Origin of the sequence: Nonomuraea sp. NPDC003560 (genome assembly GCF_042878785.1) — a bacterium.
Lineage (GTDB): Bacteria > Actinomycetota > Actinomycetes > Streptosporangiales > Streptosporangiaceae > Nonomuraea.
The window spans coordinates 166425-268455 of sequence record NZ_JBIAOF010000016.1 but is presented as its reverse complement, the minus strand read 5'-3'; the positions used below and the strand labels follow the sequence as shown (position 1 = coordinate 268455).

General features: G+C 74.1%; 90 protein-coding genes and 1 riboswitch (1 of these 91 running past the window's edge). Of the genes, 49 read left to right on the top strand and 41 right to left on the bottom strand.

Annotated elements, in window-relative coordinates; all coding sequences use genetic code 11:
- Positions 1-228: 228 nt before the first annotated feature.
- Both ACFYUV_RS45600 and ACFYUV_RS45595 read right to left on the bottom strand, forming a co-directional pair.
- Positions 229-693 carry an iron chaperone gene (locus ACFYUV_RS45600; protein WP_387680988.1) on the bottom strand — a complete coding sequence of 155 codons (465 nt, stop codon included), beginning with the start codon at positions 691-693 and terminating at the stop codon, positions 229-231.
- Between the two features lie 61 nt (positions 694-754).
- On the bottom strand, positions 755-1210 hold the full coding sequence (locus ACFYUV_RS45595) for a carboxymuconolactone decarboxylase family protein (protein ID WP_387680985.1): 456 nt from the start codon (positions 1208-1210) through the stop codon (positions 755-757).
- A 178-nt stretch (positions 1211-1388) separates the two neighbouring features.
- Here ACFYUV_RS45595 and ACFYUV_RS45590 point away from each other — a divergent pair, with 178 nt between their 5' ends.
- Positions 1389-3863: an ATP-binding protein gene (locus tag ACFYUV_RS45590; RefSeq protein ID WP_387680983.1), complete on the top strand. Its 2475-nt coding sequence runs from the start codon at positions 1389-1391 to the stop codon at positions 3861-3863.
- Here ACFYUV_RS45590 and ACFYUV_RS45585 read toward each other — a convergent pair.
- Complete coding sequence (locus ACFYUV_RS45585; protein ID WP_387680981.1) at positions 3847-6558, bottom strand: LuxR C-terminal-related transcriptional regulator; 2712 nt, start codon at positions 6556-6558, stop codon at positions 3847-3849. The two genes, ACFYUV_RS45590 and ACFYUV_RS45585, sit on opposite strands and share 17 nt — an antisense overlap.
- Positions 6559-6686: 128 nt before the next feature.
- Here ACFYUV_RS45585 and ACFYUV_RS45580 point away from each other — a divergent pair, with 128 nt between their 5' ends.
- Positions 6687-7301, top strand: coding sequence for a dihydrofolate reductase family protein (locus ACFYUV_RS45580; protein WP_387680978.1), 615 nt, complete (start codon positions 6687-6689; stop codon positions 7299-7301).
- 16 nt (positions 7302-7317) lie between these two features.
- On the opposite strand, the gene ACFYUV_RS45575 is transcribed toward ACFYUV_RS45580, so the two are convergent.
- Complete coding sequence (locus tag ACFYUV_RS45575; protein WP_387680976.1) at positions 7318-8703, bottom strand: MFS transporter; 1386 nt, start codon at positions 8701-8703, stop codon at positions 7318-7320.
- A gap of 312 nt (positions 8704-9015) precedes the next feature.
- Between ACFYUV_RS45575 and ACFYUV_RS45570 the strand changes: the two genes are divergently transcribed.
- On the top strand, positions 9016-9429 hold the full coding sequence (locus tag ACFYUV_RS45570; protein WP_387656450.1) for a VOC family protein: 414 nt from the start codon (positions 9016-9018) through the stop codon (positions 9427-9429).
- A 274-nt stretch (positions 9430-9703) separates the two neighbouring features.
- Positions 9704-10528, top strand: a complete 825-nt coding sequence (locus ACFYUV_RS45565; RefSeq protein WP_387680973.1) for a nitroreductase/quinone reductase family protein — start codon at positions 9704-9706, stop codon at positions 10526-10528.
- Between the two features lie 6 nt (positions 10529-10534).
- Here the strand turns inward: ACFYUV_RS45565 and ACFYUV_RS45560 are convergent, their stop codons facing one another.
- Positions 10535-11731, bottom strand: a complete 1197-nt coding sequence (locus ACFYUV_RS45560) for an MFS transporter (RefSeq protein WP_387680971.1) — start codon at positions 11729-11731, stop codon at positions 10535-10537.
- Positions 11732-11814: 83 nt separating this feature from the next.
- Between ACFYUV_RS45560 and ACFYUV_RS45555 the strand changes: the two genes are divergently transcribed.
- On the top strand, positions 11815-12273 hold the full coding sequence (locus ACFYUV_RS45555) for a winged helix-turn-helix transcriptional regulator (RefSeq protein ID WP_387680968.1): 459 nt from the start codon (positions 11815-11817) through the stop codon (positions 12271-12273).
- Between the two features lie 38 nt (positions 12274-12311).
- Here the strand turns inward: ACFYUV_RS45555 and ACFYUV_RS45550 are convergent, their stop codons facing one another.
- Positions 12312-12746 (bottom strand): nuclear transport factor 2 family protein, encoded by a 435-nt coding sequence (locus ACFYUV_RS45550; protein ID WP_387680965.1) that lies wholly within the window; start codon positions 12744-12746, stop codon positions 12312-12314.
- 83 nt (positions 12747-12829) lie between these two features.
- Here ACFYUV_RS45550 and ACFYUV_RS45545 point away from each other — a divergent pair, with 83 nt between their 5' ends.
- Complete coding sequence (locus ACFYUV_RS45545; RefSeq protein ID WP_387680962.1) at positions 12830-13210, top strand: winged helix-turn-helix transcriptional regulator; 381 nt, start codon at positions 12830-12832, stop codon at positions 13208-13210.
- A gap of 69 nt (positions 13211-13279) precedes the next feature.
- On the opposite strand, the gene ACFYUV_RS45540 is transcribed toward ACFYUV_RS45545, so the two are convergent.
- A complete protein-coding gene (locus ACFYUV_RS45540; RefSeq protein ID WP_387681004.1) occupies positions 13280-14062 on the bottom strand; it encodes an endonuclease/exonuclease/phosphatase family protein in 783 nt (260 codons plus the stop codon).
- Between the two features lie 91 nt (positions 14063-14153).
- Between ACFYUV_RS45540 and ACFYUV_RS45535 the strand changes: the two genes are divergently transcribed.
- The 3 genes from ACFYUV_RS45535 (at position 14154) to ACFYUV_RS45525 (ending at position 16738) form a co-directional block, all read left to right on the top strand.
- On the top strand, positions 14154-14708 hold the full coding sequence (locus ACFYUV_RS45535) for a TetR/AcrR family transcriptional regulator (RefSeq protein WP_387680959.1): 555 nt from the start codon (positions 14154-14156) through the stop codon (positions 14706-14708).
- Position 14709: 1 nt separating this feature from the next.
- A complete protein-coding gene (locus ACFYUV_RS45530; RefSeq protein ID WP_358300312.1) occupies positions 14710-15066 on the top strand; it encodes a hypothetical protein in 357 nt (118 codons plus the stop codon).
- Between the two features lie 154 nt (positions 15067-15220).
- Positions 15221-16738: a protein kinase gene (locus ACFYUV_RS45525; RefSeq protein ID WP_387680956.1), complete on the top strand. Its 1518-nt coding sequence runs from the start codon at positions 15221-15223 to the stop codon at positions 16736-16738.
- Between the two features lie 10 nt (positions 16739-16748).
- Here the strand turns inward: ACFYUV_RS45525 and ACFYUV_RS45520 are convergent, their stop codons facing one another.
- Positions 16749-18161: a PLP-dependent aminotransferase family protein gene (locus ACFYUV_RS45520; protein ID WP_387680954.1), complete on the bottom strand. Its 1413-nt coding sequence runs from the start codon at positions 18159-18161 to the stop codon at positions 16749-16751.
- On the opposite strand from ACFYUV_RS45520, the gene ACFYUV_RS45515 reads away from it, so the two are divergent.
- The 3 genes from ACFYUV_RS45515 (at position 18160) to ACFYUV_RS45505 (ending at position 29108) form a co-directional block, all read left to right on the top strand.
- A complete protein-coding gene (locus tag ACFYUV_RS45515; RefSeq protein ID WP_387680952.1) occupies positions 18160-19392 on the top strand; it encodes an aminotransferase class V-fold PLP-dependent enzyme in 1233 nt (410 codons plus the stop codon). The two genes, ACFYUV_RS45520 and ACFYUV_RS45515, sit on opposite strands and share 2 nt — an antisense overlap.
- Before the next feature lie 163 nt (positions 19393-19555).
- Positions 19556-22843, top strand: coding sequence for a LamG-like jellyroll fold domain-containing protein (locus tag ACFYUV_RS45510; RefSeq protein ID WP_387680949.1), 3288 nt, complete (start codon positions 19556-19558; stop codon positions 22841-22843).
- A 19-nt stretch (positions 22844-22862) separates the two neighbouring features.
- On the top strand, positions 22863-29108 hold the full coding sequence (locus ACFYUV_RS45505) for an RHS repeat domain-containing protein (RefSeq protein WP_387680946.1): 6246 nt from the start codon (positions 22863-22865) through the stop codon (positions 29106-29108).
- A gap of 85 nt (positions 29109-29193) precedes the next feature.
- On the opposite strand, the gene ACFYUV_RS45500 is transcribed toward ACFYUV_RS45505, so the two are convergent.
- From ACFYUV_RS45500 to ACFYUV_RS45480, 5 genes are all read right to left on the bottom strand, one after another.
- The gene (locus ACFYUV_RS45500; protein ID WP_387680943.1) at positions 29194-30195 is read right to left on the bottom strand and encodes an alpha/beta fold hydrolase; all 1002 of its coding nucleotides are present in this window, start codon (positions 30193-30195) and stop codon (positions 29194-29196) included.
- Positions 30196-30363: 168 nt separating this feature from the next.
- On the bottom strand, positions 30364-31161 hold the full coding sequence (locus tag ACFYUV_RS45495) for an ABC transporter permease (RefSeq protein ID WP_387680940.1): 798 nt from the start codon (positions 31159-31161) through the stop codon (positions 30364-30366).
- Positions 31158-32126, bottom strand: a complete 969-nt coding sequence (locus tag ACFYUV_RS45490; protein WP_387680938.1) for an ABC transporter ATP-binding protein — start codon at positions 32124-32126, stop codon at positions 31158-31160. The genes ACFYUV_RS45495 and ACFYUV_RS45490 overlap by 4 nt, the downstream gene beginning before the upstream one ends.
- A complete protein-coding gene (locus ACFYUV_RS45485) occupies positions 32123-32497 on the bottom strand; it encodes a hypothetical protein (RefSeq protein ID WP_387680935.1) in 375 nt (124 codons plus the stop codon). Before ACFYUV_RS45485 ends, ACFYUV_RS45490 begins: the two co-directional genes overlap by 4 nt.
- Before the next feature lie 3 nt (positions 32498-32500).
- Positions 32501-33043 carry a helix-turn-helix domain-containing protein gene (locus tag ACFYUV_RS45480; RefSeq protein ID WP_387680933.1) on the bottom strand — a complete coding sequence of 181 codons (543 nt, stop codon included), beginning with the start codon at positions 33041-33043 and terminating at the stop codon, positions 32501-32503.
- Between the two features lie 101 nt (positions 33044-33144).
- On the opposite strand from ACFYUV_RS45480, the gene ACFYUV_RS45475 reads away from it, so the two are divergent.
- From ACFYUV_RS45475 to ACFYUV_RS45465, 3 genes are all read left to right on the top strand, one after another.
- The gene (locus ACFYUV_RS45475; protein ID WP_387680930.1) at positions 33145-34290 is read left to right on the top strand and encodes a sensor histidine kinase; all 1146 of its coding nucleotides are present in this window, start codon (positions 33145-33147) and stop codon (positions 34288-34290) included.
- A gap of 113 nt (positions 34291-34403) precedes the next feature.
- On the top strand, positions 34404-35591 hold the full coding sequence (locus ACFYUV_RS45470) for an ROK family protein (RefSeq protein WP_387680927.1): 1188 nt from the start codon (positions 34404-34406) through the stop codon (positions 35589-35591).
- Between the two features lie 211 nt (positions 35592-35802).
- Positions 35803-40257 (top strand): ThuA domain-containing protein, encoded by a 4455-nt coding sequence (locus tag ACFYUV_RS45465; protein WP_387680925.1) that lies wholly within the window; start codon positions 35803-35805, stop codon positions 40255-40257.
- A gap of 49 nt (positions 40258-40306) precedes the next feature.
- Here the strand turns inward: ACFYUV_RS45465 and ACFYUV_RS45460 are convergent, their stop codons facing one another.
- Both ACFYUV_RS45460 and ACFYUV_RS45455 read right to left on the bottom strand, forming a co-directional pair.
- A complete protein-coding gene (locus ACFYUV_RS45460) occupies positions 40307-41872 on the bottom strand; it encodes a DUF5722 domain-containing protein (RefSeq protein WP_387680922.1) in 1566 nt (521 codons plus the stop codon).
- 89 nt (positions 41873-41961) lie between these two features.
- Positions 41962-42999, bottom strand: a complete 1038-nt coding sequence (locus ACFYUV_RS45455; RefSeq protein WP_387680919.1) for a LacI family DNA-binding transcriptional regulator — start codon at positions 42997-42999, stop codon at positions 41962-41964.
- 168 nt (positions 43000-43167) lie between these two features.
- On the opposite strand from ACFYUV_RS45455, the gene ACFYUV_RS45450 reads away from it, so the two are divergent.
- Genes ACFYUV_RS45450 through ACFYUV_RS45430 form a run of 5 tightly spaced genes read left to right on the top strand, consistent with a single transcriptional unit; the run spans position 43168 to position 52708 of the window.
- Complete coding sequence (locus ACFYUV_RS45450) at positions 43168-46392, top strand: family 78 glycoside hydrolase catalytic domain (protein WP_387680916.1); 3225 nt, start codon at positions 43168-43170, stop codon at positions 46390-46392.
- A gap of 5 nt (positions 46393-46397) precedes the next feature.
- Positions 46398-47288: a carbohydrate ABC transporter permease gene (locus tag ACFYUV_RS45445; RefSeq protein ID WP_387680913.1), complete on the top strand. Its 891-nt coding sequence runs from the start codon at positions 46398-46400 to the stop codon at positions 47286-47288.
- Positions 47285-48109: a carbohydrate ABC transporter permease gene (locus ACFYUV_RS45440; protein ID WP_352360359.1), complete on the top strand. Its 825-nt coding sequence runs from the start codon at positions 47285-47287 to the stop codon at positions 48107-48109. The genes ACFYUV_RS45445 and ACFYUV_RS45440 overlap by 4 nt, the downstream gene beginning before the upstream one ends.
- A gap of 49 nt (positions 48110-48158) precedes the next feature.
- A complete protein-coding gene (locus ACFYUV_RS45435) occupies positions 48159-49601 on the top strand; it encodes an ABC transporter substrate-binding protein (protein ID WP_387680910.1) in 1443 nt (480 codons plus the stop codon).
- Between the two features lie 11 nt (positions 49602-49612).
- Positions 49613-52708, top strand: a complete 3096-nt coding sequence (locus ACFYUV_RS45430) for a DUF5722 domain-containing protein (RefSeq protein WP_387680907.1) — start codon at positions 49613-49615, stop codon at positions 52706-52708.
- Between the two features lie 58 nt (positions 52709-52766).
- Here ACFYUV_RS45430 and ACFYUV_RS45425 read toward each other — a convergent pair whose 3' ends face one another.
- Together ACFYUV_RS45425 and ACFYUV_RS45420 are read right to left on the bottom strand one after the other, a co-directional pair.
- Positions 52767-53369, bottom strand: a complete 603-nt coding sequence (locus ACFYUV_RS45425) for a histidine phosphatase family protein (protein ID WP_387680904.1) — start codon at positions 53367-53369, stop codon at positions 52767-52769.
- Positions 53370-53421: 52 nt separating this feature from the next.
- The gene (locus tag ACFYUV_RS45420; protein ID WP_387680901.1) at positions 53422-54702 is read right to left on the bottom strand and encodes a PEP/pyruvate-binding domain-containing protein; all 1281 of its coding nucleotides are present in this window, start codon (positions 54700-54702) and stop codon (positions 53422-53424) included.
- Positions 54703-54760: 58 nt separating this feature from the next.
- Here ACFYUV_RS45420 and ACFYUV_RS45415 point away from each other — a divergent pair, with 58 nt between their 5' ends.
- Entirely contained in the window at positions 54761-55150 is a 390-nt protein-coding gene (locus ACFYUV_RS45415) for a DNA-binding protein (protein WP_387680898.1), read from the top strand.
- Positions 55147-55782: a transcriptional regulator gene (locus ACFYUV_RS45410; RefSeq protein WP_387680895.1), complete on the top strand. Its 636-nt coding sequence runs from the start codon at positions 55147-55149 to the stop codon at positions 55780-55782. Before ACFYUV_RS45415 ends, ACFYUV_RS45410 begins: the two co-directional genes overlap by 4 nt.
- Positions 55783-55881: 99 nt before the next feature.
- Here the strand turns inward: ACFYUV_RS45410 and ACFYUV_RS45405 are convergent, their stop codons facing one another.
- The 6 genes from ACFYUV_RS45405 to ACFYUV_RS45380 all read right to left on the bottom strand — a co-directional run bounded on the left by ACFYUV_RS45405 (position 55882) and on the right by ACFYUV_RS45380 (position 60865).
- A complete protein-coding gene (locus tag ACFYUV_RS45405) occupies positions 55882-57273 on the bottom strand; it encodes a rhodanese-like domain-containing protein (protein WP_387680893.1) in 1392 nt (463 codons plus the stop codon).
- Positions 57274-57444: 171 nt separating this feature from the next.
- A complete protein-coding gene (locus ACFYUV_RS45400; protein WP_352328991.1) occupies positions 57445-57714 on the bottom strand; it encodes a metal-sensitive transcriptional regulator in 270 nt (89 codons plus the stop codon).
- 81 nt (positions 57715-57795) lie between these two features.
- The gene (locus ACFYUV_RS45395) at positions 57796-58524 is read right to left on the bottom strand and encodes a hypothetical protein (protein ID WP_387680890.1); all 729 of its coding nucleotides are present in this window, start codon (positions 58522-58524) and stop codon (positions 57796-57798) included.
- The gene (locus ACFYUV_RS45390) at positions 58511-59023 is read right to left on the bottom strand and encodes a SigE family RNA polymerase sigma factor (protein ID WP_358010973.1); all 513 of its coding nucleotides are present in this window, start codon (positions 59021-59023) and stop codon (positions 58511-58513) included. The genes ACFYUV_RS45395 and ACFYUV_RS45390 overlap by 14 nt, the downstream gene beginning before the upstream one ends.
- 215 nt (positions 59024-59238) lie before the next feature.
- Positions 59239-60333 carry a hypothetical protein gene (locus ACFYUV_RS45385; RefSeq protein WP_387680887.1) on the bottom strand — a complete coding sequence of 365 codons (1095 nt, stop codon included), beginning with the start codon at positions 60331-60333 and terminating at the stop codon, positions 59239-59241.
- 34 nt (positions 60334-60367) lie between these two features.
- The gene (locus ACFYUV_RS45380) at positions 60368-60865 is read right to left on the bottom strand and encodes a winged helix-turn-helix transcriptional regulator (protein WP_387680884.1); all 498 of its coding nucleotides are present in this window, start codon (positions 60863-60865) and stop codon (positions 60368-60370) included.
- Positions 60866-60958: 93 nt separating this feature from the next.
- On the opposite strand from ACFYUV_RS45380, the gene ACFYUV_RS45375 reads away from it, so the two are divergent.
- Entirely contained in the window at positions 60959-61339 is a 381-nt protein-coding gene (locus ACFYUV_RS45375) for a TIGR03618 family F420-dependent PPOX class oxidoreductase (protein WP_387680881.1), read from the top strand.
- Here ACFYUV_RS45375 and ACFYUV_RS45370 read toward each other — a convergent pair.
- Entirely contained in the window at positions 61308-62459 is a 1152-nt protein-coding gene (locus tag ACFYUV_RS45370) for a hypothetical protein (RefSeq protein ID WP_387680879.1), read from the bottom strand. The two genes, ACFYUV_RS45375 and ACFYUV_RS45370, sit on opposite strands and share 32 nt — an antisense overlap.
- 120 nt (positions 62460-62579) lie before the next feature.
- On the opposite strand from ACFYUV_RS45370, the gene ACFYUV_RS45365 reads away from it, so the two are divergent.
- On the top strand, positions 62580-63671 hold the full coding sequence (locus ACFYUV_RS45365; protein ID WP_387680877.1) for a sensor histidine kinase: 1092 nt from the start codon (positions 62580-62582) through the stop codon (positions 63669-63671).
- Positions 63668-64297, top strand: coding sequence for a response regulator (locus tag ACFYUV_RS45360; RefSeq protein ID WP_387680874.1), 630 nt, complete (start codon positions 63668-63670; stop codon positions 64295-64297). Before ACFYUV_RS45365 ends, ACFYUV_RS45360 begins: the two co-directional genes overlap by 4 nt.
- Before the next feature lie 31 nt (positions 64298-64328).
- Here the strand turns inward: ACFYUV_RS45360 and ACFYUV_RS45355 are convergent, their stop codons facing one another.
- Positions 64329-65105 carry a class I SAM-dependent methyltransferase gene (locus ACFYUV_RS45355; RefSeq protein ID WP_387680871.1) on the bottom strand — a complete coding sequence of 259 codons (777 nt, stop codon included), beginning with the start codon at positions 65103-65105 and terminating at the stop codon, positions 64329-64331.
- Between the two features lie 105 nt (positions 65106-65210).
- On the opposite strand from ACFYUV_RS45355, the gene ACFYUV_RS45350 reads away from it, so the two are divergent.
- Positions 65211-65753, top strand: a complete 543-nt coding sequence (locus tag ACFYUV_RS45350; protein WP_387680869.1) for an RICIN domain-containing protein — start codon at positions 65211-65213, stop codon at positions 65751-65753.
- Positions 65754-65795: 42 nt separating this feature from the next.
- Here ACFYUV_RS45350 and ACFYUV_RS45345 read toward each other — a convergent pair whose 3' ends face one another.
- The gene (locus tag ACFYUV_RS45345) at positions 65796-66401 is read right to left on the bottom strand and encodes a TetR/AcrR family transcriptional regulator (protein WP_387680867.1); all 606 of its coding nucleotides are present in this window, start codon (positions 66399-66401) and stop codon (positions 65796-65798) included.
- 69 nt (positions 66402-66470) lie between these two features.
- On the opposite strand from ACFYUV_RS45345, the gene ACFYUV_RS45340 reads away from it, so the two are divergent.
- Positions 66471-68018 (top strand): FAD-dependent monooxygenase, encoded by a 1548-nt coding sequence (locus ACFYUV_RS45340; RefSeq protein WP_387680864.1) that lies wholly within the window; start codon positions 66471-66473, stop codon positions 68016-68018.
- Between the two features lie 29 nt (positions 68019-68047).
- Here ACFYUV_RS45340 and ACFYUV_RS45335 read toward each other — a convergent pair whose 3' ends face one another.
- A complete protein-coding gene (locus tag ACFYUV_RS45335) occupies positions 68048-68368 on the bottom strand; it encodes a multidrug efflux SMR transporter (protein ID WP_352360314.1) in 321 nt (106 codons plus the stop codon).
- Between the two features lie 2 nt (positions 68369-68370).
- The gene (locus ACFYUV_RS45330; protein WP_387680862.1) at positions 68371-69018 is read right to left on the bottom strand and encodes an FMN-dependent NADH-azoreductase; all 648 of its coding nucleotides are present in this window, start codon (positions 69016-69018) and stop codon (positions 68371-68373) included.
- Positions 69019-69131: 113 nt separating this feature from the next.
- Here ACFYUV_RS45330 and ACFYUV_RS45325 point away from each other — a divergent pair, with 113 nt between their 5' ends.
- Complete coding sequence (locus ACFYUV_RS45325; RefSeq protein ID WP_387680859.1) at positions 69132-69752, top strand: TetR/AcrR family transcriptional regulator; 621 nt, start codon at positions 69132-69134, stop codon at positions 69750-69752.
- 84 nt (positions 69753-69836) lie between these two features.
- Here ACFYUV_RS45325 and ACFYUV_RS45320 read toward each other — a convergent pair whose 3' ends face one another.
- The gene (locus tag ACFYUV_RS45320) at positions 69837-70784 is read right to left on the bottom strand and encodes an alpha/beta hydrolase (RefSeq protein WP_387680857.1); all 948 of its coding nucleotides are present in this window, start codon (positions 70782-70784) and stop codon (positions 69837-69839) included.
- Between the two features lie 201 nt (positions 70785-70985).
- A riboswitch (cobalamin riboswitch) is annotated at positions 70986-71191 on the top strand.
- A gap of 128 nt (positions 71192-71319) precedes the next feature.
- On the opposite strand from ACFYUV_RS45320, the gene ACFYUV_RS45315 reads away from it, so the two are divergent.
- The gene (locus ACFYUV_RS45315) at positions 71320-73779 is read left to right on the top strand and encodes a ribonucleoside-diphosphate reductase subunit alpha (protein ID WP_387680854.1); all 2460 of its coding nucleotides are present in this window, start codon (positions 71320-71322) and stop codon (positions 73777-73779) included.
- Positions 73780-73796: 17 nt separating this feature from the next.
- The gene (locus tag ACFYUV_RS45310) at positions 73797-74792 is read left to right on the top strand and encodes a ribonucleotide-diphosphate reductase subunit beta (RefSeq protein ID WP_387680851.1); all 996 of its coding nucleotides are present in this window, start codon (positions 73797-73799) and stop codon (positions 74790-74792) included.
- 56 nt (positions 74793-74848) lie between these two features.
- Here ACFYUV_RS45310 and ACFYUV_RS45305 read toward each other — a convergent pair whose 3' ends face one another.
- Entirely contained in the window at positions 74849-75145 is a 297-nt protein-coding gene (locus ACFYUV_RS45305; protein ID WP_387680848.1) for a DUF4287 domain-containing protein, read from the bottom strand.
- A 105-nt stretch (positions 75146-75250) separates the two neighbouring features.
- Between ACFYUV_RS45305 and ACFYUV_RS45300 the strand changes: the two genes are divergently transcribed.
- The 5 genes from ACFYUV_RS45300 (at position 75251) to ACFYUV_RS45280 (ending at position 78711) form a co-directional block, all read left to right on the top strand.
- On the top strand, positions 75251-76096 hold the full coding sequence (locus tag ACFYUV_RS45300; protein WP_387680846.1) for an acyl-CoA thioester hydrolase/BAAT C-terminal domain-containing protein: 846 nt from the start codon (positions 75251-75253) through the stop codon (positions 76094-76096).
- Between the two features lie 82 nt (positions 76097-76178).
- Positions 76179-76685: a GNAT family N-acetyltransferase gene (locus ACFYUV_RS45295; protein ID WP_387680843.1), complete on the top strand. Its 507-nt coding sequence runs from the start codon at positions 76179-76181 to the stop codon at positions 76683-76685.
- Between the two features lie 134 nt (positions 76686-76819).
- The gene (locus ACFYUV_RS45290; RefSeq protein ID WP_387680840.1) at positions 76820-77536 is read left to right on the top strand and encodes an alpha/beta hydrolase; all 717 of its coding nucleotides are present in this window, start codon (positions 76820-76822) and stop codon (positions 77534-77536) included.
- A 146-nt stretch (positions 77537-77682) separates the two neighbouring features.
- Positions 77683-77997 (top strand): hypothetical protein, encoded by a 315-nt coding sequence (locus ACFYUV_RS45285; protein ID WP_387680837.1) that lies wholly within the window; start codon positions 77683-77685, stop codon positions 77995-77997.
- A gap of 27 nt (positions 77998-78024) precedes the next feature.
- Complete coding sequence (locus ACFYUV_RS45280; protein ID WP_387680835.1) at positions 78025-78711, top strand: hypothetical protein; 687 nt, start codon at positions 78025-78027, stop codon at positions 78709-78711.
- A gap of 21 nt (positions 78712-78732) precedes the next feature.
- Here the strand turns inward: ACFYUV_RS45280 and ACFYUV_RS45275 are convergent, their stop codons facing one another.
- The 4 genes from ACFYUV_RS45275 to ACFYUV_RS45260 form a co-directional block, all read right to left on the bottom strand.
- Positions 78733-81339 carry a LuxR C-terminal-related transcriptional regulator gene (locus ACFYUV_RS45275; RefSeq protein ID WP_387680832.1) on the bottom strand — a complete coding sequence of 869 codons (2607 nt, stop codon included), beginning with the start codon at positions 81337-81339 and terminating at the stop codon, positions 78733-78735.
- A 94-nt stretch (positions 81340-81433) separates the two neighbouring features.
- Positions 81434-82075, bottom strand: a complete 642-nt coding sequence (locus ACFYUV_RS45270) for an NAD(P)-dependent oxidoreductase (RefSeq protein WP_387680829.1) — start codon at positions 82073-82075, stop codon at positions 81434-81436.
- Positions 82072-82896 carry an SGNH/GDSL hydrolase family protein gene (locus ACFYUV_RS45265; protein ID WP_387680826.1) on the bottom strand — a complete coding sequence of 275 codons (825 nt, stop codon included), beginning with the start codon at positions 82894-82896 and terminating at the stop codon, positions 82072-82074. Before ACFYUV_RS45265 ends, ACFYUV_RS45270 begins: the two co-directional genes overlap by 4 nt.
- 55 nt (positions 82897-82951) lie before the next feature.
- Positions 82952-83740 (bottom strand): SDR family NAD(P)-dependent oxidoreductase, encoded by a 789-nt coding sequence (locus tag ACFYUV_RS45260; protein WP_387680823.1) that lies wholly within the window; start codon positions 83738-83740, stop codon positions 82952-82954.
- 69 nt (positions 83741-83809) lie between these two features.
- Here ACFYUV_RS45260 and ACFYUV_RS45255 point away from each other — a divergent pair, with 69 nt between their 5' ends.
- Positions 83810-84277: a MarR family winged helix-turn-helix transcriptional regulator gene (locus ACFYUV_RS45255; RefSeq protein WP_387680820.1), complete on the top strand. Its 468-nt coding sequence runs from the start codon at positions 83810-83812 to the stop codon at positions 84275-84277.
- A gap of 122 nt (positions 84278-84399) precedes the next feature.
- Positions 84400-85155, top strand: a complete 756-nt coding sequence (locus tag ACFYUV_RS45250; RefSeq protein ID WP_387680817.1) for a sigma 54 modulation/S30EA ribosomal C-terminal domain-containing protein — start codon at positions 84400-84402, stop codon at positions 85153-85155.
- A 51-nt stretch (positions 85156-85206) separates the two neighbouring features.
- Here the strand turns inward: ACFYUV_RS45250 and ACFYUV_RS45245 are convergent, their stop codons facing one another.
- Entirely contained in the window at positions 85207-85632 is a 426-nt protein-coding gene (locus tag ACFYUV_RS45245) for a pyridoxamine 5'-phosphate oxidase family protein (protein ID WP_364341719.1), read from the bottom strand.
- Between the two features lie 210 nt (positions 85633-85842).
- On the opposite strand from ACFYUV_RS45245, the gene ACFYUV_RS45240 reads away from it, so the two are divergent.
- The 9 genes from ACFYUV_RS45240 (at position 85843) to ACFYUV_RS45200 (ending at position 95490) form a co-directional block, all read left to right on the top strand.
- Complete coding sequence (locus ACFYUV_RS45240) at positions 85843-87009, top strand: globin domain-containing protein (protein WP_387680813.1); 1167 nt, start codon at positions 85843-85845, stop codon at positions 87007-87009.
- Positions 87010-87082: 73 nt separating this feature from the next.
- Positions 87083-87574 (top strand): hypothetical protein, encoded by a 492-nt coding sequence (locus ACFYUV_RS45235; RefSeq protein WP_358300485.1) that lies wholly within the window; start codon positions 87083-87085, stop codon positions 87572-87574.
- Between the two features lie 15 nt (positions 87575-87589).
- Positions 87590-88147, top strand: coding sequence for a hemerythrin domain-containing protein (locus ACFYUV_RS45230; RefSeq protein ID WP_387680809.1), 558 nt, complete (start codon positions 87590-87592; stop codon positions 88145-88147).
- Complete coding sequence (locus ACFYUV_RS45225; RefSeq protein WP_387680806.1) at positions 88140-89567, top strand: nitronate monooxygenase; 1428 nt, start codon at positions 88140-88142, stop codon at positions 89565-89567. Before ACFYUV_RS45230 ends, ACFYUV_RS45225 begins: the two co-directional genes overlap by 8 nt.
- Positions 89564-90754: a TIGR04053 family radical SAM/SPASM domain-containing protein gene (locus tag ACFYUV_RS45220; RefSeq protein WP_387680804.1), complete on the top strand. Its 1191-nt coding sequence runs from the start codon at positions 89564-89566 to the stop codon at positions 90752-90754. The genes ACFYUV_RS45225 and ACFYUV_RS45220 overlap by 4 nt, the downstream gene beginning before the upstream one ends.
- A gap of 7 nt (positions 90755-90761) precedes the next feature.
- Positions 90762-91148 carry a hypothetical protein gene (locus ACFYUV_RS45215; protein ID WP_387680801.1) on the top strand — a complete coding sequence of 129 codons (387 nt, stop codon included), beginning with the start codon at positions 90762-90764 and terminating at the stop codon, positions 91146-91148.
- Positions 91145-91582 (top strand): hypothetical protein, encoded by a 438-nt coding sequence (locus ACFYUV_RS45210; RefSeq protein ID WP_358300499.1) that lies wholly within the window; start codon positions 91145-91147, stop codon positions 91580-91582. Before ACFYUV_RS45215 ends, ACFYUV_RS45210 begins: the two co-directional genes overlap by 4 nt.
- 110 nt (positions 91583-91692) lie before the next feature.
- Entirely contained in the window at positions 91693-92688 is a 996-nt protein-coding gene (locus tag ACFYUV_RS45205) for an Acg family FMN-binding oxidoreductase (protein ID WP_387680798.1), read from the top strand.
- Between the two features lie 57 nt (positions 92689-92745).
- Positions 92746-95490 (top strand): multicopper oxidase domain-containing protein, encoded by a 2745-nt coding sequence (locus ACFYUV_RS45200; protein WP_387680795.1) that lies wholly within the window; start codon positions 92746-92748, stop codon positions 95488-95490.
- 63 nt (positions 95491-95553) lie between these two features.
- Here the strand turns inward: ACFYUV_RS45200 and ACFYUV_RS45195 are convergent, their stop codons facing one another.
- The gene (locus ACFYUV_RS45195; RefSeq protein ID WP_364341703.1) at positions 95554-96003 is read right to left on the bottom strand and encodes a hemerythrin domain-containing protein; all 450 of its coding nucleotides are present in this window, start codon (positions 96001-96003) and stop codon (positions 95554-95556) included.
- Positions 96004-96205: 202 nt separating this feature from the next.
- On the opposite strand from ACFYUV_RS45195, the gene ACFYUV_RS45190 reads away from it, so the two are divergent.
- Positions 96206-97009, top strand: a complete 804-nt coding sequence (locus ACFYUV_RS45190) for a class I SAM-dependent methyltransferase (RefSeq protein ID WP_387680791.1) — start codon at positions 96206-96208, stop codon at positions 97007-97009.
- Here the strand turns inward: ACFYUV_RS45190 and ACFYUV_RS45185 are convergent.
- Positions 96978-97559: a hypothetical protein gene (locus ACFYUV_RS45185; RefSeq protein ID WP_387680789.1), complete on the bottom strand. Its 582-nt coding sequence runs from the start codon at positions 97557-97559 to the stop codon at positions 96978-96980. The two genes, ACFYUV_RS45190 and ACFYUV_RS45185, sit on opposite strands and share 32 nt — an antisense overlap.
- Before the next feature lie 125 nt (positions 97560-97684).
- On the opposite strand from ACFYUV_RS45185, the gene ACFYUV_RS45180 reads away from it, so the two are divergent.
- Positions 97685-98287, top strand: coding sequence for an RICIN domain-containing protein (locus ACFYUV_RS45180; RefSeq protein ID WP_387680786.1), 603 nt, complete (start codon positions 97685-97687; stop codon positions 98285-98287).
- A 46-nt stretch (positions 98288-98333) separates the two neighbouring features.
- Here the strand turns inward: ACFYUV_RS45180 and ACFYUV_RS45175 are convergent, their stop codons facing one another.
- Both ACFYUV_RS45175 and ACFYUV_RS45170 read right to left on the bottom strand, forming a co-directional pair.
- Positions 98334-98477 (bottom strand): BBE domain-containing protein, encoded by a 144-nt coding sequence (locus ACFYUV_RS45175; protein WP_387681002.1) that lies wholly within the window; start codon positions 98475-98477, stop codon positions 98334-98336.
- Positions 98478-98537: 60 nt separating this feature from the next.
- Entirely contained in the window at positions 98538-99980 is a 1443-nt protein-coding gene (locus ACFYUV_RS45170) for an MDR family MFS transporter (RefSeq protein WP_387680783.1), read from the bottom strand.
- A gap of 98 nt (positions 99981-100078) precedes the next feature.
- On the opposite strand from ACFYUV_RS45170, the gene ACFYUV_RS45165 reads away from it, so the two are divergent.
- The gene (locus ACFYUV_RS45165; protein WP_387680781.1) at positions 100079-100723 is read left to right on the top strand and encodes a TetR/AcrR family transcriptional regulator; all 645 of its coding nucleotides are present in this window, start codon (positions 100079-100081) and stop codon (positions 100721-100723) included.
- Here the strand turns inward: ACFYUV_RS45165 and ACFYUV_RS45160 are convergent.
- Positions 100713-101303, bottom strand: coding sequence for a LuxR C-terminal-related transcriptional regulator (locus tag ACFYUV_RS45160; RefSeq protein WP_387680999.1), 591 nt, complete (start codon positions 101301-101303; stop codon positions 100713-100715). The genes ACFYUV_RS45165 and ACFYUV_RS45160 overlap by 11 nt on opposite strands.
- Positions 101304-101347: 44 nt before the next feature.
- Positions 101348-102031: the 3' portion of a sensor histidine kinase gene (locus ACFYUV_RS45155; protein WP_387680778.1), read on the bottom strand. It continues 534 nt past the right edge of the window; 684 of the gene's 1218 nt are visible here — the last part of the coding sequence; the start codon falls outside the window, past its right edge — the gene reads right to left on this strand; it ends in the stop codon at positions 101348-101350.

Sequence of the window (102031 nt, the reverse complement as noted above, 5' to 3'; positions counted from 1 at the left end):
CTGTGCCTCAACGTCGAGGTGCTGTCCAGCGACGGCATGTCCATCGAGATGCGCGACACCGACGAGGACGTCTTCCGCGCGGCGGAGGAACTCGGCATCGATCTGTCCCGGCGTGAGCCGAGCAGCGTGGACGAGGTCTGACGGTCCCGTGCTCCACTGCGGCGCGCCGGTCCGGAACAGGGTCCGGCGCGCCGCGGTGGAGCAGGACCGCAGGGGTCCGCCGGAGGCTCAGCCCGCGGCCTGCCGCACGAGGGCGGCGATGCGCGCCTCAGCGTCGGGGGTCAGCTCCTTCAGCGCGAAGGCGCTCGGCCACATGGCGCCGTCCTCCAGGGTCGCCCCGTCGTTGAAGTCGAGGGTGGCGAAGCGGGACTTGAACTTCGCCGCGGGCTTGAAGAAGCACACGACGCTGCCGTTCCTGGCGTAGGCGGGCATGCCGTACCAGGTCTTCGGCGTCAGGTCCGGGGCGGCGGCCCTGATGATGGCGTGCACCGCCTTGGCCAGCACCCGGTCGTCCTCGGCCATCTCGGCGATCTTCTCCAGCACGTCGCGCTCGCCGTCGGCGGCCGACGCCTTCCCGCCGCGCCGCGCGGCCTTCTTCAGCTCGCTGGCGTGCGCCTTCATCGCCGCGCGCTCGTCCTCGGTGAAGCCGTCGAAACCCTTGCCGGACGCGTCGGTGTTCTTCGTGGTGCTCATGGTGAAATCTCCTCTGTGTGGGGTGAATGCTAGTACTGACCGTTTTGTGGGGTGGTGTCGCTCAGCCCCACGCGCCGGCGATCTGCCGGGTGGTGGCGTTGAGCCGGTTGAACAGGTTCGTCACGCCGATCATCAGCACGATCGCGGCGAGCTGCTTCTCGTCGTAGTAGGTGGCGGCCCGGTCCCAGACCTCGTCGCTGACCGCGTCGGGCCGGTCGGCCAGCCGCGTGGCGGCCTCGGCCAGCTCCAGCGCCGCCCGCTCCTCCTCGGTGAAGTACGGCGCCTCCCGCCAGGCGGCCACCGTGGCCAGCCGGTCCTCGCTCACCCCCGCCTTGCGGCCGCCCTTGACGCCCGCGTCCACGCAGGCGCTGCACCCGTTGATCTGGCTGATCCGCAGGTGCACCAGCTCCAGCGTCCCGGCGTCCACGCCGCCGGCGTGCACCGCCTTGAACAGCTCCTGGATCGACTGCATCGCGCCGGGCAGAACGGAGGCCGGGTTCTTCATCCGGGACTGCATGGTGGTTCTCCCTTTTCCCTGGTCGGCGCCCCGTCCCCCGGGGCGTGACTCCATCTCAGCGCAGCGGGCCCGGCGCGACGATGCCCGTGGGACACCGTGGGACAGCCGGGATGCCGGTGGCCTGCGGCGATTCGTCCCGGTAAGTTTCTTCCGCGACGGGACAGAGAGGCAGGAACGCGTGACTCGACAGCAGACGGCGGACCCCCAGGACGAGCTGGCCACCCGCCTGCGCCTGCTCCAGGAGCTCTCCGGGCACGGCGTACGGGCGCTCGCCCGCGAGACGGGCCTCAGCTCGTCGTCGTTGTCGCGCTACCTCAGCGGCCAGTCGGTGCCGCCGTGGGCCGCGGTGATCGAGCTGTGCCGCCTGGTCAAGCGCGACCCGCGACCGCTGCGCCCGCTGTGGGACCGGGCGGCCAACCCCCTTCCGGCGCCGCCGAAGGCGAGCCGCCAGGTCCAGCCGCCCTCGGCGCCCGCCGGCGCTCCCCGTCCGCCGCGCAACGACCTGCCGCGCGACGTGCCCGACTTCACCGGGCGCGCGGAGCATCTCGACGCCGTGCTCGCCGCGGTCGCGCAGAGCCGGGTGGTCGCCGTGGACGGCATGGCCGGCGTCGGCAAGACGTGCCTGGCCGTGCACGCCGCGCACCGGCTCGCCGCCGACTACCCCGACGCCCAGCTCTACCTGGACCTGCACGGGTTCACCGACGGGCGGGAACCGCTCGACCCCGACCCCGCGCTGCGGTCGCTGCTCGCCGCGCTCGACGTGCCCTCGGAGAAGATCCCGCAGGAGGGCGGCATCGAGCCGCTGGCCGCGTGCTGGCGGGCCGAGCTGGCCGGGCGGCGGGCTGTCGTGGTCCTCGACAACGCCGCCGGCGCCGACCAGGTCCGCATGCTGCTGCCCGGCGCGGGCGAGTCCGTCGCCCTGATCACCAGCCGCAACCGGCTGCTGGGCCTGGAGGAGGTGCCGCCCGTCTCGCTGGACGTGCTCACCCCGCAGGAGAGCGCCGAGCTGCTGGCCCGCGCCAGCGGCGACCCCAGCGGGCCCGACGGGCGGCTGGCCCAGGACCCGGAGGCGGCGGCCGAGGTGCTGCGGTTGTGCGGCCACCTGCCGCTGGCCCTGCGGCTGGCCGGGGCCCGGCTGCGCCACCGGCCCGGCTGGACCGTCGGCATCCTGGTCGAGCGCATGGCCGAGGGGCCGAGCGAGTTCGACACCGCCTTCGCCATGTCCGTGCGCCAGCTCGACCGGGCACAGCGCCGCCTGTTCCGGCTGCTGGGCCTGCTGTCCGGGTCCTCCTTCGACGACTACGTGGCCGCCGCCCTGGCCGGGGTGCCGCTGCGCGACGCGCGGGCGATGCTGGAGGACCTGCTCGACGCCCACCTCGTCCAGCAGCCCTCGCCCGGCCGGTACACGCTGCACGACCTCGTCCACCAGCACGCGCGCCGGGCCGCCGAGGAGCAGGACACGCCGGCCGAGCGGGAGCAGGCGCTGGGCCGGGTGCTCGACTACTACGTGCACGCGGCGGCCGCCGCCGACGCCGCGATGCCGTACGAGTCGGGCAGCCGGGCCGCGTCCGCGGGCAGCCCGCCGGCCGCCCTGCCGGCCTTCGGCGGCAAGCACGCGGCGCTGGGCTGGTTCGGCGCGGAGTACACCAACCTCATGGGCGCCTTCGAGGTGGCGGTCGCCACCGGCGCCGACGTGCACGCGTGCGAGCTGCCCCGCTTCATGCGCGCGTTCTTCGCCCGGCGCTGCGGCACCACCCACCTCAACGTGCTCTTCGAACGCTCGCTGGCGGCGGCCGAACGCCTGGGCGACCCGTGGCAGCTCGCCGAGGCGCACAGCGACCTGGGCTTCGCCCGCTACAACGCGGGCCGCATGGCCGAGGCCGGGGCCGCGTACGAGGCGGCGGCCCCCCTGGTGTCCCAGGCCGGCGACGCCCGCTCCGCGGCGGACCTGATGATGCGCCGCGGCTACCTGAGCTGGGACGAGGGCCACGTCGAGGAGCCGCTCGACCTCTTCAGGCAGGCGGCCCGGCTGTACGACGACGCCGGCTGCCCGACCGGCGCGGCCCACGCCGCCGCCGACGAGGCGTGGGCGATGCTGCAACTGGGACGCCGGGAGGAGGCCGCCCGGCTGGCCCGCGACGTGCTGGCGCGGACGCACGGCGAGCCCGGCTGGCCGGCCACGCTGACCGCCCGGATCACCCTCGGCATGGCGATCGTCCACGAGGAGCCCGGCGAGGCCGCGCAGCACCTGAGCCGGGCCCTGGAGCTGGCCCGCGAGGACGGCCACAAGCACAACGAGGCGTGGTGCCTCAACTGCCTGGGCGTCGCCCTGCGCCAGATGGGCCGCCACGAGGAGGCGCTGGAGAGCCACCGGGAGGCGTTCGCCCTCCTGGACGAGCTGTTCGAGGAGCACTGGAAGGTGCACTTCCTCTACGGCTACGCCGAGACCTGCCGCCTGGCCGGCCTGCCGGAGGAGGCGCTGCGCCTGCACCGCCAGGCCCTCGACCTGGCGCCCAAGGTGGGCGCGCGGCACAAGGAGGCCCTGGCCCACGAGGGCATCGCGGCCGTGCTCGACGAGAGCGACCCGGCCGCCGCGGCCGAGCACCGCGCGGCGAGCCAGGCCATCCGCCGCGAACTCAGCCCGGACGCCTGACCTCGTCCCCCTCGCCGGGGGCACGGGCGGCGGTCGCGCGGGCCAGCTCGGTGCGGTTGGCGACCTGGAGCTTGGCGTAGACGTGCGCCAGGTGGGTCTTGACCGTGCCCCGGCTGACGAACAGCCGGGCGGCGATCTCCGGGTTGGACAGCCCCTCGGCGGCCAGCCCGGCCACCGACCGCTCGGCCGGGGTCAGGCTCTCCCATCCGGACTCGGGCCGGCGGCGCGGCCCCCGCGCGCGGGTGGCGTGGGCGACCGCCGTGTCCAGGTCCATCGCGCGTCCCCGCTCGACGGCCGCGCGCAGTTCGCGGCCCGCCTCGCCGTCGGCGGCCGGGAGGGGGCGGGGCGCGGCCCCGAGGTCCGCGCGTGCCCGTTCGGCGGCCCCGGCCAGCACCCCGGCCGTCCTGACGGCGCCGCGACGCAGGTCGAGCAGCGCCAACGACTCCAGGCCGGCCACCAGGCCGAGCACGAGGTCGTGCTCGGCGTGGATGCGCAGCGCCTCATGGTGCAGCCGCAGCGCGCGTTCCGGGTCGCTGTCGTGGGACAGCAGCGCCAGCTCGTCCAGCACCCCGGCGCGCACGCGCGGCATGCGCGCGGTGACCGGCGACCGCGACAGGGCCTCCAGCAGCCGCGCCGCCGCCGCCTCCTCGTTCGACCGGCGCAGCGCCGCCGCCAGCACGAGCTGGGTGTCGGGCGCCAGCCACGCCGCGTCCGGCTCCTCCTGCCAGCGGCCCTCCCGCCAGCACCACTCCACCGCCTCGCCCGGCCGGTCGTGCCCGAGCGCGAGCATCGCCTGGCAACGCTCCCACCCGGTGATGAACGGCAGCCGCCCGAGCCCGTCGATCAGCCGGTCCACGGGCTCCAGGGCGGCGGCGGCCTCGTCCAGGCGGCCCTGCAGGATGCGGATCTCCGCCAGGACGACCCGGGCCGAGCCGGTCCAGTGCAGGTCACGCAGCGGTTCCGCGGTCTCGACGGCCCGTCCGGCCAGCTCCGCGGCCCGCTCCAGCGCGCCCGACCGGGCGGCGGCCAGCGCCCACCAGCCCAGCGCGAAGGAGGCCACGCCACGGTCGCCGCGCGCCACCAGCCGCTCCACGGCCCGCTCGAAGCACTCGATCGCCCGCCGGTAGTCGTCGCCGAGCACGTGCACCAGGCCGGCGATCGCCTCGGCGCTGTCGGCGACGAACCCGTCCCCGGCCCGGACGGCCTCGTCCCGCACCGCGCGGGCCTCGGCCAGCGCCTCGGGGAGGCCCGTCGCCAGCAGGCCGAGCGCGATCAGCGGCCCGGCGGGACGGGCGGCCTCCGGGGCGCCGGCCGCCTCTGCCAGGTCCCGCGCCGTCCGCGCCACCTCGAACGCCTCGATCCCCGGCTCGGCGGTGTTGAGCACGAGCGCCAGCGCCGCCAGGACCCTGGCCTGGAGCGGGCTGCGCTCGTCCGCGCCGAGCGCCGCGGCCCTGCGCAGCAGCGCGGCCCCCTCGGCGCCGCGTCCCTCCAGGTGCCACAGCCACGCGCAGTCCGCGGCCAGGCGCCGCCCCCGCGCCGGGTCCGGACGCGACAGCCCCCACTCGATCGCGGCCCGCACGTTGGGGTAGGCGGCGCCCAGCCGCGCCCGCCAGGCGTCCTTGTCGGTCTCCAGCAGCGGCGCCAGCTCGGCCGGCAACGACGCGTGGACGTCCAGGTGCAGGTCGCGTGCGGCGGTCTCCTCCCGCGCCGCCGCCAGGCGGTCCAGCGCGTACGCCCGCACCACCCCGAGCAGCCGGTACCGGGCCACCGGGCCGGTCGTGTCGGCCACCACCAGCGACTTGTCGATCAGCCCCCGCAACGCCCTGAGCAGGCGTCCGGCGCTCGGCCCGCCGAGCTCGGCCAGGCGGGTGACGGCGTCGGCGGTGAAGCCCGGCTCGAACACCCCGGCGCGCCGGAACAGCACCTGCTCGTCGTCGTCCAGCAGGTCGTGGCTCCAGCTCATCGACGCCTGCAGGGTGCGCTGCCGGAAGGGGGTGGTCCGGGCGCCGCCGTCCAGGAGGGCGTAGGGGGCGCTCAGGGAGTCGGCGATCTGGGCCAGCGACAGCGCGCCCGCCCAGCCGGCCGCCAGCTCCAGCGCGAGGGGCAGCCGGTCGAGCCGGTCGCAGATCCGTCTGGCCTGCGATTCGGCCGTCCGGTCCGCGTCCGGGGCGCCGGCGCGGACGCGTTCGAGGAACAGCTCCAGCGCGTCGGCCAGCCTCATCGGCGGCACCGGCCACACCCGCTCGCCCGGCACGCCGAGCCTGGACCGGCTGGTGGCGACCACCGCCACCCGCGGGCACTCGGCCAGGAGGGCCGCGACGACGCCGGCCGCGTCGTCCAGCACGTGCTCGCAGTTGTCGACCACGACGAGGAGCTCTCGCTCGCGCAGCGCGGCGGCCAGCACCGGCAGCGGGTCCCGGTCGGCGGGCAGCGGGACGTCCAGCGCGGCGGCCAGCCGGCGGCCGACCTGGCCGCCGTCGGTCTCCTGCTCCAGGCCGACCCAGAACACGCCGTCCGGCCACGCCCCGGACGCCGCCCGGCACAGGCGCATCGCCAGCCGGGTCTTGCCGCACCCGCCGGGCCCGGTCAGGGTCAGGACCCGCCCGGCCGCCACCGCCTCGGCGGCCGCCGCCAGCTCCTCGGCCCGGCCCACGAACGACGACAACTCTGCCGGAACATGACGGACATCAGACATCGCCCGAAGTATGCCAGCAAATAGGCCAGGGGATCGGCGGCATCTCTGCCAGGTGGCAGATGTTCCCGGCCCGCCCGGACGGCAGGATCGTGTCCATCGCAACGAACACCTCACCAGGAGAGCCGGACATGACGCAGCACGACACCATCCAGGGCCGCAGGGTCGTCGGCAACATCTCGCTGTCCCTCGACGGCCGGGTCAGCGGCCCGGGCGGCGAGTACGACATGAGCTGGATCGTCCCGCACGCCCTCAGCGACGGCGCCCGCGACCACATGATCCGGGTGACCGGCGCGGCCACCACCGTCCTGCTCGGCCGCAGGAACTACGAGGGCTTCGGCTCCTTCTGGCCGGCGGTCGCCAAGGACGAGGACGCCGACCCCCGCGACCGGGCCTTCGCCCAGTGGCTCGACGAGACCGAGAAGATCGTCTTCTCCTCGACCCTGACGGACGCGCCGTGGCAGAACTCCCGCCTGGCCGAGACCGGCCCCGCCGCGGAGGTGGAGCGGCTCAGGAAGCAGGCCGGCGGGGACGTCATCGTCCTGGCCAGCGGCAGCGTCATCAGGGCCCTGCTGGAGGCGGACGCGCTGGACCGGCTCAGCATCACGCTCTGCCCCGAGGTGGCCGGCGGCGGCGCCCGGCTGTTCGAAGACGGCCTGCCCGCCACGCACTGGTCGCTGACCGACCTGACGACCACCGGATCGGGCGCGATCTGCCTGCTCTACGACCGCCTGCGCCAGGGCTGAGCCCACGCCCCACAGGTCAGGCGGGCAGCGGGGCGGCGGTGGCGCGGTGGCGGGCGAAGGTGAGGGCGACGACCGTCCCGAGCAGCATGCCCGCGGCCGCGACGAGCACCGCCGTGCGCATCCCCGAGGCGAGCGCGGGGCCGGTGGCCTCGCCCACCCCGCCGGCCGCGACCAGCACCGCGAGCCCGAGCGCCGCGCCGACCTGGAGCGCGGTGGAGGCCATGCCGGAGGCGATCCCCTGCTCGCCCGCCGCCACGCCGGTGGCCGAGGCGATCCACATCCCGGTCCAGGTGAGGCCCTGGCTGACGCCGGACACGACGATGCCGGGCAGCACACCCCAGTACGAGCCGTCGGCGCTGATCCCCATCGCCAGCAGCGCGGTGCCCGCCGCCCCGCCGACGGTGCCGAGGAGCAGCGTCATCCGCATCCCGATCCGCCCGGCCAGCCGCCCGCCGAGCTGGGTGCCCAGCGCGATCAGCAGGGACGGCACCAGGAACGCCAGCCCGGTCGCCACGGCGCCGTACCCGAGCACGGTCTGGAAGTAGACGGTCAGGAAGTACGGCAGCGCGTTGAACGTGGCGCCGAAGACCAGGATGACCGCGACGGCCGAGCTGAGGCTGCGGTTGCCGAACAGCCGCAGCGGCATGAGCGGGTCGGCGCCCGCCTTCTCGACCGCGACGAAGGCGGCCAGCAGCACGGCGGCCAGCACGAACCCCCCGGTGATCAGCGGCGAGCTCCACCCCGACTCGGGGCCCTGGATGAGCGCGTAGGCGAGCAGGCTGACGCCGCCGGTGGCCAGCACCGCGCCCGGGACGTCGAACCGGCGGCCCCGCGCGCGGGCCCCGTCGGCGGGCAGCAGCAGCCAGGCTCCGGCGATCGCGACGACGGCGAGCGGCACGTTGACGTAGAAGACCGCCTTCCAGCCCCAGGCGCCGGTGAGCAGGCCGCCGAGCAGCGACCCGAGCGCCAGCCCGCTGGCTCCGGCGCCGCTCCACACGGCCAGCGCCCTGTTGCGCGCCGCCCCCTCGGCGAAACCGGTGTTGACCAGCGCCAACGTGGCCGGGAACAGCAGCGCGCCGCCCAGTCCCTGCGCGGCCCGCGCGGCGACCAGCGTCCCGGGGCTCTGCGCCAGGCCGCCGGCCAGGGAGGCGAGCGCGAACAGCGCCAGCGCGCCCACGAACATCCGGCGGTGGCCGAGCAGGTCGGCCGCCCGGCCGCCGAGCAGCAGGAACCCGCCGTACGCGACGGCGTAGGCGCTGGCCACCCACTGCAGCGTCTGCGGGGAGAAGTCCAGGTCGGCGCCGATCCGGGGGAGGGCGACGAAGACGATGTTGAAGTCGAGGGAGGTGATGAGCTGGGAGAGGGCCAGCAGGGCGAGGATCAGGCCGGGTCGGCGTCTCATGTCCACCTTCATACGATTGTTCGGGAAAAACGTACAGTTCGGGATCCTCGTACAGTTTGGGGACGCTCGTCAAATCACCGTCCGGCGAGGACGCGGCAACGAGAAAGGGCCCCCGCGAGATCGCGGGGGCCCGTCGTTCGGGTGCGGGGGATCACCGCTGGCCCTGCGTGCCCTTCGAGGGGAGCGCGCAGGCGAGGGCCGCGCCTCTCAAGGCCGGTCCAACCGGTCAGGATTCGAGAAGCGCCCGGCCGGGCGTCCTCCGTAGCGTTGCTCTCATCGTCGGAAACGTCTGAAGCACCAAGGAGACACGGCATGAAAGCGCACGTCAGCTCTATCCTCCTCGCCGTCCGCGACATGGAGGCGGCCAAGCGGTTCTACACCGAGGGCCTGGGCTGGAAGATCCAGAACGACTACGGCATCTCGGTGTTCTTCGAGTCCGACGGCGCCTCGCCCGTCGGCTTCTACGGCCGCGAGGGCCTGGCCGACCAGATCGGGCTGAGCCCGGAGGGCAGCGGGTTCAGCGGGGTCGTGCTCACCTATGTCGTCCGCAGCGAGGCGCGGGTGGACGAGATCATGGAGGAGGCCGAGAAGGCCGGCGCCACGATCCTCAAGCCCGCCGGCGCCCTGCCGTGGGGCGGGTACGGCGGCACCTTCGCCGACCCCGACGGCTACGTCTGGAGCCTGGGTTACAGCGAGCAGGGCGAGGACCAGCCCTACGCCGAGTAGCCGCGGCGGGCGCCTCCACGGGAGGCGGTGAGGTCCGGCGTCGGCGCGCGATCGCGCCGACGCCGGACCACCGCGGACCCGGCCTGGAGGTTTGTCGGCTTTGCGAAAAATATCTTGATGAAGTAGCGTCACCCCCGTGACTGCCGGGTCGGCCTTGGGCCACGCACCAGAAAGCAGCCCGGCCCTGGCGTGATCGCCCGGCGGGCGCGCGGCCCGCCGCTTCCTCTTCTCCTCCTCAGCACGTCAGAGCAGAGACCATCACCCATGGAGAAGAGTGGATTTCAACAAGCAGGTCATCGACGAGTTCCGCGCCAACAACGGCCAGGTCGGCGGCTATTTCGAGGGAGCGAGACTGCTCCTGCTCACCACGACCGGCGCCCGTTCGGGCAAGCCCCACACCACCCCGCTCGGCTACCTGCCGGACGGCGGCGAGCGCATGCTGGTCATCGCCTCCGCCGGCGGGGCGCCGAGGAACCCCGCCTGGTACCACAACCTGCGCGCCGACCCCCGTGCCACGGTCGAGAGCGGCGTCTTCGTCTTCGACGTCGAGGCGGAGGTCCTGGAGGGGGCCGAACGGGACGCCGCCTTCGCCCGCGCCGTGGAGGGCGACCCCGGCTGGGCCGATTACCAGGCCAAGACGACCCGGATCATCCCCGTCGTCGCGCTGAAGGTGGTGCCGGGGCCGCCCCGGTCGACCGCGCCCTCCGGCGGGGCGTACCTCAAGCTGGTGCACGACGGCTTCCGCCGCGAGCTCGGGCTGATCCGCAAGGAGCTGGCCGACACCGGACGCCCCGGCCTGGGCGTGCAGCTGCGCGTCAACTGCCTGACCATGTGCCAGGGGCTGCACCACCATCACACCGGCGAGGACACGATGATGTTCCCGGCGCTGGCCGAGCGGCATCCCGCGCTCGCCCCGGTGATCGAGCGGCTGGCCGTGGAGCACGAGCGCGTGAGCGTGCTGGTGGCGGAGCTGAAGGAGGCCCTGTCGGGTGACGACCCGGTGCGGGTGCGCGCGGAGATCGAGCGGCTGACCGACGAGCTCGAAGCGCATCTGGCGTACGAGGAGGAGCAGCTCGTGCCGATCCTCGACCTTCCCTGACCCCGTTCAGGCCGAGGCGGACGCGCGTGCCGCCGGCGCGGCGGTGAGCCGCCGGGTCGAGACGGCGACGACGAGCCCGAGCGCGGCGTAGGCCGCGCCGAGCAGGCAGGCGGCCGGCCATCCCGCGAGGCTGTAGGCCCAGGTGGTGGTGATCGCGCCGAGCGCGGAGCCGAGGGAGTAGCAGGCCATGTACGCGCCGATGACCCCGCTGCTCCGGTCGGGACGCGCGGTGGTGAGCAGGTGCTGGCTGCTGACGTGCACGACCTGCACGGCGAAGTCGAGCACGACCACGCCGGCGATCAGCAGCCACAACGACCACCCCGCCTGGGCGGTCAGCAGCCAGGAGGCGGCCAGCAGCGCCAGCGACCAGCCGGTGACCGAGGACGCCAGGCCCCGGTCGGCCCAGCGGCCGGCCCGGGCCGCGCCCAGCGCGCCGGTGAGCCCGGCGAGCCCGAACAGCCCGATCCCGGTGGTGCCGAGGTGCCACGGCGCGGCGCCGAGCGGCAGCGCCAGCCCGCTCCACAACGTGCCGAAGGAGGCGAACAGGAAGAACGCGATCAGCCCCCGGCTGAGCAGGAGCCGGTCCCCGGCCACCAGCCGGCCCAGCGACGACAGCGACCGGCCGTACGAGACCCGGGGGCGCCGGACGTCGGCGTCGAGGACCAGGCGGGCGGCGAGCGCGAGCAGCACGCACAATGCGGCGATGACCAGGTAGACCGCCCGCCAGTCGGCCAGCTCGCCCAGCAGGCCCGCGACCATCCGGACCCCGAGGATCCCGGCCACCACGCCCGAGGTGACCGTGCCGATGTTGCGGCCGCGCTCGCCGGGCGGTGAGACGGCGGCGACGTAGGCCACCGTGACCTGGACGACCACGGCGAACAGCCCCGCGAGGGCCAGGCCCGCGATCGCCAGGCCGCCGCCGGGCGCCACGGCGGCCACCCCGGCGCCCACCGCCGTCAGCAGCAGGTGGGCCGTGATGAGCCGGCGCCGGTCGAACAGGTCGCCGAGCGGGACGAGCAGCACCAGCCCCGCCAGATAGCCGATCTGGCCGGCGGCGACCAGCCGGCCCAGTGATCCGTCAGCCAGCCCGAGGTCCCGGCCCGCTGCCTGGAGGACGGGCTGGATGCCGTAGACGGGCGACACGGCCACCGCGCACACCAGCGCGAGCACGATCCGTTGCCTTCCGGTCAGTCCTGGCGTCATGTCACTCCCCGATTAGTTTCAATATGCAACCGATCAGAGGCTAGGGCATAATGGTTTCGAATTGCAACTGATCGGAGGGTTCGGTGGACGTCACACTCGCTGCGGGACACACCTGGACCGACCCGGCCTGCCCGGTCGCGCGCGCCGTCGACCTGGTCGGCGACCGGTGGAGCCTGCTGATCGTCCGTGACGCGATGGACGGCGCCACCACCTTCACCGAGTTCCACCAGCGGCTGGGGATCGCCCGCAACATCCTCACCGACCGGCTCCGCAAGCTGGTCGAGCACGGCATCCTCGACAGGAGCGCCGCCGACGGCAGGCGGCACGCCTACCGGCTCACCGAGGCCGGGCGGGACCTCTTCACCGCCGTCGTCGCCCTGCGCCAATGGGGCGAGCGCCACGCCTTCGCGCCGGACGAGCCGCACTCCGTCCTGGTCGACGGCCAGGGGCGGGAGCTTCCCCGGCTGCACCCGCTCGGCCAGGACGGCACGCCGCTCTCCGCCGAGACCTCCCGCGTGCGGAAGACCACCGCGTCCGGCTAGACCCGTTCACCGCACATGTGGATCTTCGCAGCCTGCCGTCAAGACGTGATCACGGCGGGGTTTCCCTCGCTCCAGACGCTGGTGATCCTTCGGTGGGTGAACCGCCAGCCGTCCGGGGTGCGGCGCAGCCGATCGTCGTAGCGACCCCCGGCAAGGAACTTCTCGCCATCGGGCAGACCGAGGCGGACATGCTGGGCTTGGTAGTAGCACGTGTGCTCGGCCTCGTCACCGTGCACTGTGGCGACATGGTTGCCGTTCAGGTGATGGGTGGCGTCGAAGCGCTCCACGCCGGCGCTGATCCTGGCGATGATCGCCTCAGGCCCGCGGAGCCGTTCGCCCGAACCGCTGTACTCCCAGCAGGCGTCGTCGGTGAACAGCGCGCCCAGGGTCTCCCAGTCCCTGGTGTCCAGGGCCGTCGCGTACGCGATGACGGTGTCCACGACCGCGGTGCGGTCTGCGAGTTCCTGAAGCACGGGGCCACCTTCCGGCTTGGTGCACGATTTGATACGGAGTACATGATTGGTGACTGTCCAGCCCGGCGGAAGAAGGCACTTTCATGTCCCAGAGTCACATCGATGTGTCAGCCCTGGCCCGCGAGGCGTGCCCGGTCTCGGAGGTCCTCGATCACGTCTCCGGGAAGTGGAGCATCGGCATCCTGGTGGCCGCTGCGCAGGGTCCGGTCCGGTTCACGGAGCTGGAACGCTCGATCAACGGAATCAGCAGGCGCATGCTCACGCTCAAGCTGCGCAAGCTGGAGCGGGACGGCTTGCTCGTACGCACCGTCCATCCGGTCGTCCCGCCCAAGGTCGAGTACACGCTGACGGAGATGGCCCGGGAACTCCACAAGTCGCTGCTGGAACTCACCGACTGGGCCAAGCGACACGGCGCCGCCGTCGCCGCCGCCCAGGCCGCCTACGATCACGAACACAAGGGTTGACGGCAGCCGCCGCCCAGAAGACTCCGTGCCCTTGACGGCCAGACGATCGTCCAGGTGCGGAGAACGGGGCTAGAGGTCGAGGATCAGGGCCCGGTGGTCGGAGACCTCGGGGGCGGCAGCCACCTCGAACTCCTTGACGGCGGTGGGGTCGGAGACGAGCAGGTAGCTCGCGTGCCGCACGGGCTTGCGGTAGCGCGAGGTCCTGGTGTCGGCGTCGCCGACCAGGTCACGCAGGCCCAGCCCGGCCAGGATCCGGAACGTCTCGCTGCCGGGCAGGAGGTTGAGGTCGCCGCACACCACGGTCAGGTCGCCGTCCTCGCGCGCGCCGGCGACCAGGGCGGCGAGCCGTCCGGCCTGGGCGCGGCGGGCCGGGGTGTCGGCCTTGCCGCCGGCGTCCCGCAGGCCGTGCAGGTTCACGACGGTGACGAACCGCCGCGCCGGGCGGTCGAAGACGCGTACGGCCAGGGCGGTGCGCGGCCGGTCGCCGGCCGGCCACCCGTCGTGGTGCTCGACGTAGCCGCCGTGCACGAACGCGGACCGCACGCCGACGACGGGCAGCGTCTCGGCGACGAACGTGGCGACCCCGAAGTCCTGCCGGTGCGAGCCGCCTTCCTGGTCCTGCACCGGGCCGGAGTCGCTGACGGCGAACAGCGGCTGGTGGCGGGGGAGGCGCGAGCCGACGTCGGCCAGCAGGTCGGCCCGCTGCGGCAGGGACCGCTCGGCGTCGTCGAACCTGGTCCAGCCGCGCAGGCCGGGCGTGCGCGTCACCTCCTGCAGGCACAGCACGTCGGCGCCGCACCCCTCCACCCAGGGCGCCAGCTCCCCGAACATGGCCCCACCCCACGCATTCACCGAAACCACTCGCACCCGCCGAAACCTATCGGAAAGGGTTTAGGAATGAACGTTCTTGACTGAACGTTCCTTTATTGTCTACGATCGAGGCATGGGACGACCAAGAGGATTCGACGAGGCCACCGTGGTACGGGCGGCGGCGGAGCTGTTCTCGACCCGGTCCTACGACGGCATCTCCATGGACGAGCTGGTGACCCACCTCGGCGTCCACCGCAACAGCCTGTACAAGACCTTCGGCAGCAAGCGCGGTCTCTACCAGGCCGCGCTGAGCTGGTCCCTGGAGCACGACGTCAACCCGCTGATCGACCGGATCGCCGCCGCCGGCGACCTGGCCGAGGCGTTGCGCGTGGCCGCCGCCGAGCCCGCCGCCGAGGTCGGCCTCAACCTGCTGCTGCTGGCCGCCGTCGAACGCGCGCCGGTCGACCGCGAGGTCGCCGACCGGCTCGCCGCCGTGCTGGCCGCGTTCGACCAGGCCGCCACGGCGGCGTCCGGGAGCGAGGGCGCCGAGGACGGCCTGGCCTTCGCGCTCACCGCGGCCCTCCTCGGCCTGCGGCTGCGGGCCAGGGCGGGGACCGCGAACACCGACATCGACCGGGCCGGCGCCGCTCTGGCCCACCGGCTCAACCACCACCACCAAGGAGCATGACATGGCGAGGATCAGCATTGACGGACAGACGCTGGTCGTGGAGATCGAGGGCCTGGACAAACTGTGGGCGTTGAAGAGCCGGCTGGTCATCCCGCTGGCCAACGTGCGCGGCGCCACCGCCGACCCCGGGATCGTCGGCGACCCCAAGGGGGTGCGCGCGCCCGGCGCCCACCTGCCCGGCGTCATCACGGCCGGAACGTTCCACCTCAATGGCGAGAAGGTCTTCTGGGACGTGCACGACGCCGCCAAGGCCGTGGTCATCGAGCTGGCCGACGAACGTTACGCCCGGCTGGTGATCGAGGTCGCCGACCCGCGCGCCGCCGTGGCGCTCGTGGAGGAGGCCATCGCCGTCCGCTGACGGCCGCCCGCACCACACACGGTGTGGGACGAATACAGGACAGGCGCCGTACGCCTCGACGGGCCGACAATGAGCCCGTGCGACGCCGGGGCGGGCCCGATCGGCCGCCCTCCGGGTCCACGCGGACAACCCCCGTACCGGCCCTGGAGTCCTGATGGCGACGAAGTTCCCTCCCCTCTCCCCGGACGACCCCACGTCGGTGGCCGGGTACCCGCTCCGCGCCCGGCTGGGGGAGGGCGGGATGGGCCGGGTCTACCTGTCCGTCTCGCCGGGCGGCCGCCTCCTGGCCCTGAAGGTCGTCAAACGCGAGTACGCCGCCGACCCGGAGTTCCGCCGCCGGTTCCGCCACGAGGTGCAGGCGGCGCAGCGGGTGCAGGGCGCCTTCACCGCCCCCGTGGTGGACGCCGACCCCGACGCGGCCGTCCCCTGGCTGGCCACGGCCTACATCTGCGGGCCTTCGCTGCACCAGGCCGTGGCCGAGCACGGTCCGCTGCCGCCGGCCACCGTCCGGCGGCTGATCGCGGGGGTCGCCGAGGCGCTGGTCGGCATCCACGCGGCCGGGCTGGTCCACCGGGACCTCAAGCCCTCGAACGTGCTGCTGGCCGAGGACCGGCCCAAGGTGATCGACTTCGGCATCGCCCGCGCCGTGGACGCCACCTGCCTCACCCACACGGGCATGCGCGTCGGCACCCCGGCGTTCATGACCCCCGAACAGGTCAGGGGACTGCCGGTGACCTCGGCCACGGACGTGTTCGCGCTGGGCCAGCTCGCCGTCTTCGCCCTGACCGGACGGCCCGCGTTCGGCGAGGGCCCGGCGGACGTGCTCTTCTACCGCATCGCCAACGAGGAGCCCGACCTGCGCGGATGCCCGCCCGCCCTGGCCGGGCCGCTGGCCCGCTGCCTCAGCAGGGACCCGGCCGACCGGCCCGCCCCGGCGGAGGTCGCCGCGCTCGCCGGGGGAGCCGGGGACGCGGCGGCCGGTCCCTGGCTGCCCGCGGCGGTGGCGTCCACGCTGCACACCTACGCGCCGCCGCGCGGCTCGCCGACGCGTCCGGCCCGCCCGCGCAAGGCCAGGACGGCCCTCGCCCTCTGGACGGGCGCCGCCGCCGTCGCCCTGACCGCGTCGGCCCTGGCGCTCGCCGGTCCCGGCGACCCCGCCCTCGTCACGACGACCGCGCCGCCAGCCGTAACCATCACGATCCCGGCCACAACTCCCATGAGGACCACCGCCGCCGCAGTGCCCTCCCCGACCCTGCCGGAGTACGAGAAGGAGTACGAGAACGTGCGCTTCACCCTCCCCGGCGGCCCGCCCTGCACCGACTTCTCCCACTTCCAGAACGGCATCGACCTGACCCCCACCGGCCCGAAGGTCACCGTCGGCAGCAACGGCGACCTCGTCTACGACTGCTTCGACGACCAGGTCGCCAAGCTCACCGTCTGGGACGTCACCGGCCAGGAGGCCCTGCTCGACGGCCCCGCCGACCCGGCCGCCTGCGTGGACGCGGTGAACCTGAACCCGCTCGGCTCCTCGCTCACCTTCGCCCGCATGCGGACGGGCATGGGCCTGTGCGTCGTCACGGAGGACCACCAGGTCGTCCACCTCAGGCTGCTCCGCAAGTCGACCGCCACGCACGCGCTGACCTGGACGGCGACCGCCTGGGCGCAGGGCTGACCCAGAAGCGCTACCGGGACGCCGTCAGAGCGCGGTCCACCGCCGCGAGCCGCCGCACGGCCTCGGCCAGCTCGGCGTGCCCGGCGGTCGCGGCGAAGCCGAGACGCAGGAAGGCCGCCGGGAGCTCGGTGGCGAAGTAGCGGTTGCCGGCGCTGACGGCGACGCCGTCGCGGCGGGCCGCGTCGGCGACCACGGCGTCGTCGGCGCCGTCGGGCAGGCGCACCCACAGGTGCAGGCCGCCGGCGGGCACGCGGTCGAGGGTCCAGCCGGGCAGCTCGGCCAGGACGGCGGCGGCCAGCGTCGCGCACCGCTCCCGCAGCGCCGCGCCCAGCGAACGGACGTGCCGCTCCCAGGCGGGGGAGGTGAGCAGGTCGAGCGCCGCCTCCTGCAGCGGGCGGCCGACGAAGAAGTCGTCGACCAGCCGCACGGCGCGCAGGCGTTCCATGACCGGGCCCCGGGCGGTCAGGGCGCCGATGCGCAGGCTGGGCGCGGCCGGCTTGGTGAGGGAGGTCAGGTGCACGACCGTGCCGTCGCGGTCGTCGGCCAGCAGCGGCGGCGGCACCGGCGCGCCGTGGCCGAGGTGGCGCGCGAAGTCGTCCTCGATCACGAAGGCGCCGGCCGCGCGGGCCGTGTCGAGGACCTGCCGCCGGCGGCCCGGGGCCAGCACCGCCCCGGTCGGGTTGTGGTAGGTCGGCTGGCAGTAGAGCAGGCGGGCGCGGGTCAGGGCGAAGGCGTCGGCCAGCAGGTCGGGCTTGAGGCCGTCGGCGTCCGTCGGCACCGGCACCGGGCGCAGGCCGGCCGCGCGGGCCGCGGCGATCGCCCCGGGATAGGTGGGCGACTCCACCAGGACGGGGTCGCCCGGCCCGGCGATCGCCCGGAACGCCATGGACAGGGCGCTCTGCCCGCCGGCCGTGACCAGGACGTCCTCGGCGCTCACGCCGCCGCCCGCCATCGTGGCGAACACGCCGCGCAGGGAGGCCAGGCCGGCGGCCGGGGCGCGGTCCCAGGCGTCGGGACGGCGGGCCGCGCGGGCCAGCGCGGCGGTCAGGGCGCGGGTGGGCTGGAGCGAGCGGTGCAGGTAGCCGCCGTCCAGCAGGATCGTGCCCTCGGGCAGCGCGCCGACCGCGCCGGTGAGGCTGCGGGTGTCCACGGCCCGGTCGGCGAGGGTGACGCTCTGCCACGCGGTGTCGGGGACGCCGGCGCGCCGCCGGGCCGGGGTCGCGACGTAGGTGCCGCTGCCGGGACGGGTGACCACCACGCCCTCGGCGGCCAGCGCGGCGATCGCCTGGGACACGGTGGCGGGGCCGACCTTGTAGCGCCGGATCAGCTCCCTGCTGCTCGGCAGCCGGTCGCCGGGCGAGAGCCGGTCGATCATCGTGCGCATCCTGGTCGCCAGCTCGGCCGAACTGCTACTGTCGGACATGAGAATCGATGATAGCGCTTCCAACGCTTCGCCAGAATCGCTTCTGGACGTCGCGGCCCTGCGCGCCGACACCCCGGGCGCGGAGGAGGTCGTGCACTTCAACAACGCCGGGTGCGGCCTGCTGCCCGCTCCGGTGCTCGCCGCGATGGTCGACCACCTGCGGCTGGAGGCGCACCTCGGCGGCTACGAGGCCGCCGCCGCCCGCGCGGCGCAGGTCGCCGACTTCTACGCCGAGACCGCCGCCCTGATCAACTGCGCTCCCCGCAACATCGCCTTCGCCGGCAGCGCCACCCACGCCTTCTCCGCCGCGCTGTCGGCGATCCCGTTCGCGGCCGGGGACGTCGTCCTGACCACCCGCAACGACTTCATCTCCAACCAGATCGCCTTCCTCTCACTGGCCAGGCGGTTCGGGGTACGGGTCGTGCACGCGCCCGACCTGCCCGAGGGCGGCGTGGACGTGCCCGCCATGGCCGCGCTGATGCGCCGGCACCGCCCGCGCCTGGTGGCCGCCACCCACATCCCCACCAACTCCGGCCTGGTCCAGCCGGTCACCGAGATCGGCCGGCACTGCCGCGAGCTGGACCTGCTCTACCTGGTGGACGCCTGCCAGTCCGTCGGCCAGTACCCGGTCGACGTCGAGGAGATCGGCTGCGACCTGCTCACCGCCACGTGCCGCAAGTTCCTGCGCGGCCCGCGCGGCTCCGGCTTCCTGTACGTCGCCGACCGCGTCCTGGACGCCGGCTACGAGCCGCTGTTCATCGACATGCACGGCGCGCGCTGGACCGAGCCGGGCCGCTACGAGCCGGTCGCGACGGCGGCCAGGTTCGAGGACTGGGAGTTCCCCTACTCCGTCGTGCTCGGCTGCGCGGCCGCCGCCCGCTACGCCCGCCGGGTGGGCGTGGACGCCGTCGCCCGGCGCACCCCGGCCCTGGCCGCCGGCCTGCGCGACGGGCTGGCCGCGCTGCCCGGGGTGCGCGTGCTCGACCGGGGACGGCGGCTGGGCGCCCTGGTCACCTTCGCCGTCGAGGGCCGGGAGGCGGAGCCGTTCAAGGCGGCGCTGGACGCGCGCGGCGTCAACTCGGCGCTCAGCTTCCGGCACTTCGCCCAGTTCGACTTCGGGGACAAGGGCGTCGACTGGTGCCTGCGCCTGTCGCCGCACTACTACAACACCGAGCAGGAGGTGGACCTGGTCGTCGCGGCGGTCGCCGAACTCGCCGCCGCGCCCCGGTGACGGGGTCCGCGAACGGCTGGCGGCGGTTCCTTCCAGACATGTCCCAACTTATGGCGAATTTCGCCAGAAGATCTAGACGTACGGCATTACGCGGGTGACAATCCGTTCGTCAATCGAAGATCGCCTGGTCCCGCGCGGACCTCTGGTCGACATGCGAGGACCGATGCGGGTTGGGCGTGGGCTGGTCGCGGCTGTCTTGGCGTTCACGATCCCGGCGGTGCCGCCCGCCGGCGCGGAGCCGCCGGAGGCAGGCGCGCCTCCGGCGGCGAGCGCGCCCCCCGCGCCCGCCGCGCTCTCCGCGCCTCTCGCGCCGGAGACGGCCGCGACCGCCACGGCCAGGCGCACCGGCCGGCCGGTCGAGATCGAGTCGATGCGCAGCGAGACCCGCCAGGTCTTCGCCCGCCCGGACGGCACCTTCACCCTCGAACAGCACGCCCGTCCCGTCCGCGTCCGCCAGGCCGCCGGCTGGGTGCCCGTGGACACCACGCTCCGCCTGCGTCCCGACGGCGCGGTGGAGCCGGTGGCAACGGCGGCCGGGCTGACCTTCTCCGGCGGGGGCGGCGGCCCGCTCGCCCGCCTGTACCGCGGCGGCAAGGCCCTGGAGCTGACCTGGCCGGGCACGCTGCCCAGGCCCTCGCTCGACGGCGACACCGCCACCTACCCCGAGGTGCTGCCCGGCGTGGACCTGCGGGTCACCGCCGACGTGGACGGGTTCTCCCACGTCCTGGTGGTCAAGACGCGGGCCGCCGCGCGAGCCCTGCCCGACCTGGACTTCCCGCTGTCGGTCAGCGGCCTGTCGCTGACCGCCGACAAGGCGGGCAACCTGGAGGCGGTCGACCGCACCGGCGGCACGATCTTCATCGCGCCCACCCCCACGATGTGGGACTCGACCGGCGCGGGCGAGGCCGCGGTCAAGGAGGGCCGCGCGCCCGAGGCCCGCCAGGCCACCATGGGCGTCTCGCTCGACGGCAGGAAGCTGCGGCTGCGGCCGGACCGCGCGATGATGAGCGACCCGAAGACCCGGTACCCGGTGTTCCTGGACCCGTACTTCTCGGCCGCCCGCGGCGCCTGGACCGCCGTGTGGAGCAACTGGCCCAGCTCCAACTACCTCAACTCCAGCGACGTCGCCCGCGTCGGGCACGTCAACTCGCAGACCAACCGCTCGTTCTTCCAGATGAACACCGGCTCCACGATCCACGGCAAGCAGATCATCAAGGGCACGCTGCGCACGTACGAGACCTGGTCGTACTCGTGCAGCGCCCGCGCGGTCGAGGCGTGGTCCACCAACACGATCAGCAAGAGCACCACCTGGAGCAACCAGCCCAAGTGGGTCAAGAAGCTGTCCACGGTGAACGTGGCCAAGGGCTGGGGCTCGGCCTGCTTGCCCGGCGGCGTCGAGTTCGACGTCACCTCCCAGGTCGCCGACGCCGCCGCCAACAAGTGGGCCAACATCACCGTCGGCCTCCGCGCCACCAGCGAGACCGACCAGTACGCCTGGAAGAAGTTCCGCAACAACCCGAGCCTGGTCATCGAGTACAACTCGCTGCCCGCCGACCCGGTGGCGGCCGACGCCTGGTCCGACCCGGGCGGCCCGTGCGTCTCCGGCGACGACCGGCCGGTCATCAGCACGCCGACGCCCAAGCTCTGGGCCCGGCTCAAGGACGCCGACAACTCCGTCAGGGGCCGCTTCGAGTGGTACCGCGCCGACGGGACCAAGGCCGGGGAGTACCTGACCCCTCTGGGCTCGACCGGCACGGCCTTCTCCGCCCTCGTCCCGCAGAGCCTGTACGCCGACGGCGCGCTGGTCCGCTGGCGGGTCCGCGCCGAGGACGGCAAGGCCAACAGCGCCTGGAGCCCCTGGTGCGAGGCCACCGTGGACGCCACCGCCCCCGGCCGGGAGCCCGAGGTGTCCTCCGACCGGTTCACCGAGAACGGCTGGAGCGACGGCGTCGGCCTGGCGGGCCGGTTCACCTTCGCCCCCAACGGCGTCACCGACGTCGCCGCCTACGTCTACGGCCTGGACACCACCCCCAAGACCGAGGTCCCGCCCGCCCAGGACGGCACGGCCGCGATCACCCTCACCCCGCGCCACGACGGCCCGAACGTCCTGTCGGTGCGCAGCAAGGACCGCGCCGGGCAACTCGGCCCGATCCGCACGTACGTCTTCAACGTCAACGCCGGACGGGGACCGGCCGGCCACTGGCCCATGGACGAGGGCCAGGGCGGCACCGCCGCCGACGCCGCCGGCGCCCACCCGGCCACCCTGTACGGCGCGACCTGGACCGCGGGCCGGACCGGCGGCGCGCTGCGGCTGGCGGGCGCCTACGCGCAGACCGGCGGCCCGGTCGCCGACACCGGACGCAACTTCGCCGTCGCCGCCTGGGTCCGGCTGACCGGCACCGCCGCCTCCGCCACCGCCGTCACCCAGGAGGGCGGCCGGACCGGCGCGTTCTCCCTGCAGTACAGCAAGGCCGACAACCGCTGGGCGCTGGCCGTCACCAGCGCCGACGCCGACGCCGCCACGGCCGTGCGCGCGCTGTCGGCCGCCGCGCCCCGGCTGACCGAGTGGACCCACCTGACCGGCGTCTACGACTCGGCGGCCGGCCAGATCTCCCTCTACGTCAACGGCCGGCTGGAGTCCTCGGTCGCCGTCCCCGCGCCGTGGAACGCCGCCGGCCCGCTGACCATCGGCCGCGGCAAGGCGACCGGCGCGGCGGCCGACTTCTGGCCCGGCGACGTGGACGACGTGCGGCTCTACGGCCGCGCCATGTTCGCCGACGAGGTCGCCGACCTGGTCAACAGCGCCGCCACGCTGGTCGGCCACTGGAAGCTGGACGAGGACGGCGGCCTGTCGGCGGCCGACTCCTCCGGCCGGGCCACGCCCGCCGCGCTGGCCGGCGCCGCCGGCTGGACCGACGGCTGGCTGGACGGCGCCCTCGCGCTCGACGGCGCGACCGGCTACGCCCAGACCGCCGCGCCCGCCGTCGCCACCGGCTCCGGGTTCACCGTCGCCGTCTGGACCCAGCTCGACTACCTGCCCGCCAAGGACACCGCGGCCGTCGCCCAGCCGGGCGCCAGGGCGGCCGGGTTCCAGCTCGGCTTCGACAAGGAACAGGGGCGGTGGGCCCTGGGCATGGCCGCCGCCGACACCGACACCGCCGCCCTCGTCCGCACCCGTTCGGACGCCGTCCCCGCCCCCCTGGAATGGACGCACGTCGCCGGCGTGTACGACGCCCTGGCCGGCGAGCTGCGCGTCTACGTCAACGGCCGCCTGTCGGCCACCACCGTCACCCCCCACGTGAGCACCTGGACCGCCACCGGCCCCCTGCAACTGGGCCGGAGCAAGACCGCGGGCGTCTTCACCGGCTACTGGCCGGGGACCGTCGACGACGTCCGCACGTACGACGGCGTGCTCAGCGCCGAGCAGATAGCCCAGCTAGCAGCCCAGTAGCCCCTCCCTGGGAGAATCCGTGGACAGTGAGTTAGACCTGCCAGAGCCCAACTGGAATCGTTTTCAGCAGCCCGCCGCCGAGCCCGACGTCCCCGACCCCCGCTGGAACCGCTTCGAGGGCGTCAAGCCCGAGACCGCCTGGCCGCGCAGGCTGGCGACCGTGCTCACGGTCGTGCTCCTGGCGCCCATGGCGTACGCGATGCCCGCCTCCGCCGCGCCCCGCAAGGCGCCCACGGTGCAGAAGGAGACGCCGGTCAAGGGCGGGAAGGTGCCCGTCCTGCCGCCGCTCGCCGATCCCGCCGCCGAACAGGCGTGGAAGGCCCCGCCCAAGGTCGCCTGGCCCGCCGCGGGCACCGCCGAGCTGGGCGGCGCCGAGAGCGCCGCCACGCTCTCCGCCGGGTTCCCGGTGCGGCTCGCGCCCGCCGCCAAGGGCGTGGCCGCGGCCGAGGCCGTCCCGGTCAAGGTCGAGCTGCTCAGGACCGACCTGCTCGGCGTCGCGATGCGCGTCTCGCCCGGCCAGGGCGTCACGGCCGCCAAGGCGTCCGGCAAGACCCGGCTGGAGATCGACTACTCCGGCTTCCGGTACGCCTTCGGCGGCGACTACGGCGCCCGGCTGCGCATGGTCAAGCTCGACGAGTGCGCGCTCGACGCCAAGGCCGCCGCCACCTGCGCCGCGCCGCGGCCGGTCAGGAGCGACAACGACGCCAAGGCGGGCAAGCTGACCGCCGAGGTCGAGACCACCGGCCTGTACGCCGTGACCGCCGCCGCCTCCGGCCCGTCGGGCGACCACGCCGCCACCTCGCTGGCCGCCTCGGCGAGCTGGAGCGTCGGCAACCAGTCCGGCGACTTCTCCTGGAGCTACGACCTGCGCACCCCGCCCGCGCTGGGCGGCGACGAGCCCGACCTGTCGCTCGACTACTCCTCCCAGAGCGTGGACGGCCGCACCGTCTCCACCAACAACCAGCCGTCCTGGGTGGGGGAGGGCTTCGAGCTCAACCCCAGCGGCTACGTCGAACGCCGCTACAAGGCGTGCATGATCGACGGCAAGAAGACCGGCGACCTGTGCTGGGACCAGGACAACGCCACCCTGTCGCTCGGCAACTCCGCCGTCGAGCTGGTCAAGGACGCCACCACCAAGCAGTGGCGGCCCAAGCGCGACGACGGCACCCGCATCGAGTACCTCACCGGGGCCGCCAACGGCGACAACAACGGCGAGTACTGGCGGGTCACCACCGCCGACGGCACCCAGTACAGCTTCGGCCTGAACCGCCTGCCCGGCTGGGTCACCGGCAAGCCGGAGACCAAGTCGGTGCAGACCGTGCCGGTGTTCGGCAACAACAGCGGCGAGCCGTGCTACTCCAGCACTCCCGCAAACGCCTGGTGCCAGCAGGCCTACCGGTGGAACCTCGACTACGCGGTCGACACCCACGGCAACGCCACCACGTACTGGTACGAGAACGAGAAGAACTACTACGGCCGCAACATGAAGCCCGAGCTGGGCACCGTGTACGTGCGCGGCGCGTACCTCACCCGCGTCGACTACGGCTACCTGAGCAACGAGCTGTTCACCAAGGCCCCGGCCGCCCGGGTGGTCTTCGACGTGGCCGAGCGCTGCCTGCCCTCCGGCACCGTCACCTGCGCCGCCGACCAGCTCAAGAAGGAGACCGCGGCGTCCTGGCCGGACGTGCCGTTCGACCAGATCTGCGACGCCGGGGTCAAGTGCACCGACCGGCTGTCGCCGACGTTCTTCACGCGCAAGCGCCTGGCCAAGGTCACCACGCAGGTGCTCAACGCCTCCGGCCAGTACAGCCCGGTCGACTCCTGGACGCTGACCCACCAGTTCCCCGCCACGGGCGACGGCCTCAGCCCGTCGTTGTGGCTGGCCTCGGTGCAGCAGAGCGGCCACGTGGGCGGCACCCTCACCATGCCGAAGATCACCTTCAGCGGCGTGCAGCTGCCTAACCGGGTGGACGCCAACGAAGGACGCGCGCCGCTGGTCAAGTGGCGGGTCCAGGCGGTGAACAACGAGACCGGCGGCGAGCTGCGGGTCAACTACGCCGCGGCCGACTGCAAGCCCGGCGACGTGCCCGCCGCGGCCGACAAGAACAACCGGCTGTGCTTCCCGCAGCGCTGGGCGCCGCCCGACGAGGGCGAGGTCACCGACTGGTTCCACAAGTACGTCGTCACCCAGACCGTCGAGGTGGACCGCGTCGCCGGCTCGCCGAACGTGGTCACCGACTACGAGTACCTCGACGGCGCGGCCTGGCACTACGCCGACAACATCCTCGTCAAGCCCGAGCAGCGCACCTGGTCGGACTGGCGCGGGTTCGGGCGCGTCCGGGTGCGTGAGGGCGACGGGCAGGACACCCGGCGCACGCTCACCGAGTTCAGGTACTTCCGCGGCATGCACGGCGACAGGCAGGCCGACGGCTCCAAGCGCGTCGCGCAGGTCGTCGACACCGAGGGCGGCAAGCTGGACGACCTCGACCAGCTGTCCGGCTTCGAACGCGAGGAGATCCTCTACGACGGCGACAGCGCGACGGTGCTCACCGCGACCGCCGAGGAGCCGTGGTCGCTCAAGACCGCCGAGTCCACGCAGGGCGGCGTCACCAAGACCGCCTACGTCGTCGAGCCCAAGTCGATGGTGACCCGCACGGCGCTGGCGGGCGGGGCGTGGCGGCGCACCGGCGAGGAGCGCTCGTACGACGCCAAGGGCCTGCTCACCCAGGTGGAGGAGAAGGGCGACCTGGCCACCGCCGACGACGACCAGTGCACCCGCTACACCTACGCCCGCAACGACACCGCCTGGATGCTCGACTACGCCAGCAGGATCCAGAAGGTCGCCGCGGGCTGCGGCACCGCCGTCTCGGCCCTGGCCGCCGGAGAGGTGATCTCCGACGAACGGGTCCAGTACGACAACAAGGCCTACGGCCAGGCGCCCACCAAGGGCGACGTGACCACCGTCCAGCAGCTCGGCGCGGCCGACGGGTCGACCGTCACCGACAGCACCCACACCTACGACGTCTACGGCCGCGAGACCAGCGAGACCGGCCCGGTCGGGACGAAGTCCACCATCACCTACAGCCCGGCCACCGGCGCCCAGGCCACGGAGATCGTCGAGACCAACCAGCTCGGCCACGTCGAGCGCACCCTCGTCGAGCCGGCCTGGGGCGAGCCGGTCGCCGAGGTCGACGCCAACGGCCGGCGCACCGACATGGAGCACGACGCGCTCGGCCGCCTGGTCAAGGTCTGGCAGCCGGACCGCAGCAAGGCCGCCGGCCAGTCGCCCAGCACCGAGTACGCCTACACCATGCGCACCGACGGCCCCAGCGTCGTCACCACCAAGACGCTGCGCGCCGACGGCGGCTACACCGTCAGCCACGAGCTGTACGACGGCCTGATGCGCGAGCGCCAGACGCAGGAACCGGCCCCCCGCGACGACCAGACGCAGGACCCGGCGCTGCGCGACGGGCGCACGATCACCGACACCTTCTACAACTCCCTCGGCGAGGTGAGCAAGTCCAACACCGGCTACTTCGCCACCGGCACCCCCGCCACCGAGCTGCTCGCGGTCGCCGACACCGACGTGCCCACGCAGGTCGTGTCCGTCTTCGACGGCGCCGGCGAGGTCAACGCCCAGATCCTCAAGGCCAAGGGCGTGGAGAAGTACCGCGTCTCGGCCACCCAGCAGGGCGACCGCGTCAACATCACGCCGCCGGCGGGCGGCACCGCGACGACCCGCATCGGCGACGCCGACGACCGGCTCATCGAGCTGCGCCAGTACAAGGGCGCCACCCCGACGGGCCCGTACGAGTCCACCAAGTACACCTACGACCCCGCCGGCCGGCTGTCCACGGTGACCGACGCCGCGGGCAACGTGTGGCGCCACCACTACGACGTGCGCGGCCGGGAGATCAAGACGGAGGACCCGGACAAGGGCGTCACCACGATGACGTACAACGACGCCGACGAGCTGGTGAGCACCACCGACGCCCGCGGCAAGACGCTCTGGTACGTCTACGACGAGCTCGGACGCAAGAAGGAGCTGCGCGACGGCTCGGCCACCGGCGCGCTGCTGGCCGAGTGGAAGTACGACGCGCTGGCCAAGGGCCACATGAACGCCAGCATCCGGTACGCGGGCGGGCAGGCGTACAAGGCGGAGATCAACGCCATCGACTCCGACTACCGCACGCTGCGCGAGACGGTGACCGTCCCCGAGCGGGAGGGCAAGCTGGCCGGCTCGTACGTGCTCAACACCCGCTACACCCTCGACGACCAGGTGCAGTCGGTCAGCTTCCCGGCCGGGGGCGGGCTGGAGGCCGAGTCGGTGGTCTACTCCTACGACGAGCTCAGCCAGCCGACCAAGGTCAGCGGGCTGTCGTCGTACGTGACCGCGACCCGCTACTCCAAGCTCGGCGAGACCCTGCAGTACGAGCTGGGCTCCGGCGGCAAGAAGACCTGGCTCACCTACACCCATGACGAGTCCACCCGCAGGCTGACCAGGATGCGGCTGGACCGGGAGGGCGCCGCCGCCACCGACCTCGACCTCGACTACGCCTACGACGCCGCCGGCAACATCACCAAGATCGCCGAACGGGCGGGCGGCCAGGACACGCAGTGCTTCACCTACGACCACCTGCGCCGGATGACCTCGGCGTGGACGGCCAACGACGACTGCGCGAGCGGCACGCCGGCCTCCGACAAGATCGGCGGCGTGGCGCCGTACGCGGTCAGCTACGCCTACGACTCCACCGGCAACCGGGTCAAGGAGACCAAGCACGCCTGGGGCGGCGCGGCCGAGACCGTGCGCACCTCGGTCTACCCGGCGGCCGGCGCCAAGCAGCCGCACGCGGTGCAGAGCATCGGGGCCGACCTGTTCGCCTACGACGAGGCCGGCAACACCACCAGGCGCAAGGTCGGCACGTCCGACCAGGCCCTCGTCTGGGACGCCGAGGGCAACCTGGAGTCGGTCACGGAGGCCGGCAAGACGACGTCGTTCGTCTACGACGCCGACGGCGACCGGCTGCTGCGCAAGACCGCCACGGACGCCACCCTGTACGTGGACGACATGGAGCTGCGCTTCGACTTCGCCAAGGACGCCGTCGAGCAGACCCGCTACTACACCATCAACGGCGAGCCGATCGCGGTCCGCACGCCCGACAACCAGGTCTACTTCCTGGCCGCCGACCACCAGGGCACCGCGCAGGCCGCGGTGAACGGCGGCACCGGCGAGCTGGCCGTCCGGCGGATGACGCCGTTCGGCGAGGACCGGGGATCGCCGCCGCCATGGTGGCCGGGACAGCGGTCGTTCGTCGGCGGCACCAAGGACCCGACGACCGGGCTCGTGCACCTGGGCGCCCGCGAGTACGACCCGAAGAACGGCCGCTTCCTGTCGGTCGACCCCATCATCGACGAGGAGGACCCGCAGCAGCTCAACGCCTACGCCTACGCCAACAACAGCCCCGTCAGCATGAGCGACCCCGACGGCCAGTTGTTCTGGATCGCCGTCGGCATCGCGGCGCGCATCGCGGCGCGGATCATCGCCAGGAAGCTGGCGCAGGCGGCGGCCCGGCGGGCGGCGCTCGCGGCGGCCCGGGCGGCGGCGCGGCGCGCGGCCATCGCGGCGGCCAAGCGGCGGGCGGCGGCGCTGGCCAGGAAGAAGGCGCTGGAGGCGGCCAAGAAGAAGGCCGCGGCGGCGGCCAAGCGCAGGGCGCTGGCCGCGGCGAGGAAGAAGGCGGCGGAGAAGGCCAGGAAGGCGGCCGCGGCGGCGGCCAAGAGACGGGCCGCCGCGGCGGCCAAGAGGGAGGCACGCAGGAAGGCCGCGGAGGCGGCGGCCAAGCGGCGGGCCACGCAGGCGGCCAGGGCGCGCAACCGCTACCGGGCGGCCCAGGCCCGGCGCGCCCAGGCGGCGCGGCGCCCGGCACAGCGTCCGACCAGTCATCGGGCGGTGCAACGGCAGTCGCCGCCGAAGGCCGCCAGGCAGCCGGCGCAGCCGAGACCCAGCCAGGTCTACCGGAACGACGGCACCACGCAGCCGACCCAGTCCTACACCGTCTACCGCGACGGCAAGATGTACCCCGACGGGCCGCCGCCACCCAGCCTGACCAGGCCCCAGGGCTCCGGGCAGGCGGAGAAGCAGATCTTCAAACCGGAGAAGATCGAGCCGGAGAACACCCGGACGGGCACGATCGCCGAGACCGGCGCCCGGGTCACCCGATGGATCGACCAGAGCGGCCTGGACGACTTCCTCGGCGGCTTCTTCTGATCCCCGGCCCCGGGCACGCGGACCGAACCAGGTCCCCGCGCCCGGGGCTCACCCGCCGGACGCGGTGGTTCGCCGGACGCGGTGGTCACCCGGCCGCCGCGTCCGGCGGCACGTCGTGGGCCGTGGCGAAGGCCAGCAGGGACGCCGCCGTCCGGGCCGGGTCCTCCAGCATGGGGGAGTGCCCGACCCCGGGCAGCAGCTCGACGGTCGCGCCGGGGACCGCCCGGTAGCCGGCGGCCGAGGACGAACGCCATCTCCGGTCGTCCTGGCCGAAGATCACCAGCAGCGGCTTGCCGAGCACGGCCAGCCGGTCGGGCAGCGTGCGCTGCCGCAGGTACTCCTCGGCGGCCTTCGAGGTCGTGGTGAGCGAGTGGTAGGTGAGGCCGCGCACGTCCTCGACCAGTTCGGGCGGGATCCGGTAGCCGGGGCGGCTGAACGCGGTCTCCAGGCCCCGGAGGAGGAGGCCGTCGGTGCGCAACCGCCACAGCAGCTGCCCGACGACGGGCACGAACAGCAGCTCGCCGACGAACCCGTCGGAGACGAAGGCGTCCAGGCCGGGCCCGGAGTCGAGGAGGGCGAGCGCGGTCACCAGGTCGCCTCGCTGCTCGGCGAGCGCGGTGGCGACCGAGCCGCCGGTGGAGTGGCCGGCCACGACCGCGTGCCGCACGCCGAGCCGGTCCAGCGCCGCGCCGACCCGCCGTCCCTGCTCGGCGACGGTGTAGCCGCCGCCGGCCGGTTTGGCCGACCGGCCGTGCCCGAGCAGGTCGATGCGGATCACGCGATGCGACCGCGCCAGTTCCGGGACCACCGGGTCCCACCAGCGGGTCGAGCCGGCCAGGCCGTGGATCAGCACGAGCGCCGGGGCGCCGGCGGGGCCGTCCTGGCGGACGTACAGGCCGCCGCCGTCGAGGGGCACGTTCGACTCGCCCGCGGCCTCCTGCCCCGACACCACCAGCGTGTTCGCCAGGAGCAGCACGGCGGCCGCGAGCAGCACGGCCGCCACGACGCGACGACGCCGGCCGCGGCCCTTCGCGCGCCGCCCGGCCGCCGGGCGGGCCGGGGTCCGGACCTCTTGGGAAGTCATCATGGCCACACTGTCGCGGGCCACCCGCCCCGCCGGCTTGTACGAATGTTCCCGCCCGCCACCGGCCGGGCCCGCACCGGCAAGGCAGTCATCGGGCGGGCCACCACCGGTAAGGCCGTCACCGGCCGGGCCCGCACCGGTAGGGCAGTCAGCGGCCGGGCCGGGGCCAGGTCAGGCCACGTCGCGGCGGAGCGGCCGCAGGACGGCGGCCGCGCTCGCCAGCGCCGCGTACGCCAGCAGGACCAGCGCCCCGGCGGCCGGTGACAGCAGCCGGACCGGCTCGCTCGACAGCTGGGCGGCCAGCGCGTCGGCCACTGCGGTGAAGTCGGTCAGCGCCGAGGTCGCGCCGCCGGGCAGCCACGGGTACAACTCCCGCACGCCGGGGATCATGATCAGCGCCAGCTCGCCGCCGTACAGGTAGCCGATCACCACGCACAGCGCCGCGACCTGGTTGCGGATCAGCGCGCCCATGCCCACGCCCAGCACCACGTAGACCGCCATCGCCACCCCCAGCCGGGCCAGCAGCGCCACGATCGTCCCGGGGGGCAGGCCCAGCTCGACGCCGCGGGCCGCGGCCACGCCGAACAGCGCCGCCCCGGCCGTCCCGGCCAGCACCAGCCCGTACGCCAGGCCCGCCACGGCGTAGGCGACGAGCTTGGCCACCAGCACCCGCCACCGGTCCGGCGCGAACAGGAAGGTGAAGTTCACCGTGCGGTGCCGGTACTCCGACGTGACGGCGAGCGTCCCGACGGCGGCCGGCACGAAGGCGGTGAACCCGAGGAACCCCAGGACGGCCCGCACCCCCGCCTCGGTGTCCAGCCCCGGCATCGGCGGCTCGAAGTTCTCCGGCCCGACCAGGGCCAGCAGCCCGATCAGACCGCCCCCGAGCAGGACGGCCGCCAGCGGCATGCCCCACCACATCCTGGTGGCCAGCAGGCGCCGGAACTCCGCCCGCACGAACCCGATCATGCCGCCGCCTCCCCGCCCGCGTCCGCCTCATCCCGCGCGCCCGCCGCTTCCCCGCCCGCGTCCGCGCGCTCTCGCGCGCCCGCCGTCTGGCCGGTGAGGCCGAGGAAGAGCCGTTCCAGGGTGGGGCGTTCGGTGGTCAGGCCGTGCACCGGCAGCCCGTGGGCCGCGGCAAGGGCGGCGACCCGCGCCGGATCGAGGCCGCGGACCCGCAGGTCGTGCGGGCCGGCCACGTCCACCTGCGCGGCCTCGGCGGCCAGCGCCGCGCGCAGGGCGGCGGCGTCGGGGGTGCGCACCAGCACGTCCGGCTCGGTGCCGCACAGCTCGCGCAGGAGGCCGGCGGCCAGCAGCCGCCCCCGCCCGATGACTACCACGTCGTCGGCGACCTGCTCCACCTCGGCCAGCACGTGGCTGGAGACCAGCACGGCCCGGCCCTGCGCGGCCATCTCGCGCAGGAACGAGCGCAGCCAGGCCGCCCCCTCGGGGTCCAGGCCGTTGCCCGGCTCGTCCAGCAGCAGCACCCGGGGGTCGCCGAGCAGGGCGGTGGCCAGGTTGAGCCGCTGCCGCATCCCGGTGGACAGGGCGCCGGTCGCCCGCCCGGCGGCTCCGGCCAGGCCCACCAGGCCCAGCAGGTCGCCGACCCGTCGATCGGGATGGCCGCCCATCGCGGCGTAGACGCGCAGATGGTCGCGGACCGAATGACGGGGATGGAAGGAGGCGGCGTCGAAGGTCGCGCCCACCACGGTGGTCGGTCGCGGCAGGTCACGGTAGCGTCGGCCGCCGATCGTCACGCCGCCGCGGGTGGGGGTGACGTGGCCGACCATCATGCGCATCGTCGTGGTCTTCCCGGCGCCGTTGAGGCCGAGGAACGCGGTGACCGCCCCGGGCCGGACCGTGAAGCTGAGGTCGTCGACGGCGGTCAGCGCGCCGTACCGCTTGGTCAGGCCGGTGACCTCGACGCCGGTCACGCGACCGCCGCCCGCACCGCGGCCCGGATCGCGGCGGCGGCCCGGCCGGCGCCGGGGACCGAGACGACCACCTCGTCGAACTCGCCGCCGGACGCGGCACGATCGAGCAGCAGGTGCACCGCCGGCGTGTCACCGGTCACCGACACGAGCTGCCGCCGCCCGCCGAACAGGCCCCACACGCCGATCTTGACGTGGCCCGCCACGCTCAGCCCCTTGCGCGCGCCGCGCGGGACGCGCAACGGTTCGCCCGCGACCCCCACCTCCCGCACGGACGCGGCCGGGCACGCGTACCGGCCGTGACCGGTGAGGAACCGCTCCCAGCGCCCGAACTCGATCGTGACCTGACCCTCGTCCACCCATACCGTTGCCACAGTTCAGCCTTCCTTCAGGGGGAGCAGGACGGTCGCCAGCAAGCGCGGCGTACGCCCCTCTCCCGGCTCGTTCGCCAGCAGGGGGCGCACCAGCTCGGCGAACCCCGTGGCGAAGGCGACGAACTCCTCGTCGTCCAGGTGCAGGACCACCTGCTGATATCCGGCGCCGTCGGCGGCCAGGTCGACGCGGTCCCGGTCGAGGTAGCGCGCGAACTCCGACAGCAGGCTGCCGGCGAACGCGGTGAACCACCGCGCGTGGTCCTCCGCCGACGCGGCGGCCAGCGCCTCGGGGGACGGCGTCAGGCCGCCCTCGGGCACCGCATAGACCCGTTCGGTCGCCCCGCCGACCTTGTGCTCCTCGACCACCTCCAGCATCCCGGCCTTGGCCAGCGTCGCGATCTGCCGGTAGAGCGTCGCCTGCGGCACGTCGGGCAGCAGGCCCGCCAGGTCGGAGGGCGTACGGCGGCCCCCGGCGACGGCGCGCAGGATGCGGATGCGCACGGGATGCAGCGCCAGCTCGGCCCAGCGCTCTGTCGAGGTCGTCACGCTTCACGTTATCACTATCGAGAATGAGAATGACAACGACGCGGCATTTCCGCATGTCAGCGCCCTTATGGGGGTATGTGGGGCCTGAGGGGGGCCCGGTGATGGGAGCGACGGTCGGATACCAGGCGGCGTTCGAGGCGCTGCCGTGTCCCTGCATGCTGCTCACCCGAAGCCAGGTCGTGCTCGCCGTCAACGACGCCTACCTGCGGATGACCGGCCAGGACCGGGCGGAGGTCGTCGGCCGCGCCCTGCTCGGCGCGGCCCCCGTGCTGGGCGGCCTGAGCGGGGCGGGGGCGGCGAAGGTGGGCGCCTCGCTGGAGCGGGTGGCCGCCACCGCCGCCGGCGACGTCGTGCCGCTGCTGCGCGACGACTGGGATCCGCCCGGCCGGCGCCACTGGCGGCTGGCGAACGCCCCGGTGCTCGGCCCGTCGGGCGAGGTGACGGAGATCGTCGTCGTCTTCGGGGACGTCACCGGGTCGCTCGAACCCCGGCCCGCCGCCCGCCCCGACGGCCGCGCCTCCGGCTCCCCGAAGCCCGACGCGCTGCTGCACCAGGCCTACCGCCAGGAGCAGCAGAAGGTCTCCATGCTGCACGAGACGATCGAGCACCAGCAGCGGTTCGTCTTCGACGCCGCCCACGACCTGCGCAACCCGATCACCGGCCTGCTGACCGAGTTGGAGGAGGCCCTGTCCGATCCCGGCGCCGACCTCCGCCGGACCCTGCGCAGCCTGCACCGGGACGCCGAGCGGCTCAACGACATCGTCGGCGACCTGCTCGCCCTGGCCCGCCTGTACACCGCCCCGCCGCCCGGCGCCGACCTCGTCGACCTGGCCCGCCTGGTGGTGGAGGAGCTGGACGCGCATCCGCCGAGCGCGTCCGTCCGCACCCGGCTGGAGCAGGACGTGGTGGTCCGCGCCTCGCGGGTGCGGCTGGCCCGGCTGCTGTCCAACCTGGTGGCCAACGCCGAACGCCACACCACCAGCAGGATCGAGTTCGTGGTCGCCGCCGCGCCGCCGTACGCCGTCCTGGAGGTCATCGACGACGGGCCCGGCATCCCGCCCGAGGAGCGGGAGCGCATCTTCCACCGGCTGTACCGGCAGGAGCAGGCGCGTTCGCTGGACGCGGGCGGCTCCGGCTTCGGCCTGCCGATCGCCCGCGAGATCGCCCACGCCTACGGAGGCGATCTGTTCGTGGCCGACCACCCGGGGGGCGCCCGCTTCGTCCTGAGGCTCCCGCTGGCGACGTGATCGTCTGCGGGATCGGCGGGCTTATGTCGATGCTCAGCCATAAGTCGTGCGCCATTCGGCGAAGATAGACTTGGGCTCCTCTGAAGTGGCTGCCGTCATCGGCGGAGAGGCTGGTGTTGACTCTGGACACGCTCAACGGCGCGACGGCGGGGGCCGGCGCGCTGCTCTCCCTGCTGCGGGACGGGCCGCCGCGCACCCGGACCGAGCTGGTCCAGCTCACCGGCCTGGCCCGGTCCACCGTGTCCCTGCGCCTCGACGCGCTGCTCCGCCACCGCTGGGTGCTGCCCGCCGACGAGGCCATCTCCTCGGGCGGGCGGCCCGCGGCCATGTTCGCCTTCAACCGCACCGCCCGGCTCGTCCTGGCCGCCGACCTGGGCGTCACGCACGAGCGGGTGGCGATCACCGACCTCGGCGGCACGGTGCTGGCCGAGCGCACCGCCGACGCGCCGATCGACGAGGGCCCCGAGGCGACGCTCGGGCGGCTGGCGCGCACGTTCACCGACCTGCTCGACGAGAGCGGGCGCGACCTGGCCGACGTGTGCGGGGCGGGCATCGGCCTGCCGGGCCCGGTCGAGTACCCGACGGGGCGCCCGGTCAACCCGCCCCTCATGCCGGGCTGGGACCGTTTCCCGGTGCCCCAGTGGCTGGGGGAGCGGCTGGGCGTGCCGGTCTTCGTGGACAACGACGTCAACATCATGGCGCTCGGCGAGCAGCGCGCCGGGCGGCAGGCGACCGGCCAGCTCGTCTTCGTCAAGATCGGCACCGGCATCGGCTGCGGCGTGATCTCCGACGGCCGCCTCCACCGGGGCGCGCAGGGCGCGGCCGGCGACATCGGCCACATCCGGGTCGCCACCGCCGACGATGGCGTGCTGTGCCACTGCGGCAACGTGGGCTGCCTGGAGGCCCTGGCCGGCGGGGCCGCGCTGGCCGCCCGCATCTCGGCGACCGGCGTGCCCGCCGCGGGCGGCCGGGACGTCGTCGCGCTGCTGCGCGCCGGCAACCGCGACGCCGCCCAGCTCGTCCGCCAGGCCGGGCGCGAGATCGGCGACGTGCTGGCCACGATCGTCAACTTCTTCAACCCGGCCGCGATCGTGATCGGCGGCGACCTGGCCGACGCCGGCGAACACCTGCTCGCGGGGGTGCGCGAGGCCATCTACAAGCGCTCGCTGCCGCTGGCCACCCAGCACCTGCGCATCCAGGTCAGCGAGCTGGGCGATCGGGCGGGCGTCATCGGGGCGGCCGTCATGGTGCTGGAGCACGTCCTGGCTCCGGAGGCGGTCGACAGCGCCCTGGCCGGCTGAGCTCGTCCGCGAAGCGCCCCGCCTGCCCGCGCAGGCGGGGCGCTTCGTCGTTCCGGCCACGGACCGAAACCGTTTCGCCTAGGACTTAACAGACTTTCGTTGACAATCATCAAAAGTCAGATCTACTGTCGCGATCTACGAAGGTTCTTCGATCGTCCGCCAATGGAACCCTCCTTCCCGGTCCACCCCCCACGGAAAGGGAACCTCCGCGATGCCCCCCAGCAGGCCCACCCCTGCCTCCCGATGGACGGCGCGGGTCAGCGCCGTCCTCCTGGCCATGTCGAGCGCGGTCGTGCTCCCCGTGGCCGCCCCGCCCGCCCGCGCCCACGCCGCCGTCGACCCCGCCGACTACCAGCGCGTCGAGCTGGCCAAGGGCGTCGCCGAGATGGGCGAGCCGATGACCATGGCGGTGCTGCCCGACCTGTCGGTGCTGCACACCGCGCGCGACGGGACGCTGCGCCGCACCGACGCCCAGGGACTGACCACCGTGGTCGGCGCGCTGCCCGTCTACACCCACGACGAGGAGGGCCTCCAGGGCGTCGCCGTGGACCCCGGCTTCGCCGCCAACCGGACCATCTACCTCTACTACGCCCCCCGCCTCAGCACGCCGTCCGGCGACGCGCCCGCCACCGGCGCCGACTGGTCGGCCTGGCAGGGCGTCAACCGCCTGGCCCGGTTCACCCTCAAGCCCGACTGGACGCTCGACCTGGCCTCCCAGCGGACCGTGCTCGACGTGGCCGCCGACCGCGGCATGTGCTGCCACGTCGGCGGCGACATGGACTTCGACGCCCAGGGCAACCTCTACCTGTCCACCGGCGACGACTCCAACCCCTTCGACTCGGCCGGCTACGCCCCCATCGACGAGCGCCCCGACCGCAACCCCGTCTACGACGCCCAGCGCAGCGCCGGCAACACCAACGACCTGCGCGGCAAGATCCTGCGCATCAAGGTGAACCCCGCGGACGGCACCTACACCATCCCCGCGGGCAACCTCTTCCCGCCGGGCACCGCGCGGACCAGGCCCGAGATCTACGCCATGGGCTTCCGCAACCCGTTCAGGATGACCGTGGACAAGGCCACCGGCGTGGTCTACGTCGGCGACTACGGCCCCGACGCCGGCAGCACCAACCCGAACCGCGGGCCCGCCGGGCAGGTCGAGTTCGACCGCGTCACCGGCCCCGGCAACTACGGCTGGCCGTACTGCACCGGCACCAACACCCTGACCGAGACCTACAACGACTACACCTTCCCCTCGGGCCCCTCCGGCCAGAAGTACGACTGCGCCGCGGGCGGCCCGGCCAACGACTCGCCGCGCAACACCGGCCTGGCCAAGCTCCCGCCCGCCAAGCCCGCCTGGATCAGGTACGGCGGCGACGCCGGCTCGCCGCCCGAGTTCGGCAGCGGCTCGGAGTCGCCGATGGGCGGCCCGGTCTACCGCTACGACGCCGCCCTGAACTCCGCCGTCAAGTTCCCCCAGGACCTCGACGGGCACTTCTTCGCCGGCGAGTTCGGCCGCAAGTGGATCAAGGCGATCGACGTGGCCGCCGACGGCACGCGCGGCGAGATCGCCGCCTTCCCCTGGACCGGCACGCAGGTCATGGACCTGGCCTTCGGGCCCGACGGCGCGCTCTACGTCCTCGACTACGGCTCGGGCTACTTCGGCGGCGACGCCAACTCCGCCCTCTACCGCGTCGAGTACATCAAGGACCGCAACCGCTCGCCGGTCGCGGTCGCCAAGGCCGACAGGACGTCCGGCAAGCTCCCGCTCACCGTGGCCTTCTCCAGCGCCGGCTCCGCCGACCCCGAGGGCGGCGCGCTCACCTACGCCTGGAACTTCGGCGACGGCACCACCTCCACCGCCCCGAACCCCACCAAGACCTACACCGCCGAGGGCGAGTACACCGCCACGCTCACCGTGCGCGACCCCCAGGGCAACGCCGGCACCGCCGGCGTGGTCATCACGGCCGGCAACACCGCCCCCGCCGTGACCATCGGCACGCCGGCCCCCGGGACGCTGTTCACCTGGGGCGACACCGTGCCCTTCACGATCGGGGTGACCGACCCCGAGGACACGCAGATCGACTGCGCCAAGGTGAGGATGACCTACGTGCTCGGCCACGACAGCCACGGCCACCAGATCACCTCGAAGAACGGCTGCGCGGGCGAGCTGACGATCCCGGCCGACGGCGAGCACGACGACGCGGCCAACATCTTCGCCGTCTTCGACGCCGAGTACACCGACAAGGGCGGCCTGACCACCCACACCCAGCACGTCCTGCAGCCCCGCCACCGCCAGGCCGAGCACTACGCCACGATGTCCGGCGTCTCGCAGATCTCCAAGGCGGCCGCGCACGGCGGCAGGACGGTCGGCGACGTGCACAACGGCGACTGGATCGCCTTCACCCCCTACCGGCTCGACGACGCCAGGACGTTCCGGGCGCGGGTCTCCTCGGGCGGCGTCGGCGGCTCCATCGAGGTGCGCGCCGGCTCGCCCACCGGGCCGCTGCTCGGCAAGGCCGCCGTCCCGGTGACGGGCGGCTGGGAGACCTTCACCGACGTGCAGGCCCCGCTGACCGGCGCGACCGCCGCGTCCACCACGCTCTACCTGGTCTTCACCGGGGGCGTCGGGGCGCTGTTCGACCTCGACGACTTCACGCTGGCCAAGGAGGCGATGGCGGTCGGCCCGATCCGCGCCGCCGACGGCAGGTGCGTGGACGTCGCGGGAGCCGGCACCGCCGACGGCACCAAGGTGCAGCTCTACTCCTGCAACGGTACGAACGCCCAGAACTGGGCCATCGACGGCCAGACCGTCAAGGCGCTCGGCAAGTGCCTCGACGTGGCGGGGGCCAACAGCGCCGACGGCACCAAGGTGCAGATCTGGACCTGCAACGGCACGGGCGCGCAGAAGTGGACCGCCGAGGGCGGCGCGCTCAAGGCGCTCGGCAAGTGCCTCGACGCCGCCGACCCGGCCCAGCTCGTCATCAGGACGTGCAACGGCGGCACGCCCCAGAGGTTCACCACCGCGACCCCCGCCGCCGGCGGCCCCGCCGTCCTGGTCTTCTCCCGTACGGCGGGGTTCCGGCACGACTCGATCGCGGCGGGCGTCCAGGCGATCAGGGAGCTCGGGTTCGGCGTGACCGCCACCGAGGACCCGGCCGCGTTCACCACGGCGAACCTGGCCGCCTACAAGGCGGTGGTCTTCCTCAACACCACCGGTGACGTGCTCGACGCCGCGCAGCAGGCCGCGTTCGAGGCGTACGTCAAGGCGGGCGGCGGCTACGCCGGCGTGCACGCGGCCGCCGACACCGAGTACGACTGGCCCTGGTACGGCGGCCTCGTCGGCGCCTGGTTCGCCGCCCACCCGGCGGTGCAGAAGGCGACGGTCAAGGTCGAGGACCGCGCCCACCCGGCGACCGCCCACCTCGACGCCACCTGGCCGCGGACGGACGAATGGTACGACTACCGGACCAACGCCAGGACCGGCGCCCACGTGCTGGCCACCCTGGACGAGTCGACGTACTCGGGCGGCACGATGGGCGCCGACCACCCGATCGCCTGGTGCAAGCCGTACGACGGGGGGCGGTCCTTCTACACCGGTGGCGGGCACACCGCGGAGTCCTTCGCCGAGCCCGCCTTCCGGCAGCACCTGCGCGGCGGCCTGGCCTACGCCACCGGCCAGGCCAAGGCCGACTGCCGCCCCGAGACCGGCTACACCACCCTCTACAACGGCTCGACCACCGGCTGGGAGCAGGCCGGGCCGGGCGGCTTCGCCAACGCCGGCGGCACGCTGACCTCGCAGGGCGGCATGGGCCTGCTGTGGTACAAGGACAAGGAGTACACCACCTCCTACTCGCTCAAGCTGGACTGGAAGCTGGCCGGTGACGACAACTCCGGCGTCTTCGTCGGCTTCCCGCCCTCGACCGACCCGTCCTCGGCGGTGAACAACGGCTACGAGATCCAGATCGACGCCACCGACGCGCCGGACCGGACCACCGGCTCGGTCTACGGCTTCAAGGCCGCCGACATCGCCGTCCGCGACGCCGCGCTGAACCCGCCGGGGGAGTGGAACACCTACGAGATCCGGGTCGAGGGCGAACGCCTCCAGGTCTTCCTCAACGGCGCCAGGATCAACGACTTCACCAACACCGACCCGGCCCGCTCGCTGAAGAACGGGCACATCGGCATCCAGAACCACAGCGACGCCGACCAGGCGTCCTTCCGCAACATCCGGATCAAGGAGCTCGGCCCGCCCGCCGGGGACTCCGTCGTCCAGGCCGAGACCTGGGCGCAGGCGTCCGGCGTGGCCACCTACCCGCACGCGCCCGCGCACGGCGGCACCGTGCTCGGCTACGTCAACCCGGGCGACTGGGCGGCCTACGACGTGGACCTCACCGGGGTCACCGCGTTCCGGGCGCGGGTGGCCTCGCCGGGGCCGTCGGGCGGCTTCGAGATCCGCACCGGCTCGCCGGCCGGGCCGGTGCTCGGCGCCGTCACCGTGCCGGACACCGGCGGCTGGGAGTCCTACGCCGACGTCTCCACGACGCTGACCGGCGTGCCCTCCGGCGCGGCCCGGCTGTACCTGGTGTTCACCGGCGCGAACTTCGACGTCGACGACTTCACCCTGGTCCGCGCCGCGCCCACGACACCGGCGAAACGGGCCCGTTAGCCGCCGGGCCGGTGGTCGTCACGCGGACGGCCGCCGGCCCGGGACGGGGTCAGGACAGTGCGTAACCGAGGACCTGCTCGTGGATCAGGCCCTCACAGCCCGCCTGGTCCGTGACCAGGTGGTCGCCGCTCGCGGCCCGGCACCGGTGCAGCGCGACCGATCCGGGCACCTGGCTGGTGTAGACGTGCCCGACCGGGCCCATCGGGAACTGCCCCTCGCAGCCGGGGTCGCGGGTGAGCATGGTGTGCGCGCCGACCTTGCACTCGTACAGGGGCACGGTGCCGGCCGCCTGGTCGCGCAGCAGCTTCCACACGCGTTCCTGGGTGAAGCCGGGCGGCAGCAGCCGGGAGCTGGCCACGTGCCCCTTGCTCGACTGGTAGCCGCGGCGGAGCTGGGTGTGGGGCAGCAGCTCGAAGCCGCACGACAACTGCGGGGGCGACAGGTCGTTCCGGTTGGCCAGCGCCCACGTGGCCCAGGCCGGCTTGGCCGAGCCGTCGGTACGGCGCAGCCCCACGCCGAGGCCGGCCGCCGTCTCGTCCGGGTGGTCGCTCATGCGGTGCCAGACGTAGCTCTCGATGCCCGGCGTGCCGAGGACGTTGCGGAAGGAGTTGCACAACTGCGACGCCTGCGCGGCCTCCGACGAGGGCGACAACGAGTTCACGCCGCTCTCGGTGAGCTGCACCTGCCAGGCCGACGGCGTGTTCGGGAACTGCTGGCGCAGCCAGCCGACCAGCACGCCGATGTTGCCGTAGGTGACCTTCGGGAAGTCGTCGGCGGAGAACTGCGGCGCCAGCAGGTTCGGCGGGTAGGGGTGGTAGGCGACCCGCCAGGCCCGGTTGCCGGCCCGCGCGGCCAGGCCCTTGAGCACGGTCATGCCCGACAACATCGCCTCGGAGGCGGCCGGCTGGTCGTAGGCGGTGCCGAAGTGGTGGTCGAGCGAGGTGAGCACCTTCGCGGTGGGCTGCTGGGCCATGACGGCGTCGTAGGCGGCGTTGTAGTTCGCGGCGATCGCGTCCAGCCAGGCGGTCGTGCCGCAGGCCGTGCCCTGGCCGCAGCCGATGTCGAACCAGGTGTTGCTGTTGACCTCGTTCATGACGACGAAGTCGGCGATGCGGCCGTTGCCGTGCTGCCCGTCGTAGCGCTGGGCCAGCATGCCGGCGAAGCGGCCGTAGTCGGCCGGGTCGTCGGGGACGCAGAACTTCTCGAACCCGGGGGCGGCGGGCGTGCAGGGACGGGCCCCGCGGGCCCAGGCCGGGGTGCCGTAGACGACGGCGGTGACGACGAGACCGCGGGCGGTCCAGTCCCTGATGGCGGCGTCGACGGCCGAGCCGACGGTGAAGCAGCGTCCGCCGAACTCCTGCGCGCCCGCCGCGCACGGCGGCGTCTTCACACTGGGCTCCCAGTCGGCCCAGATGAGGTTCATGGCGACGCCGCCGGCGTTGTTGCCGGCGATCTCGTTCTTGTCGGGCCAGAAGTCCGGTTGCAGGCCCTTGATGCGGTAGTCGGACCTGACCGGGTACGGCAGAGCGGCGGCGGTGGTGGTGACGGTGGCGGCGGCCGGAGCGGCCGGAAGGAGAAGTAAGAGGACGGCGGCGATACGGGCAACCCAACCCATGGGACCTCCTGGATTTAAACGTCTCAACAATGAGGCCCAGAAGGCGGCCAGGCAAGACCCGACTTGCTGCGGCGTACCGACTTGAAACGTCACTGAGGAACGGTCGACGCCCTGACCATGAGCTCCGGCTGGAAGACGATCTCCTGGTGCCAGTGGTTGGCGTCGCCCCGGGCGTCGGTGAGCAGCAGCTCCGCGGCCGCCTGGCCGAGCTGGTGCTTGGGCTGGCGGACCGAGGTCAGCGACGGCGACAGCAGCTCGGCGAACTCGACGTCGTCGTAGCCCAGCACCGCCATGTCGTGCGGGACGCGCACCCCGCGCCGCTCCAGCCCGCGCAGCGCGCCCAGCGCCACCGTGTCGTTGACGCAGAACAGCGCCGTCGGCCCCTTGCGCGCGGGCAGCCGCTCCAGCGCCGCCTCGCCCTCGCGCGGCGTCAGCGCGGGCAGCGTGACCTCGGTGATCACCTCGTCGGGGTCGAGTCCGGCGGCCCGCACCGCCCTGGCCAGCCCCTCGCGCCGATCGGCGCACTGGCGCACGATCGGCGGCCCGTTGAGGAAGGCGATGCGCCGATGGCCGAGCGCGAGCAGGTGGGCGCCGGCCAGCTCGCCGCCCCGGACGTTGTCCACCGCCACCGCGCAGAGCTGGGCGTCGGCGCCCGGCCGGTCGAGCAGCACCATGCCGATGCCGCGCCGGCGCAGCTCCACCAGATGGGAGATGTCGGGCCCGGCGGGCGTGATGAGGATGCCGGGCACCCGGTGCTGCTCCAGGATCTGCAGGTAGTGGGCCTCCTTCTCGACCGAGTCGCCGGAGCTGCACAGCACCAGGAGCAGCTGCTCCTGCGACAGCCGGGTCTCGATGCCCGGCAGCACCTCGCTGAAGAACGGGTTGCCGATGTCGCGCACCATCACGCCGACCGAGCGGCCCGAGCCGCCGCGCAGCTGCCGGGCCGGCGCGCTGGGCACGAAGCCGAGCGTCTTGATGGAGGCGCGCACCCGGCGCAACGTGCGCTCGGCCACCAGCTCGGGCCGGTTGAGCACGTTGGAGACCGTTCCCACGGACACGCCGGCATGGGCCGCGACGTCGACCATGCTGAGCCGGCGGCGCTCGGCCGGCTTGTGGATGTCGGTCACCGGTGGACAGCCCTTCTGGTCACCTGGCAGAGAGGGCCAGTCTACTGGTTGAAATGTTTCAGCCAAACGAACCCACGCTGCACATCTGGAACCGGGGCATTGACGGATGTACCTCACGGTGCCTACGGTGCGCATTGCTTGAAATGTTTCAACTAGCCGGGAGTACCCTTGTCGCATCTCGCCGTGACCGACCTGCGCGTCGAAGGACTGGCCGAACCACTCGGCCTCGACGTGGACACGCCGGAGTTCTCCTGGCGGATCACCGGGGCCGGGCGTGGACGGGCGCAGAGCGCGTACCGGCTGGTCGTGGCCCGGGAGGGCGATCCGGCAGACCAGGAGGCCGAATCCGTCTGGGACAGCGGCGTGGTGAGCTCGGCCGCGACCTTCGACGTCCCGTACGGCGGCGCCGCGCTGCGGCCGAGGACGCGCTACCAGTGGCGGGTCAAGGTGGCCGACGAGCACGGCGAATGGTCCGGCTGGAGCCCCGCGCACTGGTTCGAGACAGGGCTCGGCGAGGCCGGCGGCTGGATGGCGGGCTGGATCGGCACCCCCATGGTGCCCGGCTCCGAGCGGCTGCCGTCGCTGGAGAACGTGCCGCGCATCTGGGTCGCCGGCCCGCTCGGCCCGTCCGGGGCGCCGGCCGGGGCGTTCCGGACGCGGTTCTCGGTGCCGGGCGGGGCCAGGCCGCTGTCGGCGTGGCTGGTGATCGGCGACGGCGGCGGGACCGAGGCGGCCGGGCCGGCCGGGTCGGCCGCGGTGGTCCAGGCGGCCGAGCCGGTCGAGTCGGTCGAGGCGTACGTCAACGGGGTGCGGGTCGCGGGGGAGCGGCGGGCGGGCGCGTTCGTGGCCGACGCCGGCGACCTGGTGGCCTCGGGCGAGAACGTGCTCGCGATCAGGGCCGCCGGGCCGGGGCTGTGCGTGCGGCTGGAGGTCGTCGTCGAGGGGCGGCCCGCGCTGCCGCAGCTCGTCCCGGTGGCGGGCGAGAGCACGGTGACCGTCACCTCCGGCGGCCGGTGGCGGGCCGAGGACCGGCCGGGCGAGGGCTTCGAGCAGCCCGGCTTCGACGACTCCGGCTGGCGGCTGGCCGAGGAGGTCGGGCTGCACGGCGACCCGCCGCTGGGCCGCGAACCGGTCGGCGACCGGCCGAGCCCGTACCTGCGGCGCGAGTTCGGCGTGCCGTCGCCGGTGCGCCGGGCCAGGCTGTACGCCACCGCGCTCGGCGTCTACGAGATCCACCTCAACGGCGCCCGGGTCGGCGCCGACCACCTGGCCCCCGGCTGGACCGACTACCGTCACCGTGTCACGTACCAGACCTACGACGTGACGGCGCTGGTGTCGGAGGGACGCAACACGATCGGCGCGGTCCTCGCCGACGGCTGGTACGCCGGCAACATCAGCTGGTTCGGCTCCTTCCAGTACGGCCGCCGCCTGGCCTTCCGCGCCGAGCTGGAGATCCTGCACGAGGACGGCACCCGCACCCGGCTGCGCACCGACGCCGACTGGCGCGCCGGCTCCGGCGCGATCCGCTACGCCGACCTGCAGAACGGCGAGCGGCAGGACCTGGCGGCCGAGCCGCTCGGCTGGACGGCCGCCGGGTTCGACGACTCCGGCTGGGCGCCCGCGGTGCCGGTGAGCCCGCCGGCCGGCCGGGTGACCGCCTCCGTCGCGCCGCCGATCCGGGTGCACGATGAGGTGGAGCCGGTGCGGGTGTGGGAGCAGCGGCCCGGCGTGTGGATCGCCGACTTCGGCCAGAACCTGGTCGGCTGGGTCCGGCTCACCGGCCGCGCCGGCCGCGACCGCCCGGTGGTGCTGCGGCACGCCGAGGTGCTCGACCACGAGGGCGGGCTGCACCTGGCCAACCTGCGCTCGGCCCGCGCCACGGACGAGTTCCTGCCCCGCGGCGAGCAGGCCGAGACGTTCGAGCCGAGGTTCACCTTCCACGGCTTCCGGTACGCCGAGGTGTCCGGCCTGCGCGCGGCCCCCGAGTCGATCACGGCCAGGGTGGCCCACGCCGCGATGGAGCCGGCCGGCGAGTTCACCTGCTCCGACGAGCGGCTCGACCGGTTGCAGCGCAACATCGTGTGGGGGCAGCGCGGCAACTTCCTGGCCGTCCCCACCGACTGCCCGCAGCGGGACGAGCGGCTCGGCTGGACCGGCGACATCTGGGCCTTCGCCCCGACCGCCCTGTTCAACTACGACGCCGCCGCCTTCCTGCGGAGCTGGCTGACCGACGTGGTCGACGCCCAGGGCGACGACGGCGCGGTCACGCACGTGGTGCCCGACGTGCTGTCGGGCCGCGGCCTGTCGCCCAACCCCAAGGAGGCCGGCTCGCCCGGCTGGGGCGACGCGCTGATCATGCTGCCGTGGGCGCTGCACCGGCTGCGCGGCGACGCCCGCGTGGTCGCCGCCTGCTTCGAGCCGATGCTGCGCTGGCTGGCCTACCTGGACCGGCGCTCCGAGAACGGCATCTTCCCCGACGAGGGGTTCGGCGACTGGCTGTCGATCGGCGCCGACACCCCCAAAAGGCTCGTCGGCACGGCGGTCTTCGCGCTGTCGGCCCGGCAGCTGGCCGGGCTCGCCGCCGCGCTCGGCCGCGACGCCGACCGGCGCTCCTGCCTGGAGCTGTACGAACGGGTGCGCCGGGCCTTCCGGGCGGCCTTCGTCGAGGGCCCCGGCGTGGTGGCGAGCGGCACGCAGACCGCGTACGTGCTGGCCGTCACCGCCGGGCTGCTGGAGGAGCACGAGCTGCCCAGGGCCGCGGCCCGGCTGGCCGGTGACGTCGAGGCGCGCGGCGGCCACCTGTCGACCGGGTTCCTCGGCACGCCGTACCTGCTGGACGCGCTCACCTCGACCGGGCGGCTGGACGTGGCCTACCGGCTGCTGACGCAGGACACCTTCCCGTCCTGGCTCTACCCGGTCGTGCACGGCGACGCGACGACCATGTGGGAGCGCTGGGACTCCTGGAGCCACCACCGCGGGCTGCAGGACCCCGGCATGAACTCCTTCAACCACTACGCCTACGGCGCCGTCGGCGACTGGATGTACCGGACGGTCGGCGGCCTGGCCCCCGGCTCGCCCGGCTACGCCGACATCCTCGTGCGCCCCCGTCCCGGCGGCGGGATCGGCTGGGCGCGGACCGCCCACCGCACCCGGCACGGCCAGGTGGAGATCTCCTGGCGGCTGACGGACGGCGGCCTCGCCCTGGACGTCGTCGTGCCGCCCAACACCCGCGCCGAGGTGCACGTGCCCGCGCCGCCGGAACGGGTGACCGAGGGCGGCCGGCCGGCGGCCGAGGCGGAGGGCGTGACCTTCGACCGCCTCGACGACGGGGCCGCGGTCTACCGGGTCGGCTCGGGCTCGTACGCGTTCCGCACCACCGCTGAGAGGCATTGACGATCGTGACCAGCACCAAAGCGCGCCGACGGATCCCGTGGGGCGTCTACCTCGTCCTCCTGCCCACCTTCGCCCTGCTCGCGGCGTTCGCCTACTACCCGGCGCTCAACGGCATGCTGCACTCGCTGTACGAGTGGCGGCCGGGCTTCGGCTCGCCGTTCGTCGGCCTGGACAACTACCTCACGATGCTCGGCGACGACCTGTGGTGGGCCTCCTTCCGCAACGCCGGGATCATCTTCGTCTGGGCCGTCACGCTCATGTGGGTGTTCCCGCTGCTGGCCGCCGAGCTGGTGATGTCGCTGTCCGGCGAGCGGCTGCGGTTCGTCTTCCGCACCCTGCTCATCCTGCCGCTGGCCTTCCCGGCCGTGGTCAACGTGCTGCTGTGGCAGTTCATGTACGACCCGCGCGACGGCGTCGTCAACAGCCTGCTGCGCGCGCTCGGCCTGGACGGGCTGGCGGGCAACTGGATCGGCGACCCCGCCACGGCGCTGGCCGCGCTGATGACGATCGGCTTCCCGTGGGTGGCCAGCCTGCCGTTCCTGGTCTTCCTGTCGGCGCTGCAGAACGTGCCGGCCGAGATCTACCAGGCCGCCGAGGTGGACGGCGCCGGCCGGCTGCGCCGCTTCTGGAGCATCGACCTGCCGATGATGTTCCGCGACGTCAAGCTGCTGCTGGTGCTGGCGGTGATCTCGGTGCTCCAGTACGGCATGCAGGCCCACATCATGACCAAGGGCGGCCCCGACAACGCCACGCAGGTGCCGGTGCTGCGCATGCTCGACGCCGCCTTCGTGGACACCAGCTGGGGGTACGCGGCCGCGCTCGGCACCGTGCTGTTCGCCCTGACGCTCGGCGTGAGCCTGGGCGCGCTGGCGCTCGGCAGGAGGTCGGGATCGTGAGCCGGACCCGCAGGACCGACCTGGTGGCCGGCGGCGTGCTGGCGGTGCTGGCCTTCGCCGGGCTGTTCCCGTACCTGTTCATGCTGGCCGCGTCGGTCAAGGACAACGAGCAGTTCTTCGGCAGCTACTGGTCGCCGGCCTGGCCGGTGCACCTGGACAACTACGCGGCGGCCTGGGAGCAGGTCAGCCCGTACCTGTTCACCTCGTTCGTGGTGGCGGCGCTGGCCATCGCCGGCACGATGCTGCTGGCCCCGGCGGCGGCGTTCGTGTTCGCCCGCTACCGCTTCCCCGGGCGCAACGCGCTGTTCGGGCTGGTCGCGGCGCTGCTCATGGTGCCCTCGATCACCAGCCTGATCCCGCTGTTCGTGCTGATGCGCGACCTCGGCATCCTGGACAGCCGGCTGGTGCTGATCATTCCGCACGTCACCGCGAACACGGTCTTCGGGATCGTCGTCATGCGCACGTACATGGCGCAGATCCCCGAGGAGATCTTCGAGGCGGCGCGGGTGGACGGGGCGGGCGGCGTCCGGCTGTTCCTGGCCTTCATGCTGCCGCTGGCCCGGCCGGTCATCGGCACGGTCGCGCTGATGACGGTGCTGGGCGTGTGGAACGACTACTTCTGGCCGCTGCTCACCGTGCAGACCGACGCCTACCGGACGATCCCCGCGGGGCTGGCCTTCTTCGCCAACCAGAACGCGCAGCAGTGGGGCCCGCTGTTCGCCGGCTACGTGCTGGCCAGCCTGCCGCTGGTGGTGCTGTTCACGTTCCTGTCCAAGTGGTTCCTGGCGGGCATCCAGGGCGGCATCGTGTCCGGCAAGTGAGCCGGCGCTCGCGATTGAAACGTATCAATAGGAAAGGACCCGTACCCCGATGAGAACACCCCCCAAGAGCGGGCTCGCGGCGCTGGCCGCGCTGCTCTCGCTGACAGGCTGCGGCCTGCTCGGCACCGGCGGCACGTCCGCCCAGGACGGCGGCGGCAAGGTGACGATCACGCTGGCCGGCCCCAACCAGTGGAACGCCAGCGGCAGCAGCTTCGGACCGGCCTGGGAGGCGCTGGTCGACGCCTTCGAGAAGCGCGAGCCCGGCATCGAGGTCAGGACGCAGGTGCTGCCCCTCGACGGCTTCATGCAGACGATCACCACCCAGCTCGCCGCCGGCACCGCGCCCGAACTGGTCTTCAACCAGCCGCCGCACAAGGCCCACGAGGTGCACGCGCTCGACGCCGAGCTGCAGAAGCCCAACCCGTACGTGCCGGGCAACCAGCGCTGGATCGACGTGTTCAGGAAGGAGTACTACGGCCCCGCCGTCTCCAAGGCGCTGAGCAAGGAGAGCGGCAAGCTGGAGTACGTCCCCTTCAACCTGGTCGCCATCGGCCTGTTCTACAACAAGGACGCCTTCGCCAAGGCGGGCGTCGACCAGCCGCCCGCCACCTGGGAGGACTTCAGGAGCGCCTGCGGGAAGCTCAAGGCGGCCGGCTTCGACCCCGTCGCCCTCGACAAGGGCGGCCTGGCCGCCGGCTGGACGTGGGAGGCGGTCAGCACCCAGCTCATCGACAAGTACCACGACGACTGGAACCTCTTCGACGCCACCGGCAGGCCGGGCAAGGCGCCGACCGTGACCGAGAAGTCGATGAGCAGGGTCATCAAGGAGGGCACGCTCACCACGAGGACGCCCGAGGTCGCCGAGTCCCTGAAGATCTACAAGGAGTTCTTCGACTGCGGCACGCCCAACTGGACGGGCGTCGCCGACGGCGGCGCGACCGTGGGCTACCGCGACTTCGTCTCAGGCAAGGCCGCCATGTCGTGGGGCACCGACTTCGCCGTCGAGGCGCTGAAGGCGGACGCCAAGTTCGCGCTCGGCACGATGCCGTTCCCGACCATCACCAAGGCCAGCACGCCGCTGTCGTCGGAGGCCCCGGCCCGCTACGGCGCCTCGATCGGCGGCACCAGCTACATGATCCCCTCCACCGTCAAGGGCGAGAAGTACGCGGCGGCGGTCAAGTTCCTGCAGTACATGAGCTCGCCGGCGATCAAGCCCTGGCTGGACGCGACCGGCGGCCTGCCCGCCGTCGAGGGCGTCGAGCCGTCGGCCGAGACCGCCGGGCTGCTGGAGGGCGAGTGGGGCAAGCCGTTCCGGGTGGTGGCCCTGCCGGGCGGCCCGGAGGGCACCTCCTTCCGCGACGTCTTCGACGGCTATCTGCTCGGCCGGCGCTCCCTGGAGGAGGAGCTGGCCGACCTGGACAAGTGGTGGAAGCGCGGCATCGAGGCCGGGATCAAGAAGAACGCCTGGGGCGACGAGGACTGGGCGAAGTAGGAGGAGATGACATGCGGTTGTTGATCGCCCTGGCGCTGGCCGTCCCGATGCTGGCCCTCCCGGCGCAGGCGCTGCCCGCGCGCGCGGCGGCGGCCGGCGGGGTGAGCGGCGTCGAGGTCGGCGGGGACACGATCACCGTCACCGGCGTCGCGCCCGGCCCGGCCGAGCTGTACGCGCTGGACACCTGGCAGGACTCGCCCGCGGGGGAGCAGCCGGTCGCGTCCGTCGAGGCGGGCCCGTTCCGCGTCGAGGTGCCCCGGATGGACGGTGACCAGGACCGGCTCTACGACAAGTTCCTCGCGGTGGGCGCGGACGGCCCGCTGGGAGAGGTGCACTACGCCGACAGGCTGAGCTTCCCGTCGGCCAACCAAGCCCCTTATCCCGAAATGTCGGGCAAAAAGGGGTTACAGGTGCAGATGACCGACGACGCCGAGGAGATCGGCGTCCAGCACGCCGGCATCAACCTGGCCCTCGACTCGGTCATGACGGCCGGGCCGGGCGCCCCGGGCAACACCATCGAGTTCGTCTCGCAGGGCAAGACGTACTACTTCGACCGCGGCGCCGTCGCCGGGCTCGACGCCCAGGTCAAGCCACTGTCGGACAACGGCGTCCTGGTCAACATGATCGTGCTGGTCTACAACAGCGGCGCGCCCAACTCCGCCGCGCGCACGCTCATCCACCCCGACGCCGAGCTGGGCAAGGGCACGGTGTACGCGTTCAACACCAAGACGGCCGAGGGCGAGGCGCACTTCACCGCCGCGATGGAGTTCTTCGCCCAGCGCTACAGCCAGCCCGACGGCCGGTACGGCCGGGCCTGGGGCTGGATCGTCGGCAACGAGATCGACGCGCAGCAGTTCTGGTACAACATGGGCCGCCAGGACCGTGCCGTCTTCCTCGACCAGTACGCCCGCGCCATGCGGCTGACCTGGCAGGCCGTGCGCAAGGCCGACGCCGCCGCCCGCGTCTACACCTCGCTGACGCACTTCTGGACGGGCGCGGCCAACGACGACCCGAAGTACACCTACAAGGGCCGCGACGTGGTGGACGGGCTCAACGCCCTCACCAAGCGCCAGGGCGACTTCGACTGGAACATCGCCTACCACCCCTACCCGGAGAACCTGTTCAACCCGGCGTTCTGGAACGACAAGACCGCCACGGACGGCTTCGACACCCTGCGGATCACGTTCAAGAACATCGAGCTGCTGCCGCGCTACCTCGCCCAGGACGACCTGACCTACCACGGGCAACGGCGGCGGGTGATCCTCTCCGAACAGGGCCTGAACTCCCAGGACTACTCCGCCAAGGAGCTGGAGCTGCAGGCCGCGGCCTACGCGTACGCCTACTACAAGATCGCTTTCGCCGACGGCATCGACTCCTTCATCCTGCACCGGCACGTCGACCACAAGCAGGAGGGCGGCCTGCGGCTCGGCCTGTGGACGTGGGACGAGGAGCACAGCGCGCCCTCCAACGCCGGGGAGCGCAAGCCCCTGCACGAGGTGTTCGCCGCCATCGACACCGACCGGTCGCTGGAGGTGACCGAGTTCGCCAAGAAGATCATCGGCATCTCCGACTGGAAGGACGTCATCCCCGGCTTCGACCCGGCCGAGCTGGCCGTCAGGAAGCCGCCCGCCGCGGTGGGCACGCAGCTCGACGCCAGGCCGGTGGCCGAGCGGGTGATCTCCGGCTTCGAGACCGGCGCCGACGGCTGGCGGCCCTCGGACAACGCCGCCGCCGTGGAGCGGGTGGCCGTGGACGGCGGGCACGCGCTGCGCGTGCGCTTCGACCGCGACCTGCCCGGCTGGTCGCGGTACGCCAAGTCGTACAAGGGCGCCGATGTGCTGTTCGGCAAGCCGCTCGACGCCTCGCGCACGCCGTCGCTGTCGGTGTCGGTCCGGGTGCCGCCCGAGGCCGACGACGGCTTCAAGCCGGGCAACGTCTTCACCGCCAAGGTCCGCGTCTACGGGCGCGGCGGCGCGGTCGCGGAGGGCGTCGGCACGGTCGACCCCGAGCTCGGCTGGAACCGGCTCACGCTGGACCTGTCCCGCTGGGCCCCGCGCGCCGCGATCTCCCGGGTCAAGGTGTGGGTACGCGGCTCGGCCGGCTCCGACTGGGCGGGCTCGTACGACCTCGACCGGCTGAGCCTGGCCGCGGCGGCGCTGCCCGGCCTCGCCCGGCGCAACGTCGAGGTGAGCGCGTCCACCGCCGAGCGCGGCCGGCTCGGCTCCAAGGTCACCTTCACCGTCACCAACCGGGACGTGCTGCCGATGGCCGGCCGGGTCACGCTGTCCGCCTGCGACGGCGTGGCCGTCGATCCGCCCGCGCTGCCGGTGACCGGCCTGCGCACGGGCGCGAGCCGCACGACGGAGACCACGCTGACCGCGTACGCGCCCGCGAACCAGGAGTATCCGGTCGTGTGCGCGTCCTACCTGGGACACACGGACCGGGTGACGTTCCGGCTGCCGCCGCAGGCCGCGTACGTGCCGCCCGCCCCCGACGCCTTCGCCAACCAGGAGCTGGCCGACGGCTTCGACCAGGCCGGCGGCTACCAGGCCCACCGGGTCCAGCCGGAGGACAAGGAGCTGCCGCAGGTGACGTACGCGGGCGGCGCGCTGTCGGCCGGGCACCCGTCGGCGTCCTGGTTCGGGCTGATGTCGTCAGGCGTCTCGCCGCGCAACCCGGCGTTCGCCACGGCGATCACGATCAGGAGGTTCCAGGGCGACTCCACCGACATGGACACCGTCTACACGGGCCTGGTCAAGGACGGCAGCACGGACGTGGCGGCGTTCTACGTCAACAGCCACAGGTTCGCCGGGTTCGAGGTGCGCGGCCCGCAGGTGCCGGGCGGGATCGCGGTCTTCGGCGTCAAGCAGGGCGTCACCGTCCCCGACGGCGGCCGCTTCGCGCTGTCGCTGGTGGGCGAGCGGGCCGCCATGTACGCCGACACCGGCTCCGGCTGGGAGCTGGTGACCGCGGCCACGCTGGAACACCTGCCGGCGTTGTCGGACCCCGAGGTCAGGGCCGGTTACCGCTACGGCTTCGGCGTGCGCGGCGACCCCGGCCCCAGCCCCCTGGTGCTCGACGCGGTGGAGGGACGCAGCATCTCCTGACGCGGCATCCCCTGACGCCACCTCCCGACGCCACCTCCTGACGCCCCCGGCCCGCCGCTCACGGCCACATGTCCTGGGGGAACCCGGTCCAGCGCAGGCCGGACGGGAGGTGGCTCAGGTCGTTGAACATGACCATCGTGGGCGGCAGGCCGGTGCGGTACTCGATGATCGTCAGGCCGGTGTTGGCGCTGTTCAGGCCGAGCCACCGGGGCGGCGGCGCCTCCAGCGCGTGCCGTACCAGCCAGGCGATCTGACCGGCGTGCGTCACCAGCACCTCGTGCACGTCGGACGCGGGCTCGTCGGGGACCTTCGCGAACCGGGCGACCAGGGCGTCGGCGAGCGCGCGGCCCGCCTCCGCCTCCGCCTGGTCGAAGCCGTCGAAGTAGCCGGCCCAGGACGCGGGCGTCTCGGCGGGGGCGGGCACGTACGGCACATGGTCGACGAGTTCGTCGGCCGCGGCCACCGGCACGCCGGGCAGAGGCCGGGCGAGCTCGCGCGCGCTCTCGGCGGCACGCGGCAGCGGCGAGTGCCACACCGCGCCGATCGGCATCCCGGCCAGCCGTTCGCCGAGCAGGGCCGCCTGCTGCCGCCCGGCGTCGGTGAGCTGCCCGAACGCGTCGGCCGCGCCGTGGCGGGCCAGGTAGAGGCGTCGTAGCGACATAGGTGGTCGGGGAGCGGCGTGTCGCAGGCCGCTCCCCTCTCCTTTCCCAGGGTCAGGTGGCGGTGACGGTACCGGCGGTGCCGTCGACGGTGACGGGCGCGCCGTCCCGGAGCCTGCTGGTCACGTCCGGGACGCCGAGGACGGCGGGGATGGCGTGCTCGCGGGCCACGATCGCGGCGTGGGACAGCACGCCGCCGGTCTCGGTGACGACGCCGGCGACGATGCGCAGCAGCGGCGTCCACGCCGGGTCGGTGAAGGGGCAGACGAGCACGTCGCCCGGGAGCACGCGGGCGAAGTCGCGCGGCCCGCGCACGATCCGCGCGGGGCCGGTCACGGCTCCGCGGCTGCCCGGCGTCCCGACGAGCGCCCCGGCAGGCACGTCCGCCGCCAGGGCGGGCGGGCCGGCGGTCGGGGGCGCGGCGGTGACCGGGCGGGCTTGGAGGATCCAGACGCGGCCGCCCGCGACGGCCCACTCGACGTCCTGCGGCCCGCCGCGCAGGGCCGCGATCCGCGTGCCCAGCCCGGCCAGCCGCACGGCGGTCGCGTCGTCGATCGCCGCCCGCCCCCGGACGTCGTCGGGCACGTTCCGCACGACGAGCCGCGCGCCCTCCCGGTCGAGGCGGGTGCGTTTGTCGGCCACGGCGCGCACGACCGATCCGTCCGCGGCGACCCGGTAGGAGTCGGGGGTGACCGTGCCGCCCACGACGCTGGGCCCGAGCCCCCACGACGCCTCGATCCCTGTGGGCTCGTCCGGCCCGCCGGGGGTGAACATGACCCCGGACGCCTCGGCGTCCAGGTGGCGCTGGACGACCACGGCCATCGCCGGGCCGTCGCCGGACCCGCCGCCGTAGCCGTCGCCGTAGCCGTCGCCGTAGCCGTCGCCGTCGCCGTCGCCGGACCCGCGGCCGGCGGCGGCGCGCGGCGAGAACAGCGAGGCCCAGCAGGCGCGCACGGCCTCGGCCACCCCGCCCGCGCCGCGCACGGCGAGGAAGCTCTCGTACCGGCCGGCGGCCGAGCTCAGGCCGGTGTCCTCGTCGGCCGCCGACGACCGCACGGCCACGGGCGGGTCGCCGAGCGCGCCGAGCCCCCGCGTCAGCGCCGCGGCCAGCCCGGCGTCGAGCGTGCGCGCCTCGATCGCCCGCCGCGCCGCGGCCAGGTCGTCCGGTCCGGCGGTGTGCCGCCCGAGGTCCAGGCCGCGGACCGCGGCGAGGTAGGCGGCGAACGGCACCACGAAGCCGTCCGGGACCGGCAGCCCGGCCCGCAGCAGCGCGCCGAGCGCGCCGCCCTTGCCCCCGCAGGTGTCGGCCGCGGCCTCCACAAGGGGTACGATCATCCGCCCGCCCTTCAACAAAATGTTGACGATGTCCCGCCGATTGTGAATCATGGCCCGCATGCAACGCAACCACGACCCCGCCCTGAACGCGGACCAGCTCCACGCCCAGCGCGAGACGGAGGCCCGCCGGCGGCTCATGGCCCTGGGCGCCGACCTGCTCGACCCGCGCCCGTGGCAACCCCCGCCCGTCCCGCCGTCGGCGGTCGACCTGACGCGGTTCGCCGTCTGGCGCAACGCCGGCCTGGAGCCGGAGGACATCCTGGGCGCGCTGGCCCTGCTGCCCGCCGCGCGCGCCGAGGTCGAGGCGATCGAGTCGGCCCTGCTGTTCACCGCCCGCAGCGCCGGGCTGACCTGGGCGCAGATGGCGGAGGCGATGGGGTTCAACTCGCCGCAGGCGTGCCAGCAGCACTACACCCGCCTGACCACCCGTCAGGAGGCCGGCTCATGACCTGGCAGTCCGCGCCCGGCCTGCTGGCGCTGCACGCCGTACGCGTCACCGGCTTCGCCGACACCCCGGTGCTCGCCCGCCGGTACGCGCTCGGCGTGGCCGAGACGGAGGAGGAACTGCTCGACGCCGAGGCGCGCGGGTGGGTGAGCCGCTCCGAGTTCGCCGGCACCGGCGGCTGGTCGCTCACCGAGACGGGCCGGGCCGAGGACGAGCGGCGCCTGGCCGCCGAGCTCGACCAGGCCGGCGGCGGGCAGGAGGTCCGCGACGTCCACCGCGAGTTCCTCCCGCTGAACGCCCTGCTGCTCAAGGCGTGCACCGACTGGCAGCTGCGCCCGGACGGCCGCGACCGGCTGGCCGCCAACGACCACTCCGACCCCGCCTGGGACGCCCGGATCCTGCACGAGCTCACCGTCGTCGGCCGCGCCCTCCAGCCGCTCGCCGACCGGCTGACCGGCGTCCTGGCCCGGTTCGGCGGGTACGACACGCGCTTCGCCGCGGCCCTGGCCCGCGCCCGCAACGGGGAGGGCGCGTGGGTCGACCGCACCGACGTCGACTCCTGTCACCGCGTCTGGTTCGAGCTGCACGAGGACCTGATCTCCACCCTCGGCCTCGACCGCCACGCCCACTCCTGACGGCGGCGCGCGTCCGGGCGCGGGGTGGTGTGGTGCGCACAGCAGGCCGAGCGGCACGTCGCGGGAGCCCGGGACGCGCACGGCGGCGACCTCGCCGGGTCAGTCGTCGGTGATGGTCAGGCCCGCCTCGGCGGCCGCCGCGTAGGCGTCGTCGATGTGCACCACGCGGCGTCCGGCGCGAGCGAGCAGGCTGGTGGCGGCGGCCGCCCGGTAGCCGGAGCCGCAGTGCGTCCACACCGTGCCGGCCGGGACGTCGGCCAGGCGGTGCGGCAGGTCGGGCAGCGGGATGTGGATGGCGCCCGCGACGTGGCCGGCCCGCCATTCGTTGGTCATGCGCACGTCCAGCACGACGTCCGGGGCGGGCAGGTGCGCGGGCGCGCGCCCGGCGCGGACGGCGGCCAGGTCGGCGAACGTGGCCACCGCCAGCTCGCCCAGCCGGTCGTCGTGGCCGCCGGCCCACCGGCCGGGGTCGCCGGTCGCGGCGGCGGCCGGGCGGTCGACGCCGATGCGGGCCAGTTCGCGCTGGGCGGCGGCGACCTGCGCGGCGTCCTCGCCCAGCAGGGTGATCGGCGCACCCCAGGGAGCCATCCAGGCGAGCCAGGTGGACATCGGGCCGTCCAGGCCGAAGCTGAGGGTGCCGGTCAGGTGGCGGCTGGCGAACGCCTTGCGGGAGCGCAGGTCCACCACCCATTCCCCGGCCGCGATCCGCTTCCCGAGCTCCTCGGGGTCGGCGGTCCGTACGGGGGTGAGGTCGATCGGGCCGCCGCCGTCGGAGTTGCGCGGGCCCATGTGGGCGTAGTAGGCGGGGTAGGCGTCGAGACCGGCGAGGGTCTGGGCGACGAAGTCGTCGGCCTCCAGGCGCAGCGCCGGGTTGGCCTGCCGCTCGCGGCCGATCGTGGAGGCCGGGGCGTCGGCCTGCGTGGCCGAGCAGAAGCTGCCGAAGCCGTGGGTGGGCCACACGTGGGCGCCGTCGGGCAGCAGGTCGGCCAGGCGGTGCGCCGAGGTGTGCTGGCGGTGGGCCAGGTCGTGGGCGTGCTCGGCGCCGAGCAGGTCGGTGCGGCCGGTGGTGCCGAAGAGCAGGGAGCCGCCGGTGAAGACGCCTTCGGGGCCGTCCGGGCCGGTCAGGATGTACGACAGGTGATGGAAGGTGTGGCCGGGCGTGGCCACTGCCTGGACGCTCATGGCGCCGGACAGCGTGACCTCGTCGCCGTCGGAGACCGGCCGGCGGTCGAACCGCACGGTCTCGTCGGCGGCGACCAGGTAGGCGGCGCCGGTCACCCGGGCCAGGGCCAGGCCGCCCGAGACGTAGTCGTTGTGCAGGTGGGTCTCGGCCACGTGGGTGATGCGCACGCCGAGCCGTCCGGCCAGGGCGAGGATCCGGTCGATGTCCCGCTGCGGGTCGACGACCAGGGCGACCTGGCCGTCGTGGGCGAGGTAGCTGCGGTCGCCCAGGGAAGAGGTCTCCACCACCTCGATGTGGATCGTGCTCATCTTCTTCGCCGCCTTCGTGTCGTCGCAGTCGCGGTCCGGCCGGTTTCCGGGTCAGGGACCGTCCTACCCATTGATACCCTGGGGGGTATCCCTGAGGTAAAAAGACGGGCATGCTCGGGCGTACGAGTTCATTCGTCGCCGTCGGATGCCCGTGGGGAGATCAGTGCCGCATCAGGACAGGGCCAGGAACAGCTTCTCCAGCCGCTCCGGCGTGATGGCCGGCTCCTCGCCGCGCTCGCGCGCCGCCTGGCACTGCTGCAGGCCGGTGGAGATGATCTTGAATCCGGCCCGGTCCAGGGCCTTGGACACCGCCGCGAGCTGGGTCAGCACCCGCTCGCAGTCGTCACCGTTCTCGATCATGGCGATCACCCCGCCGAGCTGGCCGTGGGCCCGCTTGAGCCGGGTGAGCGCCTCGGCCAGGACGGCCGCGTTCATGTCCATTCGCTCCACCTCCACCGCCAATATACCCCCCGAGGTATGGTGCCGCGCACGTCCGCGGGGGCGCGGTGGAGGCGGAGGCGGTCACGGGTTGGGGGTGAGCCCTTCGGCGATCTTCTTCAGCTCGGCGGACACGCCCTCGGCGTCGCGGAACTCCTTGGCGTACGTCGGGCTGAACATGATCTCGGCCCACTGTTTGTCGCCCATGCGGAGGAAGAGGGTGGGGGTGCCCGCCATGCCGTCCTCACCGACGTTCTGCACGACCAGGTAGCCGCCGCGGTCGCCGACGGTCACCTCCTCGCCGTCCCCCTCGTCGCGGTAGGCCGCGATCCGGTCGCCGAGCTCCTGGACGGCCCCCTCCTCGTACATGTAGATCTGCACCCGGTAGGAGCCCGGGTCGTCGCCCTCGTAGAAGTAGGCGGTGGTGTACTTGTCGCCGAAGTCCACCGACCAGCCGGACCACTTCAGCCGCTCGGGCAGGTATCCCACCTTGACGTGCCCGAACTTCATCCCGTCGCCCAGGTCGCCGAGGCTCGGCGGTTCCGACGGCTGGGGCGGGGTGTCGTCGATGGCGGGCGGCTCCGGCGTCACGGAGATCGTGACCTGGCCGCCCGTCGCGGTCGTCGTGCTCGCGCCCAGGTACGCCACGGGCGCGGCCACGACCGCCACGGACGCCGACAACGCCGCGATCCGGCCCCTCACCCGCCTGCGCCGGGACCCGCGCACCACCCGTTCCACCAGGTCGGGCGCGGCGTGCAGCCGGGCGGTCTCCTCCGTCATGAGCCGGAGGAGCTCCTCCTCAAGCGTGGGCATTCCTGATCACTCCTTCCACTGTCTCCCGTCCGAGGGCCGAACGGAGTTTGGCCGTCGCCTTCGACGCCTGGCTCTTGACCGTGCCGACCGAGCAGCCGAGCACTTCGGCGGTCTGCGCCTCGCTGAGGTCCTCCCAGTACCGCAGGACGATCACCGCCCGCTGCCGGGGCGGCAGGGCGCGCAGCGCGTCCATGAGCACCTGGCGCAGGTCGGTGTCCGTCGCCCGGTCCGGAGTGTCCGGCGGGCTGTGCATCGGGATGATCCTGAGGATCGCCCGGCGGCGGGCCCGGCTGATGGCGGCGTTGACGATGACGCGGCGCACGTACGGCTCGGGGCTGTCGTGGCGGACCCGGTCCCAGTTCCGATAGGTGCGCTCCAGCGCGGTCTGCAGCAGGTCCTCCGCCTCCGCCTCGTCACCGCAGGCGAGGTAGGCGACCCGTAGCAGGCTCGTGGCGCGTGCGGCCACGAATGCGCCGAAGTCGTGTTCCGTGGCGCTCACGGCTGTCTGTCCGATTTCACGCTTCCTTATACGCCTGGGCGCCGGCGGCGGTTGCCCGCGAGAGCGGGGGAAGGCGGCGGGCAACCCTTCGGAGCGAGTCGATCGACGGGAAGACCGTGCGGCCGTCCACCGAGCCGGCCAAGGGCCACGTGAGGGCCGTGCGGGAAACTCGTCCGTCACCACCCTGGCCGAGGTCGGCTCTTCGGGGGCGGCCGTCAGGCGCGGAGGACCTCCACCCAGTAGCGGCCCTCGCCGTCGCGGTGGGCGCCGTGGATGTCGGTGGCCAGGTCGGGGAAGGTCCGGTCGAAGTCCTCCAGGGCGCGCAGGTAGTGCATCAGCGGGCCGTCGGCCGCGCCGGTCGCCTCGCCCGGCATCAGCATGGGGATCCCGGGCGGGGTGACCACCACGGTCGCCGCCACCACCCGCCCGGCCAGCCGGGCCGGCGGGACCCGCTCGGTACGGGAGCGGATCATGGCCTGGTAGACGTCGGCGGGCGTGGAGACCGGCTCCGGCAGCGCGGTGAAGACCTGGTCGAGCAGCGCGCCCACGCCCGAGTCGCGCAGCTTGGCGTGCACCTCGCCGCAGAACGCCCGCAACGACACGCCGGACGGCCCGAACCCGGGCAGCACGTCCGCCAGCGCCCTGTCGTCGTCGTAGGCGTTCTTGAAGTCGGTGAGCGCGTCGATCAGCGTGCCCCACTTGCCCTTGGTGATGCCCATCGAGAACAGCACCAGCAGGGTGTGGTCGCCGGTCTTCTCCACCACGATGCCGCGCCGCTGCAGGTAGGCGGCCACGACCTTGGCCGGGATGCCCCACTCCAGCGTGCCCTCGGCCGCGTCCGCGCCGGGGCAGGTGATCGTCACCTTGACCGGGTCGAGCAGGGCGTAGTCGTCGCGCATGCCGTCGAAGCCGTGCCAGGCGGCGCCGGGCTCCAGCACCCAGCAGCGCGGCTCCGAGCACAGCAGCGCCGGGTCGGCGTCGGCGAAGGGCACGGCCCGGCCGGTGTGCGGGTCGAGCACCGAGGGCGGCTGCCAGAGGCCGAAGAACCAGCCGGGCCGGCGGCCGTCCTCGCGGATGCGGGCGGCCAGCCGGGTCATCGCCTGCCGGAACCGGACCGCCTCGACGATCGCCTCGCCGGTCAGGAACGACCCGGAGGGGCCGTCCATCATCGCCGCGGCCACGTCGAGGGAGGCGATCATGGGGTACAGCGGCGAGGTCGAGGCGTGCATCAGGTACGTCTCGTTGAACGCGTCGAAGTCGACCGGCGCCCGCGGCGCGGGCCGGACGTGCAACATCGCCGCCTGCGACAACGCGGACCGGTCCTCCGTGGCGCCGGGCGCCGATTCATCCGGGCAGGCCGGCCGCGCCGGGGCCGGGCGTCGATTTGTCCGGGCCGGCCGCGCCGGGGCCGGGCAGCAGGTCGACGTCGCCGGCGTGCATCGGCGCGCCGCAGTGGGCGCAGCGCAGCTCCACGGCGCTGATCTCGCCGCAGGCGTGGTGGCGGTAGAGCACGGGCGGCCCGGCCTGGCCCGCGAGCCACCGGTCACCCCATCCGGCCATGACCATGAGCAGGTCGACCAGCTCGGCGCCCTTGACCGTCAGGTGGTATTCGTGGCGCGGCCGCCGGTCGTAGGGGCGGCGTTCGAGGACGCCGTGGTCGACGAGGTGGGTGAGCCGTTCGGTCAGCACCTTGCGGGAGATGCCGAGATCGGCCTGGAGCTGGTCGAACCGCCGTACTCCGGCCCACACGTCCCGCAGGATCAGCGGCGACCACGGCTCGCCGATCACGTCGAGGGTGCGGGCGATGGAGCAGGCCATCTCCGCGAAGTTCGTGCGCTGCATGGACCCAGCCTACCTTTCGGGGTTCCCTGAAGGAACTCTCGGTGCTACGGTTGCAGAGTCTCCTCAAGGAACTCCAGAATCCGGAGAGAACCCATGAAACTCGACCCCGACGTGCGCGGCGTGCTCGACGGCACCCCGATCGCCCATCTCGCCACCGTCCTGCCCGACGGCGCCCCCCATTCCGTCCCGGTCTGGATCGGCACGCACGGCGACCATGTCGCCGTCCTCACCGGCCCGCGCTCCCACAAGGCGCTCAACCTGCGGCGCGACCCGCGGGTCGCGCTCTCCCTGACGCCGCCCGGCGACCCGTTCCGGCCGGTGCTCGTCCGGGGCAGGGTCGTGGAGTGGGTCGAGGGCGAGGCGGGCTGGGAGATCGTCGACCGGATCGCCGCGAAGTACATCGGCGGTCCCTACTCGCGCGCGGAGGAACGGGTCGTCCTGCTCATCGAGCCCGACCGGCAGAGCGCGGGCTGACCTCCGCCGCCGGAGGCGGGCTCGCCCGGCGGCGCCGGTGGTAGCAGACGGCGGCGGTGGCCAGCGCGGCGCCCCACACCGGCCAGAAGCACTCCGGCAGCCAGGCTCCCCACTCCTCCAGGGCGAACCTGCCGGCCACGGTCCAGCGGATGTAGGTGAGCCCGGCCACCGTGACGATGATCGAGACGAACCCGGCCGGGACGACCGCCAGCAGCGGCGGCACCCGCCGGCCGCGCAGCCCCGGGATCCACCGCGGGAACACCTCGCCCCACCGCTGGACCAGCCCGAGGGTCAGCACGCCGCCCAGCGCCCCGAACGTCGCCAGGTACGCCCCCGCCAGCCACAGCCCGTCCTCGCCCGCGGCCAGGAACTCCGTGCTCACGCCGAGCGGGATGCCCAGCGCCCAGGCCCACCGGGTGGCGCAGTAGACCAGCGGCACCGCGACCGCCACGTACACCGCGATCCGCCCGCGCGCCGGGGTGAACCAGTTCCCGCGCCCGCGCCCGTGGTCCCGCGCGGCGGCGGCCAGCAGCAGGCCGCCCAGCACGCACACGAGCTGGTTGAGCACCGGCCACGGCCAGGCGTCGGCGAACGTCGCGCCGCCCAGCCCCCAGCCGAACAGGGGCGCGGCCAGGAGCAACGGCGTGTAGGCGACGCCCATCATCAGCCGCGAGTCCGGAACCACCAGCACCAGCAACGCGGCGATCGGCCAGGCCAGAAGGACCGGCACCCGCCCCCACACCCCCTTCGCCGGGCGCTCACCACCCCGGGGGCTCGTCCCGGGTCGGCGCGGCGGCCCGGGCCGGAGCGGCGGAGGGGCGTCCGGCCCAGGTCGGCGCGGCGGAGGGTCGTCCGGTACGGGGTCGTTCGCCGGGTGGGCGTCGTCGCGGCGGGTCAGGGCCAGTGCCGTCGCGGCCACCAGGGCCGAGAACGCCGCGATCCACCAGCCGAACGGCGGCGCCGTGCCGGCCAGGGTCGACAGCGCGCCGTCGGGGTCGGGATCGTCGGCCCCCCAGGGGTAACCGGGCGCCCCGAGCGCCCACGCCGCGCCGAGCAGGCCGTAGGCGACCGCCCACAGCGCCGCCGCGTACCCGTACCGGCCGGAAGTGAAGATCGTCATGCCGACGAGCCTTCCAGCGCGGGCGCACGGCGGGCAGATGCCGTTCGGCACCTCCCGCGGGCCGCGGCAGTGCCGTTCGGCACGTGGGGGCGCGCGGCGCGGGCGCATATCGTGTCCTGGGTGAACGTGCTGTGGATGGCCGCCGCCGCGCTGCCGGCGGCGGTCGCCGTCGCCGTGGCGGCGATCGGGTTGTTCCTGACCAGGAGCAGGGCCGGGAGCAGGGCCGGGAGCAGGGTCGGGAGCAGGACCGGGTGGCTCGCCTGGCTGGTCCTGCCGGCCGCGGGCGCGTCCCTGGCGGTCACGGCCCTGTGGCGGGCCGCCGGAGGGCCGTCCACGCCGGGCGTGGGCGCGCTGGGCATGGCCGAGAGCGCGGCGCTGACGGTCGCGGCCGGGCTGGTCGTCCGGTACGCGCCGGTCCGCCGGGCCGTGCCCGCGGCGCTGCTGGCGGGGCTCGCCGCGGCCACCTGGCTGCCGCGGGTCTTCACCCCGGCCTCCGCGCTGGAGGCGGTGGGGGCGTGCGCGTTCTGGGGGGCGGGCGTGCTGGCGGGCGCCGCCGTGGGCGCCTACCTGCGCCTGCTCGACGTACGGCAGCGGCGGGCGGTGGCCGACACCCGCACCGTCCTGCGGCTGCGGCTGGCCGGCGACCTGCACGACTTCCTCGCCCACGACATCAGCGAGATGGTCGCGCACGCCCAGGCGGGCGCCGTCGCGGGCGATCCGCTGCGGGCCCTGCAACGCGTCGAGGCGGCCGGTCAACGGGCCCTGTCCACGCTCGACCGCACGCTCGACATGCTCCACCACGACCGGCCCCTCGGCCCGTCCGGCGACCTGGACGGCGTCGCCGAGGCCGCCGCGCGCTTCTCCGCCGCCGGATCCGCGCACGTCGGCGTGCGGATCGACCGCGCGGCGGCCGTCCCGGCGGAGACGGCGGCGCTGGCCTACCGGATCGTGATCGAAGGGCTGACCAACATCCGGCGGCACGCGCCGCGGGCCGGCCGCGTCGAGCTGTCCGTCACGACGCCGGGCGACGTCCTGGAGATCACCCTGACCAACGACGGGACGTCCGGCGCGGCGAGCCGCCGCCGCGGCGGCTCCGGCCTGCCCGGCCTGGCCGCGCTCGTCGCCGAACAAGGGGGCGAGCTGGTCGCGGGGCCCGTGCCGGACGGGTGGTCGCTGGCGGCGCGGCTGCCGCTGCGACAATCTCCCGGGTGAGCATCCGCATCCTCGTCGCCGACGACCAGGAGGGCATCCGCGACGCCTTCCGCCTGATCCTCGACGCCCAGCCCGACCTGAGCGTGGTGGCCGAGGCGGCCGACGGCCGCACCGCGATCGACACCGCCCTCGCCGTCCGGCCGGACGTGGTGCTCGCCGACATCCGCATGCCCGGGGCCGACGGCATCGAGGTGACCCGCGCCCTGGCCGGCACCGGCATCCACGTGGTGGTCGTCACCACGTTCGGGCTGGAGGAGTACGTGCAGGCGGCGCTCAGGCACGGCGCGGCCGGGTTCGTGCTGAAACGTTCGGGCCCCGCGCTGCTCGTGGAGGCCGTCCGGGCGGCGGTGAACGGCGACATGCTCATCAGCCCCCAGCTCACCGTCCGGCTGCTGCGCGGCAGCGGCCCGGAACGGGAGGTCTCGGACGTGGTGCTGACCGAGCGGGAGGACGAGATCGTGGCCCTGGTGGCTCAGGGACGGACCAACGCGGAGATCGCCGCCGAGCTCTTCCTGTCCCCGGGGACGGTGAAGAACCATGTCGCCGCGGTCCAGCGCAAGATCGGCGCGAGGAACCGCGTGATGATCGCGGGATGGGCGTGGGCGACCGGCAGGGCCCAGCCGTGACGGGGTGCGCCCGTCCGTGCCGTGCCGCCGGTCAGGGGAGGTGGCGGGCCAGGTAGAGGGCCGTCTCGACGTTCAGGGCGACCTGCTCGCCGAGCGTGTCGAGGAGCGTGCCGAACAGGTTCTCGCGCACGTCCTCGGCCAGGATGCGGTAGGACGACTGGGTGGACAGCAGGGCGACGTAGTCGGCGGCCGAGACCGTGCGTCCCGACCGGTAGAGGCGGGTGCCGAGGTCGCCGAACTCGGGCGGCAGCCCCATCTCCCCGGCCCACTCGCGGGCCCCGGCCTCCTCGCCGATGGGCCTGCCGATCGGGCCGGTGTTGGGCCTGATGTGCGGGGCGAACCGCTCGTGCGCGGCCAGCAGCCGCGCGGTCACCCCCTCGTCGGCGGGCCAGTCGACGTTCCAGAACAGGGCGAGCCCGCCGCCCGGGGCCAGCGCCGCGGCGGCCCGCTGCCAGCGCACCTCCTTGTCGACCCAGTGCCACGCCTGGGCGCAGTACAGCAGGCCGAACGCCCGCTCCGGGACGTACTCCTCGAACGCCGAGACGGTGACCGTCACGTTCGGCCGGCCGGCGGTCCGCCGGGCCAGCACGGCGGCCATGGCCGGATCCGGCTCGGTGGCCACGACCTCGACGCCGGTCGCCGCGAACAGCTCCGTCGCCTTCCCCGTGCCCGCGCCCACCTCCAGCGCGGGCCCTCCGGCGTAGGCCAGCACGTCCGCGGCCAGCTGCGCCGGGTAGCCGGGCCGGACCCTGTCGTACTCGTCGGCGACCTCGCCGAAGACCCTTCCTTGAATCCGTTGTGTTGTCATGTGCACGATCCTCATTCATGATCGTCCAGGCGCACAACCCCGCCGGCGCACATTGAGTACGCGCTACTCAGGCCGGACGAGCCCGGCCGTCGCACGCTTGGTCGCATGAAGACACACCTCCTTCGCCCGGCGGCCGTCGCCGCCCCGCTGCTCGTCCTCGCGCTCACCGCCGCCCCGGCGCCCGCGTCGGCCTCGTCCGTCTGGGCCGCCTCCAACGTCCAGCTCGTCAACCGGCAGACCGGCAAGTGCCTGACCATCGCCGGCGGCGTCAGCACGGAGAACAACGTGCACGCCGTCCAGTACGACTGCGACAGCCACCCCTCCCGCCGCTGGGACGTCTGGGGCTACTCCAGCGCGGCCCTGCAGGTCAGGAACCGCCAGACCGGCAAGTGCCTGACCATCGCCGGCGGCGTCAGCACCGAGAACAACGTCGTCGCCCTCCAGTACACCTGCGACACCCACCCCTCGCGCTACTGGGCGCTCGGCAACCGCGTCGGCCAGTACGTCGAGTTCCGCAACGTGCAGACCGCCAAGTGCCTGACCATCGCCGGCGGGGTCAGCACCGCCAACAACCTGGAGGCCGTCCAGTACACCTGTGACGGGCACCCGTCCAGGTTCTGGGAGATCCGCGACTACTACGGGAGCTGACCGGCCCGCCGCCACGGGGAGGCCGCCCCTGGTGGCCGCCGGTCAGCCGGGGGACGCGCCCAGCAGGGGCAGCCACACCTCGTCCACGATCTCGGCGATCGACTCCTCCGGCACCCGGCGCATCGTGACGAGCATGTCGTGCCGGAGCAGGTCCAGCGGCAGGTTCACCACCCTGGACGAACGCGGCACGTCGGCCAGCTCGCCACGCTCGACCGCCCGGCCCACGATCGTCTCGAACGCGGTCGCCCGGCCGGGCGGCAGCAGGGTGTCGCGCAGCTCGGTGAGGCTGGTGCCGGCCTCCCGGAAGTAGTCGGCGAGCTGCACGCTCATCAGCGTCAGCATGCCCGCGCGGTCGTCGCCGGCGTTGCGCAGGAACCCGACGGCGTCCTCGCGCAGGCTGCCGGTGTCGGGCACGTCGATCAGCCGCCAGAACTTGGCGAGGGTGGCCAGCAGCAGGTCGTCGCGCCGGGGCCAGCGCCGGTAGAGCACCGGGCGGCTGGTGCCGGCGCGGGCCGCGACGGCCTCGAAGGTGAAGCCGTGGTAGCCGTGCTCGACCAGCACCTGCCAGGCGGCGTCGAGGATCGCCTCCTCCAGCGCGGGGCCGCGACGGCGGGACGCGCCGCCGGGGGCAGGGTGCTTGAGATTCACTTGCGTATCTTATCCCGGCGCTTTACGGTGGCCGGAATTAGATACAGCCCTGTACCCAAAGGACCGTCCATGATGTTCGACGTCATCGTCGTCGGCGCCGGGCCCGCCGGCCTCTTCCTCGCCTGCGAGCTGCGCCTGGCCGGCGTGCGGCCGCTGGTGCTGGAACGACGGCCGGAGCCCGACCTGTCGGACAAGGCCCACGGCCTGGCCGGGCAGGTCGTCCGGCTGCTGGACCACCGCGGCCTGTTCGAACGCTGCGGCGGCCGGGGCGTCCCGGTGCCGGCGCCGGGCCACTTCTTCGGCGGGATGCCGTTGCCGCTGCACACGCTCGGCGAGGCCAACCCGATGTACCTCCTGCCCTGCGACCAGCGCGACCTCGAACGGGTGCTCGCCGCGCGCGCGGCCGAACTGGGCGCGGAGGTGCGGCGCGGCCAGGAGGTGATCTCCTTCGCCCAGGACGCCGACCGGGTCGAGGTCGTGACCCGCGGCCCCGGCGGCGCCGAGACCACCCTCACCGCCCGCTACCTGGTCGGCTGCGACGGCGGCCACAGCATGGTCAGGAAGGCGGCGGGCATCGGCTTCCCCGGCGTCAGCGACGACCACGTCGTGGACCGCTCGGCTCTCATCGGCCCGAGCGAGCACGTCCGGATCCTGCCCGGCGGGCGCGTCCTGATCGAGGGGCTCGGCGAGATCCCCGCCCACTTCCACCGCACCGATCGCGGCGTCTTCACCCTCCTGGCCCACGACCCGCGGCGGCCGCTGATCAACACCGCCGAGTGGGAGGAGCATCCGGCGGGCGGCTACCCGGGGCCGGGCGCGCCGATGACGCTGGCCGAGATGGAGAAGAGCGTCGAACGCGTCCTCGGGGTGCGCCTGCCGCTGAGCCCGCCGCCCGAGGGAGCGCCGGTCATGCTGCGCCGGCTGTGCGGGCGCAACACCCGGCTCGCCGACCGCTACCGCGCCGGACGCGTCTTCATCGCCGGCGACGCCGCCCAGGTGAGCCACGGGCCCACCCTGAACCTGGCGCTCCAGGACGCCGCCAACCTGGCCTGGAAACTCGCCGTCACGCTCCGGGGGCGGGCCCCGGAAGGGCTGCTGGACAGCTACGAGACCGAGCGCCGCGCGTGCGCGGAACGCGTGGTCACCCAGACCCTGGCCGCGACCGCCCTGCTGGCGCCCGGCGCCGAGGTCACCGCGCTACGACGGCTGTTCGCCGAGCTCCTGGGCCGTACGGAGAACCTGCGCATGATCGCCGAGCTGATGGCGGGCGGCGACGTCCGCCACGACATGGGGGAGGAGCGGCCGGCCGGGCCCACCGGCTGGTTCGCGCCGTCCCTGGCGCTGACCACCGGCGACGGGCGGCCGCGGCGCCTGGCCGAGCTGATGCGCGACGCCCGCCCCCTGCTCCTGGACCTGACCGGCGGCGACGCCCTGGCCGCCGCCGCCGCGCCCTGGCTCGGCCGGGTGCGCCACGTGGCCGCCACCGCCACCGCCGCCACCGCCGCCGACGCCCCCGCCCCGGCGCTGCTCGTCCGGCCCGACGGCTACGTCGCCTGGGCGGGCGCGGGCCCCGACGGCCTCAGGGCCGCCCTCGCCCGCTGGTTCGGCCCGAGCTGAGCCCGGCCGTCCGGCCGGACGGGGAGGGGTCACTCCGGGCTGGTGAGGCGGGCCAGCACGATGCCGCCGACGATCAGCGCCAGCGCCGCCATCCGGCCGATCGACATCGGGTCCTTGTGCACGACGACGCCCAGGGCGATCGCGCCGACCGCCCCGATGCCGGTGAAGACCGCGTACGCGGTGCCGACCGGGAGGGTCTTCATCGAGTACGACAGCAGCCAGACCGCGGCCACCATGAGGACGAAGCAGATCAGCGTGGGCAGCGGCCTGGTGAAGCCCTGGGTGGGCTTGATGCTCTGCGCCCAGGCGATCTCGACCAGCCCGGCCAGCCCGAGGATGAGCCAGTTCATCGTCAGAACTCCTTCCCCAGGTCGCGGGCGCCGCGCAGCGCGGCGGCGTACAGCTCGTCGTGCTGGGCGCGCAGGTGGAACAGGCCGGGGTCGACGCGGGAGTTGGCCAGCTCGGCGGCGACGACGGTGGTGTCCTCGACGGCGAAGTGGCCGGCGAAGAAGTCACGCAGGTACCGCTCCTGGTAGTCGAACCTGGCCTTGGGGGCGCCGGGCGAGTAGGCCCCGCCGCGCGCGGTGGTGACCACGAAACGCCGCCCGGCCAGGGACATCTTGGGGAAGGTCACCTGGTCGAGCCAGGCCTTGAGCGCCGACGGGATCGAGTAGTTGTACATCGGGGTGGCGATCAGCACCACGTCCGCGGCCACCAGCTGCGACAGCAGCGGCTCGACGATCGCCCAGGCGGCGGCCTGCTCCGGGGTGCGGGCGGCCTCGTGGTAGCGGGAGATGTCGGTGATCTGGTTGGCCATGACGTAGTCGCACAGCTCGGTCCACGCCTCCCCGATGTGCGGCACCGGCTCGGCGGCCAGGTCGCGGTGGACGTAGGTGCCCTCGGGGTGGGCGGACCGCCACGCCTCGGCGAAGGCGTCGCCGAGCTCGCGGCTGATCGAACGGCGTCGGGCGCTGGCGTCCAGGTGCAGCAGAACGGCCATGGGAGGGGCTCCTCGAAATAAGTGGACATGACGTCCGTTTTGCGGTCGAGGTGACCGTAGCAACTAAGCGGGCACGTTGTCCACTTATGTCGGGGTGGGTTAGAGTCGCCGCCATGGAGTCCCGTACCGAGTTGCTGACCGGGCGTCCCGTGGCGGAGGCGGGCCGCCCGCGCGAGCGCGCCGACGCCGCCCGCAACCGCGCCAAGGTGCTCGCCGCCGCGGCCGAGCTGTTCGCCACCCGCGACCCGCGCGGCGTGACCATGGACGACATCGCCAAGGCCGCCGGCGTCGGGCGGGGCACGCTCTACCGCCGCTATCCCGACACCGTCTCGATCGCGCAGGCCCTGCTGGACGAGCACGAGCGCGAGCTGCAGGAACGCCTGCTGCGCGGCGACCCGCCGCTCGGCCCCGGCGCGCCCCCCGCCGACCGGCTCGCCGCCTTCTACGCCGCGATGGTCGGCCTGCTGGACGAGCACATCTCGCTCGTCCTGGGCGCCGAGCAGGGCGCGCTGCGCTACGCCACCGGCGCCTACGGGTTCTGGCGGGCGCACGTGCGGGTGCTGCTGGCCGAGGCGGGCGTCCCGGAGACCGAGGCGCTGGCCGACATCCTCCTGGCCCCGCTGGGCCCCGACGTCTACGCCGAGCAGCGCAGGCGCGGGCTCACCCCCGAGCAGATCACCGCCGCCCTGGCCCGGCTGGCGCACGGCATCGTCGCCCGGGACGCCGGGCGCTGACCGCGCCGGTGTCGGCTCAGCTCGGTGGCCCAGCGGTCGAGGGCGAGCGCGTTCCCGGTGATGACGGTGCGCTCCGGTCGCGGGTTACGCGGTGAGGGCGTCGCGGAGGAACCCCAGGATGTCCGCCCGCGCCTCCTCGGCCTGGGGGGCCAGCACCGGCATGCTGAGGAAGGCGTGCCCGGCCTCGGGGTGCTCGGCCAGGCGGGCGGGGGTGCCGGCGGCCTGCAGCGCCTCGGCGTAGCGGCGGCCGTGGTCGGCGATCGGGTCGTGGGTCGGCACCGCCACGAGCGCCGGGGCCAGCCCGCCCAGGTCGCCGGCGTGCAGCGGGGAGAGCGCGCGGGCGTCCGTCCCCTCGGGCACGGCGAGCCGGTGGAACAGCCGCAGCACCGGCACGCTGAGCGTCGGGGTGTCGGCGTACTGGGTCATCGACGGGTGGTCGAACATCGTCCCGGCCACCTCCACGGCGGGGTTGACCAGCACCTGGGCCTTCAGGGGCAGACCGGCGTCGCGGGCCCTGATCGCCGCCAGGGCGCAGATCAGCCCGCCGCAGCTCTCGCCGAACAGGACGGCCCGCGCCGGGTCGACGCCCCACTGCGCGGAGTGCTCCAGCACGTGCCGGAGCACGTCCCAGCCGTCGTCGGCGGCGGCGGTCAGCGGCGTGTGCCAGTCGAGCAGGCGGTGGTCCACCGAGACGACGACGGCGGGCAGGTGGGCGGCGAGGTGGCTGTTGACCCAGTCGCTCTGCGGCGCCGTGCCGACGAAGCCGCCTCCGTGCACGTGCAGCACGAGCGGCAGGACGTCCCCCGGCTCGGCCGCTCGGGGCCGGTGGACCCGGACGCGGATGTCGCGGCCGGGCAGCGCCACCGTCCGCCAGTCGATGGCGGCGCCGGGATCCGGCCGGCCGGTGATCGCCTGTGCTTCGACGGAGGCGCGCAGCCGGTTCTCCGCCTCGACGTAGGCGGCGAGTTCGGCGGGGGTGATGGTGTCCCAGTCCGGCGTGACCGGACGGCGGCCGGTGGAGGTCTCGCTCATGGTGGTCTCCTCAGGTTTTCGCTACTTGAAGTATCGATACCTAAGGTAGCGAAAACCGGGCATGGCCGGCCTATGACCTCGATCACATCTCGTTCCGCCCGTGAGGCACGCGGAGAGCGGCCCCGCGGCAGGTGACCGGATCGGAGCGGGCGTTCTTCGCAACACGAGATGTTGGGTGTGACTTTTTGATCCGCCCTATATATGGTGTCTCCCGCAGCCGGTTCGGTCGCCCCGCCAGGGCGGCCGAGGCAAGAGGGAACCCGGTGGGAATCCGGGACTGCCCCGCAGCGGTGAATGGGAACGACCGCCGTCAGACGCACTGGGCCGAAGGCCCGGGAAGCGACGGCCAGTAGGCAGCGACAGCATGCCCATGAGTCCGAAGACCTGCCGGCGCGCCGCGCGCGATCATGCGCGCGCGGCTGGTCCGAGGCCGCGCGGGACGGTGGACGGCACCGGCGAGAGGGCTGTGGCGCCTCGCCGTCCGCCTCCTGCGCGCGTTCTCGGCCACTGACCGAGTTCACGAGGGGAGAGCGCAGTGACGGTCACAGGGGACCCGATGACGGACCTGGCCGGGACGGCGCGGGCGGACGCCGACAGGTCCGCGCCGCGGCGCGTCCAGATGCAGGTGCGCAAGCGCAACGGCACCGCGGAGCCGGTCGACGTCAACAAGATCGTACGTGCGGTGGAGCACTGGGCGACCGATCTGACGGACATCGACCCGATGCGGGTGGCCACCAAGACGATCAGCGGCCTCTACGACGGGGCCACCACCGCCGAGCTCGACCGGCTGTCCATCCAGACGGCCGCCGAGATGATCGGCGAGGAGCCGCAGTACTCGCGCCTGGCCGCGCGGCTGCTGTCGGGCTACATCGACAAGGAGGTCCGTGGGCAGGGCGTGGCCTCCTTCAGCCAGGCGATCCGGCTGGGCCACGCCGAGGGGCTCATCGGCGACGAGACCGCCGAGTTCGTCAACGCCAACGCCCGCAAGCTCGACGACGCCATCGACGTCACCGCCGACCTGCGGTTCGAGTACTTCGGGCTGCGCACGGTCTATGACCGCTACCTGCTGCGCCACCCGTCCACCCGGCTGGTGGTGGAGACGCCGCAGTACTGGCTGCTGCGCGTGGCCTGCGGGCTGGCCGAGACGCCCGCCGAGGCGGTCGGCTTCTACCGGCTCATGTCGTCGCTGGCCTATCTGCCCAGCTCGCCGACGCTGTTCAACTCCGGCACCCGGCACACCCAGATGTCCTCCTGCTACCTGGTCGACTCGCCCCGTGACGAGATCGGCTCCATCTACGACCGTTACGCCCAGGTGGCGCAGCTGTCGAAGTTCGCCGGCGGGATCGGCATCTCCTGGTCGCGGGTGCGCTCCCGGGGCGCGCTGATCCGCGGCACGAACGGGCACTCCAACGGCATCGTCCCGTGGCTGCGCACGCTCGACGCGTCCGTGGCCGCCGTCAACCAGGGCGGCCGGCGCAAGGGCGCGGCCTGCGTCTACCTGGAGCCCTGGCACCCGGACGTCGAGGAGTTCCTGGAGTTGCGCGACAACACCGGCGAGGACGCCCGCCGCACCCACAACCTCAACCTGGCCAACTGGATCCCCGACGAGTTCATGCGCCGGGTCGAGGCCGACGGCACCTGGTCGCTGTTCGACCCCGACGAGGTCCCCGAGCTGCCCGACCTGTGGGGCGAGGCGTTCGAGGAGGCCTACCGCGCCGCCGAGCGCGACGGCCGGTACGTCCGGCAGGTCAAGGCCCGCGACCTGTACGCCAAGATGATGCGCACCCTGGCCCAGACCGGCAACGGCTGGATGACCTTCAAGGACGCCGCCAACCGCCTGTGCAACCAGGCGGCCGAGCCCGGCAACGTCGTGCACCTGTCCAACCTGTGCACCGAGATCGTCGAGGTGTCCAGCGACGCCGAGACCGCGGTCTGCAACCTGGGCTCGGTCAACCTCGCCGCCCACCTGACGGGCACGGGCCCCGGCGGCGACATCGACGGCGGCATCGACGGCGACATCGGCGGCGGCATCGATTGGGAGCGGCTGCGCGCCACCGTCCGCACCGCGGTCACCTTCCTCGACCGGGTGATCGACATCAACTACTACCCGAGCGAGCAGGCCGCGGCCAGCAACCCGCGCTGGCGTCCGGTCGGCCTCGGCGTGATGGGCCTGCAGGACGTCTTCTTCGCCCTGCGCCTGCCGTTCGACTCGGCCGAGGCCAAGGAGCTGTCCACCCGGATCGCCGAGGAAATCTACCTGTCGGCGCTGGAGACCTCCGCCGGCCTGGCCGAGCGCTTCGGCGCCCACCCCGCCTACGACCAGACGTGGGCGGCCCGCGGCCGGCTCCAGCACGACCTGTGGGGGGAGAGCGGCACCCAGGCCGGGCGCTGGGACGCGGTGCGCGAGCGCATCGCCGCCCACGGCCTGCGCAACTCGCTGCTGATCGCGATCGCGCCGACCGCCACCATCGCCTCGATCGTCGGCTGCTACGAGTGCATCGAGCCGCAGGTGTCCAACCTGTTCAAGCGCGAGACGCTGAGCGGGGAGTTCCTGCAGATCAACAACGCGCTGGTGGCCGAGCTGAAGTCGCGCGGCCTGTGGAACGACCGCGTCCGGGCGGCCATCAAGCAGGCCGAGGGCTCGGTGCAGGGCATCGCCGAGCTGCCGGAGGAGGTGCGCCGGCTGTTCCGCACCGCCTGGGAGCTGCCGCAGCGGGCGCTGATCGACATGGCCGCCGCGCGCTCGCCGTTCATCGACCAGAGCCAGTCGCTCAACCTGTTCATGAGCGCGCCGACGATCGACAAGCTCTCCTCGATGTACCTGTACGCCTGGAAGTCCGGCCTGAAGACCACCTACTACCTGCGCTCGCGCCCGGCCACCCGTATCCAGCAGGCCACCGTGCCCCTCGCGCCCCCCGCGCCCCTCGCGAACAAGTCCGAGGAGGCCCTGGTGTGCTCCCTGGAGAACCCCGAGTCGTGCGAGGCCTGCCAGTGACCCCCGAGGAGAATCCGATGTTGCTCGACCCGGGCATGAGCCTGACCCTGCGGCCCATGCGCTATCCCCTGTTCTTCGACCGCTACCGCGACGCGATCAAGAACACCTGGACGGTCGAGGAGGTGGACCTGCACTCCGACCTGGGCGACCTGCCCAAGTTGTCGGCGGCCGAGCGCCACCTGGTCAGCCGCCTGGTCGCCTTCTTCGCCACCGGCGACACGATCGTGGCCAACAACCTGGTGCTCAACCTCTACCAGCACGTCAACGCCCCCGAGGCGCGCCTGTACCTGAGCAGGCAGCTGTTCGAGGAGGCGGTGCACGTCCAGTTCTACCTGAACCTGCTGGACACGTACGTGCCGGACGAGGAGGAGCGGTTCGCGGCGTTCGCGGCGGTGGAGAACATCCCCTCCATCCGGCGCAAGGCCGAGTTCTGCTTCCGCTGGATCGACTCCATCGGCAGCCTCCAGCGGCTGGAGACCCGCGAGGACCGGCGGGCGTTCCTGCTCAACCTGATCTGCTTCGCCGCCTGCATCGAGGGCCTGTTCTTCTACGGCGCGTTCGCCTACGTCTACTTCCTGCGCTCGCGCGGCCTGCTGAACGGGCTGGCCTCGGGCACCAACTGGGTCTTCCGCGACGAGTCCATGCACATGGCCTTCGCCTTCGACGTGGTGGACGTCGTCCGGCAGGAGGAGCCTGACCTCTTCGACGCGGAGATGGCGAGCCAGGTCAGGGAGATGCTGGCCGAGGCGGTCGACTGCGAGGCGCAGTTCGCCGAGGACCTGCTCGGGCAGGGCGTGCCGGGCATGTCGACCGCGGACATGCGCTCGTACCTGGAGCACGTGGCCGACCGGCGGCTGGCCCAGCTCGGCATCGAGCCGCTGTACGGGTCGAAGAACCCGTTCGCGTTCATGGAGCTGCAGGACGTGCAGGAGTTGTCGAACTTCTTCGAGCGGCGGGTGTCGGCGTACCAGGTGGGGGTGACCGGCTCGGTCAGCTTCGACGCCGACTTCTGACCCTTACAGATCTACAACGTAAAGCCGCGCGGCGGGATTCGCCCCCGCCGCGCGGGTCAGGCAGGCTCCGGGCGGTTGTCCTTGCCGTCCAGCCAGAGGACGTCGGACTCGTCGCGGTGGGAACCGGTGGTGCCGACGTGCTTGGCGTCGATCCGCGGACCCTTCTTGATCACGTGGACGAGGGCCATGGCGTGGCCGCGGCCGAGGTCGTAGTCCTGCTTGAGCCAGTCGATGATCGTCCCGGCCTTGGTGGACGGGGCGTCGAAGCCGCGTTCCTCGGCCAGGGCGATGAACTCACGGGGGGTCAGTCCGGTCTTGGCTTCGATGTTGTCCAGGTAAGCCTGGAAGGACATGGTGTTCTCCGCTCGTCATGGGGTGTTGCGGCCATGATGCACCATTTCGGGGGGTGCGCCGTCTCAGTAGAATGCCGTTCCGCCGAGTGCCGAGGGGTGACGGTGATGGACGAGCGCGAACTGAGCCGCCCGTGGGAAGGCGTCCTGGTCACACCGGGCCCGGCCGTCCGCACGGGCGTGCTCGTGCTGGCGGGGTCGAGCGGGCGGATCGAACGGGACAGGGCCCGCCTGCTGGCCGCGGAGGGGGTGACCGCGCTGTCGATCCGCTGGTTCGGCGGTCCGGGCCAGTCGCCGGGCATCTGCGAGATCCCGCTGGAGACGTTCGTGTCGGCCGTCGATCTGCTGGAGTCCACCGGCGTCCGGCGGGTCTGCGTGCTGGGCATGTCGAAGGGGGCCGAGGCCGCGCTGCTGACCGCCGTCCGGGACCGGCGGATCGGCGGGGTGGTGGCGCTGTCGCCGACCTCGCTCGTGTGGGGCAACGTCGGGCCGGGGCCGGACGGGGAGAGACGTCCCTACCGGTCGTCCTGGACGTGGAAGGGGCGGCCGCTGCCGTTCGTCCCGTACGACGACGACTGGGCCGAGGCCGAGCCCGAGCACGGCCCGCTGGCCCTGCGCGAGCTGTACGAGCTCAGCCAGCGCACGTTCGCCGATCTGTTGCCGGCCGCGGAGATCCCGATCGAGGCGGCGGCGGCCGACGTGCTGCTGGTGGCGGGCGGGGACGACGCCATGTGGCCGTCCCTGCCGTTCGCCGGGCGGCTGGCCGCGCGGCGTCGTGCCGCCGGCCGCCCGGTGCGGGTGGTCAGCCGGGCCGAGGCCGGTCACCGTCCGCGCCTGCCGGGGGAGGGGCCCGCCCCCGAGTCGCCGGACTTCCTCTACGGGGGCGACCCGGTCGCCGACGCCGGGCTCGGAGCCGACGCCTGGCCGCACATCCTTGACCTGCTGCACGGCTGACGCCCGCGGGTCGCCTGCGATGATCGTCTTCTGCTAGTTTGTACCTTCCGGCCGGATGTTGCATCTGGCCGAGAGTGCTTGTATGACCATTTCTCCGGTAAACGTGCGGCCCGTCGAGGCCGCGGATCACCCCACCGTCGAACGACTCTGGCTCATGTTCCGCCACGACATGGCGGACTTCCAGGGCGGGCTCCCCGGCCCCGACGGCACCTACCACGGCGACCGCCTGCGCACCGCCCTCGATGACGACGACTGGACGGCCTACCTGTTCACCAGCGGCGACCGGCCGGTCGGGTTCGCGTTCGTGCGTGCGGCGGCCGGTCCGGTCCGGGTGCTGAACAGCTTCTTCGTGGTCCGCGGCGCCCGCCGGTCCGGGATCGGGCTGCGGGTCGTCCGGGAGGTGATCTCCCGGCATCCCGGGCCGTGGCGGATCGCCTTCCAGGACGCCAACACGGCGGGCGTGGCGTTCTGGCGGCGCGTCGCGACCGAGTTCGCCGGCGAGGCGTGGACGGAGGAGCGCCTGCCCGTCCCGAACCGCCCGGACGTCCCGCCGGACGTGTGGATCTCCTTCACCGCAGCCGAAATCTGATGGTGTGGTACGTTTTCGCCACGCATTCGAACTGAGGGGGTGAGACCGATCAACGTTGTGACAGGTCGGGGCTCCCTCACGCGCATCGCCTAGGGAGCGCCCGCACAAGGCATCCCGAAAGGCTCAGGACGCGCATGCGTTTTCTCTCCCGGACGTCGGCCGACGGCGTCATCGAACGATCCTTCGCCCTCGGCGGCATCCCCGGCGTCCTGTGGACCCCGCAGGACGCCGAACCCCGCGGCCTGGTCCTCATCGGGCACGGCGGCGGGCAGCACAAGCAGGCCCCGGGCGTCGTGGGACGCGCGCACCGGCTGGCGGCCGAACGCGGCTTCGCGGCGGCGGCCATCGACGCACCGGCCCACGGCGACCGGCCCGGAAGCGCCGAACACGAGCGGATCATCGCCGCGATGCGGGAGCGGATGGCCGGCGCGGGCGACCCCACCCCGCTGCTGGCCGAGCTGCACACGCTGCTGGCCGCCCAGACCGTGCCGGAGTGGCGGTCGGTCCTGGACGCGCTCGGCGACCAGGGCCCGGTGGGTTACTGGGGCGTGTCGCTGGGCTGCGCCCTGGGGATCCCGCTGGTGGCCGCCGAGCCGCGGATCGGCGCGGCGGTCCTGGGGCTGAGCGGCACCTCGCTCGCCTCGGCCCGGGCCGCCGCCGCGATCACCGTCCCGGTGCGGTTCCTGCTGCAGTGGGACGACGAACGGGTGCCGCGGGCCGAGGCCCTGGCCCTGTTCGACGCCCTGGCCTCGGCCGAGAAGACCCTGCACGCCAACCCCGGCGGACACGCGGACGTGCCGGACTTCGAGATCGACAGCGCCCTGCGCTTCCTCGCCGACCGGCTGGCCTGAGGCCGCCGCCGACCGGGTGGCCGTCCCGGCCGGCGGGCCGCCGATGAGTACGGGCGGGCGCGGCTGAGCACGTGCGTGCTCACGACAGGGGACCCGCGGCGCGGCCACCATCGTGGTGCAGGAAGACCACGGCATGGAGGTGGGCGATGCACGACGAGCAGAACGGCGGCCGGGAGCCGTCCGTCGGCAGGAGAGGGCTGCTGCGGCTGACGGGGGCGGCCGCGGTGGCCACGACGGCGGCGATGGTCCTGCCGTCCGGGCGGGCCGCGGCGACGCCGGCCGGACAAGCGCGGACGCAGACGCAGGGCGCGGACGGCTCGGAGGCGCGGGACCGCGACTGGCGGTTGCGCACCGAGCAGCTCCGCGCCAACGGCGACAGCCTCCGGCGCAGCGCCGAGCTGACCAGGCAGAGCCTGGCCGGCCAGACGGCCCTGCGGATCCCGGCCGGACCACCCCGCTGACCACAGCCGACAAGAGGAGGACGGACCATGACGTTTTTCGCAAGGGTCGGCTGGACGTGGGAGGCCGGCGGCGCGGTCCTGGGCGCCCCTGCCGTCGCCCCCGCCGTGCACGACCTGACCACCGGCCATCTGGCGCTGCGGATGGCGACCAACCGCGGCGCGCCTTCCACCGCGGACCAGATCACCTCGCTGGGCGCGTCGATCGGCGTCCCGCGCAACGAGAACGGGCGCATCGACGGGCCCTCGGTGGCCCAGGTCGGGGCGACGTTCCGGCTGGACCCCGACTCCCGCTTCCACGTCGAGAGGTCGTGGAACTCCTCCGAGCTGTCGGTGACCCTCGCCATCAGCCTGGAGGACCTCACGGCGGGCACCGTCGTCACCGGGCCGGAGTTCGTCATCGCGCGGGACTCGGGGTTCAACGTGGGGGAGAACAAGCTGCTGTTCAGCAACCCGGCGCCGGGCGGGTCGGCGGCGGTCAGCGGCGACTTCGCCTGCGCCGCCCGCCACGACTACCGGGCGTGGATCGACCTGCACGCCCGCGTCAGCGGCGCGGGGTTCGGCGGGAGCGGCGGGTCGGGGGCCGACCTGATCGCCGGCGTCGTCGCGCCCACGATCTCCTTCCTGTGGTACTTCACGCCGTTGCAGGGGGCCGCGCCGTCGTCGTGGACCCGCGAGGCGACCGCACCGCCCGCCCGCGCCGCCGACCGGGTCTGACTGCCGGGCCGGGGGCGGCCGTCAGGGGCGCAGGACGTCGCGCAGCTCGCCGCGGCTGGTGACGCCGAGCTTGGCGTAGGCGCGGGCGACGTGGTTGTCGACGGTGCGTTTGGAGATGCCCAGCCGTTCGGCGATCTGCCGGTGGGTCAGGCCGGTCAGCGCCAGCGTCGCCACCTCGCGTTCGCGGGCGGTCAGCTCGGCGGTCGAGGGCAGCCGTTCGGCCAGGGCCAGGCCGGGGCAGCGGCGCAGGTGCTCGGCCGACAGGCCCCAGCAGCGCCGGGCGGTGTGGGCGCGGCCGCGCTCCCGGTGGCGGCGCGCGGCGCGGCCGTACCCCTCGGCGGCCAGGGGGTGCAGGCCGAGGCGGGCGAAGTTGCCGGCCGCCGCCTCCAGCGCGGCGGGGTCGCCGGTGCTGATCGCCGCCGCGTATCGCAGGTAGGGGGACTCGCCGCCGTCCGTGGTGGCGGCGGGCGGGGCGGTCCGTACGTCCGCGCCGAGCCGGACGGCGTCGGCCAGGGCGAGCGCGTGCACCGCCGCGGCGCCCATGGCCTGCGCCCGGACGGCGGTCGCGCGTGCCCGGCCGGCCGCGGCGCGGGCGTCGCCCCGGGCGGCGGCCACCCACGGCCGGGCCAGGTCGGCCCACAGCCCGAACATGGTCGCGGGCGGCCACTCCAGGCGGTCGGCGGTGCGCAGCGCGTCCTGCGCGGCGTCGGCCTCACCGGCCAGCGCCTCGGCGTGCGCCACCTCGCCGTAGAGCAGGCGGTGGAGCAGGCGGCCGGTGACGGTGTCGGGCCGGTGGAGGACGACGGCCTCGCGCAGCCTGCGCCGGGCCTCCGCCACGTCGCCGGTGAACCGGGCGACCTGGGCCATCGCGATCGCCGCCACCATCAGCGCGTACTCCCAGCCGTGGGCGAGGGCGGCCTCGTGCTCGCGTCCGGCGAGCCGCGCGGCCAGGTCCGTACGGCAGGCCAGGAGCGCGCCCTGCACCTGGACCAGCGCGGTGGTCGGCGGCAGCCACGGCATGTTCTCCACCGCCTCGGCCAGCACGGGATCACGCGCGTCGTGCGGCGGCGCGGGCGGCCGGCCGCCGTAGGCGCCGGCCAGCTCGTGCGCCAGGCGGGCCTTGACCTCGGCCTCCTTGTTGACCATCCCCGCCCGGAACAGCGGCGGCAGCTCCGACAGCGCCGGGCGCAGGTCGCCGGAGAACGCCGCGAACACCGAGCTCAGGGCCGCCCGCTCCTCGGCGTGCTCCGGGGTCAGGCCCGCGCCGCGGGCGGGGAGCGCGCGGTGGGCGGCGGGGTCGCCGAGCCCCCAGAACAGCGTCTCGGCCCGGCCGAACGCGATCTTGTCGTGGTGGTGGCCGGCGGTGGCGACGGCGTCCATGACGTCGAGCATGGCCATGAGCTCGCCGGTGCGCTCGCCGGAGATGAGCACCCGCCACAGGACCTGCGCCGCGCCGACGCCCTGCTCGACGTCGCCGTTCAGCAGGGCCGACTCGGTGGCGGCGCGGGCGAGCTGTTCGGCCAGCGGCAGGTCGAGCAGCGTCCAGGCGCGCCGGGTGGCGGTCAGCAGCATGCCGGGCGGCGGCTGGACGCCGGCGTCGAGGCTCCAGCGGACGATGCGCAGCGCGTCGGAGCGGCGGCGGGCCCCCGTGGCGGCGATGGCCTCGGCCAGCACGCGTTTGGCCCTGCGGGTGCGCAGCTCCGGGCAGCCGTCGCGCAGCGCCTCGCCGTACAGGGGGTGGGCCAGGCGGAGCAGGGAGCGGCGGCCGTCGCGCTGGATCCACAGCAGGCCGCGCGCCTCCAGGCGGGTGAGCAGGTCTTCGGGGACGAGCCGGGTGACCACGCCGACCGAGACGGGCTCGGCCAGGGCGAGCAGTTCGAGCGCCCACCGTTCCTGGTCGGCGAGCGCGCCGAGCCGCCTGGCCACCAGCTCGGTCAGCCGGGGGGCGACCAGCCAGGGGCCCTCCCACCGCCACACGCCCTTGGTCTCGGCCAGCGTCCCGGCCTGCATGCCGGCCAGCACGACCTCGCGCAGCAGGAGCGGGTTGCCGGCGGTCAGCTCGTGCAGGCGGCGTACGGTGAGCTCGGCCGCCTGGCCGCCGAGCACCTCGTGCAGCACCTGGCCCACCTCGGACGGCGACAGCGCGGCCGGCTCTATCCGCTCGGCCAGCCCTTCGGTCCACAACGCGGCCAGCCACTCGGAGAACGGCTCGCCGGCGCGCAGCACCACCAGCACGAACGCGGCCCGCGTCCGGGCCAGGTGGCGCAGCACGGCCGCCGACTCGTCGTCGAGCAGGTGGGCGTCGTCCACGACGACCACCGCGCGCCGCGACCCGGCCGTCAGGGCCGCGACCATGGCCCGCACCAGCACGCCGCGGCTGGCCACGCCCACGACGCCGTCGGGGACGAGCACGCCGAGCGGGCCGAGCGGCACGTCGGAGTTGCCCGAGGTGGCCGGCACCGAATGCACGACGAACCGGGACGGATCGAGCGTGGCGAGCGCCTCGTACACCAGCCGGCTCTTGCCGACGCCCGGCGGGCCGGTGATCGCCAGCGCGCCGGCCGCCGGATCGCGCAGGGCGGTGGTGACGCGGCCCAGATCGGACTCCCTGCCCACGAACGGCCACATGCCCGCCTCCCGCTGCGTCCTCTGCCGCAGTCTGACACGCCGGACGGGCGCGAGTCAGCCGGAATGTCGCCTTCGCCGGCGTTCGCCTGACAGGTCAGGAGCCGCCGGCGATCTCGACGACGGCGTGGCGGTTGTGCTCGTCGGTGAGGTGGTCGAGCAGGTACTGGGCCAGGTCGGCGCGGGAGATCGAGCCCGCCTTGGCCAGGGGCGCGTTCTCGGCGGTGCGGTAGCGGCCGGTCAGGGGCCCGTCGGTGAGCATCGGCGGGCGCACGATCGTCCAGTCGAGGTCGTGGGCGGCGGTGACGGCGGCCTCCATGCGTCTCATGTCGGCGTAGCCGTGCCGGTAGAGGCGCTGGATCACGAAGCGGGTGACCAGGCGGCGGCCCAGCGGCGTGCCCGGCGGGATGTCCAGGCCCGCCGACGACAGGCACAGCAGGCGGCGCACCCCGCCGTCGCGCATGGCGGCGATGACGTTGGCGGTGCCCTGGGAGTAGACGGTGGTGGGGTGGCCGCGGTCGGTGCTGCCCAGGCACGACAGCACGGCCTCGTGCCCGGCGACGGCGTCCCGCCAGGGGCCGGGGGTCAGCACGTCGCCGCCGATCACGCTCACCCGCTCGCCCGCCGGGACGCGGCCGGGGTCGCGGGCCAGGACGGTGACGTCGTGCCCGGCGGCGACCGCCTGCTCGACCACCTGGCGTCCGGTGCCGCCGGTCGCGCCGAGGACCATCAGGTTCATGCCGCACCGGCCAGGGCCCGTACGACGGCCTCGGCGATCTCGCGCTGGCCGTCGATGCTCAGGTGCACGCCGTCGTCGAGGAAGTGGTGGTCCTCGCGGACGGCGAGCCTGGTGTCCACGGTCGGCTCGGGACGGCCCAGCAGGTGGTCGGCGATGGCGTCGACGTCCTTGCCGGCCCAGGTGATGCCGGCGCGCCGGAAGTGCGGGTAGGCGGCGGCGCGCGGCTCGTCGAAGGGGCTCGGGGTGAGCCAGACCCAGCGGACGGCCCCGCGCTGCCGGGCCAGGTCGTGCAGCATGGCCAGGTTGCGCTCGGTCTCGGCGGCGCTGACCAGGGTCGGCGCGTCGGGGGCCAGGTGCTGGGCGTCGTTGGCGCCGATCATGCACAGCACCAGGTCGGGCCGCTGGAAGCCGAGGGCGGGGAGCTGGGTGAGCGCCTGGGTGGTGGTGCTGCCGGCGATCGCCAGGTTGGTGAAGCGGACGGCGTCGCCGGGACGGCGCAGCGCGACCAGCCGGCGCAGGATCTCGAACCAGGACAGGCGGTCGGCGGTGGTGCTCTCGCCGAGGGCCACCACGTGGAAGGCGTCGCGGGAGCCCTCGGGACGCAGCGGCAGCCGGTCGACGGCGTCGGCGAGGCCGGGCCGGGCCAGCAGCGTCTCGGCGGCCTGCCGGGTCTGCTGGTCGAAGGCGTCCAGCAGCGCGCGGTAGGCGTCGGCGTCGAGGCCGAACAGGGCGGCGAGGCGGGCCTCGTCCGCGCCGATCAGGTACGGCAGGGCGCCGGGCCGCTGGAACCGGACGAGCCGTTCGGTCATCGGGTCGGTCATGACATGGCCTCCGTCTGGACGGTGGATGCGGGGGACGGGCGGAGCGCGGCGCAGATCACGAGACCCGTCCGCCGGTGAGGTCGAGGGTCGCCCCGGTCACCCAGGAGGCGGCGGGCGAGGCGAGGTAGAGGACGGCCTGGGCGACGTCGGCGGGACGGCCGACGCGCCCGAGTGGGAAGGCCGCGGCGAGCTGGGCGAGCCGCTCGGCGGGCAGCGCGGCGAGCTTGTCGTTGAGCACGGCCGAGGGCGCCAGGCAGTTGACCCGCACGCCGTCGCCGCCCACCTCGGCGGCCAGGTGCCGGGCGAACATGACCACGCCCGCCTTGGCGGCGGCGTAGGCGGCGTTGGCGCCTCCGGGCTGCCGGCCCGCGGTGGACGACATCAGGATGATCGACCCGGCGCGCCGCTCCAGCATGCCCGGCAGGAACTCGTGGACGGTGAGGAACACCGAGGTCAGGTCGGACTCCAGCACGGCGCGCCAGCGGCCGGGGTCGAGCCCCGCGGTCGGCGCGGGCGCGCCCTGCCCGCCGGCGAACGGGGCCAGGATCTCCACCGGCCCGAGCGCGGCCTCCACCTCGGTGCGGATGCGGGCCAGCGCGCCGGTGTCGGTCACGTCGCCGGGCGCGGCCAGCGCCCGGCCGCCCTCGGCGGTGATCGAGGCGACGACGCGGTCCACCGCCCCGGTGTCGCGGCCGGTGACCGCGACCCGGACGCCGTTGGCGGCCAGCGCGTGGCAGGTCGCCGCGCCGATGCCGCGGGAACCGCCGGTGACGAGGGCGACCTTGCCCTCCAGTCCTGGATGTCTGGGCCAGTCAGGCCGGTCGGTGTTCATCTGGGTGGTCATCGCATATTGCTTCTCTCAGGAGAAAGGTTCACCTTTGTGAAAGGTTCTGTGCGGAGTACAGTATGCGCTGTGTCCGCGTCCCGCAACCGCCCGATGGGCGTCGCCTTCCTGCTCGCGCAGCTCGGCGCGCACGCCGCCGGCCGGTTCGCCGCGCGGGTCGCCGAGCTCGGCCTGTCGCCGTCCGACGTCGGGCTGCTGCGGATGATCGCCCTCCAGCCGGGCCGCAGCCAGCAGTCGCTCGCCGCCGACCTCGGCGTCGTGCCCAGCCGGGTCACCGCGCTGCTCGACCCGCTCGACCGGGCCGGCCTGGTGGAGCGGCGCCGCTCGGCCGGCGACCGCCGCAACCACGAGCTGCACCTGACCGAGCAGGGCGCGAAGGTGATGGAGGACATCAGGAAGACGGCGATGGCGCACGAGGCCGACCTGACCTCGTGCCTCAGCCCCGACCAGCGCGGCGAGCTGCTCGCCCTGCTGGAGCTGGTCGCCGCCGACCAGGGCCTGACGCCGGGCGTGCATCCCGGCTACCGCCGCTCCTGACGTGGCCCGCCGCCCGGCGGGCCGTAGGTCCCCGCGCGGGAGGACCTACGGCTCTGGCCGCCGCATCCGCCCAGGCCAGAGGCTTGGATCATCACCACCGGATGCGAAGAAGGTGTTCACGAATGAGGCACAGGCCCATCGCCCTTGACGCCGACGACGTGCAGGTCAGGATCCGCGGCGGCGGCGTGCGCGCGGCCGACGTGCGGCGTGCCCGCCACACCGTGGCCGACCTGACCCGGCTCGCCCACGAGCCGGTGCTCGGCGCGACGGTCAAGCTCGCCGCCACACCGCAGGTCGCGGGGGAGCGGCGGACGGCCGAGGCCGTGGTGGACGTCCAGGGCCGGCTCATCAGGGCCCGGGCCGGCGCCGGCTCCACCCGCGCCGCCATCCACCTGCTCGGCGACCGGCTGCGGGCGCGGCTGCTGGAGAGCACCCGGGACTGGGAGAACCGGCGCGGCCGCCACCCCCGTCCGCCCCACCCGGCCCCGGCCGCCGGGGAACGCCGGATCGTCCGGACCTGCACGGCCGCCCGCGCCGTGCCCGACGAGGCGGCGGTGGACATGGACGACCTCGACTACGACTTCCTGCTGTTCACCGAGACCGCGACCGGCCAGGACAGCGTGATCTACCGCACCGGCGACGGCTACCGCCTCGCCCAGCTCGACCCCCGTCCCGACCTGCCGGCGCCGACCTGCGCGGGGATCTCGGTCAGCCCGCTGCCCGCCCCCCGCCTCACCGCCGGGCAGGCCCTCGACCGGCTGGAGCTGACCGGTTTCCCGTTCGTCTTCTTCGCCGACTCCGCCACCGGGGCGGGCTGCCTCCTCTACCGTCGCGACGACGGGGACTACGGCCTGGTGACCACCGCGCACGAGGACTGAGCGCCGGCGCCGCCCCCGGCCAGGGGGCGGCGCCGCCCAGTCAAGGACCCGTCACACGACGGCCGCGCGGGCGGGCGCGATGCGGCGGCCGGAGATCTGCTCGGCCTCCACCACGATGTAGTGGTCCCGGTCGCCCGGCGCCCACGTCGTCAGCGGCAGCTCAGCCAGGCGGGCCAGCTCGGCGGCGTCGGTCACCTCGCGCGCGTGCCCCACCGCCGTGACCGACCAGCCGGTACGCCGCCCGGCGTCGAAGTCGTCGGCCTCGAAGGCCACCACGGCCCGCCGGGTGGCCGCCGCCAGCTTCGATCCCGTCGCGGTGCGGATCACGATGGACCGCCCGTCGAGACAGAAGTTCACCGGCTGGACGGCGGGCAGGGCACGATCGGTGAACACGATCCGCCCGATGGGCATCGAGGACAGCAGCAGGAAGCACTCCTCCTCGGAGAGCACCTGCAGTCCGGACGAGTCGAGCTGCATGCTCTCCAGGATCCCCCACCCGCCCCCGCCCGCGGCAGGGACGAAAGTCCCATCTTCCCCGGCGACCGGCCCGCGGACGCCGGATGTCCCGTCCGGGACCTTCGGCCCTTCAAAAGCGGACGTTCGCCCCGGTCAGCGGCCGGGCCCGCTCCCTAGCCTGGGAACCGGCCCGCGGTCGCGGGTCTCACCCCTGGGACTGTGGAGGTCACAATGTTGTCCGCGGAATCCGCCGCCGTCGTCCGCGCCACGCTGCCCGTCGTGGGCGCCTCGCTCGACGCCATCACCGAGCGGTTCTACGCGACGATGTTCGCCGACCGGCCCGAACTGCTGGACGGCCTGTTCAACCGCGGCAACCAGGCCAGCGGCGAGCAGCGCAAGGCGCTGGCCGCCTCCGTCGCCGCCTTCGCCACCACCCTCCTGGACCACCCCGACCAGCGGCCCGACCACCTGCTCGCGCGCATCGCCCACAAGCACACCGCGGTCGGCGTCACCGACGACCAGTACGTGATCGTGCACAAGTACCTGTTCGGCGCGATCGCCGAGGTGCTGGGCGAGGCCGTCACCCCGCAGGTCGCCGCCGCCTGGGACGAGGTGTACTGGCTGATGGCCGGCGCCCTGATCGCGATGGAGGCCCGCCTCTACGCCGACGCCGGCGCCGTCGAGGGCCGCACGTGGCGGCGCTGGCGGGTGGCCGGCCGCCGCGAGGAGACGCCCGACGTCGCCTCCTTCCTGCTCACCCCGCTCGGCGAGGAGCCCCCGCCGCCCGCCCGCCCCGGCCAGTACGTCAGCGTCCAGGTCGAGATGCCCGACGGCGTGCGCCAGCTGCGCCAGTACACGCTGTCCAACGCCGGCGACGGCCTGCGCCGGATCACCGTCAAGCGCGTGGACGGCGACCCCGCCGGCGAGGTGTCCACCCTGCTGCACGCCACCGTGCGCCAGGGCGACGAGCTCACCCTGTCGGCGCCGTTCGGCGACGTCACCCTGGACGACTCCGAGGCGCCGCTGGTGCTGGTGAGCGCCGGGATCGGCGCCACCCCCATGGTCGCCATGCTCGACCACCTCGCCGCCACCGGCTCCCGCCGCCGCGTCCTGGCCCTGCACGCCGACCGCTCGCCCGACCGGCACGCGCTGCGCGAGGACATGACCCGCCTGGCCCCCGAGCACGTCTTCTGGTACGAGCACGGCGCCCAGGCCCCCGACCGCGACGGCCTGATGGACCTCGGCGGCGTGCCGATCCCGCAGGGCGCGGTCGCCTACCTGTGCGGGCCGCTGCCCTTCATGCGCGAGGCGCGCGCCGCGCTGCTCAAGGCCGGCGTGGCGGCCCGCGACGTGCACTACGAGGTCTTCGGGCCCGACCTGTGGCTCGCCGCCGGCTGACCGCCCGCCCCGGCGGCCCGCCCGCCGCCCCACCCGCCGGTCCACCGGCGATCCACGTGACCAGGAGGATGAGATGAGCGTTGTCCGAGGCGCGGCGAGGGCGCTGCTGGGCGCCGCCGGCGCCGCGATGGCGGCCGCCGGCCCCGTCATGGCCGCCCGAGGCGTCCAGGCGCGCGGCGAGATCCGCGACGAGCTGCGCCGGCAGGCCATCAGTTTCCCCGGCAAGGGGCTGCCCGCCGAGCTCGCCGCCCACGAGGGCCGCGCCGTCCTGACCGGCCCGCAGGCCAGGGCCTACGCCCAGGTGATCGGCCGCAACGTGCTGACCGCCACCGGCGGCCGGACGTACGCGCAGGTCAGCGCCGAGCTGTTCGCGGCGGGCGGCGCGGACGCCGAGCTGGAGAGCCTGCGGCAGACCGCCTTCACCGGCCAGATGCTGCGCGCCTCCCTGCTCAACGCCTACCAGGCCTGGCAGCTCGGCAACCTGGCCATCGGCCTCGGCGGGCTGCTGACGCTCACCGGCGCCGCCCTGCTGACCTGCGGCGCCACCCTCGCCGCCGACGAGTGACGGGGGACGGGAACCATGCGACCGGCGACGTCCGGAACCACCCAGCTGGAGGACTGTGTGCTGTCCATCGGCCATCACTTCACCGAGACCTTCCACGCCGAGCACCGCGAGGTCAGGGACCTGCTGCTCGCGCTGATCGACGCCTTCGACGCCGGCGACGCGGCGCGGGCCGGGAAACTGGTGGCGGCCCTGTCGGCGGCCGTCGGGCCGCACTTCCGCTACGAGGAGGAGGCCATGTACCCCGGCCTGACGTCCGTCCTCGGCGCGCACTACGTGGACAAGCTGCTCAGCGACCACGACGACACGATCCGCAACATCCGCGAGCTGGCCGAGCTGGCCGACCTGGCCGCGATCGACGGCCTGGGCGAGATCGACGAGAACCAGGCCGCCTGGGGCATCGCCCTGGCACGGGAGATCCTGCCGCACGTCAGCGACTGCGACGGCCTGTCGCTCATGGTCGAGACGCTGCCCGAGGACGACGTCGTGCACATCCTGGCCACCCGCGAGGTGGCCAGGGAGATCAACGCCGACGTGCTCACCTGGGCCGGCACGCTGCGGGCGCGGCGTGTCTGAGGCCGGGCTCCCCGTCCTGATCCAGGGCGGCATGGGCGTCGCGGTGTCCGGGTGGCGGCTGGCGCGCGCGGTCGCCCGTACCGGGCAGCTCGGCGTGGTGTCGGGCACCGCCCTGGACGTCGCCCTGGCCCGCCGCCTCCAGCGCGGCGACCCCGGCGGCGACCTGCGCCGGGCGCTGGCCGGCTTCCCCATCCCCGAGATCGCCGAACGGGTGCTCGGACGCTGGTTCGTGCCCGGCGGGATCGCGCCCGGCACGCCGTACCGGCCGGTGCCCCGGCTCGGGCTGCGGCCCAGCCGGGCCCGCGACGAGCTGGCCGTGGTCGCCAACTTCGCCGAGGTCTTCCTGGCCAAGCAGGGCCACGACGGGCCGGTCGGCGTCAACTACCTGGAGAAGATCCAGCTCGCCACGCCCGCCGCCGCCTACGGCGCGATGCTGGCCGGCGTCGACTACGTGCTGATGGGCGCCGGCATCCCGGCGGAGATCCCGGCGCTGCTCGACGCCTTCGCCGCGCACCGCCCGGCCGAGCTCACCGTCGCGGTGGCCGACGCCGGCGACGCCCGCCACACGGTCGGCCTCGACCCGGCCGCGCTGTGGCCCGGGGCCGTCCCGGCCGGGCCGCTGCGGCGTCCCAAGCTGCTGGCGATCGTCTCCTCCCACGTGCTGGCCGCCTACCTGGCCCGCTCGCCGGTGACCAGGCCCGACGGGTTCGTCCTGGAGACGCCGGTGGCCGGCGGGCACAGCGCGCCGCCGCGCGGCCGGCTGGTGCTCGACGAGCGCGGCGAACCCGTCTACGGGCCCCGCGACGAGGCCGACACCGCCAAGGTCGCCGCGATCGGGCTGCCGTTCTGGCTGGCCGGCGGCTACGCCACCCCCGGCGGCGCGGCCGGCGCGCGGGCCACCGGCGCCGCCGGCATCCAGGTCGGGACGGCGTTCGCGCTGTGCCGGGAGTCGGGCCTCGACGACGGCCTGCGGCGGCGCATGCTGAGCCGGGCCCGCCGGGGCGCGCTGGAGGTGCGCAACGACCCGCGCGCCTCGCCCACCGGCTTCCCGTTCAAGGTCGCGGGCCTGCCCGGCACCCTGTCGGAGCCCGAGGTGTTCGACCGGCGTCCCCGGCTGTGCGACCTGGGCTACCTGCGCACCCCGTACGTCAGGCCCGGCGGCGCGATCGGCTACCGCTGCCCCGCCGAACCCGTGGACGCCTACGTCCGCAAGGGCCGGCCCGCCGAGGAGGCCGAGGGCCGCCAGTGCCTGTGCAACGGGCTGACCGCCGCCATCGGCCTGGGCCAGCACCGCGCCGACGGCTACCACGAGCCCGCCCTGCTCACCCTGGGCCAGGACCTGGCCTTCCTGGACGGACTGCCCGACGACCACTCGGCCGCCGACGTCGTGGACCACCTCCTGCGAGGAGCACCCGCATGACCGCACCACCCGGCGGGCGGCCGCTGCGCCGCGTCCGGCGCGACGTCGCCGCGAGCCCGTTCATCGTGATCTGGGAGGCCACCCGCGCCTGCCCGCTGGCCTGCCTGCACTGCCGCGCCGAAGCCGTGCCCGACCGGCACCCGGCGGAGCTGACCACCGAGGAGGCGTACCGGCTCATCGGCCAGGTGGCGGACTTCGGCACGCCCCCGCCGCTGTTCGTGATCACCGGCGGCGACCCGTTCGAGCGGCCCGACCTGCTCGACCTGGTCCGCCACGCCCGCGCCCGCGGCCTGGCCCCGGCCGTGTCCCCGTCGGCCACCCCCGCCCTCGACCCGGCCAACCTCGCCCGGCTGCGCGAGGCCGGGGCCGCCGCCGTCTCGCTCAGCCTCGACGGCGCGACCGCGCCCGTCCACGACGCCTTCCGCGGCTACGACGGCGTGTTCACCCGCACCCTGCGCGCCTGGCGGGCGGCCCGCGAAGCCGGGCTCAAGGTGCAGATCAACACCACCGTGACCCGCCACAACCTGACGAGCCTGCCGGACATCGCCGCCCTGGTACGCCAGGAGGGCGCGCTGCTGTGGAGCGTGTTCTTCCTCGTGCCCACCGGCCGGGGCCGCGACCTGTCGGCCCTGACCCCGCAGGAGACCGAGGACGTGCTGCACTTCGTGCACGACGTCGGCACCGCGATCCCGGTCAAGACCACCGAGGCGCACCACTTCCGGCGGGTCGCCGTGCAACGGCTGATTCTGGCCGGACAGGGCGTGGACCACGCCGAGGAGCTCCGGCTCGGCCCGCTCTACCGCACCCTGCGGCGACGCGCCGAACAGGCCGGGCTGATCGAGGAGCGGCGCACCCGCCGCCCGCCCGTCGACGTCAACGCCGGACGCGGGTTCGTCTTCGTCTCCCACACCGGGACCGTGCACCCCTCGGGCTTCCTCCCGCTGGACGCCGGGAACGTGCGCGACCGGCCCCTGACCGGGATCTACCGCTCCTCGCCGCTGTTCACCGCGCTGCGCGACCCCGATCGGCTGACCGGCCGCTGCGGCGCGTGCGAGTTCCGCACGATCTGCGGCGGCTCCCGCTCCCGCGCCTACGCCTGCTCGGGGGACGTCCTCGGCGAGGAGCCGTGGTGCGCCTACGAGCCCGGCAGCTTCCCCTACCAGAAGGAACTGGCCGCCCATGTATGAGCCGCCCATGTATGAGCCGCCCGCGCATGACAGGAGAAGGGCCGGCGCGCTGGCCGCGCCCTACGACACGATGCTGGCCGCCTACGCCGCCGCGCTGGCCGGCTCGCCGCTGGCCGCCTCCAGCAAGGCCAGCTACCTGCGCCGCGTCGGCCGCTACCTGACCTGGGTCGCCGCCGCCTCCGACCGCGGCCTGCTGGCGGGCGAGCCGCTGGCCGACACGACGGTGGCCGTCCGCACCGCCCACGCCTACCACGGCGAGCTGCACGGCCGCTACGCCCCCAGCACGATCAACAGCACCCTGGCCGCGCTGGAGGACTTCTACGCCCGGCTCCACCTCGGCGCGACCGGCATCCCCCGCCGGCCGGCGCCCGGCGACCGGGCGGGCGCGCGATGACCTGGTGGGCGGTGGTGCGCTTCCTGCACGTGCTCGGGGCCGCGCTGTGGGTCGGCGGCCAGCTCGCCGTCTCCCTCGTCCTGCTGCCCCTGGCCCGGCGCCTGCTGGACGACGAGCGCCGCGCCCTGGTGCTCGGCGCCGTCGGCCGCCGGTTCGGGCTGCTCACCGCCGCCCTCTTCCTGCCCCTCCAGCTCGCCACCGGCGTGGCCATCGCCTGGCACAAGGGCGTCACCTGGGCCTCGCTCGCCGAACCCGGCTACGGCCGCGTCCTGGCCGCCAAGCTCCTGCTGTTCTGCGCCGTCATGGCCGCCGCCGCCCTGCACGGCTGGGCCGCCGCCCGCGCCCGCCCCCGCCTGGCCCGGACGATGGCCGTCAGCGCCCTGGTTGGGTCGATCGGCGTCGTGCTGCTGGCCGCCGCGCTGCCCGCCACCTGATCATGGCCGATCGGAGACGCGGAAAGGGACTTTGGTCCCTGACAGCGGCACCGCCGGCCGCGCCATCGTGGAGACATGCCCGCAGCAACCGTCGTGCCGGGAGCCCCGCGATGACCGGCGCCGGCCTCGCCCGCCCTTGGGACGGACCCTTCGCCTCACACGCCGGGGTGCGCCGGATCGTCGCCGCCGCCGTCGCGGCGCCCTCGGTGCACAACACCCAGCCCTGGCGCTTCCGCCGCCTCGACGACACCACCATGGAGCTGTACGCCGACCTCGACCGGCTGCTCGCCGTCACCGACCCCCTGGGGCGCGGCCTCGGCATCAGCTGCGGGGCCGCGCTGTTCAACCTGCGGCTGGCGGTCCGGATGACCGGGCACGACCCCGGCGTCCTGCCGCTGCCCGACCCGGGCGGCCGGCCCGAGCTGCTGGCGACCGTGCGGGCCACGCCCGGCGGGCCGCCCACCCCCGACGAGCGGCTGCTGCACGACATGATCCCGCACCGGCGCACCAACCGATTCCCCTTCGAGCGCCGCCCGCTGCCCAGGGACGTCCTGCTCGACCTGGTCAACGCCGCCCACGACGAGGACGCCACGCTGCTCCTCGTCAAGGGCGGGACGGCCAGGCGGGTGCTGGACATGGTCGCCCTGGCCGACGACACGCTGACGGCCGATCCCGCCTACCGGGCCGAGCTGGCCCGCTGGACCCGGCCGGAGGGCGGCGCCGACGGCGTCCCCGCCCACGCCTTCGGCCCGCGCCCGCGCTCCGGCGAACTGCCCATGCGCGGCTTCGGCGGCGGCGAGGTCGCCGACTTCGAGGCCGAGCCGCAGCTCGTCGCCCTGTTCACCCAGGGGGACGGCCCGCACGACTGGCTGCGCGCCGGGCAGGCCCTGCAACGCGTCCTGCTCACCGCCACCGCGCACGGCGTGGCGGCCTCGATGTTCAGCCAGCCGCTCGACCTGCGCCCGCCGCAGCACCGCGGCGACCGTCCCGGCCCGTTCGGGCACGTGCAGATGCTGATCAGGCTCGGGTACGGGCCGCCGGTCCCGCGCGTCCCCCGGCGCCCGGTGTACGAGGTCCTCGACCGGACGGGGGCCCGGCGTGCCTGAGCGGCGCGGCCCCCGATCCGCCGGCGCTCGCCGGCCACGGACAGGAAGGTGCCCGGGATGCCGGTCGACATCCGTATAGAGAGCGGCAGGCCGATCGACCTGCCGCCGCCGAAGCGGGCCCGCGCGTCCTGGCAGCTGCGGGCGAACGCGACCGTCGTGGGCTGGCTGGCGCTGACCGTCGTCGCAGCCCTGGCGGGCGACGTGCTGCAGGCGCCGTCGTGGCTGCTGATCCACGTGTTCCTGCTGGGCGCGGTCAGCACGGCCGTGCTCATCTGGAGCGAGCACTTCACGGTGGCGCTGCTGCGCGTCCGCGGCCCGTCCGAGCGGGGGAGCCTGACCCGGCTGGCCCTGCTCAACACGGCCACGGTCGCCGTGCTGGCCGGGGTGGCGTATGGGCCGTGGCACCTGGCGGCGGCGGGCGCGGCGCTGCTGGCGGGCGTGGTGCTGTGGCACGCGGCCGTCCTGGTCCGGCTCGTCCGCGGCGCGCTGCCCGGCCGGTTCGGCCACGTCATCGGCTGGTACGTCACCGCCGCCTGCGCGCTCGCCGCCGGCGGAACCCTCGGCGGGCTGATGGCCGCCCGGACCGTCCAGGGCGCGCTGCACGAGCGCATGAGCGCCGCCCACTCCCAGGTGAACGTCTTCGGCTGGATCGGGCTCACCGTGCTCGGCACGCTGTTCACCCTGTGGCCGACGGTCCTGCGCACCCGCATGTCGGACCGGACCCGCCGGGCCTCGCGGGCGGGCCTGTGGCTGGCCGCGCCGGGACTGACGGTGGCCGTCGCCGGGCTGCTGGCGGGCTGGCGGTGGGTGGCCCTGGCCGGGCTGGCGGCGTACGCGGCCGGTGGGCTGGCGGTGCTCGTCCCCTTGGGCGACGCGCTGCGGCGCAGGAGGCCGCACACCGGCGCGGCGTGGATGCTGGGCGCGGCGATCGTCTGGTTCGAGGTGGCGCTGGCCGCCGATCTGGTGGTGGTGGCCACCAGGCCGGCGCACCAGGTCGCGGCCGCGCTGGCCCCGCTGCTGCCGCTGGTGCTGGTCGGGTTCGTGGCGCAGGTGCTGCTCGGATCGCTGCTGCACCTGCTGCCCGCGGTGCTGGGCGGCGGTCCGGCCCGGTTCAAGGAGAACGCGGCGCTGCTGGAACGCGGCTGGCCGGCGCGGCTGGTCGCGCTCAACATGGGGGTGCCGCTGCTGGTCCTGCCGGTGCCGCGGCCGGTCGCGCTGCTGGGGTGGGCGTCGGTGCTGGCCGCCGCGCTGGCCTTCGTCGCGCTGGCGGCGACCGCCCTGACCCGCCCCCGCCCGCCCGCCGCCTCTCCGTCGGTCGCCTCCGCGCCCGCCGCCTCTCCGTCCGTCGCCTCCGCGCCCGCCGCCTCCCCGCGCGTCGCCTCCCCGGGCGGCGGGGGCGAGGGCGGGCCGGGGTGGCGGCGGGCGTTGCCCGCCGTCGCCGGGGTGGCCGCCGGGTGCCTGCTGACGGCCGCCGCGGTGGTCGTCGCCACGTCCGGCGGGTCAGGACCGGCGACGGTGACCGCGACCGGCTCCCGCACGGTCGAGGTGACGCTGTCCGGGATGCGCATCCGTCCCGCCGTGATCGAGGCCCCCGTGGGGACGGTGCTGACGTTGCGCGTCACCAACGCCGACGCCCAGCGGCACGACCTGCGCCTGGCGACCGGCGAACGCACCCCGATGCTGGCCCCCGGCCAGAACGCGACGCTGCGCCTGGCGCCGCTGGGCGGTCCGGTGGACGGCTGGTGCACGGTCGCCGGGCACCGCGCCGCAGGCATGACCATGCGCCTGGCCCCGACCGGCGCCTCGGCGGCGTCCCGCCCCCAGGAGGGCACCGGCCACACCGGTCACACGACGACCGAAGCCGCCCCCGCCATGCCCACCATGCCCGCCATGCCCGCCATGCCCACCGTGCCCGGCCCGCTCGACCTGGCGGCGCCCATGTCGTCCGGCTGGCGACCTCACGACGCGACGCTCAGGCCCGCGCCCGGCGGCACCGAGCACCACGTCGAGATCCGCGCCGACGACCGGCTCGCCCAGGAGGTCGCGCCCGGGGTGCGGCAGCGCGTCTGGACGTTCAACGGCGCCATGCCCGGCCCGGTGCTGCGCGGCAAGGTCGGGGACGTGTTCGTCGTGACGTTCGTCAACGCCGCCACCATGGGCCACGGCATCGACTTCCACGCCGGCGCCACCGCACCCGACGGGCCGATGCGCACGATCCAGCCGGGCGAGCGGCTGACCTACCGCTTCCGCGCCGACCACGCCGGGGCGTGGCTCTACCACTGCTCGACCATGCCGATGACCCAGCACATCGCCAACGGCATGTACGGCGCCGTCGTCATCGACCCGCCGGACCTGCCCGCGGTCGACCGCGAGTACCTGCTGGTCCAGGGCGAGCTGTATCTCGGCGAGCCGGGCGGCCCGGCGCAGGTCGCCAAGATCCGGCAGGGCGCCCCGGACGGCTGGATGTTCAACGGCACCGCCGCCGGCTACGACCACGCCCCGCTGGCTGCCACGGCGGGGGAGCGGGTCCGCATCTGGGCGGTGGCCGCCGGCCCCAGCTCGGGCACGTCGCTGCACGTGGTGGGCGCGCCGTTCGACACGGTCTACAAGGAGGGCGCCTACCGGCTGCGCACCGAGGACGCGGGCGGCGCGCAGGCCCTCGACCTGGCCCCGGCGCAGGGCGGCTTCGCCGAACTGGTCTTCCCGGAGGCGGGCACGTACCCGATCGTGGACCACACGATGCGGCAGGCGGAGGCGGGCGCGCACGGCCTGTTCAAGGTCGGCGCCCCACCGCAGGACTGACCCCCCCAGGACCGACCCACCGCCGCGAGGACGCGTACGCTCGGCCGGGAGCCGGTCAGCCGGTCAGCCGGTCGGCGCCGGGGACTGGTCGGGCGTGATGCGGTCCCAGGCGGCCAGTGGCAGCATGATGACGGCCGCCGGGAACAGGCCGTGCTCCTCGTGGTCGATGTGCCAGTGGAGGCGGTCGAGGGCGTCCAGCACGGCGGGCCAGTCGGGCGCGGCCGGGTCGATCGCGCCGAGGATGCCGTGGATGTCGGCGTGCTCGGCGCACAGCCGCTCCACCTCCTCGGCCAGCGACCCCTCGGCGCGCAGCTCGGCGAACAGTCCGCGCTCCTCGGTGTCGGTGTGCGGGACGAGCCGGGCCATCAGGTCCGCCAGCAGCGCCACGGCGTCACCGTGGCGCAGCTCCCCGATCGCGCGGCGCAGCGCCCCCGCGCACTCCTGGATGTCCCAATGCTCCTGGGACAGGCGGCCGATCAGTGGGAACTCCCGGCAGCCGCAGTAATTGCACATGGTCACGTCCTTACAGGAGGGTCGCTTCTCGACGGCGGCAGCCGGGGCGCGCGCATACGCGTACCGCTCCCCGGGCCGCCCCTCGCCTCCACCCTTCCCGGCGGGACGACGCGCCGGTCAGGGCCGAAAGTCCCGGATCGCCCCCGACATCCGTCGGAAAACCACGTGACGGGCGCCCGCGGCGTCGGGGACGATCACCGCCATGGAGTACGGCGAACTGGTCGCGCGGGCGTCGGCGGCGGCGATCGAGGGCTGGGACTTCACCGCCCTGCGCGGCCGGGTCGTCGAGGAGCCGCTGCCCTGGAGCTACGAGCGCCTCCTGCGCGACCGGCTGAACGGCGCGGCCTCGCTGCTGGACATGGGGACCGGCGGCGGCGAGTTCCTGGCCGGGCTGACGCCGCTGCCGCCGCGCACCGCCGCCACGGAGGGCCACCCGCCCAACCTGCCGATCGCCCGCCGCCGCCTGGAGCCGCTCGGGGTCGAGGTGGCCGCGATCCGGGAGGACGACGTGCTGCCGTTCCCCGCCGACGCGTTCGCCGTGGTGGCGAACCGGCACGAGTCCTACGACCCGCGCGAGGTCCGCCGCGTGCTGGCCGACGACGGGGTCTTCGTCACCCAGCAGGTGGGCGGCCGCGACCTCGAAGAGGTCAACAGGGCCCTGGGCGCGCCGCCGCTCGCGTACCGCGGCTGGGACCTCGCCCGTGCCGCCGCCGGGCTGGCCGAGGCCGGGCTCACCGTGACGTGGAGCGCGCGGGCGCGGGTGCGGACGACGTTCCACGACGTCGGCGCGCTCGTGCTGTTCCTGCGGATGGTGCCGTGGCAGGTCCCCGATTTCGACGCCGTCCGGTACGGCCACTGCCTGCGCGCCCTGCACGACCGGATGGCGGGCGGCCGGCCGCTGACCGCCCACGCCCACCGCTTCGCCCTGCTGGCCCGCCGTTCACCCGGAGCGGGGGCGCGGCGGGCGTCCGGTCTCACCTGCTCCACGCCTCGTGGAGGGTGGTGATGGCCGAGGAGACGGGCCGGCCGCCGGGCCAGGTGACGGCCGGCCGGCCCGGCACGGGGACGCCGTCCACGGTGATCGAGGCGTGCTCGCACGGGATGATCTGCATCGACAGCCCGTGGCTGACGCCCAGGAGCGGGAAGTCGGCCATCGAGAACGGCCTGGCGTCCAGCGGCCCGGTGATGCTGACCGCCAGGCCGGCCGCCGTCGCACGGGTGCCCGTGGCGGGGTCCACGCGCAGGTCCACGGCGGCCCGCTGCACCCGCGCGGCGGGCCAGGACGGCAGCGCCGTGGCCTCGTCGAAGTGCCGGACGAAGTGCTCCTCGATCCACGTCCCGAGCTCCGGGTCGTCGCTGACGACGCGCAGCCCGGCGGGCGTCCACACCACCATCACCGCGCCGGCGCCGTGCGTGGACCAGTCGACCTGCCACAGGGAGGCGTACCCGGTGGGGACGTCGCCGTCGTAGAGGGTGACGTACGGGTTGGCGCCGGCCAGCAGCGGCCGGCGGGTCACGTAGGCGCTCGTCGGCGCGCCCTCACTGGTGCTGAGCATGAGCCGATCATGGACGCTCCCACCCCTGGATGGCCAGCCCGCCCACCTGAGTAGGGCGGTACTCATGCCCTCCCGCCGCCGCCGGCGCACCCTGCAAGTGACGGAACACCGGAAAGGAGCATGCGGTGCGCAAGGGCGTACATCTTCGACAGATCGGCCGCCGGGGGCTGCTGGCCGTGATCATGGTCGTGTCGGTCGCCGTGCCCCTGTGGTCGGCGGCGGCCCCGGCCTCCGGGGCCGTGGCGGCCCGCGGGCGCACGCTCGCCGAGCCCTGGTCCTACCTGTTCGAGATCCGCCGGCGCTTCCCCGCGCCGGAGAAATGCGTGGACGTCGACAACGGCTACACCTTCGACGGCGCCAACGTGAAGCAGTGGGAATGCGTCAACGTCCCGCAGCAGCACTGGCAGTACCAGCGGGTGGCCCCCGGGAGCGAGTGGTTCTTCCTGCGCGCCCAGCACAGCGGCAAGTGCCTGGACGTCGACAACGGCTACACCTTCGACGGCGCGAACGTGAAGCAGTGGCAGTGCGTGAACGTCCCGCAGCAGATGTGGCGCTGGAAGTACGCCTACACCGACGCCTGGTGGAACACCTTCTACTTCCTGGAGAACCAGAAGAGCGGCAAGTGCCTCGACGTCGACCACGGCTGGACGCACAACGGCGCCAACATCCAGCAGTGGACCTGCGACGAGTACGCGGGCCAGCAGTTGTGGTACTTCCGGCCGGTGTGACCCGGCCGGACGGCGCCGGCCCGGCTCCCTCCGGGACGGCGCCGCCTCACGACGCGGCCGGGGCGATGTTGTGGTTGACGCGGAACAGCCGGTCCGGGTCGTACCGGGCCTTGAGCGCGGACAGCCGCCGGTGGTCCGCCGCGGAGTAGGCCCGCCTGACCGCGTCCGGGGTGGCGTCGTGGTCGAACAGGAAGCCCGGCAGCCTCGCCCCGCTGCCCCCCCGCCGACCGCGAGCGTCTGGTCGACCTGCTCACCCGCCTGGCCGACCATCACGCCGCGCCGAGCGGAAGAAGGCCACCGGAACCAGGGTGACCAGGCACAGTCCGAAGGCCCACCAGAAGGCGGTGCCGTAGGCGTGCGCCGGCCCGTCGCCCTGGCGCAGCCCGCTGTCCAGGACGGTGGTGAGGATGGCGGTGCCCAGCGAGCCGCCGAGCCGGTTGACGACGTTCAGCGCGCCGGCGGCGCCCGGCGTCTGCTGCCGGTCGACCGAGGCGTACGCCGCGGCCATGGTGGGCGCGGAGACGCCGCCGATGCCCAGGCCGTACAGGACCAGGCAGAGGGTCAGCAGCCAGGTGTCCGGACGGGCGGGGGCCTGGGTGAAGGCGAGCAGCCCGGCCAGTGAGAGCACGAGCCCGCCGGTCACGACGGCGCGCGGGCCATGGCGGTCGGCCAGCCGCCCGGCGGCGAACGAGCCGACGGCGGCCCCGAGTGCCTGCGGGGTGAGCAGGAGGCCCGTCGAGAGCGTGTCGGCGTGCCGATCGTGCTGGAAGAACAGCGGCAGCAGGATCATGGAGCTGTAGAGCGAGGCCCCGAGCAGGAACAGCGCCACGCAGGCCGCGGTGAACCCGCCCTTGGCGAACAGGCGTACGTCGATCAGCGGCTGCCGGCGGGTGCGCAGCGCGTGCACGAGGTAGCCGGCGACCAGCGCCAGTCCCGCGCCGACCAGCACGGCGGGCGTCCACGCCCCCTCGCGCCCGCCCGCCATGGTGAGCCCGTAGACCACCGCCGCCAGGCCGGGGGAGAGCAGCGCCAGGCCGAGGAGGTCGAGCCTGGGCGCGCCGCCGGCCCCGTCCCCGTCCTCGTCCTCGTCCTCGTCCTCGTCCCGGGCCAGGACGCGGGCGGCCACCGGCAGGACGAGCAGGCAGACGGGCAGGTTGAGGTAGAAGATCCAGCGCCAGTCGAGCTGCTGGACGACCAGGCCGCCCACGATCGGCCCGAGCACCGGGGCGAACATGACGGGGATCGTCAGCACGCTCATGGCCCGGCCGATCCGGGACGGCCCGGCCGCCTGGGCCAGGATCGTCTGGCCCACGGGGTTCATCAGCCCGCCGCCGACCGCCTGCACGAGCCGGAACGCGATGAGGGCCGGCAGCGACCAGGCCAGGCCGCACAGGGCCGAGCCGGCGGTGAAGACCGCCACGGCGGCCATCCACGTGCGCTTGGCCCCGAACCGCCGGCTCAGCCAGCCCGACAGGGGCATGACCACCGCGATCGCGAGCAGGTAGCCGGCCGCCACCCACTGCACGTCGGTCAGCGACGTGCGGAAGTGCGCCGCCATCGCGTCGGCCGCGATGCCCACGGCGGTGGCGTCGATCGTGGCCAGGATGGGGGCCGCGATCAGCACGATCCCCATGCGCAGCAGGTGCGGGTCGAGCCGGTCGCGCGCGGCCCCGGCGGCAGAGGTGGCGGTCATCGAACACCCTTAGGATCGATTGACTAGGACGACTCCAAACACTAGGTCTGACCTAATCGTTAGGTCAAACCTAATGAACGCGCGGAAGGGCACAGCTCGTGACCGAACGATCCAAGGGTTTGCGGGAGCGCCAGAAACACCAGACCCGGCAGCTCATCTCCGACGTCGCGACCGGCCTGTTCCTGGAGCGCGGCTACGACGACGTCACCATCGCCGACGTCGCGGCCGCCGCCGGCGTGGCCAAGATGACCGTCACCAACCACTTCCCGCTGAAGGAGGACCTCATCCTCGACCGGCACGAGGAGGTGGTCGACGGCCTGGCCAGGGCCGTGTCGCGGCGCGAGCCCGGCGAGTCGGCCCTGGAGGCCGCCCACCGCGACTACGACGAACGGCTGCGCCGCCGCGACGGCGCGATCCCCGACGCCGGCGCCGACTGGCAGCGGATGGTACGCGACACGCCGGTGCTGCGGGCCCGTCTGCGCCAGCTGCACGACCAGGCCGAGGCCGAACTGGCCGCCGTCCTGGCCGAGGAGACCGGCGACGGCGGCGTCACGCCCCGCCTGGTGGCCGCCGCGCTCGCCGGGGTGGAGCGGCTGCTGTTCGACGAGGCCCAGCGCCGGGTCCTGGCGGGGGAGGAGTCCGAGGAGATCTTCGCGGCCCTCGCCCGCACCGCGCGGCAGGCCTACGACCTGCTGCGGCCCGCCATCGGCGACTACGCCCGCCGCGCCCCGGTCAGCGGTTGAGATAGGCCAGGACGGCCAGGACCCGGCGGTTGTCGTCCTCGGACTCGGGCAGCTGGAGCTTGCCGAAGATGCTGGAGACGTGCTTGTTGACCGCGCTGGCGGAGATCACGAGCTGGTGCGCGATGGCCGTGTTGGACCGCCCGGCGGCGATCAGGCTCAGCACCTCCCGCTCGCGCGGACTCAGCTCGCCGGTGCGGCCACGCGCGTCGCCGCGGGTCAGCAGCTTGGCGATGACCTGCGCGTCCATCGCCGTGCCGCCCCGGCTCACCGAGGTGACCGCGTCGATGAACTGCCCGGTGTTGGCCACCCGGTCCTTCAGCAGGTAGCCGACCGCCCCCGCGCCGTCGGCCAGCAGCTCGCGGGCGTAGAGCTGCTCCACGTACTGCGACAGCACCAGCACCGGGAAGCCGGGCCGGTCGCGGCGCGCCTGGATCGCGGCCTGCAGCCCCTCGTCGGTGAACGACGGCGGCAGCCGCACGTCGACGACCGCCACGTCCGGCCGCTCCTCGGCCAGCGCCTTGCGCAGCGACGGCCCGTTGTCGACGGCGGCCACGACCGTGAAGCCGTGCTCGGTCAGCATGCGGACCAGCGCGTCCCGGATGAGGAACAGGTCCTCGGCGACGACTACTCGGACCTGATCGCGCACGGCACCTCCAGATGCACCCGGGTGGGCCCGCCGGGCGGGCTGTCGACGGCGATCGTCCCGTCGAAGACGGCCAGCCGGCTCTGGATGCCGCGCAGCCCGGTGCCGTCGGCCGGATCGACGCCGCCGCCGCCGTCGTCCACGACGTCGCAGCTCAGCAGCCCGTGCCGGTAGGCGAGCGTGATCTGGACCGTCGCCGCCCCGGCGTGCTTGCTGGTGTTGGCGAGCAGCTCGTTGACCGCGAAGTAGACGGCCGACTCCACCGGCGGCGCGGGCCGTCCGGCCAGGTCGGTGGTGACCTCGACGTCGAGCAGGCAGTCCAGCGCCAGGGCCCGGATCGCGTCGGCCAGGCCGCGGTCGGCCAGGACCGGCGGATGCACGCCGCGTACCAGGTCGCGCAGCTCGTCCAGGGCCTTGGAGGAGGACTCGCGGGCCGTGGCCAGCAGGGCGCGGGCCGCCTCCGGGTCCTCGTCGAACAGCCGCTCGGCGTGGCCCAGCCCCATGCCCAGGGCGACCAGCCGGGCCTGCGCGCCGTCGTGCAGGTCGCGCTCGATCCTGCGCAGCTCGGCGGCCTGGGCGTCGACGCTGTCGGCGCGCGTCTCCACCAGCGTCTCGACCCGCTGCTCCAGCGCGGCCCTGCGCGACGGCCCGAGCAGCGCGCCGGC

Bases quoted from the DNA above. Each gene is read 5' to 3' on its own strand.
- ACFYUV_RS45600 (WP_387680988.1), bottom strand. From the start codon at position 693: ATGAGCACCACGAAGAACACCGACGCGTCCGGCAAGGGTTTCGACGGC.
- ACFYUV_RS45595 (WP_387680985.1), bottom strand. From the start codon at position 1,210: ATGCAGTCCCGGATGAAGAACCCGGCCTCCGTTCTGCCCGGCGCGATG.
- ACFYUV_RS45585 (WP_387680981.1), bottom strand. From the start codon at position 6,558: ATGTCTGATGTCCGTCATGTTCCGGCAGAGTTGTCGTCGTTCGTGGGC.
- ACFYUV_RS45580 (WP_387680978.1), top strand. From the start codon at position 6,687: ATGACGCAGCACGACACCATCCAGGGCCGCAGGGTCGTCGGCAACATC.
- ACFYUV_RS45575 (WP_387680976.1), bottom strand. From the start codon at position 8,703: ATGAGACGCCGACCCGGCCTGATCCTCGCCCTGCTGGCCCTCTCCCAG.
- ACFYUV_RS45570 (WP_387656450.1), top strand. From the start codon at position 9,016: ATGAAAGCGCACGTCAGCTCTATCCTCCTCGCCGTCCGCGACATGGAG.
- ACFYUV_RS45560 (WP_387680971.1), bottom strand. From the start codon at position 11,731: ATGACGCCAGGACTGACCGGAAGGCAACGGATCGTGCTCGCGCTGGTG.
- ACFYUV_RS45545 (WP_387680962.1), top strand. From the start codon at position 12,830: ATGTCCCAGAGTCACATCGATGTGTCAGCCCTGGCCCGCGAGGCGTGC.
- ACFYUV_RS45535 (WP_387680959.1), top strand. From the start codon at position 14,154: ATGGGACGACCAAGAGGATTCGACGAGGCCACCGTGGTACGGGCGGCG.
- ACFYUV_RS45530 (WP_358300312.1), top strand. From the start codon at position 14,710: ATGGCGAGGATCAGCATTGACGGACAGACGCTGGTCGTGGAGATCGAG.
- ACFYUV_RS45525 (WP_387680956.1), top strand. From the start codon at position 15,221: ATGGCGACGAAGTTCCCTCCCCTCTCCCCGGACGACCCCACGTCGGTG.
- ACFYUV_RS45515 (WP_387680952.1), top strand. From the start codon at position 18,160: ATGAGAATCGATGATAGCGCTTCCAACGCTTCGCCAGAATCGCTTCTG.
- ACFYUV_RS45520 (WP_387680954.1), bottom strand. From the start codon at position 18,161: ATGTCCGACAGTAGCAGTTCGGCCGAGCTGGCGACCAGGATGCGCACG.
- ACFYUV_RS45510 (WP_387680949.1), top strand. From the start codon at position 19,556: ATGCGGGTTGGGCGTGGGCTGGTCGCGGCTGTCTTGGCGTTCACGATC.
- ACFYUV_RS45500 (WP_387680943.1), bottom strand. From the start codon at position 30,195: ATGATGACTTCCCAAGAGGTCCGGACCCCGGCCCGCCCGGCGGCCGGG.
- ACFYUV_RS45495 (WP_387680940.1), bottom strand. From the start codon at position 31,161: ATGATCGGGTTCGTGCGGGCGGAGTTCCGGCGCCTGCTGGCCACCAGG.
- ACFYUV_RS45475 (WP_387680930.1), top strand. From the start codon at position 33,145: ATGGGAGCGACGGTCGGATACCAGGCGGCGTTCGAGGCGCTGCCGTGT.
- ACFYUV_RS45465 (WP_387680925.1), top strand. From the start codon at position 35,803: ATGCCCCCCAGCAGGCCCACCCCTGCCTCCCGATGGACGGCGCGGGTC.
- ACFYUV_RS45460 (WP_387680922.1), bottom strand. From the start codon at position 41,872: ATGGGTTGGGTTGCCCGTATCGCCGCCGTCCTCTTACTTCTCCTTCCG.
- ACFYUV_RS45435 (WP_387680910.1), top strand. From the start codon at position 48,159: ATGAGAACACCCCCCAAGAGCGGGCTCGCGGCGCTGGCCGCGCTGCTC.
- ACFYUV_RS45430 (WP_387680907.1), top strand. From the start codon at position 49,613: ATGCGGTTGTTGATCGCCCTGGCGCTGGCCGTCCCGATGCTGGCCCTC.
- ACFYUV_RS45425 (WP_387680904.1), bottom strand. From the start codon at position 53,369: ATGTCGCTACGACGCCTCTACCTGGCCCGCCACGGCGCGGCCGACGCG.
- ACFYUV_RS45420 (WP_387680901.1), bottom strand. From the start codon at position 54,702: ATGATCGTACCCCTTGTGGAGGCCGCGGCCGACACCTGCGGGGGCAAG.
- ACFYUV_RS45415 (WP_387680898.1), top strand. From the start codon at position 54,761: ATGCAACGCAACCACGACCCCGCCCTGAACGCGGACCAGCTCCACGCC.
- ACFYUV_RS45410 (WP_387680895.1), top strand. From the start codon at position 55,147: ATGACCTGGCAGTCCGCGCCCGGCCTGCTGGCGCTGCACGCCGTACGC.
- ACFYUV_RS45405 (WP_387680893.1), bottom strand. From the start codon at position 57,273: ATGAGCACGATCCACATCGAGGTGGTGGAGACCTCTTCCCTGGGCGAC.
- ACFYUV_RS45400 (WP_352328991.1), bottom strand. From the start codon at position 57,714: ATGGACATGAACGCGGCCGTCCTGGCCGAGGCGCTCACCCGGCTCAAG.
- ACFYUV_RS45395 (WP_387680890.1), bottom strand. From the start codon at position 58,524: ATGCCCACGCTTGAGGAGGAGCTCCTCCGGCTCATGACGGAGGAGACC.
- ACFYUV_RS45380 (WP_387680884.1), bottom strand. From the start codon at position 60,865: ATGCAGCGCACGAACTTCGCGGAGATGGCCTGCTCCATCGCCCGCACC.
- ACFYUV_RS45375 (WP_387680881.1), top strand. From the start codon at position 60,959: ATGAAACTCGACCCCGACGTGCGCGGCGTGCTCGACGGCACCCCGATC.
- ACFYUV_RS45370 (WP_387680879.1), bottom strand. From the start codon at position 62,459: ATGACGATCTTCACTTCCGGCCGGTACGGGTACGCGGCGGCGCTGTGG.
- ACFYUV_RS45355 (WP_387680871.1), bottom strand. From the start codon at position 65,105: ATGACAACACAACGGATTCAAGGAAGGGTCTTCGGCGAGGTCGCCGAC.
- ACFYUV_RS45350 (WP_387680869.1), top strand. From the start codon at position 65,211: ATGAAGACACACCTCCTTCGCCCGGCGGCCGTCGCCGCCCCGCTGCTC.
- ACFYUV_RS45340 (WP_387680864.1), top strand. From the start codon at position 66,471: ATGATGTTCGACGTCATCGTCGTCGGCGCCGGGCCCGCCGGCCTCTTC.
- ACFYUV_RS45335 (WP_352360314.1), bottom strand. From the start codon at position 68,368: ATGAACTGGCTCATCCTCGGGCTGGCCGGGCTGGTCGAGATCGCCTGG.
- ACFYUV_RS45330 (WP_387680862.1), bottom strand. From the start codon at position 69,018: ATGGCCGTTCTGCTGCACCTGGACGCCAGCGCCCGACGCCGTTCGATC.
- ACFYUV_RS45325 (WP_387680859.1), top strand. From the start codon at position 69,132: ATGGAGTCCCGTACCGAGTTGCTGACCGGGCGTCCCGTGGCGGAGGCG.
- ACFYUV_RS45320 (WP_387680857.1), bottom strand. From the start codon at position 70,784: ATGAGCGAGACCTCCACCGGCCGCCGTCCGGTCACGCCGGACTGGGAC.
- ACFYUV_RS45310 (WP_387680851.1), top strand. From the start codon at position 73,797: ATGTTGCTCGACCCGGGCATGAGCCTGACCCTGCGGCCCATGCGCTAT.
- ACFYUV_RS45305 (WP_387680848.1), bottom strand. From the start codon at position 75,145: ATGTCCTTCCAGGCTTACCTGGACAACATCGAAGCCAAGACCGGACTG.
- ACFYUV_RS45300 (WP_387680846.1), top strand. From the start codon at position 75,251: ATGGACGAGCGCGAACTGAGCCGCCCGTGGGAAGGCGTCCTGGTCACA.
- ACFYUV_RS45295 (WP_387680843.1), top strand. From the start codon at position 76,179: ATGACCATTTCTCCGGTAAACGTGCGGCCCGTCGAGGCCGCGGATCAC.
- ACFYUV_RS45290 (WP_387680840.1), top strand. From the start codon at position 76,820: ATGCGTTTTCTCTCCCGGACGTCGGCCGACGGCGTCATCGAACGATCC.
- ACFYUV_RS45285 (WP_387680837.1), top strand. From the start codon at position 77,683: ATGCACGACGAGCAGAACGGCGGCCGGGAGCCGTCCGTCGGCAGGAGA.
- ACFYUV_RS45280 (WP_387680835.1), top strand. From the start codon at position 78,025: ATGACGTTTTTCGCAAGGGTCGGCTGGACGTGGGAGGCCGGCGGCGCG.
- ACFYUV_RS45275 (WP_387680832.1), bottom strand. From the start codon at position 81,339: ATGTGGCCGTTCGTGGGCAGGGAGTCCGATCTGGGCCGCGTCACCACC.
- ACFYUV_RS45270 (WP_387680829.1), bottom strand. From the start codon at position 82,075: ATGAACCTGATGGTCCTCGGCGCGACCGGCGGCACCGGACGCCAGGTG.
- ACFYUV_RS45265 (WP_387680826.1), bottom strand. From the start codon at position 82,896: ATGACCGACCCGATGACCGAACGGCTCGTCCGGTTCCAGCGGCCCGGC.
- ACFYUV_RS45260 (WP_387680823.1), bottom strand. From the start codon at position 83,740: ATGACCACCCAGATGAACACCGACCGGCCTGACTGGCCCAGACATCCA.
- ACFYUV_RS45250 (WP_387680817.1), top strand. From the start codon at position 84,400: ATGAGGCACAGGCCCATCGCCCTTGACGCCGACGACGTGCAGGTCAGG.
- ACFYUV_RS45245 (WP_364341719.1), bottom strand. From the start codon at position 85,632: ATGCAGCTCGACTCGTCCGGACTGCAGGTGCTCTCCGAGGAGGAGTGC.
- ACFYUV_RS45240 (WP_387680813.1), top strand. From the start codon at position 85,843: ATGTTGTCCGCGGAATCCGCCGCCGTCGTCCGCGCCACGCTGCCCGTC.
- ACFYUV_RS45235 (WP_358300485.1), top strand. From the start codon at position 87,083: ATGAGCGTTGTCCGAGGCGCGGCGAGGGCGCTGCTGGGCGCCGCCGGC.
- ACFYUV_RS45230 (WP_387680809.1), top strand. From the start codon at position 87,590: ATGCGACCGGCGACGTCCGGAACCACCCAGCTGGAGGACTGTGTGCTG.
- ACFYUV_RS45220 (WP_387680804.1), top strand. From the start codon at position 89,564: ATGACCGCACCACCCGGCGGGCGGCCGCTGCGCCGCGTCCGGCGCGAC.
- ACFYUV_RS45215 (WP_387680801.1), top strand. From the start codon at position 90,762: ATGTATGAGCCGCCCGCGCATGACAGGAGAAGGGCCGGCGCGCTGGCC.
- ACFYUV_RS45210 (WP_358300499.1), top strand. From the start codon at position 91,145: ATGACCTGGTGGGCGGTGGTGCGCTTCCTGCACGTGCTCGGGGCCGCG.
- ACFYUV_RS45205 (WP_387680798.1), top strand. From the start codon at position 91,693: ATGACCGGCGCCGGCCTCGCCCGCCCTTGGGACGGACCCTTCGCCTCA.
- ACFYUV_RS45200 (WP_387680795.1), top strand. From the start codon at position 92,746: ATGCCGGTCGACATCCGTATAGAGAGCGGCAGGCCGATCGACCTGCCG.
- ACFYUV_RS45195 (WP_364341703.1), bottom strand. From the start codon at position 96,003: ATGTGCAATTACTGCGGCTGCCGGGAGTTCCCACTGATCGGCCGCCTG.
- ACFYUV_RS45190 (WP_387680791.1), top strand. From the start codon at position 96,206: ATGGAGTACGGCGAACTGGTCGCGCGGGCGTCGGCGGCGGCGATCGAG.
- ACFYUV_RS45185 (WP_387680789.1), bottom strand. From the start codon at position 97,559: ATGCTCAGCACCAGTGAGGGCGCGCCGACGAGCGCCTACGTGACCCGC.
- ACFYUV_RS45170 (WP_387680783.1), bottom strand. From the start codon at position 99,980: ATGACCGCCACCTCTGCCGCCGGGGCCGCGCGCGACCGGCTCGACCCG.
- ACFYUV_RS45160 (WP_387680999.1), bottom strand. From the start codon at position 101,303: ATGCTGACCGAGCACGGCTTCACGGTCGTGGCCGCCGTCGACAACGGG.